Genomic DNA, 112737 nt, shown 5'->3' with positions numbered 1-112737 from the left:
CGCGCAGCCCGTCGGTACTGCGGGGCTGCTAGCGGGCAGCCACCTCACGCGTCCTGGAAGAACTCATTCTTCAGACCACCTCCTTTCCCGTGTGCGACAACGGTAGGTCGCGGATCGGGCGGGCACAACGGCATTTTCCGGGCGAGCTCAGGGACGGGGTCCGGTGGAGTCCCGCACCCGCAGCTGCGTGGGTACGACGACCGCGGTCGTCGTACCGGAGGGCGGGCGGAGCAGGAGCTCGACGGCACAGGCACCGGCGTCCTCGGTGCGCTCGGCGAGCGTGGTGAGGGCAGGCTGGCAGAAGTCGGCGCCGAACATGTCGTCGAAGCCGACCACGCTGACCTCGTCCGGGACGCGCACGCCGCGAGCCGCGAGCCGCCGCAGGACGCCGATGGCGAGCATGTCGTTGTGGCAGACCACAGCCCGGGCTCCAGCAGCGAGCGCCGCGTCCGCCGCGGCCGGACCACCCTGGAGGGTCGGCAGGTAGGGACCCAGCCGGCGAGCGCCCACGCCCGCGGCCGAGGCGGCGGCCTGCAGACCGGCCCAGCGCCGGGCACCCGACCAGGACTCGTGCGGACCACCCAGGAACACCAGCGAGTCGTGGCCGAGCGAGGCCAGGTGGTCGACGATCTGCCGGGTGCCGGCGTCGTAGTCGGCGACCACCGAGGGCACGCCCGGCAGTGTGCGGTTGACGAGCGCCAGCCGGTTGCGGGCGCCCGCGGCGGCGAGGTCGTCGTCGGTGCCACGGGCAGCGGCGACCACGATGCCGTCGACGGCCGGGCCGAGGCGGGCGATCAGCTCGCCCTCCTTGGCCGCGCTCTCCTGGGTGTCGCCGAGCACCAGCGTCTTGCCGGCCGCCGCGGCGGCCCGCTCGGCGCCCTTGATCGCGCCCGCGAAGTAGGGGTTGGTGATGTCGGGGACGAGCAGCGCGTAGGTGTGGGTGCGGCCCGAGCTCATCGCGCGGGCGCTCGGGTTCGGCACGTAGCCGAGCCGGGCGGCGACCTCGAGGACGTGCCCGCGCGTGGTCGCGTTGACCCGGTCCGGCGTGCTCAGCGCGCGCGACACGGTGGAGGTCGCGACGCCCGCGGCCTCGGCGACGTCGGTGATGGTGACCCGCTTCGGAACTGCCACGACGGCAGTGTATGGCAAGAAATGGCAAACGATTGCCGTGTGACGGGCGCCACTCGTAGCGTCCTGCGCAGTTCGCGTCCACAGGGGAGGCGACGGAGAAAGGCAGTTCGAGATGGCCCAGGACCTCGCCCCGGTCCGCACCCCGCGGAAGGCCGCACTCGCGGCATGGTGCGGCAGCGCGCTCGAGTACTACGACTTCGCGATCTACGGCACCGCCGCCGCCCTGGTGTTCCCCAAGATCTTCTTCCCCGAGGGCAACGAGACGGCGGCCAGCATCGCCTCCTTCGCCACCTTCGGCGTCGCGTACGTCGCCCGCCCGATCGGCTCCTTCTTCATGGGCCACGTCGGCGACCGGCTCGGTCGCAAGCGGATCCTGATCGGGACCCTGCTGCTGATGGGCGTCTCGACCTTCCTGGTCGGCTGCCTGCCGACGTACGGCCAGGTCGGCATGCTCGCCCCGGCACTGCTCGTCGTGCTCCGCCTGCTGCAGGGCCTGTCCGCCGCGGGCGAGCAGGCCGGCGCCAACTCGATGTCCTTCGAGCACGCGCCCGACGACCGCCGCGGCTTCTTCACGAGCTTCACGCTCAGCGGCACGCAGGGCGGCCAGATCCTCGCCCCGGCGGTGTTCCTGCCACTGGCCGCCGTGCTCCCCGAGGACGCGCTGCTCAGCTGGGGCTGGCGGGTGCCGTTCTGGCTGAGCGCCGCGGTCGTGCTGATCGGCTTCCTGATCCGCCGCACCCTCGACGAGACCCCCGAGTTCCACCGCGAGGCCGCGCGCGACGAAGCACCCAGGGCGCCGCTCGGCGTGCTCTTCCGCGACCACTGGACCGGCGTGATCCGCGTCTTCTTCGCCGCCTTCGTCGCGGTCGTCAACACCATGTTCGCCGTCCTCGCGCTCAACCTGGCGACCTCCGAGGACTACGGCATCGAGATCAGCAAGACCACCATGCTCTGGCTGGCGATCGTCGCCAACATCGTCGCCGTCGGCACCATCCCGCTGTGGGCCACCGTGTCCGACCGGATCGGCCGCAAGCCGGTCTTCGTCACCGGCCTCGTCGGCAGCAGCATCCTGGTGACGCTCTTCCTGTGGTCGATCACGCAGCACAACGTGCCGCTCGTGGTGATCAGCGGCATCGCGCTCGCCGGCGTCGTCTACAGCATGCCCAACGCCGTGTGGCCCGCGACGTACGCCGAGTACTTCCCCACCTCGGTCCGCCTCTCCGGCATGGCGATCGGCACCCAGTTCGGGTTCGCCCTCGCCGGCTTCACGCCCACCATCGCCGGCTGGCTGCTCGACGGCGACGCCGGCAACTGGTACCGGGTCGCGGCCTTCGTGGTCGCCGCCTGCGGCATCTCCGCAGTCGCCGTGCTCACCGGCCCGTCCGGCACGCACCGGGTCCCCACCGCCGAGGTCGGCCGTACGACGGCCCGCGGCACCCTGCCGGTGCCGGAGCTCGCCCGATGAGCACGCGCCCGGTCGTCGCCGTCCTCAACGGCCCCAACCTCAACCTGCTGGGCGAGCGGGACCCGAAGGCCTACGGCACGCTCACCCTGGCCGAGATCGAGAAGCTCTGCCACGAGGCCGCCGACCGGCTCGGGTACGACGTCGACTTCCGGCAGACCAACCACGAGGGCGTGCTCGTCGACGCGATCCACGAGCTGCGGCACACCGCGGCCGGTGTGGTGGTCAACGCCGCAGCGCTCTCCCACACCTCGGTCGGGGTGCGCGACGCGCTCGCCGTCGTCGACGGACCGGTCGTGGAGGTGCACCTGACCAACATCCACCGCCGCGAGGCCTTCCGCCACCACTCGTACGTCGCCGAGGTGGCCGACGGGATCGTCACCGGCTGCGGCGCCCGCGGCTACGCGATGGCGGTCGAGCACGTCGCGCACCTGGCCGACGAGCGTGCGGAGGAGCAGCCGTGACCGCGTCGTACTCCCTCGGCCTGGTCGGCGCCGGCATCGGCGGCTCGCTCACCCCCGCGATGCAGGAGGGCGAGGGCCGGGCGCACGGCGTGGCCCTCACCTACCGGCGCATCGACGCGGAGGTGCGCGGGTTCGGCGTCGACGACCTGCCCGCGCTGGTCGGCTGGGCGAAGGCGTTCGGCTTCGACGGCCTCAACATCACCCACCCGTTCAAGCAGGCCGTGCTGCCGCTCCTCGACGACATCTCGCAGGCCGCCGACGACCTGGGCGCCGTCAACACGATCGTGGTCCGCGACGGCCGGCTGATCGGCCACAACACCGACTGGTCCGGCTGGGGCCGGGCGTTCCGCTCGGCGCTGCCCGACGCGGTGACCGACCGCGCGGTCGTCGTCGGCGCCGGAGGCGCCGGGCTCGCCGTCGCCTACGCCCTGCTCGACCAGGGCGCCGCGCACGTCGCGATCCACGACGCCGACACGGAGCGCGCCCAGGCGGCCGCCATCCGGCTCGGCAAGAGGTTCGCGGCCGAGCGGATCACGCCGGTCGACGACGTCGCCGCCGCCCTCGCCGATGCGCAGGGCCTGGTCAACGCGACCCCGATCGGGATGCACGGCCACGCCGGCCTGCCCGTCGTACCGGCGTTGGTCGACCCCCGGCTGTGGGTGGCCGACGTCGTCTACTTCCCGCTCGAGACCGAGCTGATCGCGCTCGCCCGCTCCCGCGGGTGCCGGGTCGTCCCCGGCGGCGGGATGGCGGTCGGCCAGGCGGTCGACGCCTTCGAGCTGTTCACCGGCCGGCAGGCCGACGCGGACCGGATGGCCCGCCACTTCGCGGACCTGACGTCGTGACCGCGTCGCGCCTGCGTCGCAGCATCGCGACCGTCTCCCTGTCCGGCCTGCTCTCCGACAAGCTCGACACGGTCGCAGCGGCCGGCTTCGACGGCGTCGAGGTCTTCGACAACGACCTGATCGCCTCACCTCTGAGCCCCGAGGAGGTCGCGAAGCGGTGCGCCGACCTCGGCCTGCTGATCGAGCTGTTCCAGCCGGTGCGCGACGTCGAGGGGGTCCGGCCCGCGGACTTCCCGGCCGTCGTACGACGCGTGAGCCGCAAGCTCGACGTCGCGGCAGCCCTGGGCGCTCCCGTCGTCCTGCTCTGCTCCAACGTCCAGCCCGACGCGATCGACGACCCGGACCTGTCGGCCGCGCAGCTGGCCACCCTCGGCGACCTCGCCGCCGAGCGCGGCCTGGTGCTCGCCTTCGAGGCGCTGGCCTGGGGCCGCCACGTCGACCGGGTCGGCCAGGCCTGGGACGTCGTGCGCCGCGCCGACCACCCGGCCCTCACCCTCGCCGTCGACACATTCCACCTGCTCTCCCGCGGCGACGACGCCCGTGCCCTCGCGGGCGTCCCCGGCGACCGGATCGGGATCCTCCAGGTCGCCGACGCCCCGCTGCTCGACATGGACGTGCTCGAGTGGAGCCGGCACCACCGCTGCTTCCCGGGCCAGGGGACGATGGACGTGACCGGGGTAGTCGAGGCCGTCCTCGCCGCCGGGTACGACGGCCCGCTCTCCCTCGAGGTGTTCAGCGACGTCGTGCGGGAGTCCCCCGCCGCCATCACCGCCCGCGACGCGCTGCGCTCGCTGGTCCACCTCGAGGACGACCTGGCTCGCCGCGACCCGGCCGCCGCCCCGATCGCCCCGCCCGCCCCCGAGCGCGCCGACGCGGCCTTCCTCGAGCTCCCGGCGAGCCCGGCCACCGACGACCTGCTCGTCCGGCTCGGCTTCACCCTGGCCGGCTGGCACCACCACAAGCCGGTCGCGCGCTGGCGCAACGGCGCCGCAGAGGTGCTGGTCAACGCCGGCGCCACCGGCCCCGCGCTGGGCATCGCCGCCGCGCCCGTGGCGCAGGTCGCCGAGCGCGCGACCGCCCTGCTGTGGCCCAGCGTCGCGGTCGCGCGGACCGCCGGCGACACTCGGCTGCCCGGCATCACCTCCCCCGCCGGCGTCCCGGTCTTCGTCAGCGCGCCGGCCGGTGAGGACGAGGACTGGCACCACGACTTCGCCGCCGCCGAGCCGGACGACGGCGGCTGGCTCGGCATCGACCACGTCGGCGTCGCCGTCCCCGCCCGCACGCTGAACGAGGAGGTCGCCTTCCTGCGCACCCTCCTCGGCCTGGAACCGGCCGCCCTCGAGGAGTTCATCGACCCGCACGGCCGGGTCCGCAGCCGCGCCTTCCGGCCGGCCGCGGGCGACCTGCGGCTGGTCGTCAACGTGCCCGACGTCGCCGCCGCACGGCCGCCGTCGGGCGTCGTCCAGGTCGCCTTCCGGTGCACTGACCTGCTGGCGGAGGTACGCCGGCTGCGCGCGAGCGGCGTCCCCCTCATGCCGGTCCCGGACAACTACTACGCCGACCTCGACGCGCGCTTCGACCTCGATCCCGCGTTCCTGGCCGAGCTCCGCGCCCACGGCGTCCTCTACGACCGCGCCGGCGACGGTGAGCTGCTGCACGCCTACACCCCCGTGCTCCCGCAGGGCTTCTGCGTCGAGCTGCTCGAACGCCGCGGCGGGTACGACGGCTACGGCGCCGCCAACACCCACGTCCGGCTCGCAGCGCAGGCCTCCTCGTGACCCTGTGACGCAGGCAACGCCCCACCCGGGAATGTCTAGCGATTTGGTGGCATTAACTCCGTCATGTCCGACCAGACCCCCCTCATCGAGGCCCCGAAGTCCCGGCTACCGCTGGTGATCGGTGCGGCCGTGGCCGTGCTCGCCGTCATCGCGGCGGCGATCTTCTTCCTGACCCGCGACGGCGACGACACCCGCCGCGCGACCGACGGCGACGGCTCCGCCGAGCTGTCGAAGGACGACCCGGTGAAGGTGGTGCTCGGCACGGTCGGCGCCAGCGACCCGTACTGGAAGACGTTCGAGAAGGCCGCGAAGGACGCGGGCATCGAGCTCGAGATCCGCGACTTCGCGGAGTACCCGCTGCCCAACCCGGCGCTGGCCGAGGGCGAGCTGGACGCCAACCAGTTCCAGCACATCGTCTACCTGGCCGAGTACAACGTCGCCAACGACGACGACCTGGTCCCGCTCGGCGCGACCGCGATCTACCCGCTCGGCCTCTACTCGCAGAAGTACGACGACGTCGCGGACATCCCCGACGGCGAGACCGTGATCGTCCCCGACGACGACTCCAACCAGGCCCGTGGCCTGCTGGTGCTGCAGTCCGCCGGCCTGATCAAGCTCAAGGACGGCGGCTCGATCTTCTCGACCGTCGCCGACGTCGACGAGTCCGCCTCCCGGGTGAAGGTGAAGGCGCTGCAGGCCGACCTGACCCCGACCTCACTGCCCGACGTCGCCGCCGCGATCGTCAACAACGACTTCGTCGAGGACGCCGGGCTGAAGTTCGACGACGCCATCGCCGTCGACGACGCGAGCGACCCCAAGGCGATCCCGTACGTCAACATCTTCGCCGTCCGTGCCGACGACAAGGACAACCCGGCACTGAAGAAGCTGGTCGAGGTCTACCAGCAGACCCAGGCCGTCCTGGACGGCGTGGACGAGGCCGCCGGCGGCACCGCCGAGTTCGTCACGATCAGCCAGGCCGACCTCGAGAAGAGCCTGCACGACGTCGAGAACCAGATCCGCGAGCAGAAGTGAGCGAGCCGCAGGTCGAGCCGCTCGTCGAGCTGCGCGGGGTCGTCAAGGAGTTCCCCGGCGCGCGCCGTGGCGACCCGGCCCACCGTGCGGTCGACGGCGTCGACCTGCGGGTCGGGGCGGCTGAGATCTTCGCGATCATCGGCTACTCCGGTGCGGGCAAGTCGACGCTGGTCCGCCTCGTCAACGCGCTCGAGCCGGTCACCTCGGGGAGCGTGGTGGTCGACGGCGTCGACGTCACCACGCTCCCCGAGAAGGGCCTGCGCGACCTGAGGCGCGGCATCGGCATGGTGTTCCAGCAGTTCAACCTGATGGAGTCGCGCACGGTGTGGGGCAACCTGGCCTTCCCGCTCACCGTTGCCGGCGTCCCGCGCAAGGACCAGCAGCTGCGGATCTCCGAGCTGCTCCACTTCGTCGGGCTCGCCGACAAGGCACACGCCCGGGTCAGCGAGCTGTCCGGCGGCCAGAAGCAGCGGGTCGGGATCGCCCGTGCGCTCGCGACCGAGCCGCGGCTGCTGCTCGCCGACGAGGCCACCAGCGCCCTCGACCCCGACACCACCCGCGACGTGCTCGACCTGCTCGCGCGGGTCAACCGCGAGCTCGGCATCACCATCTTGCTGATCACCCACGAGATGGACGTCGTACGGCGCATCGCGCACCGGGTCGCCGTCATGGAGGACGGCAAGGTGGTCGAGCAGGGCCGCGCGGTCGACCTGTTCGCCGACCCGCAGCACCCGGTGACGAAGCGCTTCGTCGGCACCGTCGTCGACGACCTGCCCGCGCCCGATGTGGTCGCCGCGCTGCGCGAGCGCCACGACGGCCGGTTCGTCCGGCTGGCGTTCCGGCAGCAGGAGGTGCGCCAGTCCGAGGTGTTCGCGACCTTCTTGCGCCACGACGTCGCCTTCGAGCTCGTCTACGGCGGCATCGAGGAGGTCCAGGGCACCACCTTCGGCAACCTCACCCTCGCCCTGTCCGGCGACACCGATGCGGTCGACCGGGCGCTGGCCGAGGTCGCTCCCCTCGTCGAGTGGACGGAGGTCGCGTGATGACCGCTCTCGCGATCGACACCCGCCTCGGCGACCTGCAGTCGGAGTTCTGGCAGGCGGCCGGCGAGACCCTGGTCATGGCCACGACCGCGCTGCTGCTCGGCGGCCTGCTCGGCCTCGGCCTCGGCCTGGGTCTCTTCCTCACCCGCAAGGGCGGCCTCTACTCGAACCGCCCGCTGCAGGTCGTGCTCAACGTGGCGGTGAACTTCTTCCGCCCCATCCCGTTCGTCATCTTCGTCGCCGCCCTGCAGCCGCTGGCGCGGGTGGTCGTCGGCACCGGCATCGGTACGCCGGCTGCCACCTTCGCGATCGTGGTCGCCGCGACCTTCGGGATCAGCCGGATCGTCGAGCAGAACCTGGTCACCGTGAACCCCGGCGTCATCGAGGCCGCCCGCGCCATGGGCGCCAGCCGCGCCCGGATCACCTTCGCCGTGCTCGTCCCCGAGGCCCTCGGCCCGCTGGTGCTCGGCTACACCTTCGCGTTCGTCGCGATCGTCGACATGACCGCCATCGCCGGTGTCGTGGCCGGCGGCGGTCTGGGCTCGTTCGCCCAGCGGTTCGGCTTCCGCCAGTTCGACGACGTCGTGATGTGGTCCTCGATCCTGGTGCTCGTCGCCTTCGTGATGGTCATCCAGCTCGGCGGCAACCTGCTGGCGCGCAAGGTGCTGCGCCGCTGAGGGCATGACGGCCCTGCCGGGCGGGTACACGCCCGGCATGGCCCGCCTGCTGATCCCCGCCGTCGCCCTGCTGCTCGCCCTCAGCGGCTGCTCGTCCGACGACGACGAACCGGACAGCACCCCCTCGCCCACGCGCTCGTCGACCACTCCCACGCCGACGCCCACCACCGCACCGAGCACCCCCACCCCCAGCACCGCGCTGCCGGCCCTGGTCATCCGGCCGGGCGCGATCGGCGACGCGCGGGTCGGGATGACCCGCGACGAGTGGTCGGCGACCGGGCTGTTCGCCGACGGCGCGGCGATCTGCGAGGGCGAGCTGATCCACTGGAAGGACGACCCCGACGGCGCCGGGCTCCGGGTCCTCACCGACGAGGACGCCACGATCACCCAGCTCTGGGTGACCGCGCCGGGCCCCGCCACCGAGCACGGCGGGGTCCAGGTCGGCTCCACGTACGGCGACCTGAAGGCGGCCTTCACGCCGCTGACCGAGCCCGTGGACGACGGCTACGACCAGTCGTCGGTGTTCCCGCCGGGCGAGGAGGACGGGCTCCCCTACTTCGGGTTCCTGCTCGACGCGCCCGCCGCCGAGGTCACCGACGACACCCCGATCAGCGCCATCGCCGTCACCGGCGGCGAGCCCGCCTACTTCCAGTTCGACTGCTGACGCAGCCGACAGCGCTGGGGCTCAGCCGAGCGGCAGCAACGAGCCCGGCAGCGAGATGATCGGGCAGGCCGTCGCATCGGGGCCGTCGGGAGGGCACGGCGTGCTGCGGTCGCGGATGATCTCGGGCGCCCCCGACACCGGGGTCCAGGTCAGGTCGAAGGGCTGGTTCTGGTTCCCGGTGTCGCCCGCCCACGCCATCGCGCCGCCGACCTGGAACCGGGTGCGCGTGTCGCCCGCCGCCGCCAACCGGCGCCAGGAGCCGTCGTACGTCCAGGTCTGGTAGGCGCCACCGCTCTCGCCGGAGCGGACGACGAACTGCACCACGACCGTCGTGCCGACCTTGTCCAGCGCACTGATCCGCCAACTCCTGGCGTAGCCGGGCGGCATGCCGTAGTCGGCCGCGACCTCGCCGGTGCCGGGGTCGAGCTCGACGACCTCCTGCTCGACCGTGCAGCCACCGCAGTCCTCGGCCTCGCCGTTGTCCTGTATGACCGCGAGGAGCGCGGAGCCGTCGGTGCTCGGCCACAGCCGGACGAGCGGCTCGTTGCGCAGCGCCTGGCTGATCACGTCGCCCTCGATCCGGAACAGCCCGTGGTCGGTGCGGGTGTCGTCCTCGCTGTTGACGCCCCACTCGACGAAGGTGACTCCGCCCAGCGTGTAGGCCCGGCCGTGCAGGTGGAACTCGGCATCCTCACCGAGCTGGTCGGTCTCGGCCTTCGCCGCGGGAACCTGGATGATCCGCCGATGACCCAGCGCCGCGTCGTACACGACGACCCGGTCGGGGTGCTCGGACCGCACCGTCGTGAGCGCGTCCGGCGTGAGGCCGTACTCCCCGACCGGCACCCACTGCGAGCGCCACGCGCCCGTCGTGGGATCCAGCAGGCGGGCGCCACGGTCGCCGACCACGAGCGCCGTGCCGTCGGCGCGCCAGGTCACGTCGGACGGCCCGGCCAGCCGGGTGGTGTGCGCCGGCGTGCGGACCAGGGTGCGAGCGCGACCGGTCAGCACCTGCTCGACGTACGCCGGACCGGTCGTCGGCACGACCTCGGCCGCCGGCAGCTGCGAGTCGCGGACGGGGACGCCGTCCGCACCGGAGTCGCCGTGCCCGCTGCACGTCGCGAGGAGCGCGACACCCAGCACGAGCACGGCGACCCGGCGCATCAGACCGCCGCCGCTGCGAACTGTGCCGCGTGCAGCCGGGCGAACGCCCCGTCCCGCTCGAGCAGGTCGGCATGCGATCCCTGCTCGACGATCCGGCCGCGCTCCATGACCAGGATCAGGTCGGCGTCGCGGATCGTGGAGAGCCGGTGCGCGATGACGAACGACGTCCGGTCGGTGCGCAGCGCCGCCATCGCCTGCTGCAGCAGCAGCTCCGTGCGGGTGTCGACCGACGAGGTGGCCTCGTCGAGGATCAGCAGCGCCGGCTGGGCGAGGAAGGCCCGGGCGATCGTGATCAGCTGCCGCTCACCGGCCGACAGGTTCGAGCCCTCGTCATCGACCCGGGTGTCGTAGCCCTCCGGCAGGGAGTGCACGAACCGGTCGACGTACGTCGCCCGCGCGGCCTCGCGGATCTCCTGCTCCGTCGCGTCGGGGCGCCCGTAGGCGATGTTGTCGCGGATCGTGCCCTCGAACAGCCAGGTGTCCTGGAGCACCATCCCGATCCGGCTGCGCAGCTCGCCGCGCCCCATCGACGCGATGTCGTCGTCGTCGAGCAGGATCCGGCCGCCGTCGAGCTCGTAGAACCTCATGATCAGGTTGACCAGCGTGGTCTTGCCGGCGCCGGTGGGACCGACGATCGCGACCATCTGGCCGGGGTGCGCGACGAGCGAGAGGTCCTCGATCAGCGGCTCCTCGGGGTCGTAGGAGAACGACACGTGCTCGAAGCGCACCTCGCCCCGGGTCGTGGTGTCCCGCTCCGGCGACGCCGAGAGCGACGACGGCGCGACCTCCTCGTCGGCGTCGAGCAGCTCGAAGACCCGCTCGGCCGAGGCCACGCCGGACTGGAGCAGGTTGGCCATCGACGCGATCTGGGTGATCGGCTGCGTGAACATCCGGGAGTACTGGATGAAGGCCTGCACCTCGCCGAGCGACAGCGAACCCGAGGTGACCCGGAGCCCACCCACGACGGCGATCACGACGTAGTTGAGGTTGCCGACCAGCATCATCAGCGGCATCACGAGACCGCTGATGAACTGGGCGCGGTACGACGACTGGTACAGCTCCTCGTTGGCGGCGTCGAACTCGTCCTCGACCGCCGTGCGGCGACCGAAGACGGTGACCAGCGCGTGGCCGGAGATGGACTCCTCGACCTGGGCGTTGAGCCGGCCGGTCTGGCGCCACTGGTTGATGAACTGGCTCTGCGAGCGCTTCATGATCCGCCCGGTCACGAACATCGCGATCGGGACCGACACCAGCGCGATCACCGCGAGCAGCGGCGAGACCCAGAACATGGCGCCGAGCACGCCGACGACCATCAGCAGCGAGGTGAGCAGCTGGCTCATCGTCTGCTGGAGGTTCTGCGCGACGTTGTCGATGTCGTTGGTGACCCGGCTGAGCAGCTCGCCGCGCGGCTGCTTGTCGAAGTACGCCAGCGGGAGACGGTGGATCTTCTCCTCGACGTCGGTGCGCATCTGCTTGACCGTGGCCTGGACGACGTCGTTGACGAGGTAGCCCTGCAGCCAGCCGAGGACCTGCCCGCCGACGTACACCAGCAGCGTGATCAGCAGGAGGTGGCCGACCTTGTCGAAGTCGACGCCCTGGCCGGGGACGATGCCCTTGAGGCCGCGCAGGAAGTCGGCGAGGCCGCTGTTGCCGCTGGCCTCGGCCTGCGCGACGGCCTCGGCCTGGGTGTGGCCCTCGAGCTGGCCGCCGATGAAGCCGTTGAAGACCGCGTCGGTGGCCTTGCCGAGCAGGTACGGGCCGACCACGACGGAGGCGACGCTGCCGACGCCGAGCAGGAGGACGGCGACCGCCTTGCCGCGCGCGGGGCGCAGCAGGGACAGCAGCCGGCGCGCGGAGGCACCGAAGTCGTCGGCCTTCTGGCCGACCATGCCGCCCATCGGGCCACGACCGGGGCCGCCCTGCTGGACGATCCGCTCGGTCTGCTTCATCGTGCCGTTCTTCGCGGCACCGTTCTTCGGGGTCTCGCTCATGCCATGACCTCCTCTCCCTTGATGCCCTGCGAGGCGGCGATCTCCTGGTACGTCGGGTTGTCGCGCAGCAGCTCGTCGTGGGTGCCCTGCCCGACGACCTCGCCGTCCTCGAGCACGAGGATGACGTCGGCGTCGCGGATGGTGGCGATCCGCTGGGCGACGATGAGGACCGTCGCGTCGCGGGTCACCGGCTCCAGCGCCGCCCGCAGCCGGGCGTCGGTGGCGACGTCCAGCGCCGAGAAGGCATCGTCGAAGAGGAAGATCTCGGGTCGTCGTACGAGCGCCCGGGCGATGGCCAGGCGCTGCCGCTGGCCGCCGGAGACCGTCGTACCGCCCTGGGCGACGACGGTCTCGAGCTGCTCGGGCATCTCGCGCACGAAGTCGGCGCCCTGGGCGATCTCGAGGGCCTCCCACAGCTCCCCGTCGGTCGCGTCCGGCCGGCCGTAGCGCAGGTTGGAGGCGACGGTGCCGGAGAACAGAAAGGCCCGTTGCGGCACCAGCCCGATCCGCGACCAGAGCAGCTCGGGGTCCAGGTCGCGCACGTCGACGCCGTCGACCCGCACGACCCCCTCGGTCGCGTCGAGCAGCCGCGGCACCAGGTTGACCAGCGTGGTCTTGCCGGCGCCGGTCGAGCCGATGACCGCGATGGTCTGGCCGGGTCGCGCCGAGAAGGTCACGTCGCGCAGCACCGGCGCCTCGGCGCCGGGGTAGGTGAGCCCGACGCCCTCGAGGTCGAGGTGACCGGCGACCGAGACCTCGGTGACCGGGTGCGCCGGCGGTACGACGCTGGTGCCGGTGTCGAGCACCTCGCCGATCCGGTCCGCGCTGACCGAGGCCCGCGGGATCATCATCAGCATGAAGGTGCCCATCATCACCGACATCAGGATCTGCATCAGGTAGGACAGGAACGCGGTGAGCGCACCCACCTCCATCTGGCCGGAGTCGACGCGGTGGCCGCCGAACCAGATCACGCCGACGCTGGCGATGTTCGAGACGCCCATGACGAGCGGGAACATGACCGCCATCCAGCGGCCCGCGCGCAGCGAGACCACGGTGAGGTCCTCGTTGGACCGCTCGAAGCGCTGCACCTCCTGCGGCTCGCGCACGAACGCGCGCACCACGCGGATGCCGGTGATCTGCTCGCGCAGCACGCGGTTGACGTCGTCGAGCCGCTCCTGGACCTGCCGGAACGCCGGCACCATCTGCGAGACCACGACGCCGATGCAGACGAAGAGCACCGGCACGACCGCGACGACGAGCCAGGACAGGCCGAAGTCCTCGCGCATCGCCATGATGATGCCGCCGATCATCATGATCGGGATGGTCACCGCCATCAGGCAGGTCATCATCGCCAGCATCTGCACCTGCTGGACGTCGTTGGTGGCGCGGGTGATCAGCGACGGGGCGCCGAAGGTGGACACCTCGCGCGCCGAGAAGCTGCCGATCCGGCCGAACACGGCCTTGCGCAGGTCGCGGCCGAAGGCCATCGCGGCCTGGCCGCCGAACCAGGCCGAGGTCATCGAGCAGGCGGCCTGCACGAGCGCGACACCGAGCATGATCGCGCCGAGCTGGACCACCTTGCCGGTGTCGCCGCGGGCCACACCCTGGTCGATGATGTCGGCGTTGAGGCTGGGCAGGTAGAGCATCGCGGCGGTGCCGGTGAACTGGAGCACGACGATCGCCGAGAGCCAGCCCTTGTAGGGGCGCAGGTAGCTGCGCAGCAGCTGTCCGAGCATCAGGAGTCCCTCCTCTCGACACCGTGCAGCACGGTGTCGACGATCTGGGTCGGGGTGAGCAGGTCGTTGTCGGCGATCTCCCGGTGGGAGCCGGCGAAGGTGAGCAGGCGCCACACGTGCAGCACCTGCTCGGGCGGCAGGGTCAGCCGGTCGGCGTCGGGCTCGATCAGGGCGAGCAGCCGGCGGCGTACGTCCTCCAGGCCCGCGACGATCTCGGGCCGGTCGTGGAGGTGCTTCGGCGGGCCGACCGCGCCGAGGGCCCGCATCAGCTCGAAGATCGCCAAGAACCGCTGCTGCAGGATCGAGGTCATCGTGACCATCCTGTCCCGCAGCGGCAAGGCAGGGTCGATCTCGTCGAGCCGGTGCAGCACGTCCCCCGGCTCGAAGGCACGGGCGATGGTCGCGTCGACCAGGTCGTCCTTGGAGTCGAAGACCCGGAAGATGGTGCCCTCGGCGACGCCCGCGGCCTCGGCGATCAGCCGGGTGGTGACCCGGCGCCCGTGCTCGTAGAGCAGCGGCCGGGTCGCCCGGATCAGCATCTCGCGACGGTCCTCGGCGGACAGCGGGGCGGCACGGGGTGGCATGCCGCCCACCATAAGTGAGTGAGTACTCACTCACAAGGGGTTTCCCGGCTACCTCCGGCGCCGGGCCCGCAGCGCGGCAAGCTCGGCCTCGAGGCGGTCGGCCCGCACCTTCTGGCGCCGGCGCCGCGCGGCCAGCCTCGTCCCCCGCTCGAGCTCGCGGGCCAGGTCCGCCGAGTGCACCCGCAGGAGCTCCCAGAGGCGGGCGATCTCGGCATCCTGCTCCTCGATCCGGTGGAGGCGGCGGGCCAGCTCGGGCCGTGCGACGACCAGGTCCGCGATCACCCCGCGCAGGTGGAGCTCGTCGATCGTGGCCTGGCCGTCGGGCGCGGTCACGACGCGGTGCCAGCGCTCCAGCTCAGCCACCCGCTCCGCCTCCGGCCAGGTGTCGCGGCCGTTGCTGCTCGTCGGCAGCTGCAGGGCGGTCATCCGCCGCGAGGTCGCGCCGACGTACGACGGGTGCCGGGCCAGGCGCCGGAACTGGTGGTGGTCGGGCCACTCCCCCACCGGCGTGGTCTCCCAGTGCTCGCCCGTCTCGAGGTAGAACGAGCGTCGGTGCGCCGTGCCGGTGATGGAGACGGAGTTGAACCCGAGCCGCTCGTCGAGGATCGGCTCGACCGCGGCTCGATCAGCCAGGTCCGACGCGAAGCTGGCGACGGCGCCGTCGGGACCGAGGTAGCCGTTGAGCGACTGGACGACGGTGGCGTGCTCCAACAGCGCCAGCAGGTCGGCGACGTGCTCGGGCAGCAGCAGGTCGTCGTCGCAGAGGTAGAAGATCGCGTCCGACTCGGCGGCCATGACGGCGTCGTGGCGGTACGCCTCGCCGTGGTGCGGCCCCTTCGGGAAGTCGAGGAAGCGCACCCGCGGGTCGGCCGCGACCAGCGCCTCGATCGCGGCCCGGGTCGCGTCGGTGACGCCGTCGCCGAGCATGATCACCTCGAGGTCCTGGACGCTCTGGCGCAGCACCGAGTCGACCACCAGCGGCAGCGTGGCGACCTTGTCGTGGCAGGGGATGATGACCGAGGCGCGGGTCATGCGGGTTCCTTGTCCGGGTGGGGTGCGTACGGGTCCTCGGCGAGCACGAGCAGGGTGCTGGCCGGGTCGTCGAGGCGGTAGCGGACGTGGGCGCCGACGGGGAGGTCCAGGCTCTCCCCCGCGCGGTCGAGGCGGTGCTCGGCGCCGTCGATCCAGAACGTGCCGCCGCCGCTGACGAGCACGACGGTCTCGCCGCACGGCACGCGGTGGTGCCCGCGCTCGACGCCGGCCGGGCAGTCGGCGACGACGAAGACGCGGCGCACCGGGTGGGCGACGTCGGCGAGCTCGACCGCGAGCAGGGCGCCGCGCGGGTCGACGTGGACCGGGTAGCTCCGCGGGTCGCTCACCCGAGGACCTCGCGCAGCGCGGCGACCACGTGGTCGACCTCGGCGTCGGTGAGCTCCGGGAAGCACGGCAGCGACAGCGTGCGGTCGCGGCGGGCGGCGGCCTGTGGGGTGACCGCGGGCGCCAGCCCGAGGCCGGGCATGTCCGTGTCGAGCCACGGGTAGTGCACGGCGGTGGCGACCCCGACGGCGTCGAGGGCGGCGGCGACCCGGTCGCGGTCGTCGACGAGGGCGACGGCGTGGTGGTGCACGGAGCCGGGTCCGGCGAGCAGCGGGAGCACCTCGGCGTACCGGGCAGCGATCGCGCGGCGGCGCACGTTGCGGGGGTCCAGGAACGGGAGCCGGGCGTTCAGCACCGCGGCCTGGAGCGTGTCCAGCCGGGTGTTGCGGCCGCCGGCCCGGGTCGCGCGGTAGCGCTCGCCCCAGCCGTACTGGCGCAGCTCGCGGGCGATGTCCGCCTCCCCCGCGTCGGCCAGGACGACGGCGCCGCCGTCGCCGATCGCACCGAGGTTCTTGGTCGGGTAGAAGCTGAAGGTGGCGGCGTCCCCGGTGCCTCCGACGTGGGTCCCGCCGACGCGCAGGCCATGGGCCTGGGCGCAGTCCTCGACCAGCCGCAGCCCGTGCTCGCGGCGCCAGGCGTCGATGGCGTCCAGCGCGACCGGGTTGCCGTGCAGGTGGGTGACGACGAGAGCCGCGACGTCCGGGCGCCAGGCGGCGGCGAGGTCGTCGACGCTCGGTCCGAGGTCGCCGGCGTCGTGCGCGACGGGGACCAGGCCCGCCATCCGGGCGGCGGTCGCGGCGTACCCACCCTCGTCGTCGGCGACCAGGACCGCCGAGCCGGCCGGCAGGCCGAGTGCCGCGAAGGCGACGGCGAGGGCGTCGGTCCCGTTGCCGACGCCGACGACGTGGGCGGCCGGGCGGCCGACGTACGCACCCCAGGCGGCTTCGAACCCGGCGACCGCGCCGCCCAGGATCCACTCGGTACCGGCGATCACCCCCTCGACCGCATTCCGTACGGCGGCCGCCTCGTCGGGCGCGAGCCGCGACGGGGCCGCGGCGGGCACCCTCACGACGGGTCCGTGAGGTGGCTGCGGAGCTCGGCCGGCGTCATCAGCTCGCGGCCGTGGATCTCCATCAGCCGGTGCACGCGCTCGACCAGCCCGGCGTTGGTCGCGAGGGTCTCGCGGCCGCGGTCGAGGTAGATGCCGTCCTCGAGGCCGACCCGCACGCCACCACCCATCGCGATCGACATCGCCTGCGCGGTGAGCTGGAAGTCGCCGAGGCCGGCGCCGGCCCAGAGCATGCCCTCGGGCAGCCGCTCGACGGCGAGGCCGATCTCGGCCGCGCCTGCCTGCATCCCGGCCACGTTGCCGAAGAACAGGTTCGCGACCGAGCCCGGCGGGACCAGGCCCTCCTTGAGCAGCACGTGCGCGAAGTTGACCATCCCGAGGTCGAAGAGCTCGAGCTCGGGCACGATGCCGCGGTCGCGCATGATCGAGGCCAGGCCGCGGATCGTGTCGGGCGCGTTGACCGAGGCCTGGGTGAGGAAGTTCAGGCTGGACAGGGTCAGCGACGCGAGGTCCGGCTTGAGGTCGTCGTCGAGGGCCAGGCAGTCCGCGCGCCGCTCCAGCTCGGTCCAGGTCCGGCCGCTGGTGCTGACGTTGATCAGCACGTCGGGGACCCGCGAGCGCACCTCGCCGACGATCGCGGCGTACACCTCGCGGTGCCAGGTCGGCGCGCCCTCGTCGTCGCGGGCGTGCAGGTGGACCGACGTGATGCCGATGGCGGCGGCCGCCTCGACGTCGCGGGCGATCTCCTTCGGCGTCAGCGGGACGTGCGGCGTCATCGCGCGGGTCGGCACCATCCCGGTCGGCGCGAGCACGATCGGGACGGGCCGCTCGAGCGCGCTCAGCAGTGCGGGCACCGGAGCTCCTCCACCTCGCGGGTGCGTACGACGCGCGCCGGGTTCCCGACGACCGTCTCCCCCGGCGCCACGTCGCGGGTGACGACCGTTCCGGCGCCCACGATCGCGCCGGCACCGAGGGTCACGTCGGGCAGGATCGTCGCGCCGGCGCCGATGAACGCCCGCGCGCCGACCCGCACGCCGCCCGTGGTGAGCGCGCCGGGCCCGAAGGAGGCGCCGAAGCCGACCTCGTTGTCATGGCCGAGCGAGGCGGACCGGTTCACGTTGACGTGACAGCCGATCGTGGTGTGCGACGCGATCACCGCACCGGCGTTGACGTAGCTGCCGTGCCCGAGCTCGACGGTCGACGCCACCGCGGCGGTGGGGTCGACGAGCACGGCCGGCTCGGTCAGGCCGGCCGCGTGCGCCGCGATCGCGGCGGGAGCTCGGTGCTCGGCCGAGGAGAGGCCGAGCACGAAGGGCAGGTCACGGACCTCGCCGGTCAGCCCGGGCAGGCGCTCGTCGGCGCCTCCCGTGTTGTCGACGCAGACCGGGTCGAGGCCGGCCCGGCGTGCGCTCTCCACGACGTCCCAGGCGTAGGGCGAGGCGACCGCGAAGACCTGCAACGGTCGCAAAGTCATGCCCGCAGACTAGTGGGGAAGCGCTGCTCCGAGGTCGCTCCCGGGAAGGACGGGCACCCGCAGGGTCGCGCCGCCGGTGCCGCCGAGCCGGATCGTGTGCAGGCCGGGCAGCGCGAGGGAGGCGGCCGACGTACCGACGAGCTGGACCCGGATCCGGTGGCCGGTCCGGAACCGGTTGCCGACCGGCCACAGCTCGACCTGGTAGCGCCGGAACTGGGCGAACGGCGCGAGCGAGGGGTGGCTGTAGTCGCCGTACGGCTGGACGACGTGGCCCTGGTCGTCGGTGAGCGACTTCCCGGGCACCAGGCCCGGGAAATTGGTCGAGAGCCGGCCGACGGTGAGCGGGTGGGACGAGCCGTCGGGCGCCACGTCGGACAGGACCGCCCAGATGCCGGAGCCCGGGGTGGTCGTGGCCAGCGAGAGGTCGAGGGCGAGCGGACCGGCGAGGTCGACGTCGGCGGTGAGCGCGTCGGTCGTGTAGGTCAGGCCGGTCACTCCGTCGATGCTGGCGAGGTCGGACTGCGCGAGCAGCGGGAGGGCGCCGGTGAGGGCGCTGGCGCCGCCGGCCTCGAGGATCGCGGCGTTCGGTACGTCGGTCATCGTCGGCAGCGACGGCACGGTGAGGTACGACGCCGTGCGGCTCGTCGCCGGCGGGTCGAGGGTGAGCGCACGGCCGGGCGCGAGCGAGAGGTCGGTCCAGGTGGTGCCGGGGACCGGCCAGTCGGCGGCGTCCCGGCGGACGTGGTCACCGGCGAGGTACGACGGCCGGGAGCCCTTCGCGAGCAGCAGGCTCACCCGCGACGTGGCCTCGATCCCGTTCTCGATCCCGCGCACGTAGTGGTCGAGCCAGGCGTGCGCCTCGCCGACGGCACCGTCGCTGCCGACGGGGACACCGTCGTGCCCGCCCTCCATGACCAGGTGGGCGCCGTCGCCCTTGAGCGCCTGGTAGGCCTGGAACGCGCCCCGCGACTCGACGTCGTAGAACCCGTTGACCATCAGCACCGGGATGTCGTTGGCGTCGCCGCGCCAGCCTCGCTCGGCCCACCAGGCGTCGAGGGTCGGGTGCGCGAGCACGCTGGTGCCGCTGGTGAACAGCCCGCCGATGATGCCGAGCGACGAGGCCGGGTCGCGCTGCAGCCGGTCGACACCCTGCAGCAGGGCCGGGGCGCCGATCATCGCGATCACGCCGGCGCCGGGGACCAGGTTGAGCAGGCCGCCGGGCACGAGCAGGTCGCGGTACAGCTCGTGGGTGCCGGACTTCATGATCGCGGCCTTCACGCACGGCAGCTGCTGGTGCCAGGAGTTGTAGAGCACGATCGCGCTCGCAGAGAAGCCGTTGAGGGCGAGCCGGCCGTCGCTGAACGGCTGGCTGCACGCCCACTGCAGCACCTCGACGACGTCGCGCTGGCTCTTCGGTCCGAGCGCGTCGAAGGACCCGTCGCTGTCACCGGTGCCGCGGATCTGGACCAGCAGGTAGTTGTAGTCGGGCGTCACGGCCAGGGTCTGGCTGTTGTCGCCGTACGGCGAGAACTCCACCACCGTCGGCTTCGCGGCGACCGGCCCGCTGCTCGTCAGCGTGGTCTGCAGCTGGACCCCGTCGGAGGTCGTGAACCGCTGGTCGACCTTCACCGGCGCCGGGGCGGCGGGGTCGTCCGCGCGGGCCGGCTGCGGCCACGACGTCAGGCCCGCTGCCGCGAGGCAGAGAGCGAGGACGAGTCTGGTGAGGGTTCGCAGGCCCATGTGAGGACAACGACACCACCGTTCACGGGCTATGCCTGGGGTCGCGGCACAGAATGGGGCCATGGCTCGCGTCGCTCTCGTCCTCGGTTCCGGCGGTGCCCGCGGGTACGCCCATCTCGGTGCGGTCCAGGAGCTGCGCGACCGCGGCCACGAGATCGTCGCCATCTCCGGTACGTCGATGGGTGCCGTCGTCGGCGGCCTGGTCGCCGCCGGCAAGGACGCCGAGTTCGCCACCTGGGCCTCGTCACTGACCGGGCGGCGCGTCGTACGGCTGGCCGACCCGACGTGGACCGGCGGCGGCGCGGCCACGGCGGAGAAGCTGATGGCCGCGCTCGACGAGATCGTCGGCGACGTGCTCATCGAGTCGCTGGCGATCCCCTACACCGCGGTCGCGACCGACCTCGCCGCGCGCCGCGAGGTGTGGTTCCAGCGCGGCCCGCTGATCCCGGCGATGCGCGCGTCCTTCGCGATCCCGGGCCTGTTCACGCCCGCCGTCGTCGACGGCCGGGTGCTGGTCGACGGCGGCCTGCTCAACCCGCTCCCCCTCGAGCCGACCGCGGCCGCGACCGCCGACTTCACCGTCGCCGTCTCGCTGCAGGGCCCGCGCGAGCCGCACGAGCCGACGTCGCCGGCCCGGGGCTTCTCGGTGCGCCGGGCGGAGTGGACGGCCGACCTGCGGCGGCGGTTCCGACGCGGTGAGGAGGAGCTCGGCGAGGCCCCTGAGGCGCCCGCGGAGGCGCCGCCGGCCGAGGCCGTCGACGTACGCCCCGACGTGAGGACCGCCGAGGTTGTCTCGCTGTCCTTCGACGCGATGCAGAGCCTGATCACCCGCTACCGGCTCGCGACCCTGCCGCCCGATGTCCTGGTCACCGTGCCCCTCAGCGCGGCCCGGACCATCGACTTCCACCGGGCCGACGAGATGGTCGACCTCGGCCGCGCGCTCACCAAGGAGGCGCTCGACAGCGCAGGGCGGTGACCCCTGCGGTGGGTAGGCTCCACGCCATGCCTGCTCCCGGACCCCGCGCGCTGCGGATCCTCGGCACGGGTGCAGTGCGGCCCGACGAGGCCGTCACCAGCGCCGCGATGGACGAGCACCTCGGGCTCCCGCCCGGCACGGTCGAGGAACGGACCGGCGTCCGGGTCCGGTACGTCGAGCGCGGCTCGGCCGCAGGGCTCGGCGCCCGCGCGGCCCGCAAGGCACTCGCGACGGCCGGCATCAGCCTCGACGACATCGACGTGATCATCGGCGCGAGCGCCACCCCCGACCAGCCGCTGCCGTGCAACGCCGCGCTGCTGCACGAGGAGCTCGCCCCGGAACGGCCGATCGCGGCCTGGGACGTCAACGCCAGCTGCCTGAGCTTCCTGGTCGCGCTCGACCTCGCGGCCACACTCATCGACGCCGGCCGCCACGAGCGGATCCTCATCGTCTCCAGCGACCTGGCCTCGGTCGGTCTCGACTGGTCCGACCTCGGCGCGTCCGGGATCTTCGGCGACGGCGCCGCAGCGGCCGTGGTCGGGCATGCCGGCGAGACCGGATCGGCCGTCCTCGCCACCGACTTCGCGACCCACAGCGAGGGTGCGCACACCTGCGAGATCCGCGGGGGCGGCTCACGGTTCGCGCCCGACCGGGTGGAGGGCGAGTACGCCGACTGGGGCCGGTTCCGGATGGAGGGCGGTGCCGTGTTCCGGCTCGCGGTCAAGCACCTGCCGCCGTTCGTCGACCGGCTGCTGGCCGCCGCCGGCACCACCATGGCGGACCTGCCGGTCGTCGTTCCGCACCAGGCCAGTCACCACGCGCTGGCCTGGGTCCAGCACCACTTCGGGATCGAGGAGGGACGGCTGGTGGACATCTACGCCGACCACGGCAACCAGGTCGGGGCCTCGCTGCCGTCGGCGCTGCACGCCGCGATCGAGTCCGGCCGGCTGCAGCGCGGCGACCGCGCGCTCCTGCTCGGCACCGGCGCCGGGCTCAGCATGGGCGGGGTCGTGCTGTGCTACTGAGCGACCAGCCCGAGGTCGGCTTCCACTGGCTGCGCGTCGGCCACTGCAAGGGGCCCGAGGCGATGGCCCGCCAGGGCGGGCGGCTGCGGATCATCGAGTTCCCGTCGTACGTCGGCGCGCTGCACCACCCGACACACGGCTGGACCCTCTTCGACACGGGCTACTCCCAGCACTTCATGGACGCCACCAGCCGGCTGCCCGAGCTGCTCTACCGCAACACGCTGCCGGTGACCCTGCGCCCCGAGGAGCACCTGCCGCGACAGCTCGAGGCGCTCGACGTCGACCCGGGCGACGTACGCCGGATCGTGGTCTCCCACTTCCACGGCGACCACGTCGGCGGCCTGCTCGACCACCCGCAGGCCCGGATCATCGCCGGTGCGTCCGGCGCCGAGCACGCTCTGTCCCTGCGCGGGATCAACGCCGTGCGGCACGCGATCCTCCCGGCCCTGCTGCCCGGCGACCTGCGCGACCGGCTCGACCCGGTCGACGGCTTCCCCTCGGTGACCGTGGGAGGGCTGCGCACCTGGGACCTGCTCGGCGACCGCAGCCTGCTGGCCGTCGACCTGCCCGGCCACATGCCCGGCCACCTCGGCCTGCTGTTCACCTCCGGCGGTCGGCAGGTGCTGCTCGTCGGCGACGCCGCGTGGACCTCGCGCTCGTTCCGCGACCTCAGGCCGCCGTCACGGCTGGCGAAGGGCGTCATGCACGACTGGGACTCGACGGTCCGCACGCTCGGCGTGCTGCACGTCCTCGACGCCGCTCACGACGACCTGCTGATCCTCCCGGCGCACTGCCCCGAGGGTCACGCGGCCTGGTACGCCGGACGCTGATGGCCGGCTCCCAGGCGGCTGTTGCCGCTGCGTTCGCCCGCGAGCGCTGGCTCCTCCCCCGTCGGTACGACGCGGCGCGGGCCCGCGCTCTCGACCGGTTCCTGCGCGAGCAGCTGCCGAAGGCCCCGTTCTACGCGCCTTTCGCGGGCCGGCCGCTGTCCGAGCTGCCGGTCGTCGACAAGCGGACGGTGCTCGCCGACTTCGCCGCGTTCAACCGGCACGGCATCACGCTCGACCGCGCGCTGGCCGTCGCCGAGGCGGCCGAGCGGTCGCGCTCCTTCACCGACCAGCTGCCCGGCGGGGTGACCGTCGGCCTGTCGTCGGGCACCTCCGGGACCCGAGGCGTCTTCCTCGTCTCGGAGGCGGAGAGCCGCCTGTGGGCAGGGATCCTGATGGGGCAGCTCATGTCTCCCCGCTCTCTTCGCGTACTCGCGAGGCGGCCGCTGCGGATCGCGCTGTTCCTGCGCGCCAACAGCAACCTCTACGAGACCCTCGACAGCAGCCGGGTCTCCTTCTCCTGGCACGACCTGACGCTGCCGGTGGCTGCCCACCTGCCGTCACTGCCGGGCACCGACGTGCTGGTCGCGCCCCCGAGCGTGCTGCGGCAGATCGCGTCGGGTTTCGACAAGCTCAACCAGCGAGGGCGGCTGCGGCCATTGCAGGTCGTCTCGGTCGCGGAGACCCTCGAGCCCGACGACGAGGCCGTCGTCCGGGAGGCGTTCGGGCGACCGGTCGAGCAGATCTACCAGGCCACCGAGGGCCTGCTCGCGGTCAGCTGCCCTGCCGGCCGGCTGCACCTCAACGAGGCCCACGTGCACGTCGAGCCCGAGTGGATCGACCACCAGCGCTTCCACCCGGTCGTCACCGACTTCACCCGGACCACCCAGTACGTCGTCCGGCACCGCCTCGACGACGTCCTGCTCGCCGCCCCCGGACCGTGCCCGTGTGGCCGGCCGGGACGCTCGATCGCCGCGGTGCTCGGTCGGGCCGACGACGTGCTCACCCTCGGCGAGGTGCCCGTCTACCCCGACGTGCTGCGCCACGCGGTCGCGCTCGCCGGGGACCTGGGCGACTACCGGATCGAGCAGCACGGCGCCGAGTGGCGGCTGGCGGCCACCGCCGGTTCGTCAGGTGCGACGGAGCGGGTCGCCACCGAGATCGGCCGGCTGGCCCAGCGGTTGGGCGCGACGGCACCGGCCGTCGTACCGATGGCGTGGCCGGCGGAGGCGCCCGACGCGAAGCGACGACGGATCAGGAAGGTGTCATGAGACTGCTGGTGACCGGTGCGTCCGGTTTCGTGGGCGGACGGCTGTGGGAGCGGGCGACCGCGGCCGGGCACGAGGTGGTCGGGATCGGCCGGCGCCGGCTGGACCGGCCGGGTTACCTGAGCGTCGACCTCGGCCGCGTCTCTCCGGCCGGGCTGCCGGACCTGCCGTGGCGGCCGGACGCGGTGATCCACTGCGCGGCCCGGGCCACGCCGTACGCACCCCGCAAGGAGTACGTGCGCGACAACGAGCTCGCCACCCGGACCGTCGTCGACTGGTGCACCCAGCTGGGCAAGCCGCGACTGGTGCACGTCTCGTCGTCCTCCGTGCTCTACCGCGACGGCGACCAGCTCGACCTGACCGAAGACTCGCCGGTCGGCCCCGGGTTCGCCAACGACTACGCACGCACGAAGGCCGGATCGGAACGAATCGTCCGCACCTACGGGGGTTCCTGGGCGATCGCACGTCCCCGCGCGGTGTTCGGGCCGGGCGACACGGTGCTCTTCCCGCGGATCATCGCGGCAGCGAGGGCCGGGCGGGTGCCGCGGCTGACCGGGCGCGCGACGCCCGCGGTGGGCGACCTGATCTACGTCGACAACCTCGCCGACTACCTGCTCCAGCTGGCCGCGCGGCCCGAGCTCGACGGCGTCTACCACCTCACCAACGCCGAGCCGGTCGAGATCCAGGCGATGCTCCTCGACGTGATCACCCAGCTCGGCTTCGACCCGCCGACCCGTGAGGTCAGCCTCACCACCGCGATGCGGGCGGCGAGCGTGCTGGAGCGGACCTGGCGCGTGCTGCACCTGCCGGGCGAGCCGCCGATCACGCCGTACGGCGTCGGGGTGCTCTCGTGGTCCAAGACGTTCGTGCCCGACAAGATGCTGCGCGACCTCGGCAAGCCGGCGGTGTCGGTGGCGCAGGGCGTCGAGGAGTTCGTGGCCTGGCAGAGGGAGCACCTGTGAGCCGCGAGCGCAGGAATCGCCGCTTCAGCGGTGATTCTCGCGCTTCCTGGCCGTTGCAACGGTCAAGAAGCGCGAGAATCGGTCAAGAAGTACGCCCCACCGGCCGCCTGACCACGGCTGCCACACTCGGCTACCTCGCCCTGCAGGCCGGCAAGACCGTCGCCTCGCTGCGGGCCGCCTCCCGGGCACCGGCGGCGGTCGAGCCCTCCGCTGAGGCGATCGCCCGGGTGGTCGTGGTGCAGCCGATCCTCTCCGGGGACCCGGGCCTCGAGGACGCACTGCGCGACAACCTGCTGTCCCTGGCCGGCGGGCGGTTCGTCTGGCTGGTCGACGAGGACGACGCCGAGGCACAGCGGGTGGTCGAGCAGATCGGTCCAGCCCCGCGGCTGGAGGTCCGGCTCTGCCCGCCCGCTCCGGACGGCGTGAACCCCAAGCTCGCCAAGCTCCAGCCGGCACTGGACGAGTGCGCCGACGACGAGGTGCTCCTCGTCCTCGACGACGACACCCGGCTCCCCCGCACCAGCCTCGGCGCGCTCCTCGGCGGTCTCGAGCGGGCGACGCTGGCGACCGGACTGCCGGCGTACCTCCCCGGGAGGACGCCGTGGGCGCGGCTCGTCGAGCAGTTCGTCGACAACAACGCGGCGCTGACCTACCTGCCGATGGCGCCGGTGACGATCAACGGGATGTGCTGGGCGATCCGGGTCGCGGACCTGCGGGTGATCGGCGGGTTCACGCCGATCCTGCGCAACCTGACCGACGACCTCGCCGTCGCCGGGGCGGTGCAGCGCGGCGGCGGGACGATCTGCCAGACAGCGTCGCCGCAGTGGATCACCACGAGCGTCGAGTCACCCGGCCACTACGTGCGGCTGATGCACCGCTGGATGCTTTTCGCCAACCTGCTGCTGCGCCGTCAGCCGATCGGCACCGTCGCCGCGATCAGTGTGCTGCACGGCACCCACCCGAACCTGCTCTGGGCGGTGCTCGTCGGCTCCGTCCGCTCGCGCCGGCCGGGCCCGCTCGTGGCGTTGCTCGGCGGACGCTGGCTGCTGCTGCAGGTCGTGCATCGCCGCATCTACGGGCGGTCCCTGCACGCGCCACTGCCCTCGCTGGCCTCCGAGCTGGCGCAACCGGCGCACCTCGGGCACGGCGCGGTGCAGCGCACGATCCGCTGGCGCACGCGCACCTACCGGGTGCGCTCCGACGACGACTTCTCACCCGTCCGATGAACCTCCAGGTCCTGCACCTGACCGGCCAGAGCGACCCGCGCTCGTGCGCGCTGTCGCCGATCCAGGACGCCTTCCTCGACGGGCTGCCGCTGCCCGAGCCCGCGAAGGTCCGGCTGAACTTCCCGTACGACGCCGCGCTGGCGCCGTACCGCCCGGTGCCGTTGTGGCTCGGGAGCCTGCGGCACCTGGTGCTGTTCTGGCGGATCCGGCTGCTGCGGGCGCGTTGGGCCCGACGGCACCGGCCGCTGGTCGAGGCACAGCTGGGGGCCGCCGACCGGACGCTCGTGCTGGCCGGGTCGATCGGGCTGGACCTGCTGGGCCGGCTCGGTCTGCCGGCCGAGGTGCTGGACCGGCTCGTAGTGGTCGCCTACGGCGCCGTCGCCACCCGGCCTCCGGCCTGCCGGACCGTCCGGATCGGCAGCCGGTCGGACCACCTCGCGCGGTGGTGGCCGCACGACGTGCAGATCGACGCCGGGCACCTCGACTACCTCGCCGCACCCGAGCTGGCCTCGCTGTGCGCCGGGCTGGTCGCGGAGCTGGCGGGGGACGCCTCATGAGGCGGGTCGACCTGGTCGCGCCGCCGATGGCCGGCCACCTGCACCCGGTGCTCGGCATCGCCGCCCGACTGGCCGCCGAGCCCGGGCTGGACGTCCGGGTGATCAGCACCGCCGCCGCCCTGCCGGCGATCACCGCGTCGGGCGTGACCGGACTGGCCCTGCTGGACGGTGCCGACGAGGTGATCGAAACGGTCGTGAACCCGCCGTACCGGATCGGCAGCAACCCGCGCCTGCTCTTCCGTCAGTTCCGCGCGGCGGTCGCGCTGCAGGCGGACTTCCGGCGCGAGCTGCTGCTTGCCTGGGCGGATGTCCGCCCGGACCTGGTGATCGCGGACTTCACCATGGGCGCGGTCGGCACCGCGGCCGACGAGATCGGCGTGCCGTGGTGGACCACGCACCCGTCGCCGTGCGCGATCGAGGGACGGGCCGGGCCGCCGTCGTACCTCGGCGGGTGGCGTCCCGGTCGCTCCGCCCTGGGCCGGGGACGCGACGCCGTCGGACGGTCCTGGGTGCGCGGGTTCAAGCGGCTCGCGCCGCGGCTGGCCGGGGTGCGGCTGGCCGACGTCGGCATCATCCGGCAGTACCGCCCGGACGGCTCGGAGTCGATCTACTCAGCCGAGCGCGTGCTCGCACTGACGCCGGAGGCGGTGGAGTACCCGCGCGCGCTGCCCCCCGCTGTCCGGTACGTCGGCCCGGTGCTCCACACGCCACCCTCCGCTGCGCCCGCGCCGGTCCTCGACGCTCGACGGCGCTCAGTGCTGGTGACCGCCGGGACGCACCTGCCGTGGCACAAGGCGACGCTGGTCGGGTGGGCGGCCGAGGCGGCTCGCGACCTGCCCGACGTCGAGGTGCACGTCAGCCTCGGCGGCGCAGGCGCGGTCGCCGACGCGCCGCCGGGCGTGGTGGTGCACGAGTACGTCGACTACGCCCGCGACCTGCCGCGCTTCGACGCGGTCGTCCACCACGGCGGCGCCGGCGTGCTCGGCCACACCCTCGCGGCCGGACTGCCGTCGGTCGTCTGGCCGGTCGACTACGACCAGTTCGACCATGCCGTGCGGCTGGTGGACGCCGGCGTCGCGGTGCAGGTACGCCGACCGGGCGAGCTCGCGCCGGCCCTGCAGCGGGTGCTCGACGAGCCGGCGTACCGGCTCCGGGCGCAGGCGGTCGCCGCCACCATCGCCCGCGAGCCGGCTGTCGAAGCGATCGCGGCGGAGGTGTGCCGAGTGCTGGCGCCGGTGGCCGAGTAGCGGATTCGTCCCCGCACGAGCCGATCGCGGGGCAGGATGCCGGCATGGACATGGGGGTCCACCACGACGAGCGCGCCCTGCTGACGGCCCTGATCACCGCCGCGGCACCCGACGCGGTCCCCGCCGACCAGGCGATCCCGCTGCTGAGCCGGATCGACGAACCCGATGCGGCCGTGCTCGGCCGGCTCGCCTACCACGCCCTCACCGGCATCGATCCCGGCCCGCTCGCCGATCCCCCGCCGCCGGCCGACGTGGTCCCCGGGTTCCCGTCGTTCGCCTCCGAGGTGATCCAGCGTGCGATCGCCGGCCCCGACCACCGCCGACCCACGGGCCGGGCCCTGCTCATCGTGCTCGAGACGACCGGTTCCGCCAGTTGGCCCACCCACGGGCGCCCGCACGTCGCGATCCGCGAAGATGTCCCCGTGGCCGCAGACCGTACCGATCCCCGCGACACCCTCCGTGCCGAGCAGCGCGCGCGGGAGCATGCCGAGTTCCGCTCGCTACTGATCCCGGCCCGCGAGGTGCCGCTCGTCGACGCGCCGGACGAGGAGGCCCTCGAAGTCACCGAGGCCGAGGTCGAGGTCGAGGCTGAGGTCGAGGCTGAGGTCGAGGCTGAGGTCGTGGCTGGTGGCCCGGACGCGGACCTGCCCGACGACGAGCACGAGGCGCTGCGCCGGGTCGTGGTGACCGAGCACGCCATTCCTCGGTTCGAGCCGCTCGAGGGCGCCGGCCAGGTGCCGGGCCTGGGCGACGACGTGGTCCAGCGCCGGCGCAGCAGCCGCCGGAAGTCCCACCACCACACCCACCACCCGCGACCGGTCGCCGCCGAGACCGTCGAGCCCGAGCCGGTGGCCGAGCCCGAGCCAGTGACCGAGCACAGGCCGGAGCCCGCGCCCGTCGCCGAGCCGGCGTCCCCGACGGCCGGCACCGGCCGTCGCGAGACCTTCATCGTGGTCGCGGTGCTGGCCGTGCTGATCCTGCTGGCGGCGATCTACGCAGCAGCCCAGAAGGCGGACCAACCGTCCGACAGCGGCGTTCCTCAAAGCCTGACGCCGTCGGCGGGTGGCGTAGCGAGCGTCATCCCAGGGGTGTGATCGCAAGGCGTGGGCGCGACGACGTGCTTGTCCGCCCTTCGAGCGTCCGCAACGCAGCGAGCGCGCCGCTGGGGTGGTGCGTAGTAGCCAACCGCCGACGGCGTCAGGCTTACGGGGCGAGCCGGGTGAGCTCCCAGCCGCTGGCCGTACGGGCGTAGCGCAGCCGGTCGTGCATCCGGCCGGCGCGGCCCTGCCAGAACTCGAAGGACGCCGGCTGGACGCGGTACCCGCCCCACGCCGGCGGGACCGGCACCTCGGCGTCGGCGAAGCGGTCCTCCACCTCGGCGTACCTCCGGTCCAGCTCGCCCCGCCCGTCGACGACCTGCGACTGGGGTGAGGCCCAGGCGCCGACCTGGGCGCCGCGCGGGCGGGTGGCGAAGTACGCCGCGACCTGTTCCTCGCTCAGCGGGTGCGCCGTCCCCTCGACCCGGACCTGCCGCTCGAGCGGGTGCCACGGGAACAGCAGCGCGCAGCGCGGCTCGGCCGCCAGCGCCTCGCCCTTGCGGGAGGCGGTGTTGGTGAAGAACGTGAACCCGTCGTCCGGCCCCTCGGCCGCCACCCCCTTGAGCAGCACCATCCGCGCCGACGGCCAGCCGTCGGGGTCGACGGTCGCGACCACCATCGCGTTGGGCTCGTGCACGCCCGCGGCCGACACGGCGTCGAACCAGGCCTGCCACAGCGGCCACGGCGAGGGCGGTACGGCGGCCTCGACGAGCCCCTGCTCGCCGTACTCCCGGCGCAGGGCGGCCAGGTCGGGTCCGATGGTCATGGGGCCACCCTAGAGACCGCCCGATCGGGCCCCGGAGGGCCGTGGGGCAGAATGCCGGGTGGCCCGCGGGACGCCCGGCTCGGACGACCCGCACCGTCTGACGAAGGAGTACGCCGATGCCTGAGGTACACCACGGACTGGAGGGCGTCGTCGCCTTCGAGACCCAGATCGCGGAGCCCGACAAGGAGGGCTCGGCGCTGCGCTACCGCGGTGTCGACATCGAGGACCTGGCCGGCCGGGTCCCGTTCGAGAACGTCTGGGGCCTGCTCATCGACGGCTCCTTCACCCCCGGTCTGCCGCCGGCCGAGGCGTTCAGCCTCCCCGTCCACACCGGCGACGTCCGCGTCGACGTCCAGGCCGCGATCGCGATGCTCGCGCCGGCCTTCGGCTTCGGCCAGACCTACGACATCACCGACGAGCAGGCCCGCGCGGACCTCGCCCGGGTGGCCGTCATGGTCCTGTCGTACGCCGGTCAGTCGGCGCGCGACATCCACCTGCCCGTCGTACCCCAGAAGACGGTCGACGAGGGCAGGACGCTCGCCGAGAAGTTCCTGATCCGCTGGCGCGGCGAGGCGGACCCGAAGCACGCCCACGCGATCGACGCGTACTGGTCCTCCGCTGCCGAGCACGGCATGAACGCCTCCACCTTCACCGCCCGCGTCATCACCTCCACCGGTGCCGACGTCGCAGCCGCGTTCTCCGGCGCCATCGGCGCGATGAGCGGCCCGCTCCACGGCGGCGCCCCCTCGCGCGTGCTCGGCATGATCGAGGAGGTCGAGAAGTCCGGCGACGCCGAGGGCTACGTCAAGGGCCTGCTCGACTCCGGCGAGCGGCTGATGGGCTTCGGCCACCGCGTCTACCGCGCCGAGGACCCCCGCGCCCGCGTGCTGCGTCGTACCGCCCGCGAGCTCGACGCCCCCCGCTACGAGGTCGCCGAGGCACTGGAGAAGGCCGCTCTGGCCGAGCTCCGCTCCCGCCGCCCCGACCGCGTCCTCGAGACCAACGTGGAGTTCTGGGCCGCGATCGTCCTCGACTTCGCCGAGGTCCCGGCCAACATGTTCACCTCGATGTTCACCTGCGCCCGCACCGGCGGCTGGTCGGCCCACATCCTCGAGCAGAAGAGGACCGGGCGCCTGATCCGCCCCTCGGCTATCTACACCGGCCCCTCGACCCGCCCCGCCAGCGACATCGAGGGCTGGAACCCCACCTGGGGGGAGTGAGCCCCAGCCCGGCCCTGGGCACCGTTTCACCGTCGCACCCGGCATTCCGGTCGTGGATCCACCGATCCGACGACCCGGATGCCGGGTGCGTTGCCTTCCCGGGCTACAGCCGCCCGGCGTACCAGGACAGGTCGCCCCGCGCACCCTCCCGGGTGAGCGAGATGTGCACGTGGTCGCGGTGCCGCAGGGTGCGGGAGCACTCCCGCTTCGAGGGGCACGCGGCGTTGAGGTAAGGCGCGGGGGCGAACCGGCGCCAGGAGGACCAGGTCGTGTCGTCCCAGAGGACGTACATGACGCCCATCCGCCGGGCCAGTGCGGCGGGGTTGCCGGCGGCGTCGGGTGCGAACAGTGCGGCGAGCAGGCGTCGCGCCCGGCGCCGGTCCGCCGGGCGGCGTACGTCGACCGACCAGTCGAACGCCCGACCCTCGTCGTGCTCCGAGGGGCTGGCACCGCAAGCTCGGGAGATGCCGCCGAACGCTCCACCGAAGCGGCGCACCGTCCACCGCGCCAGCGCCCGGGTGCCGACCCGGTCGTGGGGTGAGCAGCGGGTGGGCGGCTCGTAGGCGGCGTAGTCCTCGATCGGCCCGGGGTCGGCCGCGGCCCCGGGTGCGGGCAGCGTCAGTGCCGCCGCCAGCAGGGCGACGGCGAGCAGGGCGCGCACGACGGACACACCCGCCCATCGGCCAGCCGTACGACGACCTGAGGTTCAGACCGCGACGCCGACCTGCTCCAGGAACGCGGCCGCCGCCGGCGGGGGGCCGAACCGGCTCCACACGACGTGCTCGGTGCGGACCGGCGCCCTCGTCACGGGTACGGCGACCAGCCCGGGCAGCTGCTCCACGAACGTCGACGCGAGCAGCGCGACCGCCAGGCCCGCCCGCAGCAGCCGGCCCATCAGCAGCATGTCGGTGGTCTCGAAGCTCACCTCGCGACGCAGCCCGGCGTCGGCGAAGGCACCGTCGGACTGCAGCCGGCCGGTGGTGCCGCCAGGGAAGTCGACGAAGGTCTCGCCGGCGATCCGGGCCAGGGTCAGTCGCGACCGCCCGGCCAGCGGGTGGTCGGGCGCCATCACGGCCCGGTGCTGGTCGCGCGCGAGCTGCCGCCCGGCCACACCGGTGATCTCCCAGCCGTCGGGCAGGCCCAGGAAGGCCAGGTCCAGCGTCCCGTCGGCCACCTGCTGCACGTGGGTGTCGCTGTTGCCGCTGGTCAGCCGGACCTGCACCTGCGGGTGCCGCTCGCGGAAGGTCCGCAACGCCTCCGGTACGTCGACCGCCGCCACCGTCGGGATGACACCGATCGACAGCGGCCCCCGCACCTCCCCGGTCGCGGCAGCGACCTCCGCGCGGGCGCGGTCCGCGGCATCGAGGCACTGCCGGGCGACCGGCAGGAACGCCTGCCCCGCGGCGCTGAGCCGGACCTGGCGACTGGTGCGGTGGAACAGCCGGACACCGAGCTCCTGCTCGAGCCGGGCCACCTGGTGGCTGAGCGCGGACTGCACGACGAAGCACGCCTCGGCCGCCCGGGTGAAGGAACCGTGCTCGGCGATGGCGACGACGTACCTCATCTGCTGCAGCTCCACGGATCCATCTTGATCCACGATCAATCCGATGAAAAGCATGTGTTGGACTCATCAATCGCAGAAGCGGACGCTGGACCCATGACCACCACGCTCGACCGTCCGGCACCCCGGGCCACCACCAGCAACCCCGCGAGCACGGCCGGGCTGACCGCCCTCACCGCCCTCGCCCCCGCCGTCTGGGGCACGACCTACCTGGTCACGAGCGAGCTGCTGCCGCCCGGCCACCCGGTGTTCGCCGGCATGCTCCGCGCCCTGCCCGCCGGGCTGCTTCTGCTGGCGATCTTCCGCCGGCTCCCCCACGGCGCGTGGTGGTGGCGCTCGCTGGCCCTCGGCACCCTCAACATCGGTGCCTTCTTCCCGCTGCTCTTCATCGCCGCCGAGCGCCTCCCCGGTGGCGTGGCGGCCACGGTCGGCGCGGTCCAACCGCTGCTGGTGATTGCGCTGGCCCTCCCGCTCCTCGGCGAGCACCCCACCGCGGCACGCGTCGCCTGGGCGCTCGCCGGCGTCGGCGGGGTCGCGCTCGTCGTGCTCGGTCCCGACGCCGCCCTCGACCCGGTCGGCCTGCTCGCGGGCCTGGGCGGCGCGCTGTCGATGGCGACCGGCGTCGTCCTGACCCGCCGCTGGGGACGCCCCGAGGGCGTCAGCTCACCCGTGCTGGTGAGCTGGTTGCTGACCGCCGGTGGCCTGGTGCTGCTGCCGACCACCTTCCTCCTCGAGGGCGCCCCGCCCGCCATCGACGCCCCGGCCGCCGGCGGCTACCTGTGGCTCGGCGCGGTCGGCGGGCTGGCGGCGTACCTGCTCTGGTTCCGCGGCCTCGGCTCGCTGCCGGTCGTGGCGACCGCCCTGCTCGGCCTGCTCTCCCCCGTCGTCGCAGCAGCGCTCGGCTGGCTGGTCCTCGGCGAGGCGCTGCGGCCGGTCCAGCTGGCCGGGTTCGCGCTCGCCCTCGCCGCGATCCTCGGCGGTCAGCTCACCCGCCGCTGATCGATCAGGCGACCACGTGGTCGAGCAGCTCCGCACTGGCCGTGGCTGCCACCGCCGGGTCGCCGGCTCGGATCGCGTCGAGCACCGCGTCGTGCTCTGCGGCGAGCACGTCAGCGGCGCCGGGGTGCTCGATGCTGGCGCGCAGGGTCTCGACCAGGCCGTCGTACAGCTCGACGAGCAGCGGGTTGTGGGCAGCAGCGACGACCGCGCAGTGGAAGTCGACGTCGGCGTCGATGAACGCCGGCCCGTCGCCGTCCAGCACCGCCTGGCGGCGGCGATCCATGATCGCGTCCATCGTCGCCAGGTCCGCGGTGGTACGACGCTCCGCGGCCAGCGCCGCGGCCCGAACCTCGATCGCGTGCCGCACCTCGAGCAGGTGGGCGATGTCGACCCGGTCGAGCTGCTTGCGCATCAGGGCCTGCATGTCGGTGGTGGCCGCGACGTACGTGCCGTCGCCGCGCCGGACCTGCAGCAGGCCGAGGTGCGCGAGCGCCTTGACCGCCTCGCGCACGGTGTTGCGACTGACGCCGAGAGCCGCGGCGAGGGCCGGCTCGGGCGGGACCCGGGTGCCGACCTCCCACTCACCACTCTCCAGCAGCGCACGCATCCCCGCGATGGCCTGGTCGACCAGCGAGGCGGGCGTGGTGGGAGCGAGGGGCATGGAAAATCCTTCCGGTTATTCGTCCAATGATCGGATGTCTGCGTATTCTAGTCGGCATGTCCGCCGTGGTCCATGATGCCGCCGCCCTGCCGCCGACCGCATCCGAAGGGTCGCGCGGGCGCGCGAGCCTGGGCCTCGCGGTCGCCGTCCTGCTCGTCGCGTTCAACCTGCGCCTCGCGATCACCTCGCTCGGCGCGCTGCTCGACCACCTCAGCGACCTCGGTGTCTCGGCGGCCACGCAGGGCGTGCTGACCTCGGTCCCCGTCCTGTGCTTCGCCGCCGTCGGCGCGACCGCCATGGCCGTCACCCGCCGCATCGGCGTCGACCGCGGTCTGGTCGCGGCGCTCGCCCTGATCGCGGCCGGACTGGTGCTGCGCGTGCTCGACGGCACCCCCGCCCTCATCGCCGGTACGGCGGTCGCGTGCTCAGGCATCGCGCTCGGCAACGTGCTCATCCCCGCGATCGTGAAGGAGCACTTCCCCCACCGGATCGGCACCATGACCGGCGCCTACTCGGCCGTGCTCTCCCTCGGCTCGGCCGTCGGCGCCGCGACCACCGTCCCGATCGCCGACGCCGCCGGAACCTGGCGGGTCGGGCTCGGCGTCTGGGCGCTGGCCGCGGTCGCCGCCGGGATCGCCTGGGCGCCGTACTGCCGCCGCCGCGACCCGCAGCGCGCCCAGGCCCGCAGCGCCTCGCTGTGGCGCAGCCCGACCGCGTGGGCGGTCACCCTGGTCTTCGCGACGCAGTCGCTCAACGCCTACGTGATGATGAGCTGGCTCCCGAGCGTGTACGCCGACGCCGGGTTCAGCGACGCGAAGGCAGGCCTGCTGCTGGCGACGAGCATCGTCATCGGCGTGCCGTTCTACTTCGTCGCCCCGATGATCGCAGTCCGGATGCGGCACCAGGGCCACCTCGTCCTCACCCTGACCGCCCTCACCGCGGCCGGCTGGGTGGGACTGTGGATCGCACCGGTCGGCGGCGCATGGGTGTGGGCCGGGCTCCTCGGCGCCGGCGGCGCGATCTTCCCCGTCGTGCTCGCCATGTTCGCGCTGCGCACCACCTCCAGCGCCCAGACCGCCTCGCTGTCGACCATGGCGCAGAGCGTCGGCTACCTGATCGCCGCTGGCGGCCCGTTCCTCGTCGGCGTGCTCCACGACGCGACGGACAGCTGGTCGATCGCCTACGTCCTGCTGCTCGCCACCGCCGTGGTCCAGGTCGCGATCGGGTACGTCGCGGGCCGGCCGGTCAAGATCGCCGAGCACATGTAACTAAGTGTTACAGCGCGGTTGTCCACCACATCAGCCCCATGCGCCCCAAATCGAGTAGGTAACACTTAGTTACAAGTGGCTGAGCGCCCCCACCAGCACCGCCAGGGCCCGGTCCAGCTCGGCATCGGTCGGGCCGCCGAAGCCGATCACCAGTCCGCTGAGCCGGGCCGTGCGGCAGTAGTCACGCAGCAGGTTGACCCGGAAGCCGGCCTCCTCGGCGGCGGCCCGCACCCGCACCGCGCGGGCGTGGGGCAGCAGCCAGGTGGAGTACATGCCGGCGACCGGACCCGCCAGCCCGGCGTACGGCGACAACGCCTCGACCACCCGCGGCGCGCGCTCCGCGTAGACCCGGCGGGCGGAGCGGACCACCGCGTCGACGTACCCGTCGCGCAGCAGGGTCACCAGCGCCCGCTGCACCGGCCACGGCGGCGCGTCGTGGATGAGCGAGCGGTGGGCGTCGTACGCGTCGAGCAGCCGGTCCGGTACGACGGTCCAGCCGAGCCGCAGCGACGGCAGGATCGCCTTCGACGCGGTGCCGAGGTAGGCCACCCGGTCGCGGTCGAGGGAGGCGAGCGCGGGCACCGGCGCGACGTCGTAGCGGAACTCGGAGTCGTAGTCGTCCTCGACCACCAGCGCGTCGTCGCGGCGCGCGGTCGCGAGCAGGGTGAGCCGGTCGGCGGCGGGCATCACGCGGCCGAGCGGGTGCTGGTGGGCGGGCGTCACGTAGGCGGCGCTGCAGCCGGACAGGTCCGTGACCGGCTCGAGCGCGGGGAGGTCGCGCACGTCGCGACCCGACTCGAGCACCGTCGCGACCGCCGCGCGGTAGCCCGGGTCCTCGACCGCCACCGCCGCTCGCGGGAGCACCGCCAGCAGGTGCCGCAGCCCCGCACCCGTGCCGCCGGTGACCCGTACCCGCTCGGCGTCGACGGCCAGACCGCGGCTGCGGCCGAGCCGCTCGGCGAGCAGCGCGCGCAGCTCGGGCAGGCCGCGCGGGTCGTCGTACCCCCGCGGTGGCGTCGCCACCGACACCTCCCGCCAGGCCCGCCGCCACACCGCCTGGTGACGCGGGTCGATCCACGGCGTGCCTGCGTCGAGCATGACGAGGGGCCGCTCCACGACAGGGGTACGACGGCGGCGGGGTGCCGCGGGCCGGCCGGTGGTGCCGCCGGCGACCCAGGTCCCGGAGCCCTGCCGCGCCTCGAGCCAGCCCTCGGCGAGCAGTTGGTCGAAGGCCTGCTCCACGACGGAGCGGGAGACGCCGAGGTCGGCGGCGAGCCGCCGGGTGGCGGGCATCCGGTCGTCACGGGCGAGCGCGCCGTCGAGCACCAGCTGGCGCACCTGGTCGGCGAGCTGGGTTCCGAGCGGTCGGGGGTCGGTGCGGTCGAGGCGTACGGGCAGCATCGGAATTGGCCTGTCGGAGTTGCTGGGAACTGGCCCGTGTGCACAGGCCACTTGTCCTCCACCCTAGAGCCATGAGCGTTGTCATGGAGCCCACCGACCGCACCCGGATCCGCCGCGGCCGCAACCGCGCCGTCGCCGAGCGCACCGACCTGCTGGCCCTGCTGACCGACGCCCTCGTGGCCCACCTCGGCGTGACCGTCGGCGACCACCCGGTGGTGCTGCCGACGGCGTTCGCGGTCGACGTGGACGGCCCGGACGAGGGCGGCACGCTCTACGTGCACGGCTCCGTGGCGGCCCGGTGGCTGCGCGAGTCCGCCGACACGACGGTCTGCGTCACCGTCACCGAGCTCGACGGCCTGGTCGCCGGCCGCTCGGCCTTCCACCACTCGATGAACTACCGCTCTGCCGTGGTCATCGGGCGGGCCCGGGTCGTCGAGGACGACGCCGAGCGGCAGCACGCCCTCGACCTGATCGTCGACCACATGATCCCGGGCCGCTCCGCGACCCTTCGCCCCAGCACCCGCAAGGAGATGGCCGCGACCGCCGTGCTCGCCGTCCCCCTCGCCGAGGCGTCGATGAAGGCCCGATCCGGCGACCCGGTCGACGAGCCGGACGACGTGGCGGCCGGGATCTGGGGCGGGCACGTCCCGATCCAGCGGGTCCTCGGCACCCCGGTCCCGGCGCAGGACAACCTGCCCGGGCTCGGCGTACCGGACGACGTCAGCGGCCGGGTCTAGGTGCTCGCCGCGCGGTGCTGCGCGGGCGAGACGCCGCGCACGCGCTTGAAAGCGGCGCTGAGCGCGAACGGACTGCTGTACCCGACCTCCGACGCGACGACCGCGATCGTGGCTCCGGGCTCACGCAGGAGGTCGGCGGCGAGGGTGCACCGCCAGTGCGCGAGGAAGGTCATCGGCGGCTCGCCGACCTGCTCGTGGAAGCGACGGGCGAGCGCGGCGCGGGAGACGCCGACCTCGCGCGCGAGCGAGCCGACCGTCCACGGGAGCGCGGGATTGTTGTGGATGATCCGCAGCGCCGGGCCGACGACGGGGTCGGCGTGCGCGGCGTACCAAGCGGGCGGCTCGGCGTCCGGGCGCGCGAACCAGGTGCGCAACGCGGAGACGAGCAGGAGGTCGAGCAGACGGTCGAGGACCGCTTCCTGGCCGGGGTCGTCGCGGACGATCTCGGACTCGAGGAGCGCGACGAGGGGCGACCTGCCCTGCCCCGCGGGCACGACGACGGTCTCCGGCAGTGCCTCCAGGAGCCGGCGCCCGACCGCGGTGTCGACGTCATAGGTCCCGACCAGCAGCACGGTCCCGGCGTCGAGGTCGTGGCCCCACGTCCGTACGCCGAGCTCCCACTCCCGCGCGAGGCTCTTCCCGTGGAGGGTCTGGCAGGCCCCGCCGGGCCCGATCACGGTCTGCGGCGGTGTGGCCGGGTCATCGGCGACCAGGTAGGGGCGCGGGCCGCGGATGATCATCACGTCGCCGGGGCCGAGCGCCGTCGTCGCATCAGGGTGGACGACCGCGACAGTCCCGGCCGTCACCGCGACCACGGTCAGCGGAGCCTCGTCCTCGACGCGCAGGCAGAACGGCGGATCGAGGACACAGCGCAGGACGAAGGCACGCTGGGCACGGGGGCCGTCGAGCAGCCCGGAAAGCACGTCCGTCCCCGAAACTCTAGACGAATACGTATGGAATCGCGCGTCTGAGCCATGGAACGTCTCACACGACGCGAGTTCACTGTGCGTATGACCACCTCACAGCCCATCCTCGTGATCGGCAGCACCGGCACGACCGGTCGCCGCGTCGCCGCGCGCCTCACCGATCTCGCCCCGACGGCTTCGGCGGCCGGGGCCTGGTCCTGATGACGACCAGGTCCGTCCTCTTCTTCGCCTCGATCATGGCGACCGGCCTCTACGCCGGCCTGTACTTCGCCTTCTCGGTCGCCGTCATGCCCGGGCTGGCGAAGGGCACCGACGCGGTCTACGTGGCCGCGATGCAGAACATCAACAAGGCGATCATCAACCCACTGTTCCTGGCGGTCTTCCTCGGCGCACCCCTGCTCGCGATCGCGCTCGCCGTCGCCGGGGGCTCGGGCGCACGCGGCTGGCTGATCGCGGCGGCCGCGCTCCACGCCGTCACCTTCGTCGTCACCGTGGCGTTCAACGTCCCGCTCAACGACGACCTCGCCGCGGCGGGCGATCCGGCGGCCGCGCGGGACGCGTTCGCGGGAGCGTGGGTGGCGTGGAACGTCGTCCGCACGATCGCCACGACGGGAGCCCTCGCCTGCCTGGCCCGTGCCGCGGTCGGGTAGTGCTGCCGCCCTGGCCGCGATGCCGTCAGCGGCGCAGCCCGGACTCGATCGCGAACACCACCAGCTGCGCCCTGTCGCGCGCCTGCAGCTTCACCATCGCCCGACTGACGTGGGTGCGGACGGTGTCGGGGCTGACGACCAGCGCCTCCGCGATCTCGCCGTTGGACATGCCGGTGGCGACCCAGCCGAGGATCTCGCGCTCGCGGTCGGTGAGGTCGCCGATCCGCGGGTGCGGGCGCTCGGCGCGGCTGGCGCCGAAGTGGTCGATGACGGTCCGGGTCACCGACGGCGCGAGCAGCGAGCCGCCCTCGGCGACCACCCGGACGGCGTCGAGGATCGCGGTCGGCTCGGCGTCCTTGAGCAGGAAGCCGCTGGCGCCGTTGCGCAGCGCCTCGAAGACGTACTCGTCGAGCTCGAAGGTCGTCAGCATGACCACCTTCACCGCGGCCAGGGCCGGGTCGGCGGCGACCTCGGCGAGCATGCCGAGGCCGTCCAGCACGGGCATCCGGATGTCGCAGAGCACGACGTCGGGCGTCGTACGGCGCAGCAGGGCGAGCCCCTCGCGGCCGTCCCCCGCCTCACCAGCCAGCTCGAGGTCCGGCTCGGCGGCGACCAGGGTGGCCAGGCCCATCCGGACCAGCGGCTGGTCGTCGACGAGCGCGACCCGGATGGGGTGGCTCATGCGGGCAGCACCGCGCTGACCTCGAACCCGCCGTGCGGCACCGGGCCGGCGCGGAAGCTGCCGCCGAGCGCCTCGACCCGGGAGCGCATGCCGCTGATGCCCATGCCCTCATCCTGCACCTCGCCGCCGTTCCCGTCGTCCGAGACGCGCAGCGCCACGGTGTCGGCGCCCCGCTCCCACACGACGGTGGCGGTGCTGGCCGCGGCGTGCCGGAGCACGTTGGTCAGCGCCTCCTGGAGCACGGCATACGCCGCCGCGCCGGTCTGCGGGGTCAGCTCACCGGGCTCGCCGATCACCTCCAGCCGCAGGCCGGCCGAGCGCACCCGCTCGACGAGGGCCGGGATCGCCTCGACACCCGAGGCGGGCCGGCGCGGTGCCGGCTCCCCCGCGATCGTCGCGAGCTCGGTGCGCAGCGCGTCCAGCGCCTCGCGGCTCGTCGTGCGGATCGCCTCGAGGCTGGTGCGGGCGGCGGCCGGGTCGCGGTCGAGGACGTGCAGCGCGACCCCTGCCTGCATGGCGATCACCGCCAGGCCGTGTCCGACGCCGTCGTGGAGGTCCTGGGCCATCCGCAGCCGCTCCTCGGCAGCGGCGCGCGACGTACGGTCCACCCATGCGGACCGGCCCTGCCGGAGCATGCTGCCGATCGCGGCGGCCGACGAGACCAGTGCGCCGATGCCGATCGACTGCCAGGCTCCGACGACGAGGTCGTCCCAGCGCAGGCCGCGCACCAGCAGGCCGGCCCAGATCAGCACCGCAGCCGCCAGCAGCAGCGGGAACCAGCTGGGGAACGGCCGCCGGGTCGCGAGCACGAAGGACGCCACGATCAGCGCGAAGAAGATCGGGCCGTTCTCGCCGCCGACGGCGAAGTAGCCGCCGCTCAGCGCACCGGTCGCGACCAGCAGCACGGGGAACCTGTCGAGCAGCAGCAGCGATCCCGCCGCCCCGGCCGCGAGTACGACCGAGAGAACCCGCCCGACGACGCCGGCGTCGACCTCACCCACATGCCCGAGATTCACGGCGAACGAGCCGCCGGTGATGATCACCGCGACCGGGATCAGCCACCAGCGCTTCGCGAGCCACATGTTCGTGTCCATGCCCCGAACCTAGGCGAGCCGACGCTCCTCGACGTACGACGACGAGAGCCTCCGGCGTACGCAGTCCTGCGTACGCCGGAGCCGCGTCCGAGCGGACGCGTCCGCGGCCCTCAGCAGGGAGCGTGGGGGCCATGAATGCACAGGGAACGACGGTGGCCTCCACCGAGAACCTCACGAAGGTCTACGGCGACCGGGTTGCCGTGGACAAGGTCACGATGACCGTGCAGCGCGGCGAGGTCTACGGCTTCCTCGGCCCCAACGGCGCGGGGAAGACGACGACCCTGCGGATGCTGCTCGGCCTGATCCGGCCGACCTCCGGGTCGGCGTACGCCACCGGCTCGGTGGGCGCGCTGATCGAGGGCCCCGGCTTCTTCCCCTACCTGTCCGGTCGCGCGAACCTCCGGGTCCTGGCCCGGCACCGCGGCCTGCCCGACGCCGAGGTCGAGCGTGTGCTGGAGCGGGTCGACCTCGCGAACCGCGGGGACGACCGGTTCAAGGGCTACTCGCTCGGCATGAAGCAGCGCCTCGGCGTCGCCGCCGCACTGATGGGCGACCCCGAGCTGATCGTCCTCGACGAGCCGACCAACGGCCTCGACCCGGCCGGGATGGCCGACATGAGGGCCCTGGTCGTCGACCTGGCTCGCGGCGGCCAGACCGTGCTGCTGTCGAGCCACCTGCTCGCCGAGGTGCAGGAGATCTGCCACCGCGTCGGGGTGATCAACGACGGCCGGCTGCTGCGCGAGTCCACCGTCGCCGAGCTGCGCGGCGGGGTCTCCCTACGCGTGCGGGCCACACCCGAGCCGGAGGCGCTCGCTGTCGCGATGCGACTGGCCGGCGACGACGGCGTACGACGCGACACCGACGGCGGCCTGCTGCTCACCCTGCCGGCCGACCGCGCCCCCGACGTCACCCGCGCGCTGGTCGGCGCCGGCGTCGACGTCCACGAGATCACCGCCGCCGAGCGCAGCCTCGAAGAGGTCTTCTTCGAGATGACGAGCCAGAAGGAGTCCGTGCGATGAGCACCCTGACCGCCACCACCCGCAGCACCACCCGCAGCACCCGGGCCGAGCTGATGCGCCTGCGCGCCTGGCCGGCCGTGTGGATCACCCTCGGCGCCTGGCTGGTGCTGAGCCTGCTGTTCGGCTACCTGTTCACGTACCTCTCGTACACGAGCGGCGACCCCGGCTTCTCCGACGAGGGCACCACCCAGGCCCAGCAGCTCGCGCAGATGATGCCGGACGCCGTACCCGACGTCTTCCTGCAGGGCATGCCCATGTTCGGCGGTGCGCTGATGATGGTGCTCGGCGCACTGGTGGCCGGCAACGGGTACGGCTGGGGCACCTGGAAGACCCTGTTCTCGCAGGGTGTCCGCCGTACGCCGGCTCTCGTCGGCTCGGTCCTCTCCCTCACCGCGGTCGTCGTCGGCACCCTCGTCGTCACCTTCGTGCTCGACCTGGGCGTCTCCCTGCTGATCGCGACCACGGAGTCGCAGGACGTCGTGATGCCGTCGGCCGGATCGGTCGCGCAATCGTTCGGCGCCGGCTTCCTGGTGCTGGAGATGTGGGCCCTGCTCGGCTTCCTGCTCGGCACCCTCGCCCGCGGCCCGGCCCTGTCGGTCGGCCTCGGCCTGGTCTGGGCGCTCGTCGTCGAGAACCTGCTGCGCGGCGTCGGTCAGCTCCTCGGCTGGGTCGAGAACCTCACCGAGGTCCTCCCCGGCACCTCCGCGGGCTCGCTGATCGGCTCGATCGTGGGCGTCGGGGTCGGCGACGGCACCCCCGGCGTCGTCGACACCGTCCCCGGCACCCGGGCCGCGATCACCGTCGCGGCGTACGTCGTCCTCGCGGTCCTCGCCAGCATCGCCCTGGTCCGGCGGCGGGACCTGACCTGACGCGACCCGGCTCGAAATGGCTCCTGGAAGGGGCCGACCCGGCTCGAACTGGCTCGCGAATCCGGTCGACCCGGCTCGAAGTGGCTCCTGGAAGGGGCCGACCCGGCAGAAAGTGGCTCGAACGCAGGCCACTTTCTGCCGGGTCGAAGCGAATTCGGAGCCAGTTTGTGCCGGGTCAGCGCGATTCAGAGGCCAGTTTCTGCCGGGTCGGCGCGCCTGCAGAGTCAGCCGAGCAGCTTGCCGAAGCACCGGGACAGCGGCGCTTCCTTGTAGAACCCGAAGCCGGGGATCTCCTCGTAGCCGGCGCTGCGGTACAGCCCGATCGCCTCGGGCTGGCGCAGCCCGGTCTCGAGCACGACCAGGTCGTGGCCCGCCTCCCCCGCGGAGGACTCCAGCGCGGCCAGCACCGCCCGTGCGAACCCGCGGCCCCGCTGCTCGGCGAGGACGAACATCCGCTTGACCTCGACCGCACTGGTACCGCCGAGCACCTGCACGGGCGAGCGGCGCCAGGCGCCGGTGGCAACGGGCGTCCCGGCGTCGTCGTACCCGACCAGGAAGAGGCCCTCCGGGAGATCGAAGACTGTCGGGTCGACCGGGCTCTCGTCGGGGTTTCCGTAGCGCTCGACGTACTCCTGCTGGACGCGGGCGACGAGGGTCGCGGCGTCGGGGTGGAGGTAGCCGACGGTGCGCAGGTCGAGGGAGGCTTGCATGGCGAAACCGATTGAACAGGGCCGTGAGGGGCCTGTCACAATGGGGTCATCTCTGACAGCGTCGTCAGCCTGTCCTCTCTGCCTGTGCCGATCGAGAAGGTTGACCACGTGACCGACATCCAGATCCCCGCCGAGCTCAAGCCCGCCGACGGCCGCTTCGGCGCCGGGCCGTCGAAGATCCAGCCCAGCCACCTCACCGCGCTGGCGGCGACCGGCGACCAGCTGATGGGTACGTCGCACCGCCAGGCCCCGGTGCGCAACGTGGTCGGCCGCGTGCTGCAGGGTCTCGGCGACCTGTTCACACTGCCCGACGGCCACGAGGTCGTCGTCGGCAACGGCGGCGCGACGGCGTTCTGGGACATCGCGGCCTTCGGCCTGATCGAGAAGAAGTCGCAGCACCTGACCTTCGGCGAGTTCTCGAGCAAGTTCGCCTCGTCGGTCAAGGCCGCCCCGTGGCTGGACGCGCCGTCGGTCATCGCGGCCGACCCGGGCTCGCGACCCGAGGCGGTCGCCGAGGCCGGTGTCGACGTCTACGGCTGGGCCCACAACGAGACCTCGACCGCCGTGATGGCGCCGGTCGTCCGCCCGGCCGGCACCGACGAGGGTGCCCTCGTCCTCATCGACGCCACCTCCGGCGCCGGCGGCCTGCCGGTCGACCTGGCCGAGACCGACGTCTACTACTTCGCGCCGCAGAAGTGCTTCGCCTCGGACGGCGGCCTGTGGTTCGGCATCTTCAGCCCGGCCGCGATCGAGCGCGCCGAGCGGATCGCCGCCTCGGACCGCTACATCCCGCCGTTCTTCAACCTCAAGACGGCCATCGACAACAGCCGCCTCAACCAGACCTACAACACGCCGTCGGTCGCCACGCTCTTCCTGATGGCCGAGCAGCTGGACTGGATGAACAGCCAGGGCGGCCTCAAGGGCATGGTCGAGCGGACCACGGCGTCGTCGGACGCGCTCTACGGCTGGGCCGAGCGGACGTCGTACACGACGCCCTACGTCGCCGACCCGAGCCACCGCTCGCTGGTCATCGGCACCATCGACTTCGACGACGCCATCGACGCCGCCGAGATCGCGAAGGTGCTGCGCGCCAACGGGATCGTCGACACCGAGCCGTACCGCAAGCTCGGCCGCAACCAGCTGCGGATCGCGATGTACCCCGCGATCGACCCGGCCGACGTCGAGGCGCTCACGAAGTCGATCGACTTCGTCGTCGAGGCCCTTCAGGCGTAGAGGTCGACCCGGCTCGCACCGAGCGCGACGAACAGCTCGGTGCGGCCGGGACCACGCACGGCACCCGGGGTGGCCAGCACGTCGGCGACAGCGCGCTCGAGGTCCCGGTGCTCCTGGAAGTGCCGCAGCGCGGCGGACCGCCACTCCTCGATGTCCGGCCCCATGCCCGGCATCGAGGCGACCGCCCCACGCGACCGCACCAGCCAGCCCGCGCAGAGGAGGGCGAACGCGATCAGCAGGGCTGCGGTGGTGAGCTCCGTCGACATCGTCGTCTCCTCCCGGTCGGGCTGGTGGTTCGGTGCCTGACCAACGAGGTCCGGTACGTCGGGTGACGACGTCCGGAGAAAATCGGGACCGGGTCCCAGGCCGGCGGCGAGATGATGGGGCCATGCCCCACGTACGCGCCGCCACGCCCGCCGACACCGACGCCCTGCTCGCGCTGTGGGCGCTCGCCGCCGAGAACGACGCGCGACCGACAGACAGCGTGGACGCCGTACGCCGGCTGCTCGACCGCGACCCGGCGGCCTGTCTGGTTGCCGAGGACGCCGGCCGCCTGGTGGGGTCCGTCATCGCCGGCTGGGACGGCTGGCGCGCCCACCTCTACCGGCTCGCCGTCCATCCCGATGCCCGCCGTCACGGCATCGGCTCGCTCCTCCTCGACGCCGCCTCCGAACGCCTGGTCGCGCTCGGCGCGGGACGGATCGACGCCATGGTCCTCGAGCACAACGACCTCGGCCAGACCATCTGGCGCGCCACCGGCTACGCCCGCCAGGACGACTGGCGCCGCTGGGTGCGCCCTACAGCCGGCCCGCGATGAGCTCGTACGCCGAGCGCCCGAACGCCACCAACCGCGCCAGCTCGACCTGCGTCGCCGTCGAGCGCAACGTCTCCAGCGCTGCGTCGACGGCGTCCTCCCGCGGCCAGCCGTAGGCGCCTGCGCTGACGAGCGGGAAGGCGATCGAGCGGGCGCCGAGCTCGTCGGCGACCTCGAGCGCGCGGCGGTAGCAGGAGGTCAGCAGGGTGCGGTCGGTCTCACCGCGGTTGTGGTTGGGGCCGACCACGTGGATCACCCAGCGGGCCGGCATCAGGCCGGCCGTGGTCCAGCCGGCGTCGCCGGTCGCCAAGCCCTTCGGGAAGCGGCGCCGACAGTCGGCCAGCACCTCGGGCCCGCCGGCCCGGTGGATCGCGCCGTCCACGCCCGCTCCCCCGCGCATCGCCCGGTTGGCGGCGTTGACGACCGCATCGACCTGCTGGGCGGTGATGTCGCCCTCGACGACCTCGATGTCCATCACTCGACCGTACGGAGCCGGACCGTGCACGGTCCACCCTCGACCAGGCCCTCGGCAGTGCGGACCGCCTTCTTGACCGGCAGCACGAACGTCTTCTCCTCGGCGCTCGGGAACACCGACGTGCGCCACGTGCTCCCGCCCACGCTCACCTCGACCCGAACGCTCCCGAAGCCCTTGCGCGGCCCGGCCTCGTCGATGAGGTCGGAGACCTCGAACGGCAGGCTGACGAAGAACCACGCGCCGCCGGCGTCCTCGTCGCGCGCCTGCCAGCGCCACAGCTCCGCGGTGAACTCGTGCTCGGTCACGGACCGATCGTGTCACCGGGCGCCGACAAGGCCCAGCTCAGTCCCGCGGCCGCAGCGAGCGCAGCAGCACGCCCACCATCACCAGACCGGCGACGCCGCCGATCGCCCACGGCCACCACGACCGCTGCTCCTCGGCCCGCACAGGCGCCCGCTCGTCGTCGGGCGCCGGTGCGGACGACTGCGCACCCAGCGGCAGCTCGACCCGCAGCACCTCGGCCCCGGCACCCTCCGAGCTGACCAGCACCTCACCCGACTCGCTGATCGCGAGTCCCTCCCCCTGCGGCTGCCGCGGCAGGTCCACCTGTGCGACCCTCCTCAGCCCGGGCCAGGTGTAGACGGCCGCCTGGCCGTAGTTGCGCAACACGAGGTGCTTCCCGTCGGGCGTGAACGTGCCGTCAGTAGCGATGCCGAGCACCTCGTCGACGGCGGTCAGCTCGTTGGGCCGGTCGGGGTCGAGGTGCTCGGGGGCGGCGTACAGGCGGCCGATGAACTCCTTGGCGACCACGTAGAGCCGGCCGGTCGCGGGGTCGGCGAGCAGGGTCTCGGCGTCGTGGGGGCCGTCGGGATAGACGAGCCGGTACGTCGGCGCGTGCACTTCGCGGTTGCCGCGACCGAAGGGCACCCGGGCCACCTCGACGTGGTCGCGCGAGCCCACGTTGTCACCGATGTCGCCGACCCACACCTCGCCGCTGCCCGGGCCACCCGCCGGCGCGAGCGCCTCGATGTCGGTGGCCTCGCCCTGCCAGCGGGTGACGCCGACGGTATCGCCGGTGGCCGGGTCGACGGTGAAGACCCGGTTGCTGTCGCCGGAGTCGTTCACGGTGACGACCAGGCCGTCGCGGGCGACCAGCCCGCTGGACTCGGTGATCTCGGGGTCGGTGAAGTGGAAGACCGGGTCGGGGGCGGGCGGCTCGACCGCGGCGCCCGGCGTGAGGAATCCGATGACGAACGGGGTGAGCAGGACGAGCGCCGGAACCTTCCTCACCCGAGCAGCTCCCCGAGGCGGGGGCGGATCCCCCACGCGGCCACGAGCGCGTCGTACTCGCCGGTGTCGACGGCGGCGCCACCGCGAACCGCCCGCAGCAGGGTGTTGCGCGGCGTGTGCTGGCTGTCGACGAACTCCATCACGTCGACCCGGTAGCCGGCCCGCCGCAGCAGCAGCGCCCGCAGCGTGTCGGTCAGGGTGTCGGCGAACCGCTCGCGGAGGATGCCGTCGCGCACGAGTGAGGCGTACGGCGCCGGCGGCTCCGCGCTGCGCAGCTGGGCCGCGATGTCGTGGTGGCAGCAGGGCGCGGCCAGCACGAGCGGCGCGTTCCACCCGACAGCGCGGGCGAGTGCGTCGTCGGTGGCGGTGTCGCAGGCGTGGAGCGCGAGCACGACGTCGGGTGCCTGCTCCAGCTCGGCCTCACCGATGGTGCCGGCGACGAAGGTGGCGTCGATGCCGAGCTCGCGGGCCACCGAGGCGTTGTGGTCGCGCGACTGCTCCTTCACGTCGACGCCGGTCACCCGGACCGGCAGGCCGCGCCGCTCGCTGAGGTAACGCTGCGCGGCGAAGGTGAGGTAGCCGTTGCCGCAGCCGAGGTCGACCACCCGCAGCGGGTCCTCGGGCGTCGGCTTGCGCAGCCGGCTCTTGGCGATCGCCTCGGTGACCGAGGTGTCCAGGATCCGCAGGAAGTCCTCGACCTGGCGGTACTTCGCCATCCGGCTCGGCTTGATCCGGCCCTGCGCGTCGGCCAGTCCGAGCGCCGCGAACACCGGGTCGTCCTCGGGCAGCAGCCGCTCCTTGGCCCGGTCGTGACCCCGGTCGGCCGGCGCCTCCCCCGTGCGCGCCGCCGTGTGCACCAGGGCGGCGCCCTTCTTGGTCACCCGCAGGCTCAGCTGCTGCTCGGTGGTCTCGACGGTCCAGTTGCCGAACGGCTCGGCCAGCAGCCCGTCGACCGCCTGCTCGGCCGCCTCCCCGCGCAGGTGGTTGGCGGTGTGGGCCTGCGTGGCGTCGTACCTCACGACCTGGAGGTGCCGCCCCGCCTTGAGGTCCACCCAGCGCAGCTCGACCCGGCGCCACGGGGGTACGGCGGCCTTGCGGCGCCCCGACGCGACGGCCCGCACCAGGCGGTCGTCGGCCAGCAGGTCCGCCCGGACCCGCGCCAGCGCCTCGTCGAGGGAGCCGGTGCTCACTTGACCAGGGACGTCACGAGGACGATGAGCAGGAGTGCCACCAGCGCGGCCGGGATGATCAGGCGGCGGTGGCGGGGGTTCACCCGACAATCCTACGGTGGTGTGCTCCGGCGGCCGCGATCACCAGTGCTCGAGCGAGGCGGTGATGATCGTGGCGAGGTCCTCGCCGCCCACCTCCTTGGGCGCGGTGGCGAGCAGCCGCTGCTGCTGGAGCGCACCCTCGACGAGCGCGTCGACGTCGCCGGCGCCGTAGCCGACCTCGGCCAGGCCGTTCGGGATCCCGATGTCGCGCATCAGCGACGCGATGACGCCCGGGAGCACGGACGCGTCGGTGCCCGGGACCCCCGGCGAGAGCAGCTGCGCCGCGCGCAGGTGCCGCTCCGGCGCCGCGTCGAAGGTGAACCGGAACGCCTCGGGCGCGGTCAGCGCGACGGCCATGCCGTGCGGCACCATCGCCTCGTCCTGCGGGTAGTCGGCGGGGCGGAAGTCCCGGACCCGGCCGGCGATCGGGTATGCGTTGGCGTGCGGGATGTGCACGCCCGCGTTGCCGAACCCGAGTCCGGCGAAGGTCGCCGCGAGCGCCATCTGCTCGGCAGCCTCGCCACCGTCGTCACCCTCCCGCGCCGCGCGTACGGCGGCCCGGAACGCCCCCGACAGCATCCCCATCGCCTTCTCCGACCAGAGGTCCGCGATCGGGTTCGAGCCGCAGTACGGCACCCGCTGCTGCGGCTCCTTGGCCGGGAACTCGCCGTACCAACGGGCGGTGTAGCTCTCCAGCGCGTGGCACAGGATGTCCATCCCGGCCGCCGCGATCACGCCCGCGGGCTGGGTCGCCGACAGCGCCGGGTCGACGACGGCCAGGCGCGGACGCAGCGCCGGGTGGCTGATCCCGGTCTTCACCTTGAGCGCCAGCACGTCCATCACGCAGATCGTGGTCGACTCCGCGCCGGTCCCCGTCGTGGTAGGTACGGCGGCCAGCGGCAGCACCGGCTGCTGGGGCGCCCGCGCCTTGCCGATGGGCGCGTTGACGTAGTCCATCAGCTCGCCCGGGTTGGTCACGAGCAGCGCGACCGCCTTCGCGGTGTCGATCGCGGAGCCGCCACCGACGGCCACCACCGCGTCGAACGGGCCCTCGCCGCGGGCGAACGCGACCGCCTCCTCCAGGGAGGCGTCGGTGGGCTCCACCCGCGCACCGGCGTAGGTGACGACCTCGACGCCGTGGGCGCGCAGCGAGGCCGCGACCGTCTCGGCGTGGCCGGCCGCCAGCACGCCCGGATCGGTGACCAGCAGGGCGCGGCGCGCACCCCAGCCGCGGACGTCGTACCCGACCTCGGCGGCGGCGCCCCGCCCGAACTTCAGGGCGGGCGCGGCGTACGTGAAGACGGTCTCAGTCACGCGTCGAGGCTAGCCCGCCGGCTGCCTCGATGGCGGCCCGGACCGAGCCGTAGACCTTGAGCTTCCGATCGGCGACGTCGGCGAGCGGCACCCACGCGACCGCGTCGGTCGTGCCGCCCTCCTCGACGACGTGCGGCTCCCCCGGCCCGACCTCGGCGCGGTAGATGATCCCGATCGCGTGGAAGTCCTCCTCGCGACCGTTGGGCGCCGTGCCGGTGAAGTGGTGGTCGAGGACGGTCAGCAGCTCTCCGGCCTCCCCCTCGAGCCCGCACTCCTCCCACAGCTCGCGGCGGATCGTGTCGCTCGGTGACTCGCCGTGGTCGATCCCGCCGCCGGGCAGGTGCCAGGTCCCGGGGTCGGGCGCGAGGTCGGAGGTGCGGGTCAGCAGGATCGCGTCGTCGCGTACGACGTACGCGTAGGCGGCCGTGCGCTGCCGCTGACGCACGGCGTACGACGCCAGCGCGTCGGCCACCAGGCTGACGGTCGGCACGGTGCCGTCGAGCACGGCCGCGATCGGCTTCCACGCCGCCTCCGCGGTCGAGCCGTCGACCTCGGTGACGTGCGGCTCGGGCGCGTCGGCGGGCACCCAGCCCTCGTAGACGATCCGCACCGAGTGCGCGTCGACCCGCCGCCCGCGGCGCCACGAGTCGGCGACGTGGAGGGAGTGCACGTGGGCGGTCTCGCCGACCTCGGCGTGCAGCCCGGTCTCCTCGTAGACCTCGCGCACGACAGCGTCGCGCGGGTCCTCGCCGTGGTCGACACCGCCGCCGGGCAGTGACCACAGCTCGCGCTTGGTCACCCGCTCCGCCAGCCGGGAGAGCAGGATCTGGTCGCCACGGACGATGACGGCGTACGCCGCCAGCCGCTGCACCCGCTGCCCCATGGCCTGACCTCCTCTGCTGTCCACCCTAGGGGGTGCGATCAGGAGAAGGGCGGTCGGTTGTCGCGGGCCAGCGAGTGGCGTCCGGCCCATCGCCAGACGCGGGCGGAGCGGTCGCGGTCCTCGTCGGTGACGAGATTGCCCATCCAGCGCAGGGCGAGGGTCATCAGCAGGTCGGAGCGCATGCCGACCGGGCCGAGGGCCGGCAGCAGCCGGGGCACGGTGACCAGGCCGGCGAGCCGGCGGGCGATGGAGAACGACTCGCCGTAGTGCTCACGCAGGATCTCGGGCCACACCACACCGAGGTCGGCGTCGGGCGTCGTCGCGAGCAGCTCGGCGACCACGCGGCCGGTCTCCAGGCCGTAGTCGATGCCCTCGCCGTTGAGCGGGTTGACGCACGCCGCGGCATCGCCGATCAGCGCCCAGTTGCGACCGGCGACGTTGGACACGGCACCACCCATCGGCAGCAGTGCGGACGTCGGAGCGCGCAGCTCGTCACCGAGCCCGAACTCCTCACGCAACCGGTCGGCGTACAGCTTCATCAGGGGCTTGATCGCCACGTCCGCGGGCCGCTTCGCCGTCGCGAGGGTGCCGGCGCCGAGGTTGACCTCGCCCGTGCCGGCGCCGAGCGGGAAGATCCAGCCGTAGCCGGAGAGGATCTCGTCCTGCTCGCCGCGCAGCTCGAGGTGCGAGCTGATCCACGGGTCATCGGCCCGGGTCGAGGTGACGTAGGAGCGGCCGGCGACACCGTAGACCGTGTCGCGGTGCCACTCCCGCCCGAGCACCTTGCCCAGCGGCGAGCGCACGCCGTCGGCCACGACGAGCCGCTTGCACGCGATCTCACGGCCGTCCTTGAGCACGACCGCGGCGACCCGGTCGCCGTCCATGCGTACGTCGACCGCCCGGGCCCCGTCGAGCGCGCTCGCCCCGGCCTTGATCGCCGTGGTGCGCAGGTGGTCGTCGAGCTCGGTCCGCGCGATCGCGCTGCCCCAGTCGGGCAGGTTGCCACCCGGCCACGGCAGGTGCAGCGTCTGCCCGAACCCGTGCGCCCGCAGCCCCTGGTTGACGGTGTGCGAGCGGACCCAGTCGCGCAGCCCCAGCCGCTCCAGCTCACCGATCGCGCGCGGCGTCAGTCCGTCGCCACAGGTCTTGTCGCGCGGGAAGACCGCCGCGTCGGCCAGCACCACGTCGAGACCGGCCCGCGCCGCCCACGCGGCGGCCGCGGAGCCGGCGGGACCGGCACCGACGACGAGGACATCGGTCTGCAGGGGTGCGCTCACCCCGTGATTCTCTCAGGCGACCCGACTCATCCCCGCTTCCGGTACGCCGTGTGCGAGATCAGGTGCACCGCCGGGTCCAGGCAACCGGTGGTCGGGTGCGCCACGAACTGCGAGCGGGTGGCGTTCGGGACGTAGATCCGGAACCCGTCGACGGGGTGCGGCTTGCACGTCGCGGCGTCGTAGTTCTCGGCGACGGTCTCGTCGACGCGGCTCACCGCGCGCTGCCCGGGCCGCAGCACGAACGAGCCTCCGGAACCCTGTCGGTCCGCCGGTGCGCCGATCTGGGTGCCGTTGCCGTCACCGACGTACGACAGGCCGCCGAAGCCGCCCGTGCGGCACCGGTGGCCGGACACGTTGCGCAGCACGATCTTCCCGAACCGGTGCCCGGCGCCGTTGTCGGTCGCACGGTAGCGGGCGCGCAGGTCGGCGTTGTGGCAGCGCGGCACCGCCGACGCAGCGGCCGCGGAGGAGGTGCCGGCGGTCGCCGGCACGGAGAGCGACCCCGCCGCCACGAGGAGCGCGGCAGCGGGCAGTAGCAGGAACCTGTTCACACCATGTAGGACGAACGACGGGGCGGTGTGGTTGCTTCGCGACTGGATCTCGATACGCCGAAGGCCCCCGCGAGCAAGCTCGCGGGGGCCTTCGTCTACTCGATCTGGCTCTTACACCAGAACTTCGCTTCGCTCAGTTCTGGTACGAGCCAAAGTCGAAGTCGTCCAGCGCCACGGCCTGGCCCTGGTTGCCGAACTCGTAGTCGTAGGACTCGTAGCCCGTGACGGCGTACGCCGCGGCGCGCGCCTCCTCGGTCGGCTCGACCCGGATGTTCCGGTACCGCTCCAGGCCGGTGCCGGCCGGGATCAGCTTTCCGATGATCACGTTCTCCTTCAGGCCACGCAGGCTGTCGGAGCGGCCGTTGATCGCGGCGTCGGTGAGGACCCGGGTGGTCTCCTGGAAGGAGGCCGCCGAGAGCCACGACTCGGTCGCGAGCGAGGCCTTGGTGATGCCCATCAGCTCGGGACGACCCGAGGCCGGCTTGCCGCCCTCGGAGACGACGCGGCGGTTCTCCTCCTCGAAGCGGACCCGGTCGACGAGGTCGGACGGGAGCAGGTTGGTGTCACCCGACTCGAGCACCGTGATCCGGCGCAGCATCTGCCGCACGATGATCTCGATGTGCTTGTCGTGGATCGACACACCCTGCGACCGGTAGACCTCCTGGACCTGGTCGACGAGGTGCTGCTGGGTCTTGCGAACGCCAAGGATGCGCAGCACCTCCTTCGGGTCCTCGGTTCCGGCGGTGAACTTGTCGCCCACCTCGACCCGGCCGCCGTCCTCCACGAGGAGGCGCGAACGCCGGGACACGGGGTACTCCTTGACCTCGCTGCCGTCGTCGGGGGTGACGACGATGATGCGCGCCTTGTCGGTCTCCTCGATCTGCACGCGGCCGGCGGCCTCGGAGATCTGGGCGTGACCCTTGGGGGTGCGGGCCTCGAAGAGCTCGACCACGCGGGGCAGACCCTGCGTGATGTCGTCGGCCGAGGCCACACCACCGGTGTGGAAGGTACGCATCGTCAGCTGCGTGCCGGGCTCACCGATGGACTGCGCCGCGATGATGCCGACGGCCTCACCGATGTCGACGAGCTTGCCGGTGGCCAGCGAGCGGCCGTAGCACTTCGCGCAGGTGCCGGTGCGGGCGTCGCAGGTCAGGACCGAGCGGACCGAGACCTCCTTGATGCCGGCCTCGATGAGCTCGGCGATCTTGACGTCACCGAGGTCCTCACCCGCGGTGGCGAGCACGGCGCCCGTCTCCGGGTGGGTGATCTCCTTGGCGGCCGAACGGGCGTACGCCGCGGTCTCGGCGTTCTCGTCCTTGACCACGACGCCGTTCTCGTCGTCGACACCGATCACCTTGGGCAGGCCGCGCTCGGTGCCGCAGTCCTCCTCGCGGATGATGACGTCCTGCGACACGTCGACCAGACGACGGGTCAGGTAACCCGAGTCGGCGGTCCGCAGCGCGGTGTCCGCCAGACCCTTGCGGGCACCGTGGGTGGAGATGAAGTACTCCAGCACGGAGAGACCCTCGCGGAAGTTGGCCTTGATCGGCCGCGGGATGATCTCGCCCTTCGGGTTGGCCACCAGGCCACGCATGGCGCCGACCTGGTTGATCTGGTTGAAGTTACCCGAGGCACCCGAGTGCACCTGCACGTAGATCGGGTTGGTCGGGTTGGCCTCGAAGGTGGCGCGCAGGGCCTTGCCGACCTCCTGGCTCGCCTTCGTCCAGATCTCGATGAGCTCCTGGCGGCGCTCCTCGTCGGTGACCAGACCGCGCTCGTACTGCTTCTGGATCTTGGCCGCCGACGCCTCGTGCACGGCCAGGATCTCGGCCTTGTTCGGGGGCGTGATGACGTCGTCGATCGACACGGTCACACCGGAGCGGGTCGCCCAGTGGAAGCCGTTGTCCTTGAGCGCGTCCAGGGACGCCGCGACGACGACCTTGGGGTAGCGCTCGGCGAGGTCGTTGACGATGGAGCCGAGGCGCTTCTTGCCGACCTCCTCGTTGACGTACGGGTAGTCGGCCGGCAGCGCGTCGTTGAAGATCGTGCGGCCCAGCGTGGTCTCGACCAGGGTGGCCTCGCCCTCCGGGACACCCTCGAGAGCGACATTGGTCAGGCGGATGCGCGCCCGGTCCTGCAGCGTGATCTCGCCACGGTCGTAGGCCATGATCGCCTCGGCCGGGGACGTGAAGCTGCGCAGGCGGGTCTCGCCGTCGATCTCGACCGTCGCCTCGCCACGCTCGGTGGTGAGGAAGAACAGGCCGATGATCATGTCCTGGGTCGGCATGGTCACCGGACGGCCGTCCGACGGCTTGAGGATGTTGTTGGTCGACAGCATCAGGATCCGCGCCTCGGCCTGGGCCTCGGCGGACAGCGGCAGGTGCACGGCCATCTGGTCACCGTCGAAGTCCGCGTTGAAGGCGGTGCAGACGAGCGGGTGGAGCTGGATCGCCTTGCCCTCGATCAGCTGCGGCTCGAAGGCCTGGATGCCGAGGCGGTGCAGGGTGGGCGCACGGTTGAGCAGCACGGGGTGCTCGGTGATGACCTCTTCGAGGACGTCCCACACGACCGGACGCGCGCGCTCGACCATCCGCTTGGCGGACTTGATGTTCTGCGCGTGCGAGAGGTCCACGAGCCGCTTCATGACGAACGGCTTGAAGAGCTCCAGCGCCATCTGCTTGGGCAGACCGCACTGGTGCAGCTTCAGCTGCGGACCCGAGACGATGACCGAACGACCCGAGTAGTCGACGCGCTTTCCGAGCAGGTTCTGGCGGAAGCGACCCTGCTTGCCCTTGAGCATGTCGGACAGCGACTTCAGCGGCCGGTTGCCCGGGCCGGTGACGGGACGACCACGACGGCCGTTGTCGAACAGCGAGTCGACGGCCTCCTGGAGCATCCGCTTCTCGTTGTTGACGATGATCTCCGGCGCGCCCAGGTCCAGCAGCCGCTTGAGGCGGTTGTTGCGGTTGATGACGCGGCGGTACAGGTCGTTGAGGTCCGAGGTCGCGAACCGGCCACCGTCGAGCTGCACCATCGGGCGCAGGTCCGGCGGGATGACCGGGACGGCCTCGAGGACCATGCCGACCGGCTTGTTGCCGGTCTTGCGGAAGGCCTCGACGACCTTGAGCCGCTTGAGGGCGCGGACCTTGCGCTGACCCTTGCCGGTGGCGATGGTCTCGCGCAGGCTCTCGACCTCGGCGTCGAGGTCGAAGGACTGCAGGCGCTTCTGGATCGCCGTGGCGCCCATGTGGCCCTCGAAGTACTTGCCGAACCAGTTCTTCATCTCGCGGTAGAGGACCTCGTCACCCATGAGGTCCTGCACCTTGAGGCTCTTGAACGTGTCCCAGACTTCCTCGAGGCGGTCGAGCTCGCGCTGGGCGCGGTCGCGGAGCTGCTTGAGCTCGCGCTCGGCACCGTCGCGGACCTTGCGGCGCTGGTCGGCCTTGGCACCCTCCGCCTCCAGGGCGGCGAGGTCCTCCTCCAGCTTCTTGGTGCGGTCCTCGAGGCCGGCGTCGCGGCGCTTCTCGATCGACTCGCGCTGGAGCTGGATCTTGCCCTCGAGCGCGGTCAGGTCGCGGTGGCGGGCGTCCTCGTCGACGGCGGTGATCATGTACGCCGCGAAGTAGATGACCTTCTCGAGGTCCTTCGGGGCGAGGTCGAGGAGGTAGCCGAGGCGGCTCGGGACACCCTTGAAGTACCAGATGTGGGTGACCGGCGCGGCCAGCTCGATGTGGCCCATCCGCTCACGGCGGACCTTCGAGCGGGTCACCTCGACGCCGCAGCGCTCGCAGATGATGCCCTTGAAGCGGACGCGCTTGTACTTGCCGCAGTAGCACTCCCAGTCCCGGGTGGGACCGAAGATCTTCTCGCAGAAGAGGCCGTCACGCTCCGGCTTGAGCGTGCGGTAGTTGATGGTCTCCGGCTTCTTGACCTCGCCGTGGCTCCACGTGCGGATGTCGTCCGCGGTGGCCAGGCCGATCTGAAGCTGGTCGAAGAAGTTAACGTCGAGCACGATGGCTGCTGTCCTTCGTTAGTTCTGTGAAAGGTGAGGCTGGGGACTGAGAGAGGCGGTACGACGCGCAGGGCGCCGTACCGCCGTCACGCTCAGACTTCTTCGACGGAGGGGTTCTCGCGACGGGACAGGTCGATGCCCAGCTCCTCCGCAGCGCGGAAGACGTCCTCGTCGGCGTCGCGCATCTCGATGGTGGAGCCGTCCTGCGACAGCACCTCCACGTTGAGGCACAGCGACTGCATCTCCTTGACGAGAACCTTGAACGACTCCGGGATGCCCGAGTCGGGGATGTTCTCGCCCTTGACGATCGCCTCGTAGACCTTGACGCGACCGGGCACGTCGTCGGACTTGATGGTCAGCAGCTCCTGCAGGGCGTAGGCGGCGCCGTACGCCTCCATCGCCCAGACCTCCATCTCACCGAACCGCTGGCCACCGAACTGGGCCTTACCGCCCAGCGGCTGCTGCGTGATCATCGAGTAGGGGCCGGTCGAACGCGCGTGGATCTTGTCGTCGACCAGGTGGTGGAGCTTGAGGATGTACATGTAGCCGACCGAGACCGGGCTCTTGAACGGCTCACCGGAGCGGCCGTCGAAGAGGCTGGCCTTGCCGGTCTCCTTGACCATCCGCACACCGTCGCGGTTGGGCAGGGTCTGACCGAGCAGGCCGGTGATCTCGTCCTCGCGCGCACCGTCGAAGACCGGCGTGGCCAGCTTCGTGTTCGGCTCGGCCTTGTCGGCACCGATCGCGGTCAGGCGCTTGGCCCAGTCCTCGTCGGCGACGTCGGCACCGAGGTGCCAGCCCTGCTTGCCGAGCCAGCCGAGGTGCAGCTCGAGGATCTGGCCGATGTTCATGCGTCGCGGCACACCCAGCGGGTTGAGCACGACGTCGACCGGCGTGCCGTCCTCCATGAACGGCATGTCCTCGATCGGCAGGATCTTCGCGATGACGCCCTTGTTGCCGTGACGGCCGGCGAGCTTGTCACCCACGGAGATCTTGCGCTTCTGCGCGACGTAGACGCGGACCAGCTGGTTGACACCCGGCGGGAGCTCGTCGCCCTCCTCGCGGTCGAAGACGCGGACGCCGATGACCGTGCCGGACTCACCGTGCGGCACCTTCATCGAGGTGTCGCGGACCTCGCGCGCCTTCTCACCGAAGATCGCGCGGAGCAGGCGCTCCTCGGGGGTCAGCTCGGTCTCACCCTTGGGCGTGACCTTGCCGACGAGGATGTCACCGGTCGACACCTCGGCGCCGATCCGGATGATGCCGCGCTCGTCGAGGTCGGCGAGCATCTCCTCGCTGACGTTCGGGATGTCGCGGGTGATCTCCTCCGGGCCCAGCTTGGTGTCGCGGGCGTCGACCTCGTGCTCCTCGATGTGGATCGAGGTGAGGACGTCCTCCTGCACCAGGCGCTGGCTGAGGATGATCGCGTCCTCGTAGTTGTGGCCCTCCCACGGCATGAACGCCACGAGCAGGTTGGTGCCCAGCGCCATCTCGGCCATGTCGGTGCACGGACCGTCGGCGATCGGCGAACCGGCCTCGACCCGGTCGCCCGCCTCGACCAGCGGACGCTGGTTGATGCAGGTGCCCTGGTTGGAGCGCTTGAACTTCGCGAGGCGGTACGACGAGTAGGTGCCGTCGTCGTTCATGGTCTCGACGAGGTCGGCGGAGACCTCCTTGACCACGCCCGCCTTGGTCGCGACGACGACGTCACCGGCGTCGACCGCGGCACGGAACTCGATGCCGGTGCCGACGATCGGGCTGTCGCTGCGGATGAGCGGGACGGCCTGACGCTGCATGTTGGCGCCCATGAGCGCGCGGTTGGCGTCGTCGTGCTCGAGGAACGGGATCAGGGCGGTCGCGACCGACACCATCTGGCGCGGCGAGACGTCCATGTAGTCGACCTCGTCGCCCGGGATCTCGGAGACCTCGCCCTGGCGCAGGCGCACCAGCACCCGGTCCTCGACGAAGTTGCCGTTGTCGTCGAGCACGGCGTTGGCCTGCGCGATGACGTAGCGGTCCTCGTCGTCAGCGGTGAGGTAGTCGATCTGGTCGGTGACCCGGCCACCCTCGACCTTGCGGTAGGGCGTCTCGACGAACCCGAACGGGTTGATCCGGCCGTAGGAGGCCAGCGAGCCGATCAGACCGATGTTCGGGCCTTCCGGCGTCTCGATCGGGCACATGCGGCCGTAGTGCGACGGGTGGACGTCACGGACCTCCATGCCGGCGCGGTCACGGGACAGACCACCCGGGCCGAGCGCGGAGAGGCGACGCTTGTGCGTCAGGCCCGCGATCGGGTTGGTCTGGTCCATGAACTGCGAGAGCTGCGAGGTGCCGAAGAACTCCTTCAGCGCCGCGACCACGGGACGGATGTTGATCAGGGACTGCGGCGTGATCGCCTCGACGTCCTGGGTCGTCATCCGCTCGCGGACCACGCGCTCCATGCGGGCCAGGCCGGTGCGGAGCTGGTTCTGGATCAGCTCGCCGACCGTGCGCATGCGGCGGTTGCCGAAGTGGTCGATGTCGTCGGCGGAGACCGGGAGGTCCTTGCCGTCGGCGTCGGTGCGGATCTCGCCACCGATGGCGGTGACGTACTGGTCGTTGTTGTGCAGCTGGACGATGTACTTGATGGTCGCGACCATGTCGGCGATCGTCATCGTCTGCTGGTCGAAGGCCTCGTGCGAGCCGAGCTTCTTGTTGACCTTGTAGCGGCCGACCTTGGCCAGGTCGTAGCGCTTCGGGTTGAAGTAGTAGTTCTTCAGCAGCGTCAGCGCGGCCTCACGCGTCGGCGGCTCGCCCGGGCGCAGCTTGCGGTAGATGTCCAGCAGCGCGTCGTCCGGCCCCTGGGTGTTGTCCTTCTCCTCGGTCAGCTGGATCGACTCGTACTGACGCAGGTCGGCCATGACGGCCTCGTAGTCGTACTCCTCGCCGGTGTCCTCGGCGATGGCCTGGAGGGCCTTGAGCAGGACCGTGACGTTCTGCTTGCGCTTGCGGTCGAGGCGGACGCCGACCATGTCGCGCTTGTCGATCTCGAACTCCAGCCACGCGCCGCGGCTCGGGATCAGCTTGGCCGTGAAGATGTCCTTGTCGGACGTCTTGTCGGCGGTGCGCTCGAAGTAGACACCCGGCGAGCGGACGAGCTGCGAGACGACGACGCGCTCGGTGCCGTTGATGACGAAGGTGCCCTTGGGGGTCATGAGCGGGAAGTCGCCCATGAAGACTGTCTGACCCTTGATCTCACCGGTCTCGTTGTTGGTGAACTCGGCGGAGACGTAGAGCGGGGCGGAGTAGGTGAGGTCCTTCTCCTTGCACTCGTCGACGGTGTACTTCGGGTCGTAGAAGACCGGGCTCTCGAACGAGAGCGACATCGTCTCGGAGAAGTCCTCGATCGGGGAGATCTCCTCGAAGATCTCCTCGAGCCCGGACTTGTCGGAGGCGTCCTGGCCCTCGGCCCGGCGGGCCTCGATCCGGGACTTGTGGGCATCGTTGCCGACCAGCCAGTCGAAGCTGTCGGTCTGGAGCGAGAGAAGCTTCGGGAGCGCCATCGGCTCCTGGATCTTCGCAAAGGAGATGCGGGACTTACCGGGGGTGGTGCGCGCGGCCAAGAGTTGTCCTTCGACGGTTCGACTCTTCGAGAGCGCCCTGACCCACCACGTCATCGGCCACCGGGCAGGCCGAAGCGCATCTGAGGGTAGGCGCAAGGAGCCACGATACACGACACGTGAGCGCTCCACAATGTCGGCTGCGCAACTTCACACAGCCGAGGAGCGGTCCCGTCGGTGGCCGGCGGAATCCGGTGCGCCGATCATGCTCGGAGCGGGCGCCGAGGTCAAGCCCGCCGCGGGCGAGCCTGCGAGCCCGCGGACAACGGGCGCAGGTCGAGGAGTGCCGACGAGCTCGCGCCGCGAAGCAAGCGAGGTCGTGGCGCGTCTCGAGACCAGGTGAGGTGCTTCCGGAACTGTCGAACGACAGGTGGCGAGAGCAGGGCCAGGGGTCTCGTGACGGTCGCTGCGCGACCTCCTCGACCACCGGTGACGCTGCGCGACCTCCTCGACCTCCGGTGGATCACTTGTCGCAGCGGTCGTCGGTGCACAGGTCGTCGAGGAGCCACGTCGACTCGCTGCCCGAAGCCTTGACCAGCAGGAAGGTGGCCCACATCCGCAGCACGAACGGCTGCTGGTCGGCCTTGGTGACGTACTGGTCGATGAACACCACGACCGTCGCCCGCTTGCCGTTCGAGCTCACCCTGGTCAGCGCGGCACCGGCCGACTTGGCCTCGACCTCGACCTGCTGGGACTCGGCCTCCTTGGTGATCTCCGGCCAGCTGCGCTCGGTCTTCGCCTGGAACGCCTTGGTCATGTACTGCGCACGCCGGTCGAGGTCGGCGGCCATCGACTTGTGGCTGTAGGACAGCACCGGAGAGACCATCTGCTCGGCCGCGGCCTCGGCGTCGACCGCCGCCCGATCGACCCGGAGGTTGCTCGCGGCCAGCTGCTTGGCGGAGTGCTCGCCGCTCGCGCCGGGGGTCAGCACGAGGACGATCGCCACCGCGACCGAGAGGACCGCGGCCACGGCAGCCGCGGCCAGGGCGACCACGCCCGGGCCGTCCCCGCGGGCGGGGGCCGCCTCATCGGCGTCATCGGCGTCGCCGGCCGCTTGGCCGGTGTCGTCGGCGGGCTGGTCGGCCGGGGTCGTCTTGCTGAGGTCGACCGCCGGCGCCGGGTCGGGCTCCGCGGCGGCGCGCTCGGCAGCCAGCTCGGCGTCGTAGGCCGCGCGCTTGTCGGTGTCGAGCAGCACGCCGGCGGCGTCGCTGTAGGCGCGGAAGCGGCGCTCGGTCGGGTCGAGGTCCGCGATCGCGGTCTTCCACGCGGCGCGGATCTGGTCCTCGGTGGCGCTCTCCTCGACGTCGAGGAGGTCGTAGAGGTTGGTGCTCACTGGCCCTCCCCCGTGCCCTGCGACGGCGTGGCCGCACCGGACGGCTCGGTCGACGGCTGGCCCGAGGGCTGCCCGGACGGCTGGCCTCCGGTGGCGCCGCCCTCGGGGATCGAGGCCTCGCCGAAGGACGGGAGCTGGTCGTCGAGGTCGTCGAGGTCGTCGACCAGCCAGGTGCCGTGCTGCTTGACCAGCGACACCTCGTAACGGAACCGCAGCGGCTCGAGCTGGACCTGCTCGCTGCCGTCGGCCGGCGAGGGGTAGGCGAACTGGACGACGCCGGCGACCAGCAGCTCGGCGGAGTCCTCGTCGATGCTGGCGACGCCGACGGCGTACGGGGTGCCCTTGCGGTCGATCTGGGTCTGCTTGACCGTCTCCTCGGCGTACCCGACGTTCTTGTCGAAGACGGTGCGGAACTTCGCGGTCATCAGCTTGCCGACAGCCGCGTAGTCGGGCATCTTGCCGGCGCTGTCGAGCAGGTCGGGACCGTAGGTGTTGAACCGCTGCACGAAGGTGCGGCCGGCGGCCAGCACCTTCTCGCGGTCGGCGGACTCGTCGCGCGGCGGGTCGAGCAGCGAGTCGAGCTTCTTGCCGGGGTTGCCGGGAACGGCCTTGTCGGCGAGCGTCCACACGCTGACGCCGAGCGCAGCGACGACGACACCGAGCAGCAGCCCGATCACGCTCCAGCGGAGCGCGGCACTGGTGCCCTTCACGCGATGCGCCTCGACGTGCTCACCGGGTGGTGGGGTCGAGCAGCGGTTGGAGGTAGAGCCACTTCCACGAATCCTTCCCCAGCGACGGCGGCGCCACGTTACCGCGCGCGTCGGACCACGCCTGGTCCTGGGCCGTCACGCCCCACTCCAGCCTGCCCGTCGTGGGGTCCACGCGGACGCCCACGTCGTAGCCCTGGACGCCCGGCGCGACCCGGGGCAGGTTCTGCGGACCACGGGGATTGCTCTTCGTGATCGGCTCGGTGCAGCCCACGTCGTCGGGCATCGGGGCGTTGCCACGGTCGGACTCCGGGTTGCGGCGGGACTTGAGGTAGCCCGCGTAGCAGGGGGTGCTGGTCGGCGACAGGATCAGGCCGAAGTGGGCGTCCCAGAATCCGCTGCCGCCGTCCTGCTTGGACTTGCGGCCGACGACGACCTGGCCCGCGCCGACGGCGTACGGGTAGACGACCAGCATCTGCTTGAGCGCGTCGAGGTGCTTGACGACGACCTCGCCGGTCGCGACCAGGTTGGCGAGCAGCTCACTGAGCTCGACGCCGTTCTGCTCGAGGAAGGTCCGCAGCTGGGTCGCGGCGACCGAGCCCGAGTCGATCACCTTGCGCAGCGCCGGGTCGGCTCCGGCGAGCGCCGAGCTGAACAGCGAGAGCTGCTGGGCGAAGGTCCGCAGCGACGACTCGGAGGCCACCTGGCCCTGGAGGACCGTGTTGCTGTCCTTGATCAGGGCGGTGGTCAGGTCGAAGTTCTCGTCGGCGGTCTCGATGAACGAGTTGCCGGTGTCGATGATCCGCTGGAGGTCCGGCCCGGTGCCGGCGAAGGCCTCGCCGAGCTCGTGGACCGTGGTGCTCAGGGCCTCGCGGTCGACGCTGGAGACCGTGGCGGACAGGTCACCGAGGAGCTTCTCGGTCGCGAGCGGCGTCGCGACGTCGGAGATCTGGGAGCCCTCCCGCAGGTACGGCCCGCCGTCCTTGAGGGGCTGCAGCTCGACGTACTGCTCACCGACCGCCGAGCGGTTGCCGACGAGCGCGCGGGCGTCGCTGGGGATCTTGTCCCACTTCTTGTCGATGTCGAGCTTCACGTCGACGCCCTCGTCGGTGAGGACCAGGTCGCCGACGGTGCCGATGCCGACACCGCGGTAGGTCACCTCGGCACCGGTGAAGATGCCGCCGGACTGCGGGTAGTGGGCGGTGACCGTGTAGCTGCGGTCGACGACCAGGCGGTCGAGCTTGGCGTAGCGGGCGCCCACGAAGGTGACGCCGAGCAGCGTGATGATCGCGAAGACGACGAGCTGGATGCGGGTACGACGGGTGATCACTTCGCCGACCTCCCCTTCTCCTCGAGCTGGCGGCTCGCGACCAGTGGTGCGGCGTACAGGCTGACCACGCTGGAGTCGTACGTCGTGTCGAAGTCGCGCCACATGACGTCCGCCTCGCTGTCGCCGCCCGGGGCCGGCCGGCCGAGCCCGCCGCCGCGGAGCACGGTCGACAGCAGGGTGCCCAGCGGGTTGCCGGAGGCGTTCGGGCTGTTGGCCGTGGCGCCGGTCTTGGCCCCGCCGGTCAGGCCGCAGAGCAGCTTGACGGCCTGGCAGACGTTGTCGAGCAGGGCCCCCGGCAGCTTGAGGCAGGCCTGCGGGTCGGGGGGCGTCTTCAGGCAGGTCTGCAGGGTCTGCGTCGCGGCCGGGCACAACGTCTTCAGGTCGATCAGCACGTCGAGCGGCAGGTCCGGCAGCTGGTCGGTCGCGATGCACACGAGGTCGGGCAGCTTCAGGTTGCCGATGTCGAGCGCGAGGTCGATCGACAGGTTGACGTAGTCGCCCATGTGGAGGTTGCGGGCGACCTGGGGGTCGCGGCCGACGGACTCGTCGATGAACGGGTAGGTCAGGAAGGTGCTGAAGCCCTTCGCGAAGTTGTCCCCGGCCTGGGCGATCTGGAAGAGCACCGGGTCGAGCATCTTCAAGGTGTCGATCGTGGCGGTCTTCGTGGTGTTGATGACCCGGACCCCGACGTCGCTGAGCTGGGTGAGCCCGTCGAGCATCTTGACCAGGTCGGCACGCTGCCGGTCGAGCGAGTCGAGCGCGCTCGGCAGCTCCTCCAACGCCCGGTCGATGCTCGCCTGGTGCTGCTTGGCGGTCACCGCGAGCCGGTTGACCGACTCGATGGCGTGGACGATGTCCTGCTTGCGCTGGTCGAGCTGGCCCATCAGCGACGAGACCTGGGTGAGCACCGACTTCGCGGAGTCCTCCCGGCCCTCGAGGGCGAGGTTGAGCTCGGTGGAGATGGTCTTGAGCTGGGCGATGCCGCCGCCGTTGAGGACCAGGCTGAGCGCGCCCAGGACCTCCTCGACCTCCGGGTTGCGCCCACCGTCCTTGATCACGTCACCGTTGGACAGACGGCCCTGCGCGCCGGTCGTCGGGGCGGACAGGGAGACGAACTTCTCGCCCAGCAGGCTGGTCTGGCGGATCGAGGCGACCGGGTTGTCGGGAAGGTCGACGTCCTTGCGCAGCTCGAGGGTGACCACGGCCTGGTAGCCGTCGAGGCGGACCTCGGTGACCTGGCCGACGGCGACGTCGTTGACCTTGACCGACGACTTGGGGACCAGGTCGAGCACGTCGTCGAAGCGGACGCTGACCGTGATCGGGTCCTTGCCGGTGTCGGCGCCACCCGGGAGCGGCAGCTCGTAGACGTCGAAGTCGCAGCCGGTGAGCAGCAGCGCGCCGGCGAGCAGCGCGACGCCGGCCCGCAGGCGGGTGCGGAGGCCGGTACGGCGGGTCATCGGTCCACCTCCACCAGGCCGTTGAGCGTCGGGTCGTAGGGCTGGCCGTACCAGGAGCCGGTGCCGAACGGGGCGCTGCGCGGCAGCAGCTTCTCGATCAGGTTGCAGATGTTGCCGTTGGCGTCCGCGCCGGACACGAGGGCGCAGACCACGGCCGACGGGTTGGACGTCAGCTCGTGCAGGATGTTGCCCAGGTTGGCGTTGGTGTCGAGCGTGCCGTCCTTGGGGTTGTACGTGTGGTACAGGTTCGTGATCGCCAGCGGACCGGCCTGCAGCAGCTCGTCGAGCGCACCGCGCTGGCGCACCAGCACCTTGGCAACGCGGTTGACGTCACGGATGTTGCGCCCCAGCACCGCACGGTTGCGCTTCACGAACCGCGCGACCTGGTCGAGCGCCGTACCGAGGTTCGACAGGGCGGTCGTCAGCTCCTGGCGCTCGTCGGCCAGCAGCGTGGAGACGTCGCCGAGGGACTTGCTGAAGCCGCGCACCGTGGTGTCGTTGTCGGCCAGCGTCTTGAGGAAGGACTCGAGCTGCTTGGCCGACTCGAACAGGTCGTCCTTGTTGTTGTCGAGCGTCTCGCTCAGCTGGCCGAAGTCCTGGATGGTCTGGTGGAACTGGGCACCCTGGCCGCCGAAGTTCTTCGCGGTCTGCTCGAGCAGGTCGCTGAGCGCACCGTCCTTGTTGGCACCCTCGGGACCGAGCGCCACGGTCAGCTTGTCGATGCTGCCGTAGATCTCGTCGAGCTCCAGCGGGATCGCGGTCTTGGTCGCGTCGATGACGGTGTTGTCGGCCATCACCTTGTCGCCGTCCTCAAAGGCCGGCGAGAGCTGGATGTAGCGGTCACCGACCACGGAGGGCGACACGATGACGGCATCGGCGTCGGCCGGCACCTTGATGTCGGAGTCGTAGGCCATGACGACCTTGACCTTGGTGCCCTCGGGGACGACCTCACGGACCTGGCCGACCGGGATGCCGAGGATCCGGACCTCGCTGCCCTCGTAGACCGACACGGCTCGCGGGAAGTAGGCGGTCACGGTCTTGTCGTTGCCGCCGCTGCCGAACATCCAGACCAGGCCGGTGACGACCAGGACCCCGATCACGGCCAGCGGCAGCCAGCGCCGTACCCCGTTCACTGGCCCACCGTCCCGGGCACCGGCGGCAGGTTGAAGATGTAGGTGTCGAACCAGGGCCCGTTGCCGAGCGTGCTCGCGAACACGCGGTAGAACGGCGCCATCAGGTGGATCGAGTCCTCAAGGTTGTCCTCGTTCTTCTTCACGACCTGCAGCACCGAGTCGAGGTGGTCGAGCGCGGGCTTGAGGTCGGCGCGGCTCTCCTTGATCAGACCGGTGAGCTTGGTGCTGAGCGTGCTCGTCGACACCAGCAGCCGGTGGATCTGCTCCTTGCGCGCGAGCAGCGCGGTGAACAGCGTGTCGGCGTCCTTCATCAGCGCGACGATGTCCTCGTCGCGCGAGTCGAGCACGGTCGAGACCCGGTTGAGGTTCTTGAGCAGCGAGTTGATCTCGTCGTCGCGCGAGGCCACCGTCTTGGCGAGCGCCGAGAGGCCGTCGAGCGCGGAGCGGAACTCCTCCGGCGTGTTGCGGGTCAGGTCGGCCAGCGTGGTCAGCGCGCCCGCGAGCTGGTCGGTGTCGATGTCGGCCGACGTCTCGGCGAGGCCGGAGAACGCGTCGACGACGTCGTACGGCGAGCTGGTGCGCTCCACCGGGATGACCGAGCCCTCGGCCAGCTGGCCCTGGCCGGCCGGGTCGAGCGCGAGGTACATCGAGCCGAGGATCGTCTTGACCTTGATGTCGGCACGGGTCTCGTCGCCGAACCCGGCATCGGTCTTGATCTTGAAGGCGACCTTGACCGAGTTGCCGTCGAGCTCCATCGACGTCACCTGGCCGACGCGGACGCCGGCGATGCGGACCTCGTCCTTCGGCTTGAGGCCGCCGGCCTCCGAGAAGGAGGCGTAGTAGGTGTCGCCGCCGCCGATCAGGGGGAGGTCGTTGGCGCGGAAGGCGGCGACCAGGCCGAGCAGCAGCACGGCGATGCTCACGGCGCCGATCACCACGGGGTTGCGCTCGCGGAAGGGCTTCATGTCGTCAGTCCTCCCCTCATCCGAGCGTGCAGCGGTCGGCGGTCGCACCGTAGGTGGCGCTGACCGGGTTGTTGAGTCCGGGAACCTTGATCGTGGCCTTGAAGTGGCACAGGTAGAAGTTGAACCACGAGCCGTAGACCGCCGTACGGCCGATCTTGGTGAGCTTGATCGGCAGCACCTGGAGCGCGCGGTCGATCTCCTGGCGGTTGTCGTCGAGCGTGCCGGCGACCTTCCGCAGCTCCTTGATGTCCTTGACGAACGGGTCCTTGATGTCGGTGACCAGCGCTGCGGTCTGCACCGACAGGTCCGAGATCGAGTCGAGGGAGCCGAGGATCGCCTCGCGGTCGTCGTTGAGCCCGCCGACCAAGGTCCGGAAGCTGTCGATCAGGTTCGTCAGCTGCTTGTCGCGGTCGGCCACGTGGTCGAGGACGTAGTCGAGGTTGCTCAGCAGCTCACCGATCACCTTGTCGCGATCGGCGAGGGTCTGGGTGACCGACGCGGTGCTCGACAGCAGGCCCTCGACGGTGCCGCCCTCGCCCTGGAAGACCTGGACGATCTCGTAGGACAGCTTGTTGATGTCGTCGGGCGAGAGCGCCTGGAAGAGCGGCTTGAAGCCGTTGAACAGCGCGGTCAGGTCGAGCGCCGGCGTGGTCCGGTCGACCGGGATCGCGGCGTCCTCCTTGAGCTGCTGGCCGCTGTCACCCTGCTGGGTCAGCGAGATGTAGCGCTGCCCGATCAGGTTGCGGTACTTGATCGTGGCGTGCGTGGCGTCGTCGAGCCTGGTGTCGGCGTCGACGGTGAAGGTCACCCGGGCCCGCTGGGCCTCGACGATCGCGACCTTCTGGACCGTGCCGACCTTGACGCCCGCGATCCGGATGTCGTCGCCCTTGTTGACGCCGGTCGCGTCGGAGAAGTCGGCGGCGTACTCCTTCGTCGAGCCGAAGGACAGGTTGCCGATCGTGATGATCAGGACGCTCGTGGCGAGGGCCGTGGTCACCATGAACACGACCAGGCGGATCAGGTCGCCGCTGGTCTTCTTGTCGAGGCCGCGCACGCTCATCGGGCGCCTCCCGCGACGAGGGGACCGGCCAGCAGGACGGTGAGGTCGGCGTCGCTGCCGTACTCCTGGTCGAGCGCACCGCGCAGGGCGGTCACGTCGTCGGGGCTCCCGGTGTAGCCGGTCGGGGCCGGACGGAGGTTGCCCTTGCCGGTGTTGCCGTTCATGCCGTCGTTGAGGTGCGGCAGCGGCGGGAACGGGTTGTCCTGGCTGTAGGGGATGTCCGGCAGGCCGAGGCAGTCGGGGCCGCGGTCGTCGCCGAACTTCGGCCGGTCGGCCGCGGTGTACTTGCGCGGCTGGTCCTGCAGCGTCTCGAGCACGATGTGGAGCTCGAAGCCGCGGAACGCCTCGGCCAGACGGCCCTGGGCCTTGACGATGCCGGCGGACATGCACGGGATGGTCGGCGCGTAGCGGGCCACCGCCGTCAGGGTCTGCGTGCTGAGCTCACCGGCCCGCTTGAGGCGCTCGGCGTTGGCGTCGAGGAAGGACCGCGCGGTGTCGGAGAAGCTGCGGATGTCGCGCAGGGTGGCGGTCAACGCCGCCTCCCGCTCCTCGATGGTGCCGGTGGTCTTCACGGTGTCGTCGAGGATCTGGGCCACCTGGGGAAGGATGTCGGCGTACGTGTCGGACACGTCGGCGGTCAGCTTGACGTCCTCGAGCAGCGCCGGGATCTGCGGGTTGAGCCGCTTGAGGTACCCGTCGAGGGTCTCGAGGTTCTTGCCGATCAGCTCGCCACGGCCCTCGAGGGCTGTCGCGATCGCGGTCAGCGTCGCGTTGAGGTCAGCGGGCCGGACCGTGTTGAGCAGCGGGTAGAGGTCGGAGAGGACCGACTCGAGCTCGGTCGAGACCTCGGTACGGGCGATGGTCGCACCGGCGCGCATGGTGCCGCTCGGGCCCGCGTCGGGCACGACGAGGGAGACGTACTTCTCGCCGAACAGCGTCTTCGGCACGATCGAGCCGGTCACGTTGGCCGGGATCACGCCGATCTTGTCGGGGTAGATGCCGAGCTTCAGCTCCGCGCCGTCGGCGCCCGTACGGGCCTCGAGCACCTCACCCACGATCACGCCGCGGACCTTGACGTCCGCGCGGGTGGGGAGCTGGAGACCGATCGACGACGTCTTGAGGGTGACCTCGTCGTAGTCGGTGAACTTCTTGGTGAAGGTCGCGTAGGTGAGCCACACGCCGAGCAGCAGCAGCGCCACGAAGATGACGCCGAGCGCCTTGTGGGCGGACAGGATCCGGTCCATCAGCCGATCACCCCGCGAGCCTGACGGTGGTCGAGGCGCCCCAGATGGCCATCGACAGGAAGAGGTCGATCACGTTGATCGCCACGATGCTGGTCCGCACCGCCTTGCCCACCGCGACACCCACGCCTGCAGGCCCGCCCGAAGCGGTGTAGCCGTGGTAGCAGTGGATCAGGATGACGACCACCGCGAACACCAGCACCTTGCCGAAGGACCAGAGCACGTCGCCCGGTGGCAGGAACTGGTTGAAGTAGTGGTCGTAGGTGCCGGACGACTGACCGTAGAACTGGGTCACCACGAGCCGGCTGGCGACGTACGACGACAGCAGGCCGACGACGTACAGCGGGACGATCGCGACGAGTCCGCCGATGACGCGGGTGGTCACCAGGAACTGCATCGACGGGATCGCCATCACCTCGACGGCATCGATCTCCTCGGAGATGCGCATGGCGCCGAGCTGGGCGGTGAAGCCACAACCGACGGTCGCCGCGAGCGCGATGCCCGCGACCAGCGGCGCGATCTCGCGGGTGTTGAAGTAGGCGGACACGAAGCCGGCGAACGCGGCCGTGCCGAGCTGGTTGAGCGCGGCGTACCCGGACAGGCCGACCTGGGCGCCGGTGAAGAAGGTCATGCCGATAATGACGCCGACGGTGCCGCCGATGACCGCCAGGGCGCCCGAGCCGAGGGTGACCTCGGCCAGGATCCGCAGGATCTCGCGCGGGTAGCGCTTGACCGAGCGCGGCAGCGCCAGCAGCACCTTGATGTAGAAGGACAGCTCGTGACCGAGGTTGTCCAGGCCCTTCATGGGCCGGTCGTAGATCGCCTTGATGCTCGCCATGTCCGCTCCCCTAACCCGTCTTCGGGGGGACGACCTGGAGGTAGATCGTGCTCAGGGTGAAGTTGACGACGAACAGGAGCAGGAAGGTGATGACGACGGACTCGTTGACCGCGTCGCCGACGCCCTTCGGACCACCACCGGCGTTCATGCCCTTGTAGGCGGCGACGACCGCGGCGATCAGGCCGAAGACCAGCGCCTTGATCATGCCGATCCACACGTCGGGCAGCTGGGCGAGGGCGGTGAAGCTCGAGACGTACGCGCCCGGCGTACCGTCCTGCAGGATCACGTTGAACACGTAGCCGCCGGCGACACCGACGACGCTGACCATGCCGTTGAGGAAGACCGCGACGAGCATGCAGGCGAGCACCCGGGGCACCACGAGCCGCTGGATCGGGTCGATGCCCAGCACCATCATGGCGTCGAGCTCCTCGCGGATCTTGCGCGCGCCGAGGTCGGCCGCGATGGCCGAGCCGCCCGCGCCCGCGATCAGCAGGGCGGTCGCGATCGGGCCGGCCTGCTGGATGACCGCGAGGACCGAGGCGGAGCCGGTGAAGGACTGGGCGCCGAACTGCTTGATCAGGCCACCGACCTGCAGCGCGATGACCGCACCGAACGGGATCGCCACGAGGGCGGTCGGGATGATCGTGACCGACGCGATGAACCAGGCCTGCTGGATGAACTCCCGGCCCTGGAACGGACGACGGAACAGGCCCCGCCCCACGTCGAGCGCGAAGGCGAACAGCTTGCCCGCGGTCCCGAGTGGGGCGACCACGCGCGCAGCAGTGAGCGACACCTACCGCCCCTTTCGTTGTCCTAGTGTGTCGTTCCCCCGGGAGTCCGGCTGGTTCAGTGCTGCTGGCTGCCCGATGCGTGCTCGGCCTCGCGGGTGAAGGACCCGGGAGGCGGCGTGATGCCGTTGGCCCGGCACCAGGCGCCGGGCGCGGCCTGCGCACGACGCGGGATGCCGTTGGAGGGCTCCATCTGCAGCGGGATCGGCGGCAGCGGCGGCAGGTCCATGTCCTTCTCGGCTGCCAGCTGGTCGGCGTCCTTCTCCTCCGACATGCCGATCGGCCCGATCGTCTGCGCGTTGAGGAACTGGCGCACGACAGGCTCGTCCGAGGACAGGAGCATCTCGCGCGGGCCGTACATGGCCAGGTGCTTGTGGTACAGCAGACCGATCTGGTCGGGGACCACCCGGACGCTGTGGATGTCGTGCGTGACGATCAGGAAGGTCGCGTCGATCTGCGCGTTGAGGTCGACGAAGAGCTGGTTGATGAACGACGTACGCACCGGGTCCAGACCCGAGTCGGGCTCGTCGATCAGCAGGATCTCGGGGTCGAGCACCAGGGCGCGGGCCAGGCCGGCACGCTTGCGCATACCGCCGGAGATCTCGCCGGGGAGCTTCATCTCGGCGCCGAGCAGACCGACCATGTCCATCTTCTCCATGACGATGTCACGGATCGCGGACTCGGACTTCTTGGTGTGCTCGCGCAGCGGGAAGGCGACGTTGTCGTAGAGGTTCATCGAGCCGAACATCGCGCCGTCCTGGAACAGCACGCCGAACAGCTTGCGGATCTCGTAGAGCTCCTTCTCGGAGCAGGAGGCGATGTCGGTTCCCTCGATGACGATCGAGCCCTCGTCGGGCTTGATCAGGCCGATGAGCGCCTTCAGGAAGACGGACTTGCCCGTGCCCGACGGGCCCAGCATCACGGAGATCTCGCCCGCGGGAAGGGTCAGCGTCACGCCCTTCCAGATCAGCTGCTTCCCGAACTGCTTCGTCAGGTTCGTGACCTGTACGTCGACGCCCATGTTCAACCCTCTCCCTACGTCCGCTCGCCGGCCCCGGCTGCGAAGGAACAACGCAACCGCGTGGCGCACGTTACGCGGCAACCGTGGCACGCGTCACGCGCACCCGGCCACCGAGACCCGAAAGGTACTGGCGAGTAGCACCTAGCGTCCAACTCACGAGTAGTGATAGCGACCCGTCTGCTCCATCGCGAAAAATGGCACGAGGCCGGCAGAGCAGTGCTCTGCCGGCCTCGTGACCGAGTGAGTCGTCTCAGGGACGGGTCACTTGAGGGTGACGGTGGCGCCGGCGCCCTCGAGGGCCTCCTTGGCCTTGTCAGCCGTCTCCTTGTTGACCTTCTCCAGGATCGCCTTCGGGGCGCCCTCGACGAGGTCCTTCGCCTCCTTGAGGCCGAGGGAGGTCAGCGCGCGGACCTCCTTGATGACGTTGATCTTCTTGTCACCAGCGGCCTCGAGGACGACGTCGAACTCGTCCTGAGCGGCAGCCTCGTCGGCACCGCCCGCGGCACCGCCGGCGGCGGGGGCAGCGGCAACGGCAACGGGGGCAGCGGCGGTGACGCCGAAGGTCTCCTCGAACTGCTTCACGAACTCGGAGAGCTCGATGAGGGTCATCTCCTTGAACGCGTCGAGGAGCTCGTCGGTGGTGAGCTTCGCCATGGTGGCGGTTCCTTTCTCAGGTGGTCTGCGTGCGTACGTCGCGCGCGGACCGGGGTTTCAGGTGGTGGTGACGCCGGGGCCGATCAGGCCTCGGCGGTGTCGCCCTCGTCAGAGGCGGCCGCGTCCGCGTCGTCCGCGGCGGGAGCCTCGTCAGCGGGGGCCTCGGCAGCCTCGTCGGCAGCCGGAGCCTCCTCGGCGGCGACCGGCGTACCGGCACCACCTGCGAGGATCGAGGGGTCCTCCTGCGCCTTCGCCTCCAGGGCGCCGGCGAGCCGGGCAGCCTGGGCGAGCGGGGCGTTGAGGAGGTAGACGGCCTGGCTGAGCGAAGCGAGCATCGCGCCCGCCAGCTTGCCCAGGAGCACCTCGCGCGACTCGAGATCGGCCAGCTTGGCGATCTCCTTCGCGTCGAGGAGGTTGCCGTCCAGAACGCCACCCTTGATCACAAGGGCGGGGTTCGCCTTGGCAAAGTCACGCAGACCCTTGGCCGCCTCGACGACGTCGCCCTGGATGAAGGCGATCGCGGTCGGGCCGGTGAGCAGGTCGTCGAAGCCGTCGATCCCCGCCTCCTTGGCGGCGATCTTGGCCAGCGTGTTCTTGACCACGGCGTAGCTGGCGTTCGCACCGAGGGAGCGGCGAAGGTCCTGCAGCTCCTTGACGGTGAGACCGCGGTACTCGGTCAGCACAGCGCCTGCGGACTCGCTGAAGGACTCAGCGATCTCCGCGACGGCGGCCTGCTTGTCTGCCCGCGCCATGGGTCTCCTTCCGGATGGAAGACCGCCGCGAAGTCTCCGCCAAATGACGGACGCCCCGAGCGCAGGCGCTCAGGGCGTGGACCTCGCGCGAGACGCGCTCAGCTCTTGCTCTGATCCCCTGCGCAGGCCGTCCGCCTCTCGGCGGAACCTTCGGTCAGGGCTCGGAGCCCGGACGACCGGCGGTCTAAAGGTTTCAGTGGACAACGGTACGGCGGCTGCGGGCCCCGGCCAAATCGGGGATGACCGCTCGAGGTCCCGGCGACCGGGACCGGCGGCCCGTCGTACGCCCTGCACTGTCGACGATGCGGCCATGACCGCTGACATCCGCGCCACCGTCGTCCGCTACCTCGACCTGATCGCGAACGCGACCAGCGGGGCGCAGATCGCCGCCCTGTACGCCGCCGACGCCACCCTCGAGGACCCGGTCGGCTCGCCGGCCCGCAAGGGAACCGACGAGATCGCGGCGTTCTACGAGGTGCTGACCACCCGCCAGCGCACCACGGAGCTGCTCGCCGTCCGGGTCGCGGGCAGCGAGGCGGCGTTCAGCTTCCGGGTCGTGTCGGGTGCTGGTGCGGAGCAGTCGGTGATCGAGCCGATCGACGTGATGACCTTCTCCGAGGACGGCCTGATCACGAGCATGCGGGCGTTCTGGTCGCCCGCCGACGTACGCCGCGGTGCCTGAGCGCGGCTTGAGTCGCGGACCGGGCGCGCGCGTCGCGCGCGGACTTGGCACGATGGACCCGTGACCACCTCCGCGACGCCGCTGTCCGACCTGTCCGCCGACGACCTCGCCGCGCGCCTGACGACGGTGCGCGCCGCCTACGACGAGCTGAAGGCCCGCGGGCTCCAGCTCGACCTCACCCGGGGCAAGCCCGGCGCCGACCAGCTCGACCTGTCCAACGACCTGCTCGGCCTGCCGTCGTCCTACCGCGACCGGTCCGGCACGGACGTGCGCAACTACGGCGGCCTCGAGGGCCTGCTCGAGATGCGTGAGATCTTCGCCGACCTGCTCGCTGTCGACGTCGCGAGCGTCGTGTGCGGCGGGAACTCCAGCCTCACGATGATGCACCAGGTGCTCACCGCGCTGCTGCTCAAGGGCGGCCCCGACTCGCCGCGACCGTGGTCGCAGGAGCCGGTCGTGAAGTTCATCTGCCCGGTGCCCGGCTACGACCGCCACTTCACGATGCTGGCCGAGCTCGGCATCGAGATGGTGTCCGTCCCCATGAACGCCGACGGCCCCGACGTGGCGGCGGTCCGCGCGCTCGTCGACGACCCGGCCGTCAAGGGCATGTGGATCGTGCCGACGTACGCCAACCCGACGGGATCGGTGTGCTCCGCCGAGGTCGCCGCCGAGCTGATGGCGATGCCGACCGCGGCGCCGGACTTCCGGATCCTGTGGGACAACGCGTACGCCGTGCACCACCTCACCGACGCCGAGACCAAGAGCGCGGACGCTCTCGGCCTGGCAGCCGCCTCGGGACACCCGAACCGGCCGATCATGTTCGCCTCGACCTCCAAGATCACCTTCGCCGGCGCCGGCGTGGCCGCACTCGCGGCCTCCCCGGAGAACAAGGCGTGGTACCTCGCGCGGCTCGGCTTCGCCGCCATCGGCCCCGACAAGGTCAACCACCTGCGCCACGTCGAGCTGTTCGGCGACGCCGACGGCGTACGTGCACACATGCGCAAGCACCGCGACCTGATCGCGCCGAAGTTCGCAGCCGTCGAGGACGCGCTGTCCTCGCGGCTGGCCGGCCTCGGCATCGCCGAGTGGACCGTGCCGACGGGCGGCTACTTCGTGAACCTCGACGTCCTCGACGGTACGGCCTCGCGCGTGGTCCAGCTCGCCAAGGAGGCCGGCATCGCGCTGACGCCCGCCGGCTCGGCGTTCCCGCACGGCAACGACCCGCGCGACCGCAACATCCGCCTCGCGCCGACCTTCCCGGTCCTCGACGAGGTCCAGGCCGCGATGGCCGGGGTGGCTGTCTGCGTCGAGCTGGCCGCGCTGGAGTCACTGACCCGCGGGTGAGCTCGTCGGCATGACTCCGGCGGGCGGCGCGGGAATCGCCTCTTCAGCGGCGGTTCCTGCGCTTCCTGCCCTTTGCAACGGGCAGGAAGCGCAGGAACCGGTCAAGAAGTGCGCACGAACGGCGCCAGCCGGATCGTCGTGAACTGGCCGATGTCCAGGGTCTCGACGCCGATCCGGGCCGGTACGGCGACGGGCACCTGACCCCGGGCGAACTGGAGCACGAGCAGCGACACGTGCTCGGACTCGGCGCCGGCGAGGTCGCCGGTCCACTCGAGGTCGCTGGTCGCCCGCTCCCCCGGCGCCAGTCGAACCGGGCCGGCCGGCGCACCGGAGGTGCCCGGGCCGACCTCGTTGACGAAGGTCGTGCCCCAGGCGCCCCGGGCACCCACCCCGGGCACGCCCTCGACCACGCACGCCTCGTCGCCGGCGTTGCGGACCACCACCCGGCTGTAGCGATGCCCCGCCGCCTGGTCGTAGCCCTCGAGCGTGACCGCGACCTGGTCTGCGGTGCAGTGGTCCGCGCCGGACGACGTGGCCCGGGTGCGCAGCAGGGCCGTGAGGGCAACGTCGTCGAGCTCGTCGTCGGGCACCGGCGGCTCGCCGTCCGGGCTCTCGTCAAACCCCGGGGACACCTCGTCGAGACCGGCGGGTGCGGTGGTGCCGTCGGGCTCTCCCGACTGCGCCGTCACCCCGGGCGCGGCCTCCCCCGAGCACCCGGAGAGGGCAACGAGGACCAGCAGGGACCCGAGAAGGCGCTTCACGCCGGCCACCCTAGGAGGACGCCGGAAAAGCGCGACGCCCGCCGTCCCCGAGGGGAGCGGCGGGCGTCGTACTGACTGGTGCCTGGATCAGGCCTCGTCCTCGACCGCGACGTTCTTGACGCGGTTGGGGTCGACCTGGACGCCGGGGCCCATGGTCGTGGAGACGGTGACCTTCTTCAGGTAGCGGCCCTTGGAGCTGGACGGCTTGAGCCGCAGCACCTCCTCGAGGGCGGCGGCGTAGTTCTCGGCGAGCTGCTGCTCGGAGAAGGAGGCCTTGCCCACGATGAAGTGGAGGTTGGCGTGGCGGTCGACGCGGAACTCGATCTTGCCGCCCTTGATGTCGGTCACGGCCTTGGCCGGGTCCGGCGTCACGGTGCCGACCTTCGGGTTCGGCATGAGGCCACGGGGACCGAGCACGCGGCCGAGGCGGCCGACCTTGCCCATCAGGTCCGGGGTGGCGACCACGGCGTCGAAGTCGGTCCAGCCGCCGGCGACCTTGTCGATCAGGTCGTCGCTGCCGACGAAGTCGGCGCCGGCCTCGCGGGCGGCGTCGGCCTTGTCACCGTTCGCGAACACGAGGACGCGAGCGGTCTTGCCGGTGCCGTGCGGGAGGTTGACGGTGCCGCGGACCATCTGGTCGGCCTTGCGCGGGTCGACACCCAGGCGCATGACGACGTCGACGGTCTCGTCGAACTTCTTCTTGCTGGCGGCCTTGGCGATCTTGATCGCGGCCAGCGGCGCGTAGAGCTCGTTCTTGTCGAACGTCTCCGCAGCCGCGCGGTAGGTCTTGCTGCGCTGCATGGTGATTCCTTAGTTAGAAGAGGAGGTGTGGTCAGCGGGCCAGCGCGGCCCTTCCACGGTTTTTCAGCCGTCGATGGTGACGCCCATGGAGCGGGCAGTGCCCTCCACGATCTTCATGGCGGCGTCGATGTCGTTGGCGTTGAGGTCGGGGAGCTTCGTCGTGGCGATCTCGCGCACCTGGTCCTTGGTCAGCTTGCCGACCTTCTCCTTGTGCGGGACGCCCGAACCCTTCTTGAGGCCGGCGGCCTTCTTGATCAGCTCCGCGGCCGGCGGGGTCTTCGTGATGAACTCGAAGGACCGGTCCTCGTAGATGGTGATCTCGACGGGGATGACGTTGCCGCGCATGGACTCGGTCTGGGCGTTGTACGCCTTGCAGAAGTCCATGATGTTGACGCCGTGCGGACCGAGCGCGGTACCGACCGGCGGAGCCGGGGTGGCCGAGCCGGCCTGCAGCTGCACCTTGACCAGTGCGGCGATCTTCTTCTTGGGAGGCATTCCACTATCTCTTTCTTCTCGTGGTCATGACGAGGCGTACGTCGTACGTCTCTGCCACCTGCGTCGCCGACCGTGGGCCGGGCAACCTTGACATTCTCCGCGCCGGAGCCCGGAGAAGCGAAATTCAGACCCGCTGGATCTGGGAGAACGACAGCTCGACCGGGGTCTCGCGGCCGAAGATCTCGACGAGCGCCTTGACCCTCTGGGACTCGGCGTTGATCTCGGTGATCGTCGCGTGCAGCGTGGCGAACGCGCCGTCGACGATGAGGACGGAGTCGTTGACGTCGAAGTCGGCGACCTCGATCGGCTTCTTGGCCGGGGTGACGGCAGAACCCGGGGTGCTGGCCGCAGCGGCCTCGGCCTCGGCGGCAGCCGCGGTGACGACGGCCGGCGCGAGCATCTTCTCGACCTCGTCCATGCTCAGCGGCACCGGCTGGTGGCTGTGGCCGACGAAGCCGGTGACCGACGGGGTGTGCCGCACGGCGGCCCAGGACTCGTCGGTGAGGTCCATCCGGACCAGGACGTAGCCGGGGAGAACGGTGCGCTTGACCATCTTGCGCTGGCCGTTCTTGATCTCGGCGACCTCCTCGGTGGGGACCACGATCTCGTGGATGTAGTCCTCCATGTTGAGGGAGTGGATCCGGTTCTCGAGGTTCTGCTTCACCCGGTTCTCCATGCCGGAGTAGGTGTGCACCACGAACCAGTCGCCGGGCTTGGCCCACAGCTCGCGGCGGAACGCCTCGAGCGGGTCCTCGTCAGCAGCCTCGGCGGGCTCGTCCTCGTCGTCGGAGTCCTCGTCAGCGTCGTCCTCGACGGCGGCGATCTCGTCGGCACCCTCGACGTCGACGGTCTCGTCGACCTCGACGTCCTCGTCGAACTCGTCGTCCAGGTCGGCCTCGAAGGCCTCCTCGAGGGCGGTGTCCTCCGCCTCCTCGACGTCGGCGACGTCGTGGGCCGCCTCGGCGAGCGCCTCGTCAGCCTGGGCCGGGTCGTACTGCTCGGACACGTGCTGCTCCATCAGTTGAAGAAAAACAGGTCAGCCGACGCGGGTGCGCGCCAGCTCTCAGATGTCGTCGGCGCCGGTGAAGACCGCGAACGCGAGCTTGCCGAGCACGAGGTCGAGGACCGACACGAGGGCGATCATCACGAGGACGAAGGCGATGACGACGACGAAGTAGGTACCGAGCTGCTCCCGGGTCGGCCAGACGACCTTGCGGAGCTCGGCGACGACCTGGCGGTAGAAGGTCACCGGCCCGGTGCGGTTCTCGGACTGCTTGCCACCCGAGGAGTCCTTGCGGCCTCCACGGACTGCCGGAGCATCCGCCACGCTGCTCACCTTCTCCTTGTCAGCAGCCGACCGTCCGGCCGGCTGGTCGTCACGTCTTGCAGGGCACGAGGGACTTGAACCCCCAACCTTCGGTTTTGGAGACCGATGCTCTGCCAGTTGAGCTAGTGCCCTCCGCGGCTTCTCTCCACCCAGGTCGCTCCCGATCAAGGGCGCGACCGAGCATGGGGGAAAGATCCACCGGAGAGCACTCTACAGATGCACCGGGTAGCGACCAAAGTACGGACCGGTTCCTAACGGCCGACCGGCCCCTGGATCGCATCGAGCAGCCCGAGCACGTCGTCGACGACGCCGCGCAGGACGGGCAGCCGGCTCATCCGGACCAGCCGGTCGACCAGGGGTACGACGCCCCGCACCAGGGTCCGCGAGCGCTGCTGGCCCGGGCTGCCGTCGTACACCCAGAACAGGACGACCCCCATCTGCAGCAGCCAGAGCAGCTCCGGCAGCCGCCCCTCGAGGCGCCGCGACACCTTCACGTCCGAGCCGGCGAGCAGTCGGCGCATGAGCGCGATGCTGCCGTCACGGGCCGGCGCGGACTCGGCACTGAACGGCGACAGCGGGCTGGCCGGGTCCGCTGCGTTGCGGAAGAACTGCGCCGCGAAGGCGTGATGTGGCTCGGCGATGTCCAGCCAGGCCTCGAGGCTGCCCCGGAGCCGGCCGGCGAAGCCGGACTCCTTCGCCAGCACCGCCTCGACGGCGGCCTCGTGCTCGGCGAGCAGCTCGTCGTAGAACGCCTGGACGAGGTGCTCCTTGGACGCGAAGTAGTAGTACGCGCTGCCGAGGGAGACCCCCGCGCCCTTCGCGACGGCCCGCATCGTGGTGCGGTCGTAGCCGTCCTCGCGGAACAGCTGCAGCGCTGTTGCGAGGATCGTCGCGCGGGTCTGGGCCGCCTTGGGCGTGAGCGGGGAGTCCGGCACGGTGCCCACCCTAGAGACCTTCAGCGCGGCGGCATCGGGTACGCCGGGACGCCGTACTGCTGCATCGGGGGCATCGGCGGCATCTGGTCGAGCCGGTGCCGGCGGCGCAGGCGGTTGAACACGTAGACGTTGAAGAAGTGCAGGACGCCGAGCGTCAGCAGCACGACGCCGACCTTGACGCTCAGCACGTTGAACACGTCCTCGGCACTGTGCGATCCCCCGCTGCGCAGGTAGAGCGAGACGAAGCCGAGGTTGAGCAGGTAGAAGCCGACGACGAGCAGCCGGTTGACGGCGTCGGCGAGTGCGTCGTCGCCGCCGAAGACGTCGGCCAGGAACACCCGGCCGTTGCGCGAGAGCGTGGCCGCGACCCAGATCGTCAGCGGGACGGTGATGGCGAGGTAGCCGACGTAGCCGGCGATGGTCCAGCTCATGGCGGACCCCTTTCTTGAACATGTTCAAAATCTGACGGCCTGGATCTTAGGCGACTTTTTGAACACGTTCAAGTCCTCCTCGTGGGCGGCGCCGCAGGGCCGTCCTCCTAGGATGTGCGCGTGCGGGATCTCAAGGCGTTGCCCAAGGCGCACCTCCACCTGCACTTCACCGGCTCGATGCGCCACGCGACGCTCCTGGAGCTCGCCGAGCGCGACCGGATCCACCTGCCCGACGCACTGGTCGAGGAGTGGCCGCCGCAGCTGACGGCGGCCGACGAGAAGGGCTGGTTCCGCTTCCAGCGGCTCTACGACGTCGCGCGGTCCGTGCTGCGCACCGAGGCCGACGTACGCCGGCTGGTGCTCGAGGCCGCCGAGGACGACGTCGCCGACGGTGGGCGGTGGCTGGAGATCCAGGTCGACCCGAGCGGGTACGCCGCCCGCTTCGGCGGCATCACCGCCTTCACCGACCTCGTGCTCGACGCCGTGCGCGACGCGTCGGCGCGCACCGGGCTCGGGATCGCGGTGGTCATCGCGGCCAACCGGACGCGGCACCCGCTCGACGCGCGCACCCTGGCTCGCCTGGCGAGCCAGTACGTCGACCGCGGGGTCGTCGGCTTCGGACTCTCCAACGACGAGCGGCGCGGCCGGACCTCCGACTTCGCGGGCGCCTTCGCCATCGCCGAGCGTGCGGGCCTGCTCCTCGCGCCCCACGGCGGCGAGCTGCGCGGGCCCGAGCACATCCGGGTGTGCCTCGACGACCTGCACGCGGGGCGCCTCGGGCACGGCGTACGCGCGGCCGAGGACCCGGCCCTGCTGGCCCGGATCGTCGACGCCGGTGTGGCCCTCGAGGTCTGCCCGGTCTCCAACGTCGCGCTCGGCGTCTACAGCGACCTCACCTCGGTCCCGCTGCCGACCCTGATGGAGGCCGGCGCCACCGTCGCCCTCGGCGCCGACGACCCGCTGCTGTTCGGCTCCCGCCTCGCCGGCCAGTACGCCACCATGCGCGCCGCCCACGAGCTCAGCGACGAGCAGCTCGCCGAGCTCGCGCGGATGTCCTTCCGCGCCAGCCGGGCGCCGAAGGACGTCGTCGACGCCGGGCTCGCCGGCATCGACGCCTGGCTCGCCCAGCCCTGACGCACCGCGGGCCCGGCCGGACGGCCGGGCCCGCAGTCAGGGGATGCCGAGAGCGCTCAGCCCTTGTTCTTGGCGAGGGCCTTGACGACCTTCACCTTGGCCGCGCCATCGACGTAGTCGCCGTACTTGTCCGAAGCGACGACCGTGACGGTGAACTTCTTCGGCTTCTTCGCGACCTTCTTCCAGATCTTCTTGGTCAGCTTGAGCGAGAGGCCGGTACCCACCGTCGTCTTGCCGACCTTCCAGGTGACGGTGAAGACAGCCCGTGCCTGGTCGTTCCAGACGCCGGGGTCGAGCTTCAGCTTGGCGCCCTTGCGCAGCCCCTTCTTGGAGGTGACGGTCGGCTTCTCGAGACTGGCGAGGGCGTTGGTCAGGTTGAGCACGCCCACCGACACGGTGCCGTTGGCCGAGACGGTGATGGGCGTGGCGGTGAACAGCGAGGTCGCGACGCCCTTCTTGCTCTTCTTCTTGCCCTTGTAGTAGTAGCCGCCGACGAAGTCACGGCTGTCGAAGGTGTCGACGCAGGCCGGGCATTCGGCCTCCGGCGCCGGCTTCTCGCTGAACCGCGAACCGCTGCCCCGGAGGTAGTAGACGCCGGGGTCGAGGTCGATGCTGAAGTTCCCCGTGGCGTCGGTGCCGGTTCCGCTGTATTCGGCACCGTTCACGTCGAAGACCGTCACCCAGGCACGCCAGGTGCCGCCGGCGGCCGGGAGCCTCACCGTGCCGGTGATGGTGCCCCCGGGGCTCAGCACGGCGTTGGCGGTGGCGTGAGCCTCTGGTGCCGGGGCGATGAGGGTGGTGCCGGTCGAGCGGGCCTGGTTCCCGCCGAACCAGACGTTGGTGCTGCCCGTGCGCCCGAAGTCGAGCTTCACGGCCTTGCCCGGAGGGACGCTCAGGAAGTAACGGCCGTCGGGGAAGACCGTGTCGCCGTCGAGGTACTCGTTGGTGGCGGCGTCGTAGGCCTCGGCCCATCCGCCAGAGGCGGGCGCGCCGGCGCTGGTGGTCACGACACCGGTGAAGTTGTAGGAACCCGCCGGCGGCGGCACCACGGCTGCGTCCGGCACCAGGGTGAAGGCCGGCCCGGCCGCGTTGGTCCCGACGACCGGGGCGATCGTGACGCCCGCCGACGTGGTGTAGCGGTCCTGGCTGGCGATCGCGATGTAGTGACCCGGCTTCGCGACGCTCGGATACCTGAGCAGGGAGTTCTTGTAGATGGAGGCGACATAGCGACCGTTGCGGTCAGTCCACTCGTTGTCGATGTACTGGGTCACGTCACAGCCGTTGCCGTCGAGGATGCCGTCGCCACCGCTCGTCTGGCAGAAGTTGATCTCGACCTCGGCACCGGGCAGCGCCCGACCGGCGTTGTCCTTGATGGTGCCGATCACATATCCGTAGTTTGAGTCGGCCTGCGCGGGCGCGGCCACGCTGGCGAGGCCCGCGGTTGCCATCGCGCCCATCGCCAGGACCGCTGCGCCGCGGCGCAGAAGGGATTGCTTCATCACTTGCTCCTCGAGAAGGTTCGACGACACCACTGTCCGGAGCCGCCTGGGAGTCTTCCGGGGACGCTAGTGAGTCCGGGACGACGCGGCCTGGGCTTCCCGGTTTCTTTACCTTCGCCGCACTCCTCGGATCTGCAGGATTCCCGGACGAGCGACGTACGGCGACGGGCCCGACCGATCCGGCCGGGCCCGTCGTCCGCCAGCGGTCAGGAGCAGGCGAGGTACGACCGGGTGACGGTCGCCTTCTTGCCGTTCTTGAGCTTGACCTCGATGCTCACCTCGGCGACGGCTCCGCGCGCGGCCGGGACGACGAGCGTGCGGGGCTTCAGCTTCTTGCCCTTGAGCTTGGCGACGTTGGTGCCGTTGACCTTGATCAGGACCTGCTTGGCCTTCTTCTTCGCCTTCGTGGTCAGGTCGACGGCGATGTTGCCCGTGGCGCAGTCCCGGCCGCCGAGCTGCACGAGGCCCTTGCTGTTGCCGGAGACCGCCGAGGCAGCGCCGAGAGGCTCCAGCTCGATGGTGAACGAGGCGGAGTAGCTGCGGGTCTTGACCGCGCCGTCGGCATCGACCCGGGCCTGTGCCTCCACCCGTACGACGGCCGGGCCGGCCGGCAGCAGCATGGAGGCGGAACCCGCCCCGCGCGTGCCGACGGCCACCGCGGCGGCGCTGCCGTCGTAGTCCCCGATCACCGCCTGGGCGAGGCCGTTGCCGTTGCCGCTGCCGGTGATGGTCACCCACATCGGCTGGGGCAGCTCGAACTCGGCCTGCACCCGGGGCGAGGACTCTGCCTCGCCGGAACAGGCGCTGTCCACCAGTGTCGGGCTGGTGCTTGCCGACGCGGTCACGCTGGCCTTGAGTGTGCTCGGACCGGCGCCGATCGGTGTCATCGAGGCGCTGACCTGGCTGGAGGCGGACATGGCGGTCACGTCGGCCGGGTTGCCGGTGTGGGTGCCGGTGGCGGTCGCGCTCCAGGACTGGGACACCGGGACGCCGTTGTCGACGAGCTCGACGGACGACGGATCGGCGTAGGCCGTGATCTGGCAGTCCGTCCCCCCGTTCTCGAGGTTGACGCCGGCCACCACCTGTCCGTACGAGACAGCGGCATGCGCGGGCGTCGGCAGGCTGCCGATGCCGGTGAGGGCGAGCGCGCCGGCGGCCACGCCGATCGCGCCGCGTCGTACGAGCTGGTTCTTCATGGGGTGCTCCTCGAGATCTTGGGGGGACGACACCCCGGGCAACGGAAGCGGGCCCGGTCGGTTTCGACCAGGCCCGCTGAGACGCCGGATGTCGCCCGGCGAATCACCCGCTCACTTGCAGGGGAGGTACGTCCTCGTCGCCTGCATCCGTCGGCCGTTCTCGAGCATGATCTTGACCTTCACCTTGGTCACGCCCGTCGCCGACGTCGGCACCATGATCGTCCGCGCCTTCGGGTGCCTTCCCTTCAGGCTCTTGCCCGTGAGGACCTGGCCCTTGGCGCCGTTGACCCGGACCACGGCACGCGCGGCCTTCTTCACGGTCTTCTTGCTCAGGTTGACCGCCACGTTGCCGCTGGCACAGTCACGCTCACCGAACTGGACCTTCGAGGCGCCCTTGCCCTGGACCGCCGAGGCGGCACCGAGGGGCTGCATGTCGATCGACAGGTTGGCGGTGTACGTCGCGTTGGACTCGGTCGTCTCGTGTGCCCGTCCCGACACGAAGCTGCCCAGCATCAACTGGTACGTGCCCGGGGAGAGCAGGGTGGAGGAGGAGGCGGTGCCCTGCTTGCCCGTCGACACGTACAGCCCGGAGCCGCCCTCCCAGAAGATGCCGCCCTCGTCCTCACCACCGATGATGACGGCGACCCCTGTCCCGTTGCCCTGTCCGCTGACGTTGATGGTGACCCAGACCGGCTTGGTGAGGGTGAAGACGCCCCGCGCCATCCCGGAGACCCGAGCGGCGACATTGCAGTTCGTGGAGGCCGCCGCCGATGTCACGGACGCGGTCGCCGTCGAGGTGCCCGTGACGGACGCCGGGCCCGTTCCGAGCGGGGACGCCGTGATCGTGGTCGTCGACGAGGTGGCGACCTCGACCACGTCGCCCTCCTCGCCGGTCCAGGTGGAGGTGCTGGCGTTGGACTTGGTGACCGGCACACCGTTGTCGGTCCAGAGCGCCACGTCGTCGCCACCGGTGTTGCTTGTCCGCTCACACGTGTGACTGTCGTCGAAGACGTAGGTCTGGCTGCCCACGATCGGGTCGACGACCTCGGCATGAGCGGGAGTCGGTACGCCGACCAGTCCGACGCCGGCCAGCGCACCGAGGGAGAGTCCGACGACCGCGCGCCGGACGGAGAGAGTCTTCATCCGAGATGCTCCTCGAGAAAACGACGGCACGGGGGGAGCACCGCCTGGTCCTCGCACGCTAGGACCAGATGCCCGGCTTCGACGATGGTTTGGCAACTTTGTCGCCCGAGACATCACCCACCGGCGTCAGAGCGCGCAGCCGACGAGCACCGGCTCGTTGACCAGCTCGATCCCGAACCGGTCGAGCACCCCCGAGCGGACCTCGCGCGCGAGGTCGAGCAGCGCGGCGGTGGTGGCGCCACCGCGGTTGGTGAGCGCCAGCGTGTGCTTGGTCGACAGCGACACCCGGGCGCCGTCGCGGTCGAGGCCGAAGCCCTTGCCGAAGCCGGCGTGCTCGATCAGCCACGCGGCGCTGGTCTTCACGCGCCCGTCCGGCTGGAGGTACGACGGCGCGCCCTCCGGCACCCGGTCGAGGTCGACGAACGGATTGGTGAAGAACGAGCCGGCACTCCACGTGTCGTGGTCGGCGGCGTCGAGGACCATGCCCTTGCCGCGGCGCAGGCCCAGCACGGCGTCGCGTACGGCGCCCAGCGGGGCCCGCTCCCCCACCTCGATGCCGAGGGTGCGGGCGAGCTCGGCGTACGCCACGGGGGCGGACAGCTCACCTCGCTCGAAGCCGAAGGTCACGTCGAGCACGAGGTGCCGGCCGGGGTCGGCCTTGAACCGCGAGTGGCGGTAGGCGAACCGGCACTCGTCGCCGGTGAAGATCCGTGAGCCGCGGAGCACCCGGTCCCAGACGGTGACCGAGGTGACGGTCTGGGCGACCTCCTGGCCGTAGGCGCCGACGTTCTGGATCGGGGTGGCACCCGTGGTGCCGGGGATGCCGGACAGCGCCTCGACGCCGACCCAGCCCTCGGCCACGGCACGCGCGACGAAGGCGTCCCACGGCTCGCCTGCGTCGACGGTCACCGACACGCCGATGGCGGAGTCCTCGACCCGGACGCCGCCACCGGTCAGGTGCACGACGGTCCCGGCGAAGCCGTCGTCGGCGACGACCAGGTTGCTCCCGCCGCCCACGAGGAGCACCGGTTCGCCCGCCCGGTCGGCCGCGGTGACGGCGGCGACGAGGGCGTCTGCGTCGGGCGCGGCGACGTAGCGACGCGCAGGTCCGCCGAGGCGGAGGGTGGTCAGGTCCGCGAGAGCGGGATCAGGCACGGACCAGGACCTTGGGTGCGCCCAGCACCTTGGTGCCGTCGGCGGTGATCTCGAGGGCGAGGGTCAGCCCGGCCTCGGTGCGCTCGCCGACGGTGCCGGCGACGGTGACCCGCGCCGCCCCCTCGGCGGGTACGACGACCGGCGCGACGAACTTCGCGCCGAGCTCGACCACCTCGGCCTCGTCGGTCCAGGTCGCGATCGCGCGACCGACCAGTGCGAGGGTGTACATGCCGTGGGCGATCACGCCGGGCAGGCCGACCGCGAGCGCGATCTCCTCGTCCTGGTGGATCGGGTTGTGGTCGCCGCTCGCGCCGGCGTACGCGACCAGGTCGGCACGGGTGATCTCGTAGGTGAGCGGCTCGAGCGCGGCACCCGGGGTCAGCTCGGTCATGCGGCACCTCCGCGGTGGACGAGGGTGGCGGTGGCGGTGGCGACCACGGCGCCGGTCGCGTCGGTGATCTCGCTCGACGTGGCGATGATGTCGTTGCCGCCGATCGAGCGGACGCCGGTGACGGTGAGGGTCGCGGTGAGCTCGTCACCGACGACGACCGGCCGCTGGTAGCGGAAGCGCTGGTCGCCGTGGACGATCCGCGACAGCTCGATCTGCTCGGCGGCCAGGAAGTCCTGGAGTGCGGCGAAGGTGACCACGATGGGGAAGGTCGGCGGGACGGTGGCCGTCGCGCCACCGCCGACGGCCTCGGCGAAGGCCGTGACGGCCTCCGTCGTGACCGGAACCGGCGAGGTGGGCGGGAAGGCACGCCCGATCAGGGACGCGTCGATCGGCATGCCGCGAGTCTATGGGGTCGGGGTTGCATACTCGTCGCCATGTCGGTCCGGGGCGGCGTCGTCGCGCTGGCCGCCGTCCTGGCGCTCGGGACGACGGCCTGCAGCGGCGCGTCCGGGCACGAGCCGACCTCGCCCGACCGCGCGATCGCTCCGGCGGGCTGTGGTCCGATCCGGTACGACGACGTGCGCGGCCCGGCGCCGTCGTACCTCCGCGCTCCGCTGGCCGCCACCCCCAACGACCACGCGCTGTGCCGCGGCCGCTGGCTGCCGGCCACCGGGCCGGCCTTCGTGCCCCAGGGACTGGTCGTGCGCGGCCACCGGGCGTGGGTGAGCGGCTACAACCACCGCCGCCTGCAAGCCGGCGGCGACAGCTGCCGGGTGATCGTGGTCGATCTCCGCACCGGCGCCGAGATCCGGCACCAGGCGGGCATCGCGCGGGACTGGACCGCTGCCGCCCCCAGCTGCCAGCACGCCGGCGGCCTGGCTCTCGACCGGCACGGCCTGTGGCTGGCCCAGCGCGGCAAGGCCTGGCTGCTCGACCCGGAGACGCTGGAGGTGCGCCGAGGCTGGCGGCTCACCGGCGCCCTGCGCGGCTCGTACCTGGTGTCCGCCCCCGACGGCCGGATCGGCTTCGGCGGGTTCCACCCGCGGCGCGGTCTGCCGTTGCGCTGGTTCGATCCCGCCGTGCTGCTGCAGCCCGGACGGGTGGAGCTCGGGCCGCAGGACGCCGCGGACCGTCAGCCCGCTCCCCCGGGTGTCCAGGGCGCGGTGTGGGCCGACCTCGGGCCTGGTCCGGCGCGGGTCTGGTTCACCCGCTCGACGACCCGGTGCGGGGAGCTGTGGGGCGGCCGGGAGCAGCGGTTCGGGTTCCTGCCCGGCGCCGAGGGCCTCACCCACGCCCGCGGGCGGGTGTGGGTGATCAGCGAGGCGACGGCACCGCGCTACGTCCGCAAGGGTGGCCGGCCGGTCGTACCCACCCTGGCGCAGTACGACGTGCGCGAGCTGGCCCGCTGGCAGCGCTCGACCTGCGCCGCGTCGGACTGACCCGGGAACCACGAAGGCCCACCTCCCCAGCGGGGAGGTGGGCCTTCGAGAAGAGTGTGAACCGCTGGATCAGCGGGTCTCGCGGTGCGCGGTGTGCTTGCGGCAACGCGGGCAGAACTTCGACAGCTCGATGCGGTCGGGGTCGTTCCGGCGGTTCTTCTTCGTGATGTAGTTGCGCTCCTTGCAGTCCACGCACGCGAGCGTGATCTTGGGGCGAACGTCGCTGCTCTTGCTGGCCACAGGAAGTCCTTCAGTTGCTGGTGGTGGTGCCGGGGTACTCGGTAGCGGGAACGGGGATCGAACCCGTGACCTCACGATTATGAGTCGTGCGCTCTAACCGTCTGAGCTATCCCGCCACGTGAGGAGGGCGCCCTCCGCCCGATTCATTATGAACCAGTCCGCCCAGTATCACCCGGGTGGACGAGCGGTGGCGCCCCATCTCAGAGCCCCTTTACGGAATCGAACCGTAGACCTTCTCCTTACCATGGAGACGCTCTGCCGACTGAGCTAAAGGGGCAACGACGGAGAACGATACACGCGCCGTCGCGGGGGCAGAAATCGGCGTCGCTTTTCCGGATCTCAGCCCTGGATCCGGGCGAACGGGCGGGCCTGCTCGAGCTCGTAGGCGAGCTCGATGAGCACCGCTTCCTGACCCGGCGCCGCACCCAGCATCATGCCCTGCGGCAGGCCCCCGGCCGTGGTCGCGAGGGGCAGCGACATGGCCGGTGCACCGGTGACGTTCTGCCACGGCGTGAAGGCCACCCACTCGAGGAGCCGGTCCATGATCGTGGCGTAGTCCTGGGTCGGGTCGAGGTGGCCGACCTTGGGCGTGGCGGTGGCGAGGGTGGGGGTCAGCGCGACGTCGTACTTCTCGTAGTAGAGCTCCGCCTGCGCGTTGGCCCGCTTGAGCCGGGTGATCGCGCCGGGGACCCGGTGCAGGTTGCGGCGCGCGTGGCGGGCCAGGCCGAGGGTGAGGTTGTCGTGCTTCGAGGCGTCCCAGGTGCGGCCGTGGAACGGACGGCCGGTGGTGAGCATGGCCTGCGCCAGCAGCGCCCAGTAGAGCAGGAAGTCGTCGACGAAGCTCGGGGCGACCGGTGCGTCGGTCTCGGTCACCGTGTGCCCCAGCCCCTCGAGCAGGCTCGCGGTCTGCTCGGTGAGCGCGCGGGTCTCGGCGTCGGCGCTGCGGCCCGCCCCGCTGGTGTTGAGCGCGATCCGCAGCCGGCGCTTGATCGGCCGGGTCAGGTCGCCGATGGGCGGCAGGTGCAGGTTGCGGTAGTGCCGCTCGGCCTCGCGGTAGAACGCCGCCGTGTCACGTACGGAGCGGGTCACGACGCCGTCGGAGATGATCCGGATCGGCATGTCGCGGAACAGCTTGTCCTGCGCGAGCCGGCCACGGGTGGGCTTGAGCCCGACCAGGCCGTTGACGGCGGCGGGGATCCGGATCGAGCCGCCGCCGTCGTTGGCGTGCGCGATCGGTACGGCGCCCGCGGCCACCAGGGCCGCCGAGCCGGAGCTGGAGGCGCCGGCGGTGCGCTCGGTGTCCCACGGCGTCCGGACCGCGCCGAGGCGCGGGTGCTCGGCGGAGGCGCTGAAGCCGTACTCCGAGAGCTGGCTCTTGCCGAGCGGCACCAGACCGGTGGCGAGGAACATGTCGGCGAAGTCGCCGTTGCGCTTCGCCGGCCGCGGCTCCCATGCGTCGGTGCCCGACCGGGTCGGCATGCCGGCCACGTCGACGTTGTCCTTGACCAGGGTCGGTACGCCGGACAGGAAACCCGGGCGCGGGTCCCGGGCGTCGCTGCGGGCACGGTCGTGGGCGAGGTACGCCATCGCGTTGAGCTGGCCGTTCACCGCCTCGATCCGGGCGATCGCGGCCTCGGTGGCCTCCGTCGCGGAGACCTTCCCGGCGGCGAGGTGCTCGGCGAGGCCGACCGCGTCGAGGTCGGCGAGGGCGTCGTCGGTGAAGGCGTGCACGCGCATGCAGGGAACCTAGCGCTTCGTCGGGCCCGCGACGTCCGACCACGGTCGTAAGTCGGCCGACGACGGTTCAACTACCGAATTCGTCGTGGAACCGACCGCTCGAGGACGAATCCGGTAGTTGAAACCCACCCACCAGCTCTCAGCGGTTGAGGTACGCCGACGCCTCGAGGTTCCACCGCGTCCGCGCCCGCTCCGCGACGTCCTCCCCGCGGGTCACCTCGACCAGGCTGCGGCTCCCGTCGTACGGGAGACCGCCGGAGCGGGTGAACTGCAGCATGACCCACAGCTGCGAGCCCGCTGGCTGGTCACGGAGCAGGTCGAGCTGGGCGCGAATCATCGGCCACAGCGGGTCGTCGGCGAGCCGCGGCTGCCTGGTGCGCGGTCCGGCGCCGTCGGGGAGCCGGACGTCGACCTGGACCTGGACCGCCCCGGCAGGCGGCTCGACCAGGTTGCCCGCGTCGTCGTACTCCTCCCCGAGCGCGCGGCGGCTGGGGTTCCCCACGAACCGCACCTCGGCCTCACCGCCGGTGACCAGGCGGGCGCTGTCGACGACCCGGTCGTACGCCGCCAGCAGCTCGGGCGTCAGCCGCGGCGAGGCACCCAGCGAGCCCGGTCGGCCCCACCAGTCCGTGTCGGGCGGCGGGTAGGCCGGACGGACCACGAGATCGGGGACGGAGGCGAGGTCGGGCTGGGTGGCGATCAGGGCGGCGGTCTCGCGCGGGGTGGGGGTGACCACGTCCCACTCCCCCTCCTCGATCGTGACCGGCAGGCCCAGCGTCGCGGTGGCCCGCACCAGCAGGTCGGCGTCGGCCCGGTTGCCGGCGGGGTCGCGGACCCGGCCGATGCCGGCGGCGCTGCCGTCGAGCCACGCGGCGTCGTGCAGCTCGGTGGTGCCGGCGCCGAGGAGGACCGCGGTCGTCACCTCGTCGTACTCCGGGGCCAGGCCCCGCTTCCACCGGGCCAGCTCGTCGAGCACGGCCGCGACCTGATCGGCGGTGGCGTCGGGCGCCATGTCGACGACGCCGTGGTAGCCGTAGTAGTCGGTGTCGAGCGCCACCCGCTGCAGCGCGACGTCCCGCACACCGGGGAGGTCCTCCAGGTCGGCGGTGGCGCCGGGGCCGGCGGCGGTGCCGCAACCAGCGACCAGGGTGAGGAGCACGACACCCACCAGTGCCCCGGCCCCGCGCATCAGAACAGGACCAGCGCCAGGAGCGGGACGAGCAGGCTGATCGCGAGCGCCGAGAGGCCCATGCCGAGGCCGGCGAAGGCGCCCTCGGTCTCGTCCTCGCGCAGCATCCGGGAGGCGCCGATGCCGTGCGAGACCGCGCCCACGGCGAGCCCGCGGGCGCGCCGGTCGCGGATGCGCAGCAGGTTCAGGGTCGCGGGGGCGATGACCGCGCTGATGATGCCGATGGCGATCGCGAACACCGCCGCCAGCGGCGGGATCCCGCCGAGGGTCTGGGTCAACGCGATGGCCACCGGTGTCGTCGCAGCCTTGGTGGCGAGGGTCTTCTCGAGGACCTCGTCGGCGCCGAGCAGGCGGGCGATCAGCACGGCGCTGACGATCGAGGTCACGGCGCCGGCGACGACCGCGACGAGCAGGGGTACGACGAACCCCTTGAGCCGGTCGGCCTGCCGGTGCAGCGGGATCGCGAGGGCCACCGTGGCCGGACCGAGCCAGAACGCGATCAGCTCGGTGGAGCTGCGGTAGTCGGCGTAGTCGACGTCGAGGACGGTGATCGCCAGGGCGGCCGCACCGATCGCGGGCAGCACCGGCTGGGCGAGCGCGTGCCCGCCGGTGCGGGCCTGGAGCCAGCGGCCGGCCTGGTAGCCGACCAGCGTGACCAGGAGCAGCGCCAGCGGGGAGCGGGCGAGGTCGAGCAGGTCGTCCTTCACGCGGCCTCCCCCGGCCTGCTCGGGCTGTCCCCGAGGTCGTCGCGCGGCGTGCCGAGCAGCCTCTCCAGGCCGACCGCCGTCCACGCGACGACCACGAGCCCGATCAGCCAGGACCCGAGGACCGCGGCCGCGATCGGCAGCGCGTGGTCGCGCAGCACCGCCAGGTAGACGACGATCCCGACGCCTGCGGGGACGAAGAAGAGCTGTAGGTGCCGCAGCAGCGCGGTGCCGGCGCGGACGATGGCGCCGTCGTCGCCGTAGCGCCGTAGCCGCAGGAACACGAAGAGCAGCAGCATCCCGGCGACCGGGCCGGGCACCGTGACGCCGAGGACGCGCACGACCACCTCCCCGAGCACCTGGAACGCGAGCAGCCAGGTGAGGCCTGCGATCACCGGCGTTCCTTGAGGCGGGCGTTGGGCAGCCCGGGCGCGGGGATCGGGCGCAGCGGCTGGTCGGGTACGACGCCGAAGCGGCCGGGTGCGACCTGCCGGCTGTCGGGCACGACATTGCCGTCGGGGCCGGTGATCTGCTGCTGCCAGGCGGCGCGGTACTCGACGACCTCCTCGTGGGTGCGGCCCACGAAGTTCCACCACATCACGATGGACTCGCCGAACGGCGGCCCGCCGAGCACGAGCAGCCGCGCGCCCTCGTCACCTGCGACCAGGACGAGCTCGTCACCACCGGGCGGGACGAAGGCGAGGTCCGCGACCTCGGCGTCGACGTCCCCCACCGACACGGAGCCGAGGTCGACGAGCACGCCGAGCTCGAAGTCCGGGTCGACCGGAACGTGCAGCGTCGTACCGGGGTCGAGGACCAGCTCGGCACCGAGCAGCGGGGTGAAGGTCGTGACGGGCGAGGTGTCGCCGAGCAGGGAGCCGAGGAAGACGTGGGCGCGCCAGCCCTCGCCGGCGACCTCGGCCGGGGCGTAGTGCTGGAAGCCGGGGTCGGTGTCGCGGTCGGCGTCCGGCAGCGCCACCCAGAGCTGGGCGCCGTGCAGCACCGTGGTCTCCGGCGTCGAGACCTCGGAGTGGCTGATGCCCTGCCCGGCGGTCATCAGGTTGACCTCCTGGGGCCGCACCATCGCGACGTTGCCCGCGCTGTCGCGGTGCTCGATCTCGCCGGTGAACAGCCAGCTCACCGTCTGCAGGCCGGTGTGCGGGTGCGGGGCGACCTCCATGCCGCCGCTCTCGCTGACCAGGTCGGGGCCGTAGTGGTCGAGGAAGCACCAGGCGCCGATCAGCGAGCGGTGCCGCTGCGGCAGCGTGCGCCGTACCGGCATCGCCCGGGGACCGCCGAGCGGGACCTCGCGCGGCTCCATCAGCTCGATGCCGGTGGCCTGCCGGCCCTCGCAGATCACCTCGTCGGGCTTGGCTTCCGGGTTGCTCATGCGTCCATCCTTCCGCGGCCGTCAACCGGCAGGTGGGCGAGGGTTCACCCGCTGCGGCGATGGTGTGCCCGTGCGGATCGCCCAGCTGGCCAACTTCGTCGGCGCGACCTCGGGAGGCATGCGGACTGCGATCGAGCAGCTCGGCCAGGGGTACGTCGCCGCCGGAGCCGAGCGCCTCCTCGTCATCCCGGGACCGGTCGACGCCGTACGGACGACGTCGCTGGGCGACGTGGTGCAGGTCCGCGCACCGCGCGTGGGCGGCGGGTACCGGCTGATCGTCGAGCCGTGGCGGGTCACCGAGGTGCTGGAGCGGTTCGCGCCGACCAGCGTCGAGTGGAGCGACAAGCTGACCCTGCTGCCGGTCGCGTGGTGGGCCCGCCGCAACGGCGTGCGCTCGGTGCTGCTGTCGCACGAGCGGATGGGCGACATGTTCGCGATGCGCACCGGCCTCGAGACCACCTCGAAGGTCTCGATCGGGCTGCTGAACCGGCTGATCGTGCGCAGCTTCGACACCGTGGTCGTGACGTCGGCGTACGCCGAGGGCGAGTTCCGCGCGGTCGCCGACGCCGCCGGCTGCCCGGTGTCGCGGGTGCCGCTGGGCGTGGACCTCGCGACCTTCCGGCCTGCTGCTGCTCGGGCGCAGGCGGGTGGCGAGCTGCGGCTGGTGCACGCCGGCCGGCTCTCGCGCGAGAAGTCCCCGCACCTGGCGGTCGCGACCGCCGTCGAGCTGCACCGGCGCGGGATCCCGCTGCGCCTGGACGTGCACGGCGAGGGCCCGCACCGCGACGAGCTCGAGGAGATCGCCGGCGACGCCCCCGTCCACTTCCACGGCTACGTCGACGGCCGGGCGGCCCTGCGCGACCGGCTCGCCGCCGCGGACGTCTCCCTGTCGGTGTGCCCCGGCGAGACCTTCGGCCTCGCCGTCCTTGAGGCCCTCGCCTGCGGCACCCCGGTCGTGACCGCCGACCGCGGCGGTGCGCGCGAGCTAGTCGACGCGTCGTGCGGGGCCTGGGGCGCGCCGTCGCCCGAGGCACTGGCCGACGCCGTGCTGCGGCTGCTCGAGCTGCCCGAGTCTCGACGTCGTACCGCTGCCCGGGCGCGGGCCGAGCAGTACGGCTGGGACCGCACCGTCGCCCGGATGCTGGCGCTGCACGCCGGCGACCGGGTCGGCGTGCTCAGCGCCTGAGCGCTTGTAACTAAGGGTTACGTCACGAAAACCGGTGCAACAACGCCCGGGTAGCAACCAGAGCACCCGGGTGGTCGGCTCAGGCCGAGCGTCGATCGCCGTACCGCAGACGAAGCTCGTCCGCCTCCCGGGCCAGCTCAGGACGGAGCTCGGCACCGAATCGCCGAACCGCCTCGGCGTGCGCACGCCGGATCCGGCCGATCGCCTCCGCACGGCGTCGTCCTCGCCAGATGTCGTCGTTGACCACGCGCACCACAACGAGGTCGCGATCGGTGACCGCGCGCTCCCGGACCTTCTCGTCGAACCACGTCTGCCGCGGATCGGCCGACAGCCCGCCGTCTGCCTCAGAGATGTACTTGACCTCGCCGTCGGCCTCGATCATCAGGTTGCCGACCCGCAGGTCGCACCACGCAACGCCTCGCGTCGTGCGAACCGGGAACTGCGTCTCCGGCTCACCGATCCCGGCCTCGATCACCAGCTCCCGTGCCAATGTCTCCAGAACGCTCTCGGCTCCCGGGTCCGCCAGAGCCACGGCCAGACGTGCGTCCTTCACGCCGGGCCAGTTCGTCATGACCTCGACCGCGCTCCAGAGCTCGGCGCGGCTGACGCCCCTCCTCATCGCGGCATCGCATGCGACGAGGCCGTGCCGGAACCCGTGTTCACGGCCGACGTCCACCGCCGTTCGAGCGAGGTTGAGTGCGCGAATGCCGTCCACGACGACCAGCTGTGCGGGATCGAACCGCGCCAAGTGGTGCTTGACGCCGTACTCGGTCCAGGCGTTCGTCCAGCCGGGCCGCGTCAGGTGGACGAGTGGGTTCGCCGGGCGGAGCATCGGGAGGTCCTGCAGGTGGCAGGACGAGTCGTGGCTCAGCACCCAGTCCCGCCTCGCTGCGAGGCCGGCGGCACGCGCGAGCAGCAACGGCCGCCCGACGTACTCGTCGAGCGCGTTCCAGACCTCAGTGGCAGTGAAGATCCCTCGCCGGAGTACGCGGAGTCGAGGTTCGCTGTCGCCTCGCCGTCGGCGCAGCATCGACCTGATCTGGCCTGGCCCGACGCCGAGGTCGTGGAGCTCGTGACGAGTGATCAGACCGCCGTTGGTGGCCATCGCGGCCATGACTCGAGGATTCATGGCTGGGCACGGTTGCCGCGGACGCCGTGGTCGACACATCGAGCTTCCGGGCCTGTGGATGGCCTCGTAGGACAGGCGCTCGTTCCGACCCGGAGACGGCTCGTCTACCCGGGCGCTGTGACCACTACCCGGGCGTTGTTGCACCGGTTTTCGTGCTGTAACCCTTAGTTACAAGAGGCGTGGCGAGCGGGGCGACGATCCGGGCCAGCCGCTCGCGGGCGGGTGGGGTGAGCAGCAGGACCGGCAGGAGCAGGGCGACGGTCATGCAGCCGATCACGATCGCGTAGTAGGCGCCGTGCAGCGAGGAGTCGAGCGGGGCGACCAGGCCGAGCAGCACGGAGACGGCGACGAAGGCGCCGGTGGCGTACCGCGGGAGCCGCTGGACGGCGAGGAACGGCGGGAGCAGCAGGAAGTACCAGAGGTGGACGACCGGCGAGAGCATCACGAAGGCGCCGCCGACGGTCGCAACGGCTGCGATCGCCGTACGACGCGAGCCGGTCTCCCAGCGCAGGGCGACCCACACACCGACCCCGAGCGAGGCGAGCAGGCCGGCGGCGCGGACGAGGTCACGGAAGAAGGCGGGCTCGGTGCCGAGGCCGAGGTGCAGGGCCAGCCAGTCGAGGACGCCGCCGACCAGGGTGGTGGCGGACAGCGGGGTGTTCACCTCGCCGGGGACGGTGAGGGCACGCAGCCAACCGTTGCCGATCCCGGTGACGACGCCGAGCCCGACGAGGGTGCCGACGGACACCGCACCGGCCGCGCCGAGCCGCCGCAGTCGCGTGGCCAGACCGGCGCCGACGGGCAGCGAGACCAGCACGATGCCCACGGCCACCAGACCTCCCGGCACCTTGACGCCCGCCGCGACACCGGCGAGCACGGCGCCCCAGGCCCACCCGCGCTCGACGGCGACCACGAGGGCGGCGGCCATCAGGCCGACCATGAGCAGGTCGTTGTGCAGGCCCGCGACCCCGTTGGCCATCATCAGCGGCGACACGATCACGAGCGCGGTCGCGACGGCCGGGTTGGCACCGCCCCACGCGGCCAGGCGCGGCACCGCCCAGGCCAGCAGGACCAGGCCGATCAGCGCGAACCCGCGGTGCGCGATCACCAGGATCCACGGGTTCCCGGTGATGTGGGCGACGGTCGCGCCGAGGAACACCGGCACCGGTCCGTACGGCGTCGCGGTGTCCCACCACAGCGGGTCGACGGCCTGCACGATCGGCGGACCGGTGATCCAGCCCGGCAGCGGGAGGAAGGTGTCGGGTGCCAGCGCACCCGGCCCGACGACGTACGGCGAGAGCCCGACCTCGGCGAGCTTGCCCTGCGCGGCGTACGACCAGCCGTCGCGGGAGAACAGCGGCGGGGCGAGCATCAGCGGCGCGGTCCACACGATCGCCGCGAAGCGCGCCAGGGCCACGCCCTCGACCGGGTCCGTGGTCTCGCGGTCACCGACCGCGACGGTGCGGCACAGCCGCAACCAGGCGTTCGCCACCAGGCCGAGGCCGACCAGGACCACCACCAGACCGGTCATCCGGCCCACCTCGTGGGCACGCAGCGCACCGAGGGTGCCGATGCGCAGCACCGGCGTCGAGGCCGGGAGGGTGGCGGTGACGAGTCCGCCGAGCAGCACGAGCAGGCTGCCGAGCGTTCCGCGAGCTATCACGGTCGGAAGGTAGGAGGACCCGGCATCAGTGGGTTGAACGGCCGGTCAACGGGGCAAGAACGCTCGCAATGCCGACTCGGAGGCACATTTCAGCACTAGATTGCTGCCACCCCCTGGGTGCGCTGGCGCACCCATGACACGAGGAGACCGCATGTCGTTCAACCAGCCGCCTCCGCCGCCTCCCCCGGGTGGCACACCGCCGCCCCCGCCGGGTGGGTACGGCGGTCCGCCGCCCCCGCAGCAGCCGTACGGCGCCGGCGGCGGCAGCCAGTGGGACCTCGGCGCCGCCCTCAGCTACGGCTGGTCGAAGTTCCAGGCCAACGCCGTGCAGCTGATCATCGCCACGCTGGCGATCCTCGGTGGCGCGATCGTGATCGGCGTCGTGTACTTCATCATCGGCTCCGCGATGAGCCCGGACTACGTGTGCGACAGCGACGTCCTCTTCGACTGCCACTACGAGGACGGCGCGCCCTTCCTCGTCCAGTTCGCCATCAACATCCTGCTCGGCATGCTCTTCTTCGTCTACGCACAGGTCGTCGGGTCCGGCATCATCCGCGGCGCGCTCGGCATCACCGAGGGTCGTGAGTTCCAGGCCGCCCAGGTCTTCAAGTTCGACAACATCGGCCCGGTGCTGGTCACCAGCCTGATCGTCGGCGCCGCGACCTTCGTCGGCACGATCCTGTGCATCATCCCCGGCATCATCGTCGCGTTCCTCACCAGCTACTCGCTGTTCTTCGTCGTCGACAAGAACATGGCGCCGATGGACGCGATCAAGGCCAGCATCGACCTGACCAAGAACAACCTCGGTCAGACGATCATCTGGTACATCGTCGGTGGCATCATCGCCGAGCTCGGCTTCGTGATCTGCGGTGTCGGTGCGCTGGTGTCGGTCCCGGTGGTCATCATCGGCACGGCCTACACCTACAAGAAGCTCACCGGCCAGCAGGTCGCCGCCTGACCGGCTGACCCGCTCGTCGTACGACGGGGCGTCCTCCACAGGAGGGCGTCCCGTCGTCGTTTTGGGAGAACACGTTCTAGGGTTCGCCCCATGGGCCTGTTCACCCCCGTCGCGATCAAGCTCGGCTCCCAGCCGTGGATGCCGGGGCTGCTCCCCCAGATCACCTGGACCGACCAGCACCTGCAGCGGCTCACGCGCCGCCGGGTGAGCCTGGTCGGGCTCGCCGGGCTGCCGAGCCTGCTGCTCACCGTGAAGGGTCGCAAGTCGGGCATCCCGCGCTCCACTCCGCTGCTGTGCGTGCCGTGGCAGGGCGGCTGGCTGATCGCCGGCTCGTCCTTCGGCGCCCCGAAGCCGCCGGTCTGGTCCGCGAACCTGCGCGCCGCGGACACGGTGGAGGTCGACCACAAGCGCCGCCACCACACCTGCACCTGGCGCGAGCTGACCGGGGACGAGAAGGCGAAGGCCTGGGCGCACATGGTGACCATCTGGCCCAACTACGACAAGTACGTCGAGTGGACCGACCGGGTGATCCCGGTCTTCCTGCTCACCCCGTCTCAGTAAGGGCAGGCTTTCCGCACCAAGGGCAGCCTTGCTTTAGCCTTCCCTCGTGGGGGAAGTCAGGGCAGCAGCTCAGGTCGCGGCGCGCATCGCCGACGACCTCGCGCGCCACGGTGAGCGCCCCGCCCTCCGGTCGGCGACCGGGACGCTGACGTACGCCGAGCTCGACCGCCGGGTCGCGACGGCCCGCGACCAGCTCGCCGCACTCGGCGAGGCCCAGCTGGTCCGACTCCGGCCCGCCCCGACGACGGAGCTCGTGGTGGCCTGGCTGGCCGCCCTCACCGGCGGGCACACCACCTTGCTGACCCACGACGACGGCCTGGCCCGCGCGTACGGCGCCTCGGTCGAGCACGCCGAGGGCCACTGGCTCACCACCGGGTCGAGGGCGCCGGCGCTGCACCCGGACCTGCGGCTGCTGCTGAGCACCTCGGGGTCGACCGGGTCGCCCAAGCTGGTGCGGCTGTCGGCCGACAACCTCGACACCAACGCGACCGCCATCGCGTCGTACCTCGGGCTCACGGGCGACGACGTCGCGCTGACGACGCTGCCGCTCGACTACTGCTACGGGCTGTCCGTGCTGCACAGCCACCTGCTGGCCGGCGCGACGGTCGTGCTCGACGACCGCTCGGTGACCGACCCGGCGCTGTGGGAGCGGGCCCGGGCCGAGGGCGTGACGTCCTTCGCGGGCGTGCCGTACACCTTCGACCTGCTCGGCACGGCCGGCTGGCCGGAGCTGCCGACGCTGCGCCAGGTCACCCAGGCCGGCGGCCGGCTCGCCCCCGACCGGGTCCGCGCGCTGGCCGGGCAGGGCGCGCGCGAGGGCTGGGAGCTGGTCGTGATGTACGGCCAGACCGAGGCCACCGCTCGGATGGCCTACCTGCCGCCCGAGCTCGCGGCCGACCACCCCGGCACCGTCGGCGTCGCGGTGCCCGGCGGAGCGTTCCGGATCGAGCCCGTCCAGGGCGCCGGCGACGGCGTCGGCGAGCTCGTCTACAGCGGACCCAACGTGATGATGGGGTACGCCGAGGCGCCGGGCGACCTCGCGCTCGGCTCCGGCCCCGACGAGCTGCGCACCGGCGACCTGGCGCGGTTCACGCCCGAGGGCCTGGTCGAGGTCGTCGGGCGCCGCTCGCGCTTCGCGAAGCTGTTCGGGCAGCGGATCGACCTCGACCGGGTGCAGACCCTGCTCGGCCTGGGCGGGTACGACACCGGCTGTGCCGAGTCCGCGGACGGGCAGCAGCTCGTGGTCGCCGTACCCGGCAGCCCGGACGTCGCCCACCTGGCCGACGTGGCTGCGGCCGCTGCCGATGGGACCGGCCTGCCCGCCCACGCGATCCGCGTCGTGGCGGTCGTGGACCTGCCGCGACTGCCCAACGGCAAGCTCGACCAGCAGGCGGTCGCGCGGCTGGAGAGCGCGCCGGTGCCCGTGGTCGACTCCCCCGAGGCCTCGATCGCGCGGCTCTACGCCCGGATCCTCGGCCACCCGCGGGTCGCGCCCGACCAGTCCTTCGTCGGCCTCGGCGGCGACTCGCTGTCGTACGTCGAGCTCTCGCTGCGCCTGGAGAACCGCCTCGGCCGGCTGCCCGCCGACTGGCCGAACCGGACGGTCGCCGAGCTCGCCGCCCGCCCGGCGCCCGGCGCTGCCCGACGCAACCCGGTCTGGGCGCGGGTCGACACCACGATCGTGCTGCGCGCGCTGGCGATCGTGCTGATCGTCGGCTCCCACACCAACCTGTGGGTGCTGCTCGGTGGCGCCCACGTGCTGCTCGCCGTCGCCGGCGTGAACTTCGCCCGGTTCCACCTCGCCGACGAGGCGCCACGCGAGCGGGTCCGCCGGGTCGCCCGGGCCGCCGCGCGGGTCGCCGTCCCGTCGGTGCTGTGGATCGGCGCGGTCGCGCTGATCAGGGGCGAGCCGGGCTGGCGGACCGTGTTCCTGCTCAACGACCTGCTCGGCTCCAGGGACTGGTCCGAGCCTGCCTGGTACTACTGGTTCATCGAGGTCGTCCTCCTGCTCACCGTCGGCGCGGGGCTGCTCACCGCCGTGCCGCGGGTGATGGCGTTCGAGCGCCGCCACCGCTTCCCGCTGGCGCTGGGGCTGGCCGTCGTCGCACTCGTCCCGCGCTACGCGGCCACCCTGGCGTCGTACGACGGCGACGTCATCCACTCCACGCTCTTCGTCGCCTGGCTCTTCCTGGCCGGGTGGGCAAGCGCCGTCGCGCGCGGGCCACGCGACCGGGCGCTGGTGACCGCGGTGCTGGTCGCCGGCTGTTGGGGCTTCACCGGCGACACCGCGCGGGACCTGCTGATCATCGCGGGCGTGGTCGTCCTCGTGTGGGTGCGGACCGTGCCGTGGCCGCGGCTGCTGGTCGGCCCCACCGGCGTGGTCGCGAGCGCGTCGCTCTACGTCTACCTGACCCACTGGCAGGTCTACCCGTGGTTCGAGACCCGCTGGCCGCTGGGCGGGCTGCTCGCCTCGCTGGCGGTCGGCGTCCTCGCCTGGCAGGTCGTCAACCGCGTGTCCGCACGGGTCCCGTCCCTGCGGCTGCCCCTGTCTCACTACGCTCCCGTCCAACCAACCGATGAGGAAGTCCGATGAACGTCAAGCTCCTCCGCACGGGTCTCGCCATCGCGGGCCTCACCCTGGTCGCGCCCTTCCTGGCGGCCTGCGGCGACGACGAGCCGACGCTGGTGGTCTACAACGCCCAGCACGAGCCGCTGCTGAAGGAGCTCGCGCCGGAGTTCACCAAGGAGACCGGCATCAAGGTCGAGCTGCGCAACGGCAAGGACCTGGAGATGTCGAACCAGATCATCGCCGAGGGCAAGGCGTCGCCCGCCGACGTGTTCCTCACCGAGAACTCGCCCGCCATGTCGCAGGTCGAGGCGGCCGGGCTGTTCGACAAGCTGCCGTCCGACGTCCTCGACGTGATCCCCGAGCAGTACCGCCCGCGCAGCGGCCTGTGGACCGGCTTCGTGGCCCGCTCGACGGTCCTGGTCTACAACACCGACCAGGTCCAGGAGTCCGAGCTGCCCGCCTCGCTGCTCGACCTCGCCAAGCCGGAGTGGAAGGGACGGATCTCGTTCTCCCCCACCGGTGCGGACTTCCAGGCCATCGTCGCCGCCGTCCTCGAGCTCGAGGGCGAGGAGGCCACCAAGGCCTGGCTCGAGGGCATCAAGGCCAACGGCAAGGTGTACGACGGCAACAACCTCGTGCTGGAGGCGGTGAACTCCGGTGAGGTCGAGGTCGGCATCGTCTACCACTACTACTGGGAGCGCGACCGCAAGGAGAACGGCGACGTCAGCGACCACTCCGCGCAGCACTACTTCACCGGCGGCGACCCGGGCGCCTTCGTCAGCGTCTCCGGCGCCGGCATCCTGAAGTCGAGCGACATGAAGCCCGAGGCCCGCAAGTTCGTGAAGTTCCTCGTGGACCGCAAGGGCCAGCAGATCCTCGCCGACAGCTACGCGCTGGAGTACCCGCTCAACCCGGACGTCCAGCTCGAGGGCGTCAGCAAGCCGTTCAACGAGCTGCAGCCGCCGCAGGTCAACGTGTCCGACCTGGACGCCAAGTCGGTCGTCGACCTCCTGGAGGAGGTCGGCTTCCTCTGAGCCTGCGCTCCGCGTCGACCCGCTCGACCCCCGTCCTCCTCCTCGTCGGGCTGGCGATCGCCGGCCTGGCCCTGGTGCCGCTCGGCTACGTCCTGTGGACCACGGCCGAGCTCGGCCGCGCCGAGGCCGTCGACTTCCTGTGGCGACCCCGGATCGGGGAGCTGCTGTGGAACACGACCCGGCTGCTGGTCGTGGGGGTGCTGACGAGCGTCGTGGTCGGCGTGGCGGGGGCGTGGGTGGTCGAGCGGACCGACGTACCGGGTCGGGGGTGGTGGCACGGCCTGCTGTGCGCACCGCTCGCCGTGCCCGCGTTCGTCAACGGCTTCGGCTGGGTCTCCACGACGCACGCGGTGCAGTCGTACCCGGGCGCGGTGATGGTGGTGACGCTGTCCTACTACCCGCTCGTCTACCTGCCGACGGTCGCGGCGCTGCGCCGCCTGGACCCGGCCGTCGAGGAGGTCGCGACCGCGCTGGGCAAGGGACCGTGGCAGGTGTTCTTCCGGGTCACCCTGCCCGCGATCTCCCCCGCCGTGCTCGGCGGTGCACTGCTGGTGGGTCTGCACCTGCTGGCGGAGTACGGCGCCCTGCAGCTGCTCAACTACCCGACCCTGACGACCGCGATCCTGCAGCAGTACGCCACGGTCTTCAACGGCCCCGAGGCGACGCTGCTGGCGCTCGTGCTCGTCACGTTCTGCCTGCTCCTGCTGGGCATCGAGCTGCTGCTGCGTGGTCGCCGGCCCCGCTCGCGCGTGGGTGCCGGAACCAGCCGGCAGTTCGCCCGGGTCGGGCTGGGGCGGCGCCGGCCCTTCGTGGTGATCGGTCTGGCCGGCCTGGCGGTCTGGGCGCTCGGCGTACCGCTGGCTGCGCTGGTGCGCTGGCTGGTCCGCGGCACCTCCACCGGGCTCGAGACCGGCGAGCTGACCAGCGCGCTCGGCAACACCCTCCTGCTCGCGGTGCTCGCCGGTGCGCTCACCACCGCCGCCGCGATCCCCGTCGTGTGGCTGGCCGTGCGGCACCGCGGCTGGGTCACGACCGCGATCGAACGCAGCGTCTACACCGCCAGCGCGATGCCGGGCATCGTGATCGCCCTCGCGCTGGTGACGGTGTCGATCCGCGTGGTGCCCGACCTCTACCAGACCCTGCTGCTGCTCCTCGTCGGCTACCTCATCCTGTTCCTGCCGCGGGCCGTGGTCAGCGTGCGCGGCACCTTCGAGCTGGTGCCGCCCGGACTCGAGGAGGTGGCCCGCAGCCTGGGCTGCTCCGGGACGGCCGTGGCTCGCCGGGTGACCCTGCCGCTCGTCGTACCCGGTCTGGCGTCGGGCGCCGCCCTCGTCGCCCTCGCCGTGTCCACCGAGCTCACCGCCACGCTGCTGCTCGCGCCGCTCGGCACCGAGACGCTCGCGACGAAGTTCTGGTCCGACGCGTCCTCGATCGCGTACGGCGCCGCGGCGCCGTACGCCCTCGCCCTGATCGTCCTGTCCGTCCCGTCCACGTGGCTGCTCGCCCGCCTCAGCGCAAAGGGGCACTGATGTCCGCACTCGAGATCCGCGGCCTGGCGGCCGGGTACGGCCGCACCACGGTGCTCCAGGGACTCGACCTCCACGTCGGGTCCGGCGTGACCGCGATCCTCGGCTCGTCGGGCTGCGGCAAGACCACGCTGCTGCGGGCGGTCGCGGGCTTCGTCGAGCCCACCGCCGGCACCATCGCGGTCGCCGGCCGGCCGGTCGTCGACGGTCCGCGGCGGGTCCCGGCGCGCGACCGCGGCATCGGGTACGTCCCCCAGGAGGGCGCGCTCTTCCCCCACCTGACGGTGGCCCGCAACGTCGCCTTCGGCCTCCCGCGCGCCCGGCGCCGCGACGCCGCCGCCGTGGTCGCCGAGGCGCTGCAGCTGGTCGAGCTCGATCCCGCACTGGCCGAGCGCTACCCCCACGAGCTGTCCGGCGGCCAGCAGCAGCGGGTCGCCCTCGCCCGGGCACTGGCCCCGCGTCCCGCGCTGGTGCTGCTCGACGAGCCCTTCTCCTCGCTCGACGCGTCGCTGCGCGAGGAGACCGGCCGCGCGGTGGTCCGGGCGCTGCGCGCGGCCGGGGCGGCCGCCGTGCTCGTGACGCACGACCAGGGCGAGGCCCTGTCGCTCGCCGACCAGGTCGCGGTCATGGTCTCCGGCCAGTTCCTCCAGGTCGCCCCGCCCGCGTCGGTCTATCTGACGCCCGCGGACCCCCGCGTCGCCGCGTTCATCGGCCACGCCACGCTGCTGCCCGGCGAGGTGCTCGCGGACGGTCGTGGGCGGTGCGCGCTCGGGGAGGTGGCGCTGCGCGCGGGTGGGCCGACCGTGGGAGCGGCCCGGTTCGCCGTACGCTCCGAGCAGCTGCAGGTCCGCTCGTCCGGATCGACCGACGGGGTGCCGGGCGAGGTCGTCGACGTCAGCTTCTTCGGCCACGACGCCACGATCCGGGTGCGGCTCGCGTCGGGCGAGCAGGTCACCGCCCGTACGCCCGCCGACACGGTCCCCGCTGCCGGCGACCGCGTCCAGGTCGCGGTGACGGGTGAGGTCACCGCATTCGCGGACTGATCTGCCTGCCGCAGTAACACGCCGTCCACCCGTCTGGTCGGCGGTTCTCAGCACGACACGCCGTCAGACGGCGCCCGGTTCTGCTGAGAACTGCCAGGTAGTCAGGTGGACAACGTGTTACAGCACCACCGCCGACCGGACCCAGGACCCTCAGGCGTACCAGCCGGACGGCCCGATCTCCTCGCCCATCCGCGGCACGTACTGGTCGAAGAACACCCGCGCGATCAGCTCGCGGCGTGACCGCACGCCGGCCTTGTCGAAGACCGCCTTCAGGTGGTCCTGGACGGTGTACGCCGACAGGTGCAGCGTGCGCCCGATCTCCTGGGTGCCGACACCCTGCAGCACCAGCTGGGTGACGTCGCGCTCGCGCGGCGTCAGCCCGAAGGCGGCGACGACGAGGCCGACGATCTCGGGCGGGCGGGCCTCCTCGATGGTGATCACGACGTCGCCGTCGTGATCGCCGGTGCTGCTGAGGGGGCCGGCCTGGAGGATCAACCATCGGCCGAGACGGGTGCGGGCACGGCAGCGGGGCAGCACCGTCGAGTCGCCCCGGGCATAGCGGCGAGCCGCGCCGACCAGGCCGGACAGAAGGGCGACGGGGATCCCGGCGTGGGGGTCGCGGGCGAGCTCGCGCAGGCGGTGCTCGGCGGTGGGGGTCATCTGGGCGATCCGGTACCCGGCGCCGATGATGACGACGGCCGGACCGGGCAGCTCGATGGTCCCGTCGTCGGGCTCGTCGACCTCGGCCAGCCGGGCCATCAGGCCGGCGCGCACGCCACGGGCGAAGGCAGGCGCGAGGGAGGCGAGGAACTCGATCTCGGCGTTGTCGAAGGGCCGGTCGTCGGCGCCGCGCATGAGGCCCATGCCGCCCCAGACCTCGGTGCCCTCGCGGAAGACCAGGCGGGCCTCGTCGGCGTGGCCGTAGTGGAGCAGGTGGTACGACGCGATCCGCATCGACCGCTCGACGTCGCCGCCGGTCTGCAGGAAGACTCCGGCCGCCGGGCGCTCCGCGGTCGCGAGCTCGGTGAAGGACGTCGCCTCCGGGCTGCCGTACTCGAGCAGGCCGAACTCGTCGTCGCGCGGGTCCTGGGTGAGCAGGTGCCCGAACTTGCGGTCGCTGGTCAGCAGGAGGGTGCGCGGGTCGTGGGTGCCGACGCAGGCGCTCACCCACGGCACCGCCCGCCGCAGCGACTCCACGGCCTCCACCAGGAACGAGTCGAGGTCGAGGCCGGCCTGGGCGACGACACCGACGTCCTGGCGCACCCGCTCGCGGGTCAGCGTCGTGGCCATCAGGCGAACCAACCGGAGGGGGCCAGCTCGCTGCCCATGCGGGGGACGTACTGGTCGAAGTAGACCCGCGAGATCAGCTCACGCCGCGAGCGCACCCCGGCCTTGTCGAAGACGGACTTGAGGTGGTCCTGGACGGTGTACGCCGACAGGTGCAGCGTGCTGGCGATCTCCTTGGTGTCGACGCCCTGCAGCACCAGCTGGGTGACGTCGCGCTCGCGGGGCGTGAGGCCGAAGGCGGCGACGACGAGCGCCACGATCTCCGGCGGCCGGGCCTCCTCGATCGTGATCACGACGTCACCCTCGCGGTCGCGGAAGGTGCTCAACGGACCGGCCTGGAGGACCAGCCACATGCCGCCGGCGGTGCGCAGCCGGCAGCGCGGCGGGGCGGGGATCTCGCCCCGTGCGTAGCGGCGGGCCGAGGCGATGAGCGCGGCCACCGGGGAGACCGGATCGGGGTGGGTGGGGCTGCCGGCCAGCTCGCCGAGCCACTGCTCGGCGGTCGGCGTCATCTGGGTCGCCCGGTCGTCGGGACCGACGATGATCACGGCGGGCCCGGGGCCGGGCGCCGGCGCGACCACGTCGGCCATCCGGGTGAGCACGCCGGCGCGGACGCCGCGGGCGAACATGCCGGTGAGCGAGGCGAGGAAGTCCACCTCCTCGGCGTCGAACGGACGGTCGTCGGGGCCGCGGAAGAGCGCCGCGGCGCCCCACATCTCCCGGCCGTCGCGGAAGGCCACCCGGGCCTCGTCGCCGATGCCGAAGCGCGGCACCATGAACCGCTCCATCCGGGCCGAGCGCTCGACCTCACCGCCGTGGACGAGGTGCACGCCGGCCGCGTCGGTCTCGGTGCGGACCAGCTCGCTGAACGCGGTGGTCTCGACGTCGCCGTACTCGATCAGCGCGAACTCGTGGTCGTGCTCGCTCTCGCCCGCGAGGGCGCCGTACTTCCGACCGCTGGTGAGCAGGTGGGTCCCCGGGTCGTGGGTCGCCACGCAGGCGCTCTCCCACGGTACGGCGCGGCGCAGCGACGCCATCGCCTCCTCGAGGAAGGTCTCGAGGTCCAGGCCGGCGCGCGCCACCACGTCCACGTCCTGGCGCACGCGCTCAGCGGTCAGTCCTCGGGCCATGCGAGCAGTGTGGCGGATGCACCCGGGGGTGCGTATCCCACTTTTCTGGGGAAGTCCCGATCCCAGTCGTCAGCACGCTCAGGACCACCGGGAATGGGGATGGTCCGCGCCTGTCCTCGGACCGGAGGGTGGGCGCCATGACCACCACCACCCCTGACCTCACCTCCCTGACCCGGCTCGGCGCCGGGTGCGAGCTCCACCTCCCCGGCGACGACGGGTACGACGTGGCCCGCACCCCGTGGAACCTGGCCGTCGACCAGCGGCCCGCCGCGGTCGCCGTACCGCGCACCGTGGCCGAGGTGCAGGCGGTCGTCCGCGCCGCGGCCGCCGCCGACCTGCGGGTCGCACCGCAGAGCACCGGCCACGGCGCCGCGCCGCTCGTCGAGGGCGCCCTCGACGACGTCGTCCTGCTCCGCCTGCACGCCCTGACCGGCGTCACCGTCGACCCGGCGACCCGCATCGCGCGGGTCATCGGCGGCACCCTGTGGGAGGACGTCGTCACCGCTGCGGCCCCGCACGGACTGACCGCTTTGCACGGGTCCGCCCCCGACGTGGCCGTCGCCGGCTTCGCGCTCGCCGGCGGGCTGTCCTTCTACGGTCGCCAGCACGGTCTCGCGGCCGGCTCGATCCGTGCCGTCGAGGTCGTGACCGCCGACGGTGCGCTGCGTCGCCTGAGCGCCACCGAGGAGCCGGACCTGTTCTGGGCGGTGCGCGGCGGGGGCGCCAACGTCGGCGTCGTCGTCGCCATCGAGCTCGAGCTGCTGCCGTACGCCGACGTGTACGCCGGCATGCTGCTGTGGGACCGTGAGCGGGCCCCCGAGGTGGTCCGGGCGTGGGTCGAGTGGACCCGCACCGCGCCGGAGTCGGCGACCACCTCGCTGCGGGTGATGAGCTTCCCGCCACTGCCCGAGCTGCCGCCGTTCCTGTCCGGGCGCGACATCGTCGTCATCGACGGCGCCGTGCTCGAGACCGACGAGGACGCCGCCGCGGTGCTCGCGCCGCTGCGAGCGCTGGAGCCCGAGATGGACACCTTCGGGCGGATCCCGACGACGGACCTGCTCCAGGTCCACATGGATCCGCCGGGACCGTCGCCGGCGGTCGCGGACCACAGCGTCCTGGGCTCCCTGGACGACGCCGCGGTCGAGGTCTTCCTCGAGCAGGTCGGCCCGGGCACCCGCAGCGGGCTGATGTTCGCCGAGCTGCGGCACCTGGGCGGGGCGTTCGGCGTACCGGACCCGGACGGGGGCGTGCTGTCCCACGTGCCCGGCGAGTACGCGCTCTTCTGCGTCGCGATGGCCCCCACCCCGCAGGCGGCGGTCGCGGGCCGGGCCGCGGCCTTCACGGTCGTGCGCGCGCTGGGCGCCTGGTCGCGGACCAGCCTGGTGCCGACGTTCGCCGAGACGCGGGTCGACCCCAGCCGGTTCTACGACGGCGAGGACTGGGCGCGTCTGTGCCGGCTCCGCGACGCCGTCGACCCCGACCGGCTGCTGGTGGCCAACCACGCGATCTGAGCCCGGCCGGAGCCCGGGTGTGGGTCGGCTCAGCCGAAGTCGGCCCACACCCGGCGGGCGGCGCCGTCGACCGTGACGGCTCCTCCGTGGGGGAGGATCCACTGCGGTCTCGTGTGCCCGAACGGGATGCCGACGCAGACGACGGCACCGGGGTTGTAGCGGGCCACCTGCTCGAGCACGACGTCGCGCTGCGCGGCCCGCAGCGCCGCCCGCTCCGCCGCGTCTGGTCGTCGGGCGAGGTCCGAGACCGGAGGACGGGCGACCAGGACCGCGTCGACCGCGGCGAGCAGGCCCCGCTCCCCCAGGGCGCGCACGATCCAACCGACCTCGCGGGCGGGGAGCAGCTTCTCCGAGGTCTCCAGCAGCATCACGCCGCCGGCCAGTGCGTCCGGCTCCGCGCGGAACCGTCCCGCGGCGAGCACCCACTGGAGCACCTCGATGCACCCACCCCAGGTCGGTCCGGTCACGGCCCGGTCCGGGCCCGACCAGCTCCACGGCTCGGTGGGCTCCCGGTCGCCGTACTCCGTGAGGGCGCGGGGGTCGTTCCAGTCCCGGCCGACGTCCTCGGACTCCTCCGGGTCGGTCACCTCCAGCCGGCCGCCGTCGAGGAGCGCCGCGCGCAGCGAGACCGCGTGCACGGGGTCGAGACCGGGGCCCGGCCCGAGGTGCACCTGCGTGGACCCGCCGTAGAAGCTGGCGATGCCGAGCGACCAGAGCCACTGGTGCAGGTTGGTGTTGTCGCTGGTGCCGAGGAACGGCTTGGGGTCGCGACGGGCCGCCTCCGCGTCGAGGAGGGGTACGACGGTGATCTGGTCCTCGCCGCCGATCGTGGCGAGGATCGCCCGCACCTCCGGGTCGGCGAGGGCCTGGTTCAGATCGGCGGCCCGCTGCTCGGGCGACGCCCCGAGCAGGCGGGTCGTGGGGTACTCCACCGGCACCAGTCCGGTCACCTCGGCGAGCCGCTGCATCGCCTGCTCGTGCACGGCCGGCGCGAACCCCGGAGCGGCGAAGGACGGCGACAGCACGGCGACCTTGTCGCCGGCACGGGCCTTGGGCGGGTGGACCAGTGCGCGGGTCATGAGGCCAGCCAAGCACGCCGCGAGCCGGGACACCGGACCGAGCAAGCGTGGCCCGGACATGCCATCCCTCGGATCCGAGGGGACCGTGGGAGGTGACCAATCGGGCCGATCCGCCCCGGGACTGAGGAGGGCTGTCCACAATGGAGGAGTGACGGCGCACCAGGGGGGCCGTCGGGACGGTGGCCCGTCGAGGGCTCCCTTCCGGCGGTGGATCCGCCGCGGCGAGCGCACGGGGACGCACTCGTCGTGGTGGTGGAGTGCTGCGCTTGCAGGCCTGCTGCTCTACCCCTACCTGGTCGTCGTGATGCTCGGCGACCCGGACGGCGAGCGGGTCGTGCTCGCCGGGCACGCGGTGATGCTGCTGTCCGACCTGCTGCTGCTCGGTGCGGGCATCGCGATGGCCGTCGACGCCCGGCTGATGTTCGACGGCCTGCGCGGCAGCATGGCCGTCGCCGCAGTCATCGTGGCGCTCCAGGACGCACCGCTCGAGGTGCTCGGCATGATCGACCGGGCGCTGAGCCCGCTCTCCTTCCGGCTGACCAACGGGCACCTGGTCACCGTGCTGATCGTGCTGGTCGTGATCCACCGGGGCCGGAAGGCCGCCGTACCGGGGAAGCACCTGGTGCTGACCGGGGTCGTGCTCGGCCTGACCGCGGCAACCATCACGCTCGGCGGGTACCGCCTCGTGCAGGAGTCCATCCACGACTCGGGGGTCCTGGGCACCGGCGACCCGGTCGACTACACGATCATGGCGATGATCGGCCTGGTCATGGCGACCGTCGGGCTGCAGCTGGCCACCTCGTCGCTGCCCGGGTGGGCAGCGGCCCGGATCGGCGCCGGGATGCTCGCGATCTTCGCCGCCCGGCTCTACTCGACGCTCGTCGACGCCATGACGCCGACGCCGGTCGCGGTCGTCGGCGTGGCCCTGTTCAGCGCCCTCATCGCGACCACCGCGTCCTCCCTGCTGCGCGTCGCGCTGGAGCAGATGGACGCGCGGGTGGCCCGCTACGCCCACCTGGCCGCGGAGGCCGAGGCGGAGGTCAAGCAGGACCGCGAGGTCGCCCACGAGGTCCGCTCGGCCGCCGCGGGCCTCGCCGCCGGCGCCCGGCTGCTGGCCAGCGGCCAGATCCCGCCCGGGCCCCGCCGTACCGCACTCGAGAAGATGGTCGACATCGAGGCGGCGCGGCTGCGTCGTACCGTCGCCTCCCAGCAGGGCCCGATGACCACCGTCGACGTCGACGCCGTCGTGTCGCCCTTCGTGGTCGCCCAGGCCGCCCTCGGCCACCACGTGGCCTGGACCCCCGGCGGGCACCGCGTGCGCGCCCGCCAGGACGCCCTCGCCGAGGCGCTCGGCACCCTCATCACCAACGCCGCCGACCACGCCGACGGCCTGGGCACCACCATCACCTCGCGGCGCAGGGGCGAGCACGTCGAGATCCTCGTCTCCGACGCCGGCCCCGGACTCGACCCGGCCGTGCGCGAACGGCTGTTCTCGTGGGGCAGCCACGGACGCGCCTCCGGCGGCCAGGGCATCGGGCTGCACCGCGCCCGCCGGATCCTGCTCGAGCAGGGCGGGACGCTCGAGCTGGGCGAGGCGCCGGTGGGTGGTGGGACGACGTTCGTCATCCGGTTGCCGCGGGCGCGGTTGCCGGAGGAGGACCACGGGCTGGGGTGATGACCGGGTTGCCGCGACGTCCGGACGGAGATCGGATGCAGTCTTCGCCAACAGGGGCTGGGAGGCGGCAGATTCCGCGGTCGGACGCCATGCGCGGCCGTCTTCACCGGTCAAGGCCAACCTCGACGCCTTCGCCTCACGATGGGTCCAGCTCATGGGCCACGTCTGCCGCTGGCCCCAGCAAGCGAACCAGACCTTTGCCCGGCGCGCGCCACTGCCGCGGGTTGGCGGGCACCGACCCCTTGCGGTCGAACATATGTTCGAATAGGATGAGCGCATGTCTTCTCTCGGGTGTGATGTCTCAGGAGATCCCTGACAGTTCTGTATCAGGACATCCCTGACAGAAGGTGTCTCAAGACTTCCCTGACACTTGTCCGGGGCCGCGGCCTCCGGGTGGTCGGCCATTGCCGACGTATCGC

Annotated in this window: 107 protein-coding genes and 3 tRNA genes; 39 read left to right on the top strand and 71 right to left on the bottom strand. The window is 72.0% G+C overall.

The window, feature by feature from the left end:
• Positions 1-147 precede the first annotated feature (147 nt).
• Positions 148-1131 (bottom strand): LacI family DNA-binding transcriptional regulator, encoded by a 984-nt coding sequence (locus ACZYRU_RS25710; protein WP_488959953.1) that lies wholly within the window; start codon positions 1129-1131, stop codon positions 148-150.
• Positions 1132-1243: 112 nt separating this feature from the next.
• On the opposite strand from ACZYRU_RS25710, the gene ACZYRU_RS25705 reads away from it, so the two are divergent.
• From ACZYRU_RS25705 to ACZYRU_RS25670, 8 genes are all read left to right on the top strand, one after another.
• Positions 1244-2596, top strand: a complete 1353-nt coding sequence (locus ACZYRU_RS25705) for an MFS transporter (protein ID WP_488959952.1) — start codon at positions 1244-1246, stop codon at positions 2594-2596.
• Positions 2593-3057: a type II 3-dehydroquinate dehydratase gene (gene aroQ, locus ACZYRU_RS25700; RefSeq protein WP_488959951.1), complete on the top strand. Its 465-nt coding sequence runs from the start codon at positions 2593-2595 to the stop codon at positions 3055-3057. Before ACZYRU_RS25705 ends, aroQ begins: the two co-directional genes overlap by 4 nt.
• Positions 3054-3902, top strand: coding sequence for a shikimate dehydrogenase (locus ACZYRU_RS25695; protein WP_488959950.1), 849 nt, complete (start codon positions 3054-3056; stop codon positions 3900-3902). The genes aroQ and ACZYRU_RS25695 overlap by 4 nt, the downstream gene beginning before the upstream one ends.
• Complete coding sequence (locus ACZYRU_RS25690) at positions 3899-5680, top strand: sugar phosphate isomerase/epimerase and 4-hydroxyphenylpyruvate domain-containing protein (RefSeq protein ID WP_488959949.1); 1782 nt, start codon at positions 3899-3901, stop codon at positions 5678-5680. Before ACZYRU_RS25695 ends, ACZYRU_RS25690 begins: the two co-directional genes overlap by 4 nt.
• 63 nt (positions 5681-5743) lie before the next feature.
• Complete coding sequence (locus tag ACZYRU_RS25685; RefSeq protein WP_488959948.1) at positions 5744-6712, top strand: MetQ/NlpA family ABC transporter substrate-binding protein; 969 nt, start codon at positions 5744-5746, stop codon at positions 6710-6712.
• On the top strand, positions 6709-7755 hold the full coding sequence (locus ACZYRU_RS25680; RefSeq protein ID WP_488959947.1) for a methionine ABC transporter ATP-binding protein: 1047 nt from the start codon (positions 6709-6711) through the stop codon (positions 7753-7755). The genes ACZYRU_RS25685 and ACZYRU_RS25680 overlap by 4 nt, the downstream gene beginning before the upstream one ends.
• Positions 7755-8432, top strand: coding sequence for a methionine ABC transporter permease (locus ACZYRU_RS25675; protein WP_488959946.1), 678 nt, complete (start codon positions 7755-7757; stop codon positions 8430-8432). The genes ACZYRU_RS25680 and ACZYRU_RS25675 overlap by 1 nt, the downstream gene beginning before the upstream one ends.
• A gap of 4 nt (positions 8433-8436) precedes the next feature.
• The gene (locus tag ACZYRU_RS25670; RefSeq protein ID WP_488959945.1) at positions 8437-9096 is read left to right on the top strand and encodes a hypothetical protein; all 660 of its coding nucleotides are present in this window, start codon (positions 8437-8439) and stop codon (positions 9094-9096) included.
• Between the two features lie 21 nt (positions 9097-9117).
• On the opposite strand, the gene ACZYRU_RS25665 is transcribed toward ACZYRU_RS25670, so the two are convergent.
• From ACZYRU_RS25665 to ACZYRU_RS25620, 10 genes are read right to left on the bottom strand one after another with little or no spacing between them, the layout of a single operon-like run.
• Positions 9118-10257 carry a hypothetical protein gene (locus ACZYRU_RS25665; protein ID WP_488959944.1) on the bottom strand — a complete coding sequence of 380 codons (1140 nt, stop codon included), beginning with the start codon at positions 10255-10257 and terminating at the stop codon, positions 9118-9120.
• Positions 10257-12248: an ABC transporter ATP-binding protein gene (locus ACZYRU_RS25660; protein WP_488959943.1), complete on the bottom strand. Its 1992-nt coding sequence runs from the start codon at positions 12246-12248 to the stop codon at positions 10257-10259. The genes ACZYRU_RS25665 and ACZYRU_RS25660 overlap by 1 nt, the downstream gene beginning before the upstream one ends.
• Positions 12245-13984, bottom strand: a complete 1740-nt coding sequence (locus ACZYRU_RS25655) for an ABC transporter ATP-binding protein (protein ID WP_488959942.1) — start codon at positions 13982-13984, stop codon at positions 12245-12247. Before ACZYRU_RS25655 ends, ACZYRU_RS25660 begins: the two co-directional genes overlap by 4 nt.
• A complete protein-coding gene (locus ACZYRU_RS25650) occupies positions 13984-14568 on the bottom strand; it encodes a TetR/AcrR family transcriptional regulator (RefSeq protein ID WP_488959941.1) in 585 nt (194 codons plus the stop codon). Before ACZYRU_RS25650 ends, ACZYRU_RS25655 begins: the two co-directional genes overlap by 1 nt.
• Before the next feature lie 48 nt (positions 14569-14616).
• Entirely contained in the window at positions 14617-15600 is a 984-nt protein-coding gene (locus tag ACZYRU_RS25645; RefSeq protein WP_488959940.1) for a glycosyltransferase family 2 protein, read from the bottom strand.
• Positions 15597-15947: a WxcM-like domain-containing protein gene (locus tag ACZYRU_RS25640; RefSeq protein WP_488959939.1), complete on the bottom strand. Its 351-nt coding sequence runs from the start codon at positions 15945-15947 to the stop codon at positions 15597-15599. Before ACZYRU_RS25640 ends, ACZYRU_RS25645 begins: the two co-directional genes overlap by 4 nt.
• On the bottom strand, positions 15944-17014 hold the full coding sequence (locus tag ACZYRU_RS25635; protein ID WP_488959938.1) for a DegT/DnrJ/EryC1/StrS family aminotransferase: 1071 nt from the start codon (positions 17012-17014) through the stop codon (positions 15944-15946). The genes ACZYRU_RS25640 and ACZYRU_RS25635 overlap by 4 nt, the downstream gene beginning before the upstream one ends.
• Entirely contained in the window at positions 17011-17868 is an 858-nt protein-coding gene (locus ACZYRU_RS25630) for a beta-keto acid cleavage family enzyme (protein ID WP_488959937.1), read from the bottom strand. The genes ACZYRU_RS25635 and ACZYRU_RS25630 overlap by 4 nt, the downstream gene beginning before the upstream one ends.
• Positions 17853-18488 carry an acetyltransferase gene (locus ACZYRU_RS25625; RefSeq protein ID WP_488959936.1) on the bottom strand — a complete coding sequence of 212 codons (636 nt, stop codon included), beginning with the start codon at positions 18486-18488 and terminating at the stop codon, positions 17853-17855. Before ACZYRU_RS25625 ends, ACZYRU_RS25630 begins: the two co-directional genes overlap by 16 nt.
• A 9-nt stretch (positions 18489-18497) precedes the next feature.
• The gene (locus tag ACZYRU_RS25620) at positions 18498-20228 is read right to left on the bottom strand and encodes a CocE/NonD family hydrolase (RefSeq protein WP_488959935.1); all 1731 of its coding nucleotides are present in this window, start codon (positions 20226-20228) and stop codon (positions 18498-18500) included.
• A 61-nt stretch (positions 20229-20289) separates the two neighbouring features.
• Between ACZYRU_RS25620 and ACZYRU_RS25615 the strand changes: the two genes are divergently transcribed.
• Genes ACZYRU_RS25615 through ACZYRU_RS25575 form a run of 9 tightly spaced genes read left to right on the top strand, consistent with a single transcriptional unit; the run spans position 20290 to position 29410 of the window.
• The gene (locus tag ACZYRU_RS25615) at positions 20290-21204 is read left to right on the top strand and encodes a patatin-like phospholipase family protein (RefSeq protein WP_488959934.1); all 915 of its coding nucleotides are present in this window, start codon (positions 20290-20292) and stop codon (positions 21202-21204) included.
• Between the two features lie 26 nt (positions 21205-21230).
• Positions 21231-22229, top strand: coding sequence for a 3-oxoacyl-[acyl-carrier-protein] synthase III C-terminal domain-containing protein (locus tag ACZYRU_RS25610; protein WP_488959933.1), 999 nt, complete (start codon positions 21231-21233; stop codon positions 22227-22229).
• Positions 22220-23059, top strand: coding sequence for an MBL fold metallo-hydrolase (locus ACZYRU_RS25605; RefSeq protein ID WP_488959932.1), 840 nt, complete (start codon positions 22220-22222; stop codon positions 23057-23059). Before ACZYRU_RS25610 ends, ACZYRU_RS25605 begins: the two co-directional genes overlap by 10 nt.
• Positions 23059-24327 carry a F390 synthetase-related protein gene (locus tag ACZYRU_RS25600; RefSeq protein WP_488959931.1) on the top strand — a complete coding sequence of 423 codons (1269 nt, stop codon included), beginning with the start codon at positions 23059-23061 and terminating at the stop codon, positions 24325-24327. Before ACZYRU_RS25605 ends, ACZYRU_RS25600 begins: the two co-directional genes overlap by 1 nt.
• Positions 24324-25286, top strand: coding sequence for an NAD-dependent epimerase/dehydratase family protein (locus tag ACZYRU_RS25595; protein ID WP_488959930.1), 963 nt, complete (start codon positions 24324-24326; stop codon positions 25284-25286). Before ACZYRU_RS25600 ends, ACZYRU_RS25595 begins: the two co-directional genes overlap by 4 nt.
• A 53-nt stretch (positions 25287-25339) precedes the next feature.
• The gene (locus tag ACZYRU_RS25590; RefSeq protein WP_488959929.1) at positions 25340-26512 is read left to right on the top strand and encodes a glycosyltransferase; all 1173 of its coding nucleotides are present in this window, start codon (positions 25340-25342) and stop codon (positions 26510-26512) included.
• Complete coding sequence (locus ACZYRU_RS25585; RefSeq protein ID WP_488959928.1) at positions 26509-27069, top strand: hypothetical protein; 561 nt, start codon at positions 26509-26511, stop codon at positions 27067-27069. The genes ACZYRU_RS25590 and ACZYRU_RS25585 overlap by 4 nt, the downstream gene beginning before the upstream one ends.
• Positions 27066-28316 (top strand): glycosyltransferase, encoded by a 1251-nt coding sequence (locus tag ACZYRU_RS25580; RefSeq protein WP_488959927.1) that lies wholly within the window; start codon positions 27066-27068, stop codon positions 28314-28316. Before ACZYRU_RS25585 ends, ACZYRU_RS25580 begins: the two co-directional genes overlap by 4 nt.
• Positions 28317-28360: 44 nt before the next feature.
• A complete protein-coding gene (locus tag ACZYRU_RS25575; RefSeq protein ID WP_488959926.1) occupies positions 28361-29410 on the top strand; it encodes a hypothetical protein in 1050 nt (349 codons plus the stop codon).
• A gap of 109 nt (positions 29411-29519) precedes the next feature.
• On the opposite strand, the gene pdxH is transcribed toward ACZYRU_RS25575, so the two are convergent.
• Positions 29520-30179: a pyridoxamine 5'-phosphate oxidase gene (gene pdxH, locus ACZYRU_RS25570; RefSeq protein WP_488959925.1), complete on the bottom strand. Its 660-nt coding sequence runs from the start codon at positions 30177-30179 to the stop codon at positions 29520-29522.
• Between the two features lie 116 nt (positions 30180-30295).
• Here pdxH and ACZYRU_RS25565 point away from each other — a divergent pair, with 116 nt between their 5' ends.
• Positions 30296-31399 (top strand): citrate synthase 2, encoded by a 1104-nt coding sequence (locus ACZYRU_RS25565; RefSeq protein WP_488959924.1) that lies wholly within the window; start codon positions 30296-30298, stop codon positions 31397-31399.
• Positions 31400-31502: 103 nt separating this feature from the next.
• Here the strand turns inward: ACZYRU_RS25565 and ACZYRU_RS25560 are convergent, their stop codons facing one another.
• Both ACZYRU_RS25560 and ACZYRU_RS25555 read right to left on the bottom strand, forming a co-directional pair.
• Positions 31503-32069, bottom strand: coding sequence for a VldE C-terminal domain-containing protein (locus ACZYRU_RS25560; protein WP_488959923.1), 567 nt, complete (start codon positions 32067-32069; stop codon positions 31503-31505).
• 36 nt (positions 32070-32105) lie between these two features.
• Positions 32106-32978 (bottom strand): LysR substrate-binding domain-containing protein, encoded by an 873-nt coding sequence (locus ACZYRU_RS25555; RefSeq protein ID WP_488959922.1) that lies wholly within the window; start codon positions 32976-32978, stop codon positions 32106-32108.
• A 78-nt stretch (positions 32979-33056) separates the two neighbouring features.
• Here ACZYRU_RS25555 and ACZYRU_RS25550 point away from each other — a divergent pair, with 78 nt between their 5' ends.
• Entirely contained in the window at positions 33057-33959 is a 903-nt protein-coding gene (locus ACZYRU_RS25550; protein ID WP_488959921.1) for an EamA family transporter, read from the top strand.
• A gap of 4 nt (positions 33960-33963) precedes the next feature.
• Here ACZYRU_RS25550 and ACZYRU_RS25545 read toward each other — a convergent pair whose 3' ends face one another.
• Entirely contained in the window at positions 33964-34620 is a 657-nt protein-coding gene (locus ACZYRU_RS25545) for a FadR/GntR family transcriptional regulator (RefSeq protein WP_488959920.1), read from the bottom strand.
• Between the two features lie 56 nt (positions 34621-34676).
• On the opposite strand from ACZYRU_RS25545, the gene ACZYRU_RS25540 reads away from it, so the two are divergent.
• A complete protein-coding gene (locus ACZYRU_RS25540) occupies positions 34677-35888 on the top strand; it encodes a CynX/NimT family MFS transporter (protein ID WP_488959919.1) in 1212 nt (403 codons plus the stop codon).
• 69 nt (positions 35889-35957) lie between these two features.
• On the opposite strand, the gene pdxR is transcribed toward ACZYRU_RS25540, so the two are convergent.
• The gene (gene pdxR / locus ACZYRU_RS25535; RefSeq protein WP_488959918.1) at positions 35958-37289 is read right to left on the bottom strand and encodes a MocR-like pyridoxine biosynthesis transcription factor PdxR; all 1332 of its coding nucleotides are present in this window, start codon (positions 37287-37289) and stop codon (positions 35958-35960) included.
• Positions 37290-37360: 71 nt separating this feature from the next.
• Here pdxR and ACZYRU_RS25530 point away from each other — a divergent pair, with 71 nt between their 5' ends.
• Entirely contained in the window at positions 37361-38026 is a 666-nt protein-coding gene (locus ACZYRU_RS25530) for a pyridoxamine 5'-phosphate oxidase family protein (protein ID WP_488959917.1), read from the top strand.
• Here ACZYRU_RS25530 and ACZYRU_RS25525 read toward each other — a convergent pair.
• Complete coding sequence (locus tag ACZYRU_RS25525; protein WP_488959916.1) at positions 38023-38949, bottom strand: AraC family transcriptional regulator; 927 nt, start codon at positions 38947-38949, stop codon at positions 38023-38025. The genes ACZYRU_RS25530 and ACZYRU_RS25525 overlap by 4 nt on opposite strands.
• Positions 38950-39152: 203 nt before the next feature.
• Here ACZYRU_RS25525 and ACZYRU_RS25520 point away from each other — a divergent pair, with 203 nt between their 5' ends.
• Complete coding sequence (locus ACZYRU_RS25520; protein ID WP_488959915.1) at positions 39153-39602, top strand: anthrone oxygenase family protein; 450 nt, start codon at positions 39153-39155, stop codon at positions 39600-39602.
• Between the two features lie 25 nt (positions 39603-39627).
• On the opposite strand, the gene ACZYRU_RS25515 is transcribed toward ACZYRU_RS25520, so the two are convergent.
• Positions 39628-40284: a response regulator gene (locus tag ACZYRU_RS25515; protein ID WP_488959914.1), complete on the bottom strand. Its 657-nt coding sequence runs from the start codon at positions 40282-40284 to the stop codon at positions 39628-39630.
• On the bottom strand, positions 40281-41378 hold the full coding sequence (locus tag ACZYRU_RS25510; RefSeq protein ID WP_488959913.1) for a sensor histidine kinase: 1098 nt from the start codon (positions 41376-41378) through the stop codon (positions 40281-40283). Before ACZYRU_RS25510 ends, ACZYRU_RS25515 begins: the two co-directional genes overlap by 4 nt.
• A gap of 131 nt (positions 41379-41509) precedes the next feature.
• Here ACZYRU_RS25510 and ACZYRU_RS25505 point away from each other — a divergent pair, with 131 nt between their 5' ends.
• Both ACZYRU_RS25505 and ACZYRU_RS25500 read left to right on the top strand, forming a co-directional pair.
• The gene (locus tag ACZYRU_RS25505; RefSeq protein ID WP_488959912.1) at positions 41510-42397 is read left to right on the top strand and encodes an ABC transporter ATP-binding protein; all 888 of its coding nucleotides are present in this window, start codon (positions 41510-41512) and stop codon (positions 42395-42397) included.
• The gene (locus ACZYRU_RS25500; RefSeq protein ID WP_488959911.1) at positions 42394-43266 is read left to right on the top strand and encodes an ABC transporter permease; all 873 of its coding nucleotides are present in this window, start codon (positions 42394-42396) and stop codon (positions 43264-43266) included. Before ACZYRU_RS25505 ends, ACZYRU_RS25500 begins: the two co-directional genes overlap by 4 nt.
• 224 nt (positions 43267-43490) lie before the next feature.
• On the opposite strand, the gene ACZYRU_RS25495 is transcribed toward ACZYRU_RS25500, so the two are convergent.
• Positions 43491-43976 (bottom strand): GNAT family N-acetyltransferase, encoded by a 486-nt coding sequence (locus tag ACZYRU_RS25495; RefSeq protein WP_488959910.1) that lies wholly within the window; start codon positions 43974-43976, stop codon positions 43491-43493.
• Between the two features lie 108 nt (positions 43977-44084).
• Here ACZYRU_RS25495 and serC point away from each other — a divergent pair, with 108 nt between their 5' ends.
• On the top strand, positions 44085-45209 hold the full coding sequence (serC, locus tag ACZYRU_RS25490; RefSeq protein WP_488959909.1) for a phosphoserine transaminase: 1125 nt from the start codon (positions 44085-44087) through the stop codon (positions 45207-45209).
• Here serC and ACZYRU_RS25485 read toward each other — a convergent pair.
• Positions 45200-45475, bottom strand: coding sequence for a hypothetical protein (locus ACZYRU_RS25485; protein WP_488959908.1), 276 nt, complete (start codon positions 45473-45475; stop codon positions 45200-45202). The genes serC and ACZYRU_RS25485 overlap by 10 nt on opposite strands.
• A gap of 122 nt (positions 45476-45597) precedes the next feature.
• On the opposite strand from ACZYRU_RS25485, the gene ACZYRU_RS25480 reads away from it, so the two are divergent.
• Positions 45598-46026 carry a GNAT family N-acetyltransferase gene (locus ACZYRU_RS25480; RefSeq protein WP_488959907.1) on the top strand — a complete coding sequence of 143 codons (429 nt, stop codon included), beginning with the start codon at positions 45598-45600 and terminating at the stop codon, positions 46024-46026.
• Here ACZYRU_RS25480 and ACZYRU_RS25475 read toward each other — a convergent pair.
• The 23 genes from ACZYRU_RS25475 to rplJ form a co-directional block, all read right to left on the bottom strand.
• Complete coding sequence (locus ACZYRU_RS25475; RefSeq protein ID WP_488959906.1) at positions 46007-46498, bottom strand: O-acetyl-ADP-ribose deacetylase; 492 nt, start codon at positions 46496-46498, stop codon at positions 46007-46009. The two genes, ACZYRU_RS25480 and ACZYRU_RS25475, sit on opposite strands and share 20 nt — an antisense overlap.
• Positions 46498-46803 carry a DUF1905 domain-containing protein gene (locus ACZYRU_RS25470; protein WP_488959905.1) on the bottom strand — a complete coding sequence of 102 codons (306 nt, stop codon included), beginning with the start codon at positions 46801-46803 and terminating at the stop codon, positions 46498-46500. The genes ACZYRU_RS25475 and ACZYRU_RS25470 overlap by 1 nt, the downstream gene beginning before the upstream one ends.
• Before the next feature lie 37 nt (positions 46804-46840).
• Positions 46841-47788 carry a hypothetical protein gene (locus ACZYRU_RS25465; RefSeq protein ID WP_488959904.1) on the bottom strand — a complete coding sequence of 316 codons (948 nt, stop codon included), beginning with the start codon at positions 47786-47788 and terminating at the stop codon, positions 46841-46843.
• Complete coding sequence (locus tag ACZYRU_RS25460) at positions 47785-48978, bottom strand: class I SAM-dependent methyltransferase (RefSeq protein WP_488959903.1); 1194 nt, start codon at positions 48976-48978, stop codon at positions 47785-47787. Before ACZYRU_RS25460 ends, ACZYRU_RS25465 begins: the two co-directional genes overlap by 4 nt.
• A gap of 120 nt (positions 48979-49098) precedes the next feature.
• Complete coding sequence (locus tag ACZYRU_RS25455; RefSeq protein ID WP_488959902.1) at positions 49099-50373, bottom strand: hydroxyacid-oxoacid transhydrogenase; 1275 nt, start codon at positions 50371-50373, stop codon at positions 49099-49101.
• Positions 50366-51256, bottom strand: coding sequence for an NUDIX domain-containing protein (locus tag ACZYRU_RS25450; RefSeq protein ID WP_488959901.1), 891 nt, complete (start codon positions 51254-51256; stop codon positions 50366-50368). The genes ACZYRU_RS25455 and ACZYRU_RS25450 overlap by 8 nt, the downstream gene beginning before the upstream one ends.
• A gap of 38 nt (positions 51257-51294) precedes the next feature.
• The gene (locus ACZYRU_RS25445) at positions 51295-52533 is read right to left on the bottom strand and encodes a geranylgeranyl reductase family protein (RefSeq protein WP_488959900.1); all 1239 of its coding nucleotides are present in this window, start codon (positions 52531-52533) and stop codon (positions 51295-51297) included.
• Positions 52534-52559: 26 nt separating this feature from the next.
• Positions 52560-53084 carry a DUF4232 domain-containing protein gene (locus ACZYRU_RS25440; protein ID WP_488959899.1) on the bottom strand — a complete coding sequence of 175 codons (525 nt, stop codon included), beginning with the start codon at positions 53082-53084 and terminating at the stop codon, positions 52560-52562.
• A gap of 133 nt (positions 53085-53217) precedes the next feature.
• A complete protein-coding gene (locus ACZYRU_RS25435; RefSeq protein ID WP_488959898.1) occupies positions 53218-57096 on the bottom strand; it encodes a DNA-directed RNA polymerase subunit beta' in 3879 nt (1292 codons plus the stop codon).
• A gap of 92 nt (positions 57097-57188) precedes the next feature.
• Positions 57189-60638, bottom strand: a complete 3450-nt coding sequence (gene rpoB / locus ACZYRU_RS25430; RefSeq protein ID WP_488959897.1) for a DNA-directed RNA polymerase subunit beta — start codon at positions 60636-60638, stop codon at positions 57189-57191.
• A gap of 520 nt (positions 60639-61158) precedes the next feature.
• On the bottom strand, positions 61159-62028 hold the full coding sequence (locus ACZYRU_RS25425; protein WP_488959896.1) for a J domain-containing protein: 870 nt from the start codon (positions 62026-62028) through the stop codon (positions 61159-61161).
• On the bottom strand, positions 62025-62738 hold the full coding sequence (locus ACZYRU_RS25420) for a hypothetical protein (protein WP_488959895.1): 714 nt from the start codon (positions 62736-62738) through the stop codon (positions 62025-62027). The genes ACZYRU_RS25425 and ACZYRU_RS25420 overlap by 4 nt, the downstream gene beginning before the upstream one ends.
• Before the next feature lie 19 nt (positions 62739-62757).
• Complete coding sequence (locus ACZYRU_RS25415; RefSeq protein WP_488959894.1) at positions 62758-64065, bottom strand: MCE family protein; 1308 nt, start codon at positions 64063-64065, stop codon at positions 62758-62760.
• Entirely contained in the window at positions 64062-65522 is a 1461-nt protein-coding gene (locus ACZYRU_RS25410; RefSeq protein WP_488959893.1) for an MCE family protein, read from the bottom strand. Before ACZYRU_RS25410 ends, ACZYRU_RS25415 begins: the two co-directional genes overlap by 4 nt.
• The gene (locus tag ACZYRU_RS25405) at positions 65519-66655 is read right to left on the bottom strand and encodes an MCE family protein (protein WP_488959892.1); all 1137 of its coding nucleotides are present in this window, start codon (positions 66653-66655) and stop codon (positions 65519-65521) included. The genes ACZYRU_RS25410 and ACZYRU_RS25405 overlap by 4 nt, the downstream gene beginning before the upstream one ends.
• A complete protein-coding gene (locus ACZYRU_RS25400; protein ID WP_488959891.1) occupies positions 66652-67620 on the bottom strand; it encodes an MCE family protein in 969 nt (322 codons plus the stop codon). Before ACZYRU_RS25400 ends, ACZYRU_RS25405 begins: the two co-directional genes overlap by 4 nt.
• Positions 67621-67636: 16 nt before the next feature.
• Complete coding sequence (locus ACZYRU_RS25395; protein ID WP_488959890.1) at positions 67637-68680, bottom strand: MCE family protein; 1044 nt, start codon at positions 68678-68680, stop codon at positions 67637-67639.
• The gene (locus ACZYRU_RS25390; protein ID WP_488959889.1) at positions 68677-69924 is read right to left on the bottom strand and encodes an MCE family protein; all 1248 of its coding nucleotides are present in this window, start codon (positions 69922-69924) and stop codon (positions 68677-68679) included. Before ACZYRU_RS25390 ends, ACZYRU_RS25395 begins: the two co-directional genes overlap by 4 nt.
• Before the next feature lie 7 nt (positions 69925-69931).
• A complete protein-coding gene (locus tag ACZYRU_RS25385) occupies positions 69932-70759 on the bottom strand; it encodes an MlaE family ABC transporter permease (RefSeq protein ID WP_488959888.1) in 828 nt (275 codons plus the stop codon).
• A 10-nt stretch (positions 70760-70769) separates the two neighbouring features.
• On the bottom strand, positions 70770-71552 hold the full coding sequence (locus ACZYRU_RS25380) for an MlaE family ABC transporter permease (RefSeq protein ID WP_141800433.1): 783 nt from the start codon (positions 71550-71552) through the stop codon (positions 70770-70772).
• 53 nt (positions 71553-71605) lie between these two features.
• A complete protein-coding gene (locus ACZYRU_RS25375) occupies positions 71606-72568 on the bottom strand; it encodes an ABC transporter ATP-binding protein (protein ID WP_488959887.1) in 963 nt (320 codons plus the stop codon).
• Positions 72569-72829: 261 nt separating this feature from the next.
• Positions 72830-73222 (bottom strand): 50S ribosomal protein L7/L12, encoded by a 393-nt coding sequence (gene rplL / locus ACZYRU_RS25370; protein ID WP_367918479.1) that lies wholly within the window; start codon positions 73220-73222, stop codon positions 72830-72832.
• Positions 73223-73305: 83 nt separating this feature from the next.
• Entirely contained in the window at positions 73306-73974 is a 669-nt protein-coding gene (gene rplJ, locus ACZYRU_RS25365) for a 50S ribosomal protein L10 (RefSeq protein WP_179729222.1), read from the bottom strand.
• 310 nt (positions 73975-74284) lie between these two features.
• On the opposite strand from rplJ, the gene ACZYRU_RS25360 reads away from it, so the two are divergent.
• Positions 74285-74656 (top strand): nuclear transport factor 2 family protein, encoded by a 372-nt coding sequence (locus ACZYRU_RS25360; RefSeq protein WP_488959886.1) that lies wholly within the window; start codon positions 74285-74287, stop codon positions 74654-74656.
• A gap of 60 nt (positions 74657-74716) precedes the next feature.
• Entirely contained in the window at positions 74717-76000 is a 1284-nt protein-coding gene (locus ACZYRU_RS25355) for an aspartate aminotransferase type Ic (RefSeq protein WP_488959885.1), read from the top strand.
• A 101-nt stretch (positions 76001-76101) separates the two neighbouring features.
• Here the strand turns inward: ACZYRU_RS25355 and ACZYRU_RS25350 are convergent, their stop codons facing one another.
• From ACZYRU_RS25350 to ACZYRU_RS25315, 8 genes are all read right to left on the bottom strand, one after another.
• A complete protein-coding gene (locus ACZYRU_RS25350) occupies positions 76102-76761 on the bottom strand; it encodes a DUF4232 domain-containing protein (protein WP_488959884.1) in 660 nt (219 codons plus the stop codon).
• Between the two features lie 87 nt (positions 76762-76848).
• Complete coding sequence (gene rplA / locus ACZYRU_RS25345) at positions 76849-77562, bottom strand: 50S ribosomal protein L1 (protein ID WP_488959883.1); 714 nt, start codon at positions 77560-77562, stop codon at positions 76849-76851.
• Positions 77563-77625: 63 nt separating this feature from the next.
• The gene (gene rplK, locus ACZYRU_RS25340) at positions 77626-78057 is read right to left on the bottom strand and encodes a 50S ribosomal protein L11 (protein ID WP_488959882.1); all 432 of its coding nucleotides are present in this window, start codon (positions 78055-78057) and stop codon (positions 77626-77628) included.
• A gap of 124 nt (positions 78058-78181) precedes the next feature.
• Positions 78182-79075, bottom strand: coding sequence for a transcription termination/antitermination protein NusG (gene nusG / locus ACZYRU_RS25335; RefSeq protein WP_488959881.1), 894 nt, complete (start codon positions 79073-79075; stop codon positions 78182-78184).
• A gap of 45 nt (positions 79076-79120) precedes the next feature.
• Entirely contained in the window at positions 79121-79384 is a 264-nt protein-coding gene (secE, locus tag ACZYRU_RS25330; RefSeq protein WP_488959880.1) for a preprotein translocase subunit SecE, read from the bottom strand.
• Between the two features lie 59 nt (positions 79385-79443).
• Positions 79444-79516, bottom strand: a tRNA-Trp gene (locus ACZYRU_RS25325).
• Positions 79517-79635: 119 nt separating this feature from the next.
• Positions 79636-80319, bottom strand: a complete 684-nt coding sequence (locus ACZYRU_RS25320; RefSeq protein ID WP_488959879.1) for a TetR family transcriptional regulator — start codon at positions 80317-80319, stop codon at positions 79636-79638.
• Between the two features lie 20 nt (positions 80320-80339).
• A complete protein-coding gene (locus ACZYRU_RS25315) occupies positions 80340-80750 on the bottom strand; it encodes a hypothetical protein (RefSeq protein ID WP_488959878.1) in 411 nt (136 codons plus the stop codon).
• 114 nt (positions 80751-80864) lie between these two features.
• Between ACZYRU_RS25315 and ACZYRU_RS25310 the strand changes: the two genes are divergently transcribed.
• The gene (locus tag ACZYRU_RS25310; RefSeq protein ID WP_488959877.1) at positions 80865-81884 is read left to right on the top strand and encodes an adenosine deaminase; all 1020 of its coding nucleotides are present in this window, start codon (positions 80865-80867) and stop codon (positions 81882-81884) included.
• Positions 81885-81940: 56 nt separating this feature from the next.
• Here the strand turns inward: ACZYRU_RS25310 and ACZYRU_RS25305 are convergent, their stop codons facing one another.
• The 6 genes from ACZYRU_RS25305 to ACZYRU_RS25280 form a co-directional block, all read right to left on the bottom strand.
• Positions 81941-83383, bottom strand: coding sequence for a hypothetical protein (locus ACZYRU_RS25305; protein ID WP_488959876.1), 1443 nt, complete (start codon positions 83381-83383; stop codon positions 81941-81943).
• A gap of 206 nt (positions 83384-83589) precedes the next feature.
• Positions 83590-84579, bottom strand: a complete 990-nt coding sequence (locus ACZYRU_RS25300) for a hypothetical protein (RefSeq protein WP_488959875.1) — start codon at positions 84577-84579, stop codon at positions 83590-83592.
• Positions 84580-84690: 111 nt separating this feature from the next.
• A complete protein-coding gene (locus tag ACZYRU_RS25295; protein ID WP_488959874.1) occupies positions 84691-85722 on the bottom strand; it encodes a hypothetical protein in 1032 nt (343 codons plus the stop codon).
• 126 nt (positions 85723-85848) lie between these two features.
• Positions 85849-86877 (bottom strand): UDP-N-acetylmuramate dehydrogenase, encoded by a 1029-nt coding sequence (locus ACZYRU_RS25290; RefSeq protein WP_488959873.1) that lies wholly within the window; start codon positions 86875-86877, stop codon positions 85849-85851.
• Entirely contained in the window at positions 86870-87268 is a 399-nt protein-coding gene (locus ACZYRU_RS25285) for a MaoC/PaaZ C-terminal domain-containing protein (RefSeq protein WP_488959872.1), read from the bottom strand. The genes ACZYRU_RS25290 and ACZYRU_RS25285 overlap by 8 nt, the downstream gene beginning before the upstream one ends.
• A complete protein-coding gene (locus tag ACZYRU_RS25280) occupies positions 87265-87663 on the bottom strand; it encodes an FAS1-like dehydratase domain-containing protein (protein ID WP_488959871.1) in 399 nt (132 codons plus the stop codon). The genes ACZYRU_RS25285 and ACZYRU_RS25280 overlap by 4 nt, the downstream gene beginning before the upstream one ends.
• A gap of 39 nt (positions 87664-87702) precedes the next feature.
• Between ACZYRU_RS25280 and ACZYRU_RS25275 the strand changes: the two genes are divergently transcribed.
• Complete coding sequence (locus ACZYRU_RS25275) at positions 87703-88707, top strand: hypothetical protein (protein WP_488959870.1); 1005 nt, start codon at positions 87703-87705, stop codon at positions 88705-88707.
• A gap of 69 nt (positions 88708-88776) precedes the next feature.
• On the opposite strand, the gene rpmG is transcribed toward ACZYRU_RS25275, so the two are convergent.
• The 8 genes from rpmG to ACZYRU_RS25235 form a co-directional block, all read right to left on the bottom strand.
• Positions 88777-88947, bottom strand: coding sequence for a 50S ribosomal protein L33 (gene rpmG / locus ACZYRU_RS25270; protein WP_028654832.1), 171 nt, complete (start codon positions 88945-88947; stop codon positions 88777-88779).
• Positions 88948-88989: 42 nt separating this feature from the next.
• Positions 88990-89063, bottom strand: a tRNA-Met gene (locus ACZYRU_RS25265).
• 88 nt (positions 89064-89151) lie between these two features.
• Positions 89152-89224 (bottom strand) — tRNA-Thr (locus ACZYRU_RS25260).
• 62 nt (positions 89225-89286) lie between these two features.
• Positions 89287-90684, bottom strand: coding sequence for an amidase (locus ACZYRU_RS25255; RefSeq protein WP_488959869.1), 1398 nt, complete (start codon positions 90682-90684; stop codon positions 89287-89289).
• Positions 90685-90823: 139 nt separating this feature from the next.
• A complete protein-coding gene (locus ACZYRU_RS25250; protein WP_488959868.1) occupies positions 90824-91873 on the bottom strand; it encodes a hypothetical protein in 1050 nt (349 codons plus the stop codon).
• The gene (locus ACZYRU_RS25245) at positions 91873-92580 is read right to left on the bottom strand and encodes an LrgB family protein (RefSeq protein ID WP_488959867.1); all 708 of its coding nucleotides are present in this window, start codon (positions 92578-92580) and stop codon (positions 91873-91875) included. Before ACZYRU_RS25245 ends, ACZYRU_RS25250 begins: the two co-directional genes overlap by 1 nt.
• Positions 92577-92972 carry a CidA/LrgA family protein gene (locus tag ACZYRU_RS25240; protein WP_488959866.1) on the bottom strand — a complete coding sequence of 132 codons (396 nt, stop codon included), beginning with the start codon at positions 92970-92972 and terminating at the stop codon, positions 92577-92579. Before ACZYRU_RS25240 ends, ACZYRU_RS25245 begins: the two co-directional genes overlap by 4 nt.
• Complete coding sequence (locus tag ACZYRU_RS25235; RefSeq protein ID WP_488959865.1) at positions 92969-93967, bottom strand: pirin family protein; 999 nt, start codon at positions 93965-93967, stop codon at positions 92969-92971. The genes ACZYRU_RS25240 and ACZYRU_RS25235 overlap by 4 nt, the downstream gene beginning before the upstream one ends.
• Before the next feature lie 70 nt (positions 93968-94037).
• On the opposite strand from ACZYRU_RS25235, the gene ACZYRU_RS25230 reads away from it, so the two are divergent.
• A complete protein-coding gene (locus ACZYRU_RS25230; RefSeq protein ID WP_488959864.1) occupies positions 94038-95153 on the top strand; it encodes a glycosyltransferase in 1116 nt (371 codons plus the stop codon).
• 79 nt (positions 95154-95232) lie between these two features.
• Here the strand turns inward: ACZYRU_RS25230 and ACZYRU_RS25225 are convergent, their stop codons facing one another.
• Positions 95233-96267, bottom strand: a complete 1035-nt coding sequence (locus ACZYRU_RS25225) for a hypothetical protein (protein WP_488959863.1) — start codon at positions 96265-96267, stop codon at positions 95233-95235.
• Between the two features lie 139 nt (positions 96268-96406).
• Positions 96407-97945 (bottom strand): polyprenol phosphomannose-dependent alpha 1,6 mannosyltransferase MptB, encoded by a 1539-nt coding sequence (gene mptB / locus ACZYRU_RS25220; protein WP_488959862.1) that lies wholly within the window; start codon positions 97943-97945, stop codon positions 96407-96409.
• Positions 97946-98096: 151 nt separating this feature from the next.
• Here mptB and ACZYRU_RS25215 point away from each other — a divergent pair, with 151 nt between their 5' ends.
• The 6 genes from ACZYRU_RS25215 to ACZYRU_RS25190 all read left to right on the top strand — a co-directional run bounded on the left by ACZYRU_RS25215 (position 98097) and on the right by ACZYRU_RS25190 (position 105636).
• A complete protein-coding gene (locus ACZYRU_RS25215) occupies positions 98097-98903 on the top strand; it encodes a hypothetical protein (protein ID WP_488959861.1) in 807 nt (268 codons plus the stop codon).
• Positions 98904-98993: 90 nt separating this feature from the next.
• Entirely contained in the window at positions 98994-99464 is a 471-nt protein-coding gene (locus tag ACZYRU_RS25210; protein WP_488959860.1) for a nitroreductase family deazaflavin-dependent oxidoreductase, read from the top strand.
• A 46-nt stretch (positions 99465-99510) separates the two neighbouring features.
• Positions 99511-102057, top strand: coding sequence for an AMP-binding protein (locus ACZYRU_RS25205; RefSeq protein ID WP_488959859.1), 2547 nt, complete (start codon positions 99511-99513; stop codon positions 102055-102057).
• Complete coding sequence (locus ACZYRU_RS25200; protein ID WP_488959858.1) at positions 102054-103067, top strand: iron ABC transporter substrate-binding protein; 1014 nt, start codon at positions 102054-102056, stop codon at positions 103065-103067. Before ACZYRU_RS25205 ends, ACZYRU_RS25200 begins: the two co-directional genes overlap by 4 nt.
• 74 nt (positions 103068-103141) lie before the next feature.
• Positions 103142-104596 (top strand): ABC transporter permease, encoded by a 1455-nt coding sequence (locus tag ACZYRU_RS25195; RefSeq protein WP_488959857.1) that lies wholly within the window; start codon positions 103142-103144, stop codon positions 104594-104596.
• On the top strand, positions 104596-105636 hold the full coding sequence (locus ACZYRU_RS25190) for an ABC transporter ATP-binding protein (protein WP_488959856.1): 1041 nt from the start codon (positions 104596-104598) through the stop codon (positions 105634-105636). Before ACZYRU_RS25195 ends, ACZYRU_RS25190 begins: the two co-directional genes overlap by 1 nt.
• Positions 105637-105786: 150 nt before the next feature.
• Here the strand turns inward: ACZYRU_RS25190 and ACZYRU_RS25185 are convergent, their stop codons facing one another.
• Together ACZYRU_RS25185 and ACZYRU_RS25180 are read right to left on the bottom strand one after the other, a co-directional pair.
• Entirely contained in the window at positions 105787-106926 is a 1140-nt protein-coding gene (locus tag ACZYRU_RS25185) for a response regulator transcription factor (protein ID WP_488959855.1), read from the bottom strand.
• Positions 106926-108053, bottom strand: a complete 1128-nt coding sequence (locus ACZYRU_RS25180) for a response regulator transcription factor (RefSeq protein ID WP_488959854.1) — start codon at positions 108051-108053, stop codon at positions 106926-106928. Before ACZYRU_RS25180 ends, ACZYRU_RS25185 begins: the two co-directional genes overlap by 1 nt.
• A 137-nt stretch (positions 108054-108190) precedes the next feature.
• On the opposite strand from ACZYRU_RS25180, the gene ACZYRU_RS25175 reads away from it, so the two are divergent.
• Positions 108191-109564: an FAD-binding oxidoreductase gene (locus tag ACZYRU_RS25175; protein WP_488959853.1), complete on the top strand. Its 1374-nt coding sequence runs from the start codon at positions 108191-108193 to the stop codon at positions 109562-109564.
• A 29-nt stretch (positions 109565-109593) separates the two neighbouring features.
• Here the strand turns inward: ACZYRU_RS25175 and ACZYRU_RS25170 are convergent, their stop codons facing one another.
• Entirely contained in the window at positions 109594-110643 is a 1050-nt protein-coding gene (locus tag ACZYRU_RS25170) for a S66 family peptidase (protein WP_488959852.1), read from the bottom strand.
• 148 nt (positions 110644-110791) lie between these two features.
• Between ACZYRU_RS25170 and ACZYRU_RS25165 the strand changes: the two genes are divergently transcribed.
• Positions 110792-112318 carry a sensor histidine kinase gene (locus ACZYRU_RS25165; protein ID WP_488959851.1) on the top strand — a complete coding sequence of 509 codons (1527 nt, stop codon included), beginning with the start codon at positions 110792-110794 and terminating at the stop codon, positions 112316-112318.
• Positions 112319-112737 lie beyond the last annotated feature (419 nt).

It is taken from the genome of Nocardioides sp. F233, assembly GCF_057813895.1.
Note: the sequence above shows the minus strand (reverse complement) of the source record. Positions and strands in the feature narration are given on the sequence as shown.

Excerpts from the sequence above, each read along its gene's own strand:
- ACZYRU_RS25185 (WP_488959855.1), bottom strand. The coding sequence starts at position 106,926 with ATGGCCACGACGCTGACCCGCGAGCGGGTGCGCCAGGACGTCGGTGTC.
- ACZYRU_RS25275 (WP_488959870.1), top strand. The coding sequence starts at position 87,703 with ATGTCGGTCCGGGGCGGCGTCGTCGCGCTGGCCGCCGTCCTGGCGCTC.
- ACZYRU_RS25295 (WP_488959874.1), bottom strand. The coding sequence starts at position 85,722 with ATGAAGACTCTCTCCGTCCGGCGCGCGGTCGTCGGACTCTCCCTCGGT.
- ACZYRU_RS25655 (WP_488959942.1), bottom strand. The coding sequence starts at position 13,984 with ATGCTCGGACAGCTGCTGCGCAGCTACCTGCGCCCCTACAAGGGCTGG.
- ACZYRU_RS25650 (WP_488959941.1), bottom strand. The coding sequence starts at position 14,568 with ATGCCACCCCGTGCCGCCCCGCTGTCCGCCGAGGACCGTCGCGAGATG.
- ACZYRU_RS25215 (WP_488959861.1), top strand. The coding sequence starts at position 98,097 with ATGTCGTTCAACCAGCCGCCTCCGCCGCCTCCCCCGGGTGGCACACCG.
- ACZYRU_RS25645 (WP_488959940.1), bottom strand. The coding sequence starts at position 15,600 with ATGACCCGCGCCTCGGTCATCATCCCCTGCCACGACAAGGTCGCCACG.
- ACZYRU_RS25615 (WP_488959934.1), top strand. The coding sequence starts at position 20,290 with ATGGCTCGCGTCGCTCTCGTCCTCGGTTCCGGCGGTGCCCGCGGGTAC.
- ACZYRU_RS25675 (WP_488959946.1), top strand. The coding sequence starts at position 7,755 with ATGACCGCTCTCGCGATCGACACCCGCCTCGGCGACCTGCAGTCGGAG.
- ACZYRU_RS25175 (WP_488959853.1), top strand. The coding sequence starts at position 108,191 with ATGACCACCACCACCCCTGACCTCACCTCCCTGACCCGGCTCGGCGCC.
- ACZYRU_RS25170 (WP_488959852.1), bottom strand. The coding sequence starts at position 110,643 with ATGACCCGCGCACTGGTCCACCCGCCCAAGGCCCGTGCCGGCGACAAG.
- rplL (WP_367918479.1), bottom strand. The coding sequence starts at position 73,222 with ATGGCGAAGCTCACCACCGACGAGCTCCTCGACGCGTTCAAGGAGATG.
- ACZYRU_RS25485 (WP_488959908.1), bottom strand. The coding sequence starts at position 45,475 with ATGTCGACGGAGCTCACCACCGCAGCCCTGCTGATCGCGTTCGCCCTC.
- ACZYRU_RS25545 (WP_488959920.1), bottom strand. The coding sequence starts at position 34,620 with ATGCCCCTCGCTCCCACCACGCCCGCCTCGCTGGTCGACCAGGCCATC.
- ACZYRU_RS25580 (WP_488959927.1), top strand. The coding sequence starts at position 27,066 with ATGAGGCGGGTCGACCTGGTCGCGCCGCCGATGGCCGGCCACCTGCAC.
- ACZYRU_RS25280 (WP_488959871.1), bottom strand. The coding sequence starts at position 87,663 with ATGCCGATCGACGCGTCCCTGATCGGGCGTGCCTTCCCGCCCACCTCG.
- ACZYRU_RS25670 (WP_488959945.1), top strand. The coding sequence starts at position 8,437 with ATGACGGCCCTGCCGGGCGGGTACACGCCCGGCATGGCCCGCCTGCTG.
- ACZYRU_RS25450 (WP_488959901.1), bottom strand. The coding sequence starts at position 51,256 with ATGGGGCAGCGGGTGCAGCGGCTGGCGGCGTACGCCGTCATCGTCCGT.
- ACZYRU_RS25515 (WP_488959914.1), bottom strand. The coding sequence starts at position 40,284 with ATGAGCCACCCCATCCGGGTCGCGCTCGTCGACGACCAGCCGCTGGTC.
- ACZYRU_RS25210 (WP_488959860.1), top strand. The coding sequence starts at position 98,994 with ATGGGCCTGTTCACCCCCGTCGCGATCAAGCTCGGCTCCCAGCCGTGG.
- ACZYRU_RS25705 (WP_488959952.1), top strand. The coding sequence starts at position 1,244 with ATGGCCCAGGACCTCGCCCCGGTCCGCACCCCGCGGAAGGCCGCACTC.
- ACZYRU_RS25235 (WP_488959865.1), bottom strand. The coding sequence starts at position 93,967 with ATGAGCAACCCGGAAGCCAAGCCCGACGAGGTGATCTGCGAGGGCCGG.
- ACZYRU_RS25305 (WP_488959876.1), bottom strand. The coding sequence starts at position 83,383 with ATGAAGCAATCCCTTCTGCGCCGCGGCGCAGCGGTCCTGGCGATGGGC.
- ACZYRU_RS25300 (WP_488959875.1), bottom strand. The coding sequence starts at position 84,579 with ATGAAGAACCAGCTCGTACGACGCGGCGCGATCGGCGTGGCCGCCGGC.
- ACZYRU_RS25200 (WP_488959858.1), top strand. The coding sequence starts at position 102,054 with ATGAACGTCAAGCTCCTCCGCACGGGTCTCGCCATCGCGGGCCTCACC.
- ACZYRU_RS25250 (WP_488959868.1), bottom strand. The coding sequence starts at position 91,873 with ATGCGCGGGGCCGGGGCACTGGTGGGTGTCGTGCTCCTCACCCTGGTC.
- ACZYRU_RS25375 (WP_488959887.1), bottom strand. The coding sequence starts at position 72,568 with ATGGGCGTCGACGTACAGGTCACGAACCTGACGAAGCAGTTCGGGAAG.
- ACZYRU_RS25500 (WP_488959911.1), top strand. The coding sequence starts at position 42,394 with ATGAGCACCCTGACCGCCACCACCCGCAGCACCACCCGCAGCACCCGG.
- rplK (WP_488959882.1), bottom strand. The coding sequence starts at position 78,057 with ATGCCTCCCAAGAAGAAGATCGCCGCACTGGTCAAGGTGCAGCTGCAG.
- ACZYRU_RS25610 (WP_488959933.1), top strand. The coding sequence starts at position 21,231 with ATGCCTGCTCCCGGACCCCGCGCGCTGCGGATCCTCGGCACGGGTGCA.
- ACZYRU_RS25285 (WP_488959872.1), bottom strand. The coding sequence starts at position 87,268 with ATGACCGAGCTGACCCCGGGTGCCGCGCTCGAGCCGCTCACCTACGAG.
- ACZYRU_RS25505 (WP_488959912.1), top strand. The coding sequence starts at position 41,510 with ATGAATGCACAGGGAACGACGGTGGCCTCCACCGAGAACCTCACGAAG.
- ACZYRU_RS25510 (WP_488959913.1), bottom strand. The coding sequence starts at position 41,378 with ATGGACACGAACATGTGGCTCGCGAAGCGCTGGTGGCTGATCCCGGTC.
- ACZYRU_RS25190 (WP_488959856.1), top strand. The coding sequence starts at position 104,596 with ATGTCCGCACTCGAGATCCGCGGCCTGGCGGCCGGGTACGGCCGCACC.
- ACZYRU_RS25390 (WP_488959889.1), bottom strand. The coding sequence starts at position 69,924 with ATGGACCGGATCCTGTCCGCCCACAAGGCGCTCGGCGTCATCTTCGTG.
- ACZYRU_RS25410 (WP_488959893.1), bottom strand. The coding sequence starts at position 65,522 with ATGACCCGCCGTACCGGCCTCCGCACCCGCCTGCGGGCCGGCGTCGCG.
- ACZYRU_RS25585 (WP_488959928.1), top strand. The coding sequence starts at position 26,509 with ATGAACCTCCAGGTCCTGCACCTGACCGGCCAGAGCGACCCGCGCTCG.
- ACZYRU_RS25495 (WP_488959910.1), bottom strand. The coding sequence starts at position 43,976 with ATGCAAGCCTCCCTCGACCTGCGCACCGTCGGCTACCTCCACCCCGAC.
- ACZYRU_RS25625 (WP_488959936.1), bottom strand. The coding sequence starts at position 18,488 with ATGACTTTGCGACCGTTGCAGGTCTTCGCGGTCGCCTCGCCCTACGCC.
- pdxH (WP_488959925.1), bottom strand. The coding sequence starts at position 30,179 with ATGACCATCGGACCCGACCTGGCCGCCCTGCGCCGGGAGTACGGCGAG.
- ACZYRU_RS25400 (WP_488959891.1), bottom strand. The coding sequence starts at position 67,620 with ATGAAGCCCTTCCGCGAGCGCAACCCCGTGGTGATCGGCGCCGTGAGC.
- ACZYRU_RS25575 (WP_488959926.1), top strand. The coding sequence starts at position 28,361 with ATGGACATGGGGGTCCACCACGACGAGCGCGCCCTGCTGACGGCCCTG.
- ACZYRU_RS25395 (WP_488959890.1), bottom strand. The coding sequence starts at position 68,680 with ATGAGCGTGCGCGGCCTCGACAAGAAGACCAGCGGCGACCTGATCCGC.
- ACZYRU_RS25600 (WP_488959931.1), top strand. The coding sequence starts at position 23,059 with ATGGCCGGCTCCCAGGCGGCTGTTGCCGCTGCGTTCGCCCGCGAGCGC.
- rplA (WP_488959883.1), bottom strand. The coding sequence starts at position 77,562 with ATGCAGCGCAGCAAGACCTACCGCGCGGCTGCGGAGACGTTCGACAAG.
- ACZYRU_RS25315 (WP_488959878.1), bottom strand. The coding sequence starts at position 80,750 with ATGAGCTGGACCATCGCCGGCTACGTCGGCTACCTCGCCATCACCGTC.
- ACZYRU_RS25385 (WP_488959888.1), bottom strand. The coding sequence starts at position 70,759 with ATGGCGAGCATCAAGGCGATCTACGACCGGCCCATGAAGGGCCTGGAC.
- ACZYRU_RS25480 (WP_488959907.1), top strand. The coding sequence starts at position 45,598 with ATGCCCCACGTACGCGCCGCCACGCCCGCCGACACCGACGCCCTGCTC.
- pdxR (WP_488959918.1), bottom strand. The coding sequence starts at position 37,289 with ATGCTGCCCGTACGCCTCGACCGCACCGACCCCCGACCGCTCGGAACC.
- ACZYRU_RS25540 (WP_488959919.1), top strand. The coding sequence starts at position 34,677 with ATGTCCGCCGTGGTCCATGATGCCGCCGCCCTGCCGCCGACCGCATCC.
- rpoB (WP_488959897.1), bottom strand. The coding sequence starts at position 60,638 with ATGGCGCTCCCGAAGCTTCTCTCGCTCCAGACCGACAGCTTCGACTGG.
- rplJ (WP_179729222.1), bottom strand. The coding sequence starts at position 73,974 with ATGGCGCGGGCAGACAAGCAGGCCGCCGTCGCGGAGATCGCTGAGTCC.
- ACZYRU_RS25255 (WP_488959869.1), bottom strand. The coding sequence starts at position 90,684 with ATGCGCGTGCACGCCTTCACCGACGACGCCCTCGCCGACCTCGACGCG.
- ACZYRU_RS25225 (WP_488959863.1), bottom strand. The coding sequence starts at position 96,267 with ATGGCCGCGATGGCCACCAACGGCGGTCTGATCACTCGTCACGAGCTC.
- ACZYRU_RS25180 (WP_488959854.1), bottom strand. The coding sequence starts at position 108,053 with ATGGCCCGAGGACTGACCGCTGAGCGCGTGCGCCAGGACGTGGACGTG.
- aroQ (WP_488959951.1), top strand. The coding sequence starts at position 2,593 with ATGAGCACGCGCCCGGTCGTCGCCGTCCTCAACGGCCCCAACCTCAAC.
- ACZYRU_RS25595 (WP_488959930.1), top strand. The coding sequence starts at position 24,324 with ATGAGACTGCTGGTGACCGGTGCGTCCGGTTTCGTGGGCGGACGGCTG.
- ACZYRU_RS25660 (WP_488959943.1), bottom strand. The coding sequence starts at position 12,248 with ATGAGCGAGACCCCGAAGAACGGTGCCGCGAAGAACGGCACGATGAAG.
- ACZYRU_RS25565 (WP_488959924.1), top strand. The coding sequence starts at position 30,296 with ATGCCTGAGGTACACCACGGACTGGAGGGCGTCGTCGCCTTCGAGACC.
- ACZYRU_RS25620 (WP_488959935.1), bottom strand. The coding sequence starts at position 20,228 with ATGGGCCTGCGAACCCTCACCAGACTCGTCCTCGCTCTCTGCCTCGCG.
- ACZYRU_RS25360 (WP_488959886.1), top strand. The coding sequence starts at position 74,285 with ATGACCGCTGACATCCGCGCCACCGTCGTCCGCTACCTCGACCTGATC.
- nusG (WP_488959881.1), bottom strand. The coding sequence starts at position 79,075 with ATGGAGCAGCACGTGTCCGAGCAGTACGACCCGGCCCAGGCTGACGAG.
- ACZYRU_RS25520 (WP_488959915.1), top strand. The coding sequence starts at position 39,153 with ATGACGACCAGGTCCGTCCTCTTCTTCGCCTCGATCATGGCGACCGGC.
- ACZYRU_RS25665 (WP_488959944.1), bottom strand. The coding sequence starts at position 10,257 with ATGCGCCGGGTCGCCGTGCTCGTGCTGGGTGTCGCGCTCCTCGCGACG.
- ACZYRU_RS25685 (WP_488959948.1), top strand. The coding sequence starts at position 5,744 with ATGTCCGACCAGACCCCCCTCATCGAGGCCCCGAAGTCCCGGCTACCG.
- ACZYRU_RS25530 (WP_488959917.1), top strand. The coding sequence starts at position 37,361 with ATGAGCGTTGTCATGGAGCCCACCGACCGCACCCGGATCCGCCGCGGC.
- ACZYRU_RS25475 (WP_488959906.1), bottom strand. The coding sequence starts at position 46,498 with ATGGACATCGAGGTCGTCGAGGGCGACATCACCGCCCAGCAGGTCGAT.
- ACZYRU_RS25550 (WP_488959921.1), top strand. The coding sequence starts at position 33,057 with ATGACCACCACGCTCGACCGTCCGGCACCCCGGGCCACCACCAGCAAC.